The organism is Mucilaginibacter sp. (genome assembly GCF_036568825.1).
Lineage (GTDB): Bacteria > Bacteroidota > Bacteroidia > Sphingobacteriales > Sphingobacteriaceae > Mucilaginibacter.
Genome location: NZ_DATCRU010000061.1, coordinates 115,344 through 199,745, shown reverse-complemented (window position 1 = coordinate 199,745; position 84,402 = coordinate 115,344). Strand labels below are relative to the sequence as shown.

59 protein-coding genes (1 of these 59 cut by a window edge) are annotated in these 84,402 nt (G+C 42.6%); 27 read left to right on the top strand and 32 right to left on the bottom strand.

Annotation, left to right across the window (positions count from 1 at the left end):
- Positions 1 to 260: 260 nt before the first annotated feature.
- Positions 261 to 998: a head GIN domain-containing protein gene (locus VIM89_RS13545; RefSeq protein ID WP_488156698.1), complete on the top strand. Its 738-nt coding sequence runs from the start codon at positions 261 to 263 to the stop codon at positions 996 to 998.
- 76 nt (positions 999 to 1,074) lie between these two features.
- On the opposite strand, the gene VIM89_RS13540 is transcribed toward VIM89_RS13545, so the two are convergent.
- The 3 genes from VIM89_RS13540 to VIM89_RS13530 form a co-directional block, all read right to left on the bottom strand.
- On the bottom strand, positions 1,075 to 2,103 hold the full coding sequence (locus VIM89_RS13540; RefSeq protein WP_488156697.1) for a hypothetical protein: 1,029 nt from the start codon (positions 2,101 to 2,103) through the stop codon (positions 1,075 to 1,077).
- Between the two features lie 2 nt (positions 2,104 to 2,105).
- A complete protein-coding gene (locus VIM89_RS13535; RefSeq protein WP_488156696.1) occupies positions 2,106 to 3,827 on the bottom strand; it encodes an ArnT family glycosyltransferase in 1,722 nt (573 codons plus the stop codon).
- An 89-nt stretch (positions 3,828 to 3,916) separates the two neighbouring features.
- A complete protein-coding gene (locus VIM89_RS13530; protein ID WP_488156695.1) occupies positions 3,917 to 6,085 on the bottom strand; it encodes an outer membrane protein assembly factor BamB family protein in 2,169 nt (722 codons plus the stop codon).
- Positions 6,086 to 6,160: 75 nt separating this feature from the next.
- Here VIM89_RS13530 and VIM89_RS13525 point away from each other — a divergent pair, with 75 nt between their 5' ends.
- The gene (locus VIM89_RS13525; RefSeq protein WP_488156694.1) at positions 6,161 to 6,616 is read left to right on the top strand and encodes a DinB family protein; all 456 of its coding nucleotides are present in this window, start codon (positions 6,161 to 6,163) and stop codon (positions 6,614 to 6,616) included.
- Positions 6,617 to 6,789: 173 nt separating this feature from the next.
- Here the strand turns inward: VIM89_RS13525 and odhB are convergent, their stop codons facing one another.
- From odhB to VIM89_RS13510, 3 genes are all read right to left on the bottom strand, one after another.
- Entirely contained in the window at positions 6,790 to 8,355 is a 1,566-nt protein-coding gene (gene odhB / locus VIM89_RS13520; RefSeq protein WP_488156693.1) for a 2-oxoglutarate dehydrogenase complex dihydrolipoyllysine-residue succinyltransferase, read from the bottom strand.
- Between the two features lie 95 nt (positions 8,356 to 8,450).
- Positions 8,451 to 11,234: a 2-oxoglutarate dehydrogenase E1 component gene (locus VIM89_RS13515; RefSeq protein ID WP_488156692.1), complete on the bottom strand. Its 2,784-nt coding sequence runs from the start codon at positions 11,232 to 11,234 to the stop codon at positions 8,451 to 8,453.
- Between the two features lie 207 nt (positions 11,235 to 11,441).
- Positions 11,442 to 12,731 carry a DASH family cryptochrome gene (locus VIM89_RS13510; RefSeq protein WP_488156691.1) on the bottom strand — a complete coding sequence of 430 codons (1,290 nt, stop codon included), beginning with the start codon at positions 12,729 to 12,731 and terminating at the stop codon, positions 11,442 to 11,444.
- A 216-nt stretch (positions 12,732 to 12,947) separates the two neighbouring features.
- On the opposite strand from VIM89_RS13510, the gene VIM89_RS13505 reads away from it, so the two are divergent.
- From VIM89_RS13505 to VIM89_RS13475, 7 genes are all read left to right on the top strand, one after another.
- Positions 12,948 to 13,607 (top strand): TetR/AcrR family transcriptional regulator, encoded by a 660-nt coding sequence (locus tag VIM89_RS13505; protein ID WP_488156690.1) that lies wholly within the window; start codon positions 12,948 to 12,950, stop codon positions 13,605 to 13,607.
- A 37-nt stretch (positions 13,608 to 13,644) separates the two neighbouring features.
- A complete protein-coding gene (locus tag VIM89_RS13500; RefSeq protein WP_488156689.1) occupies positions 13,645 to 14,355 on the top strand; it encodes an HAD family hydrolase in 711 nt (236 codons plus the stop codon).
- Positions 14,321 to 15,664: an ABC1 kinase family protein gene (locus tag VIM89_RS13495; protein ID WP_488156688.1), complete on the top strand. Its 1,344-nt coding sequence runs from the start codon at positions 14,321 to 14,323 to the stop codon at positions 15,662 to 15,664. Before VIM89_RS13500 ends, VIM89_RS13495 begins: the two co-directional genes overlap by 35 nt.
- 106 nt (positions 15,665 to 15,770) lie before the next feature.
- On the top strand, positions 15,771 to 16,082 hold the full coding sequence (locus VIM89_RS13490; protein WP_488156687.1) for a Dabb family protein: 312 nt from the start codon (positions 15,771 to 15,773) through the stop codon (positions 16,080 to 16,082).
- Positions 16,083 to 16,149: 67 nt separating this feature from the next.
- Positions 16,150 to 17,076, top strand: coding sequence for an NAD(P)H-binding protein (locus VIM89_RS13485; RefSeq protein WP_488156686.1), 927 nt, complete (start codon positions 16,150 to 16,152; stop codon positions 17,074 to 17,076).
- 30 nt (positions 17,077 to 17,106) lie between these two features.
- The gene (locus tag VIM89_RS13480; RefSeq protein ID WP_488156685.1) at positions 17,107 to 18,030 is read left to right on the top strand and encodes a TIGR01777 family oxidoreductase; all 924 of its coding nucleotides are present in this window, start codon (positions 17,107 to 17,109) and stop codon (positions 18,028 to 18,030) included.
- On the top strand, positions 18,023 to 19,336 hold the full coding sequence (locus VIM89_RS13475) for a cryptochrome/photolyase family protein (RefSeq protein WP_488156684.1): 1,314 nt from the start codon (positions 18,023 to 18,025) through the stop codon (positions 19,334 to 19,336). Before VIM89_RS13480 ends, VIM89_RS13475 begins: the two co-directional genes overlap by 8 nt.
- A gap of 4 nt (positions 19,337 to 19,340) precedes the next feature.
- Here VIM89_RS13475 and VIM89_RS13470 read toward each other — a convergent pair whose 3' ends face one another.
- The 4 genes from VIM89_RS13470 to ggt form a co-directional block, all read right to left on the bottom strand.
- A complete protein-coding gene (locus VIM89_RS13470; RefSeq protein WP_488156683.1) occupies positions 19,341 to 20,273 on the bottom strand; it encodes an FKBP-type peptidyl-prolyl cis-trans isomerase in 933 nt (310 codons plus the stop codon).
- Positions 20,274 to 20,280: 7 nt separating this feature from the next.
- Positions 20,281 to 20,778, bottom strand: a complete 498-nt coding sequence (locus VIM89_RS13465) for an FKBP-type peptidyl-prolyl cis-trans isomerase (protein ID WP_488156682.1) — start codon at positions 20,776 to 20,778, stop codon at positions 20,281 to 20,283.
- Positions 20,779 to 20,922: 144 nt separating this feature from the next.
- Positions 20,923 to 21,363 carry a MarR family winged helix-turn-helix transcriptional regulator gene (locus tag VIM89_RS13460; RefSeq protein ID WP_488156700.1) on the bottom strand — a complete coding sequence of 147 codons (441 nt, stop codon included), beginning with the start codon at positions 21,361 to 21,363 and terminating at the stop codon, positions 20,923 to 20,925.
- Between the two features lie 154 nt (positions 21,364 to 21,517).
- Complete coding sequence (ggt, locus tag VIM89_RS13455; protein WP_488156681.1) at positions 21,518 to 23,236, bottom strand: gamma-glutamyltransferase; 1,719 nt, start codon at positions 23,234 to 23,236, stop codon at positions 21,518 to 21,520.
- A 219-nt stretch (positions 23,237 to 23,455) separates the two neighbouring features.
- On the opposite strand from ggt, the gene VIM89_RS13450 reads away from it, so the two are divergent.
- Complete coding sequence (locus tag VIM89_RS13450; protein WP_488156680.1) at positions 23,456 to 23,962, top strand: hypothetical protein; 507 nt, start codon at positions 23,456 to 23,458, stop codon at positions 23,960 to 23,962.
- 81 nt (positions 23,963 to 24,043) lie between these two features.
- On the opposite strand, the gene VIM89_RS13445 is transcribed toward VIM89_RS13450, so the two are convergent.
- On the bottom strand, positions 24,044 to 27,775 hold the full coding sequence (locus VIM89_RS13445; RefSeq protein WP_488156679.1) for a S8 family serine peptidase: 3,732 nt from the start codon (positions 27,773 to 27,775) through the stop codon (positions 24,044 to 24,046).
- A 287-nt stretch (positions 27,776 to 28,062) separates the two neighbouring features.
- Here VIM89_RS13445 and VIM89_RS13440 point away from each other — a divergent pair, with 287 nt between their 5' ends.
- From VIM89_RS13440 to VIM89_RS13415, 6 genes are all read left to right on the top strand, one after another.
- Positions 28,063 to 28,260, top strand: coding sequence for a hypothetical protein (locus tag VIM89_RS13440; RefSeq protein WP_488156678.1), 198 nt, complete (start codon positions 28,063 to 28,065; stop codon positions 28,258 to 28,260).
- A gap of 485 nt (positions 28,261 to 28,745) precedes the next feature.
- Positions 28,746 to 32,558: a putative Ig domain-containing protein gene (locus VIM89_RS13435; RefSeq protein ID WP_488156677.1), complete on the top strand. Its 3,813-nt coding sequence runs from the start codon at positions 28,746 to 28,748 to the stop codon at positions 32,556 to 32,558.
- A 362-nt stretch (positions 32,559 to 32,920) separates the two neighbouring features.
- Positions 32,921 to 37,717 carry a T9SS type A sorting domain-containing protein gene (locus tag VIM89_RS13430; RefSeq protein ID WP_488156676.1) on the top strand — a complete coding sequence of 1,599 codons (4,797 nt, stop codon included), beginning with the start codon at positions 32,921 to 32,923 and terminating at the stop codon, positions 37,715 to 37,717.
- A 392-nt stretch (positions 37,718 to 38,109) separates the two neighbouring features.
- Complete coding sequence (locus VIM89_RS13425) at positions 38,110 to 41,673, top strand: T9SS type A sorting domain-containing protein (RefSeq protein ID WP_488156675.1); 3,564 nt, start codon at positions 38,110 to 38,112, stop codon at positions 41,671 to 41,673.
- A 263-nt stretch (positions 41,674 to 41,936) separates the two neighbouring features.
- Positions 41,937 to 45,470 carry a beta strand repeat-containing protein gene (locus tag VIM89_RS13420; RefSeq protein ID WP_488156674.1) on the top strand — a complete coding sequence of 1,178 codons (3,534 nt, stop codon included), beginning with the start codon at positions 41,937 to 41,939 and terminating at the stop codon, positions 45,468 to 45,470.
- A 122-nt stretch (positions 45,471 to 45,592) separates the two neighbouring features.
- On the top strand, positions 45,593 to 49,201 hold the full coding sequence (locus tag VIM89_RS13415; protein ID WP_488156673.1) for a T9SS type A sorting domain-containing protein: 3,609 nt from the start codon (positions 45,593 to 45,595) through the stop codon (positions 49,199 to 49,201).
- 360 nt (positions 49,202 to 49,561) lie between these two features.
- Here VIM89_RS13415 and VIM89_RS13410 read toward each other — a convergent pair whose 3' ends face one another.
- Together VIM89_RS13410 and VIM89_RS13405 are read right to left on the bottom strand one after the other, a co-directional pair.
- Entirely contained in the window at positions 49,562 to 50,188 is a 627-nt protein-coding gene (locus tag VIM89_RS13410; RefSeq protein WP_488156672.1) for a DUF4136 domain-containing protein, read from the bottom strand.
- 80 nt (positions 50,189 to 50,268) lie between these two features.
- The gene (locus VIM89_RS13405; protein WP_488156671.1) at positions 50,269 to 51,918 is read right to left on the bottom strand and encodes an NAD+ synthase; all 1,650 of its coding nucleotides are present in this window, start codon (positions 51,916 to 51,918) and stop codon (positions 50,269 to 50,271) included.
- A gap of 68 nt (positions 51,919 to 51,986) precedes the next feature.
- Between VIM89_RS13405 and gldB the strand changes: the two genes are divergently transcribed.
- A complete protein-coding gene (gldB, locus tag VIM89_RS13400) occupies positions 51,987 to 53,024 on the top strand; it encodes a gliding motility lipoprotein GldB (protein WP_488156670.1) in 1,038 nt (345 codons plus the stop codon).
- Between the two features lie 162 nt (positions 53,025 to 53,186).
- Here the strand turns inward: gldB and VIM89_RS13395 are convergent, their stop codons facing one another.
- The 9 genes from VIM89_RS13395 to VIM89_RS13355 all read right to left on the bottom strand — a co-directional run bounded on the left by VIM89_RS13395 (position 53,187) and on the right by VIM89_RS13355 (position 59,433).
- Positions 53,187 to 53,375, bottom strand: coding sequence for a hypothetical protein (locus VIM89_RS13395; RefSeq protein WP_488156669.1), 189 nt, complete (start codon positions 53,373 to 53,375; stop codon positions 53,187 to 53,189).
- A 221-nt stretch (positions 53,376 to 53,596) separates the two neighbouring features.
- Positions 53,597 to 54,481, bottom strand: coding sequence for an ATP synthase F1 subunit gamma (gene atpG, locus VIM89_RS13390; RefSeq protein ID WP_488156668.1), 885 nt, complete (start codon positions 54,479 to 54,481; stop codon positions 53,597 to 53,599).
- Between the two features lie 118 nt (positions 54,482 to 54,599).
- Positions 54,600 to 56,174, bottom strand: a complete 1,575-nt coding sequence (gene atpA, locus VIM89_RS13385; RefSeq protein ID WP_488156667.1) for a F0F1 ATP synthase subunit alpha — start codon at positions 56,172 to 56,174, stop codon at positions 54,600 to 54,602.
- Positions 56,175 to 56,204: 30 nt separating this feature from the next.
- Positions 56,205 to 56,753, bottom strand: coding sequence for an ATP synthase F1 subunit delta (gene atpH, locus VIM89_RS13380; protein ID WP_488156666.1), 549 nt, complete (start codon positions 56,751 to 56,753; stop codon positions 56,205 to 56,207).
- Between the two features lie 107 nt (positions 56,754 to 56,860).
- On the bottom strand, positions 56,861 to 57,355 hold the full coding sequence (locus tag VIM89_RS13375) for a F0F1 ATP synthase subunit B (RefSeq protein WP_488156665.1): 495 nt from the start codon (positions 57,353 to 57,355) through the stop codon (positions 56,861 to 56,863).
- A 75-nt stretch (positions 57,356 to 57,430) separates the two neighbouring features.
- Positions 57,431 to 57,634, bottom strand: coding sequence for an ATP synthase F0 subunit C (gene atpE / locus VIM89_RS13370; RefSeq protein ID WP_488156699.1), 204 nt, complete (start codon positions 57,632 to 57,634; stop codon positions 57,431 to 57,433).
- Between the two features lie 83 nt (positions 57,635 to 57,717).
- On the bottom strand, positions 57,718 to 58,698 hold the full coding sequence (atpB, locus tag VIM89_RS13365) for a F0F1 ATP synthase subunit A (protein WP_488156664.1): 981 nt from the start codon (positions 58,696 to 58,698) through the stop codon (positions 57,718 to 57,720).
- 107 nt (positions 58,699 to 58,805) lie between these two features.
- Entirely contained in the window at positions 58,806 to 59,192 is a 387-nt protein-coding gene (locus VIM89_RS13360) for a hypothetical protein (RefSeq protein WP_488156663.1), read from the bottom strand.
- A gap of 16 nt (positions 59,193 to 59,208) precedes the next feature.
- Positions 59,209 to 59,433, bottom strand: a complete 225-nt coding sequence (locus VIM89_RS13355) for an AtpZ/AtpI family protein (protein WP_488156662.1) — start codon at positions 59,431 to 59,433, stop codon at positions 59,209 to 59,211.
- A 71-nt stretch (positions 59,434 to 59,504) separates the two neighbouring features.
- On the opposite strand from VIM89_RS13355, the gene porW reads away from it, so the two are divergent.
- The 4 genes from porW (at position 59,505) to VIM89_RS13335 (ending at position 66,892) form a co-directional block, all read left to right on the top strand.
- A complete protein-coding gene (gene porW / locus VIM89_RS13350) occupies positions 59,505 to 62,303 on the top strand; it encodes a type IX secretion system periplasmic lipoprotein PorW/SprE (RefSeq protein ID WP_488156661.1) in 2,799 nt (932 codons plus the stop codon).
- A 36-nt stretch (positions 62,304 to 62,339) separates the two neighbouring features.
- The gene (locus VIM89_RS13345; protein ID WP_488156660.1) at positions 62,340 to 64,598 is read left to right on the top strand and encodes a penicillin-binding protein 1A; all 2,259 of its coding nucleotides are present in this window, start codon (positions 62,340 to 62,342) and stop codon (positions 64,596 to 64,598) included.
- Between the two features lie 121 nt (positions 64,599 to 64,719).
- The gene (gene uvrC / locus VIM89_RS13340) at positions 64,720 to 66,531 is read left to right on the top strand and encodes an excinuclease ABC subunit UvrC (protein WP_488156659.1); all 1,812 of its coding nucleotides are present in this window, start codon (positions 64,720 to 64,722) and stop codon (positions 66,529 to 66,531) included.
- Positions 66,532 to 66,598: 67 nt separating this feature from the next.
- Complete coding sequence (locus VIM89_RS13335) at positions 66,599 to 66,892, top strand: GIY-YIG nuclease family protein (protein ID WP_488156658.1); 294 nt, start codon at positions 66,599 to 66,601, stop codon at positions 66,890 to 66,892.
- Between the two features lie 131 nt (positions 66,893 to 67,023).
- On the opposite strand, the gene porN is transcribed toward VIM89_RS13335, so the two are convergent.
- The 6 genes from porN to VIM89_RS13305 form a co-directional block, all read right to left on the bottom strand.
- The gene (gene porN / locus VIM89_RS13330) at positions 67,024 to 67,986 is read right to left on the bottom strand and encodes a type IX secretion system ring subunit PorN/GldN (RefSeq protein WP_488156657.1); all 963 of its coding nucleotides are present in this window, start codon (positions 67,984 to 67,986) and stop codon (positions 67,024 to 67,026) included.
- A gap of 7 nt (positions 67,987 to 67,993) precedes the next feature.
- The gene (porM, locus tag VIM89_RS13325; protein WP_488156656.1) at positions 67,994 to 69,526 is read right to left on the bottom strand and encodes a type IX secretion system motor protein PorM/GldM; all 1,533 of its coding nucleotides are present in this window, start codon (positions 69,524 to 69,526) and stop codon (positions 67,994 to 67,996) included.
- 44 nt (positions 69,527 to 69,570) lie between these two features.
- Positions 69,571 to 70,371 (bottom strand): type IX secretion system motor protein PorL/GldL, encoded by an 801-nt coding sequence (gene porL / locus VIM89_RS13320; RefSeq protein WP_488156655.1) that lies wholly within the window; start codon positions 70,369 to 70,371, stop codon positions 69,571 to 69,573.
- 42 nt (positions 70,372 to 70,413) lie between these two features.
- The gene (porK, locus tag VIM89_RS13315; RefSeq protein ID WP_488156654.1) at positions 70,414 to 71,733 is read right to left on the bottom strand and encodes a T9SS ring complex lipoprotein PorK/GldK; all 1,320 of its coding nucleotides are present in this window, start codon (positions 71,731 to 71,733) and stop codon (positions 70,414 to 70,416) included.
- Positions 71,734 to 72,000: 267 nt separating this feature from the next.
- Positions 72,001 to 72,759, bottom strand: coding sequence for a uroporphyrinogen-III synthase (locus VIM89_RS13310; RefSeq protein ID WP_488156653.1), 759 nt, complete (start codon positions 72,757 to 72,759; stop codon positions 72,001 to 72,003).
- A 27-nt stretch (positions 72,760 to 72,786) separates the two neighbouring features.
- Positions 72,787 to 73,764, bottom strand: coding sequence for a DUF4271 domain-containing protein (locus VIM89_RS13305; protein ID WP_488156652.1), 978 nt, complete (start codon positions 73,762 to 73,764; stop codon positions 72,787 to 72,789).
- Between the two features lie 108 nt (positions 73,765 to 73,872).
- Between VIM89_RS13305 and VIM89_RS13300 the strand changes: the two genes are divergently transcribed.
- Positions 73,873 to 74,268, top strand: a complete 396-nt coding sequence (locus VIM89_RS13300; RefSeq protein WP_488156651.1) for a YrdB family protein — start codon at positions 73,873 to 73,875, stop codon at positions 74,266 to 74,268.
- Positions 74,269 to 74,297: 29 nt separating this feature from the next.
- On the opposite strand, the gene VIM89_RS13295 is transcribed toward VIM89_RS13300, so the two are convergent.
- Together VIM89_RS13295 and VIM89_RS13290 are read right to left on the bottom strand one after the other, a co-directional pair.
- On the bottom strand, positions 74,298 to 76,796 hold the full coding sequence (locus tag VIM89_RS13295) for a family 2A encapsulin nanocompartment cargo protein cysteine desulfurase (protein ID WP_488156650.1): 2,499 nt from the start codon (positions 76,794 to 76,796) through the stop codon (positions 74,298 to 74,300).
- Positions 76,783 to 77,700 carry a family 2A encapsulin nanocompartment shell protein gene (locus VIM89_RS13290; protein WP_488156649.1) on the bottom strand — a complete coding sequence of 306 codons (918 nt, stop codon included), beginning with the start codon at positions 77,698 to 77,700 and terminating at the stop codon, positions 76,783 to 76,785. The genes VIM89_RS13295 and VIM89_RS13290 overlap by 14 nt, the downstream gene beginning before the upstream one ends.
- Before the next feature lie 449 nt (positions 77,701 to 78,149).
- Here VIM89_RS13290 and VIM89_RS13285 point away from each other — a divergent pair, with 449 nt between their 5' ends.
- The 5 genes from VIM89_RS13285 to VIM89_RS13265 all read left to right on the top strand — a co-directional run bounded on the left by VIM89_RS13285 (position 78,150) and on the right by VIM89_RS13265 (position 82,453).
- Complete coding sequence (locus VIM89_RS13285; RefSeq protein WP_488156648.1) at positions 78,150 to 78,347, top strand: hypothetical protein; 198 nt, start codon at positions 78,150 to 78,152, stop codon at positions 78,345 to 78,347.
- Between the two features lie 134 nt (positions 78,348 to 78,481).
- Positions 78,482 to 79,603, top strand: coding sequence for a radical SAM family heme chaperone HemW (gene hemW, locus VIM89_RS13280; RefSeq protein WP_488156647.1), 1,122 nt, complete (start codon positions 78,482 to 78,484; stop codon positions 79,601 to 79,603).
- A 207-nt stretch (positions 79,604 to 79,810) separates the two neighbouring features.
- Positions 79,811 to 80,347 carry a fasciclin domain-containing protein gene (locus VIM89_RS13275; protein WP_488156646.1) on the top strand — a complete coding sequence of 179 codons (537 nt, stop codon included), beginning with the start codon at positions 79,811 to 79,813 and terminating at the stop codon, positions 80,345 to 80,347.
- 215 nt (positions 80,348 to 80,562) lie between these two features.
- The gene (locus tag VIM89_RS13270; RefSeq protein WP_488156645.1) at positions 80,563 to 81,444 is read left to right on the top strand and encodes a cupin-like domain-containing protein; all 882 of its coding nucleotides are present in this window, start codon (positions 80,563 to 80,565) and stop codon (positions 81,442 to 81,444) included.
- Positions 81,445 to 81,571: 127 nt separating this feature from the next.
- Entirely contained in the window at positions 81,572 to 82,453 is an 882-nt protein-coding gene (locus VIM89_RS13265) for a cupin-like domain-containing protein (RefSeq protein ID WP_488156644.1), read from the top strand.
- Positions 82,454 to 82,633: 180 nt separating this feature from the next.
- Here the strand turns inward: VIM89_RS13265 and VIM89_RS13260 are convergent, their stop codons facing one another.
- A complete protein-coding gene (locus VIM89_RS13260) occupies positions 82,634 to 83,845 on the bottom strand; it encodes an alpha/beta hydrolase-fold protein (protein ID WP_488156643.1) in 1,212 nt (403 codons plus the stop codon).
- Between the two features lies 1 nt (position 83,846).
- On the bottom strand, positions 83,847 to 84,402 hold the final stretch of the coding sequence (locus VIM89_RS13255; protein ID WP_488156642.1) for an alpha/beta fold hydrolase. The gene runs 893 nt beyond the window's last position; the window shows 556 of its 1,449 coding nt (coding positions 894-1,449); its start codon lies off the right edge, out of view; it ends in the stop codon at positions 83,847 to 83,849.

The following is an 84,402-nucleotide window of genomic DNA, read 5'->3' as shown; positions in this document are numbered from 1 at the left end:
GGGGTAAAGTGATTAGCATTCCGAACGGCTTCCTACAGCCAATGACAAATCGTAATCTTTTTCTTTACCCTTTTCTTCTGCACTAAATCTACTCTTAACTCACATTGTTTTTATCCTATCCACAAACATAGGATGACAAATAATATAAAGAGACTAACGCCACCCGCCTTACGCCACGCAATACACTTATCTTATTTTTTTGCTATATTCATGCAACCTTTTAATTCAGCCCGCGTCTTATTTTCAAAAATGCAATAATAATGAGAGCACTAACCAAAATATTAGTAATAGCGCTGCTTTTACCAGGATCAGCCTATGTTTATGCCCGGCCTCATAACACGGTTACCGTTGATGTGAGTAAAATCGAAGACCGTCATATTACCGGTTTTCATGCGGTGGACGTAGGTGGTTCGTTTGATGTATACATCACCCAAGGCTCAAGCGAGTCGGTTAAGGTAGAGGCGCCTGATGAGATTATCGACCATATCATTACCGAGGTTGACAACGGCGTTTTAAAAATTTATAATAAAAACGACCGCAACTTTCATTGGGGCGATCTGTTCAATCACAAAAAAATTGCCGTATATGTATCTGCCAAAGACATGAATGCAGTTGCAGTTTCGGGTTCCGGGAATGTTTACTTCAAAGAAGGTATCCACGCCGAATCAATAAGACTAAGAGTATCAGGATCGGGCGACATGTTCGGCCGTGTAGATGCCAAGAACCTGGAAAGCAGCATATCAGGTTCGGGTGACGTAAAACTTGCCGGTCGTGCCGAAAACTCAGCCGTGAGCGTATCCGGTTCAGGAGATTTTGAGGCACGTGGACTGGTTACAGTAAATACTATAGTTCACGTATCCGGCTCAGGCGATGCATCGATTAATGCAAGCAACAGTGTATCGGCGTCAGTATCGGGTTCAGGTGATGTCCGCTATACTGGCGGCGCACATAACATTTCCTCTTCCAAATCAGGAAGCGGAGATGTTTCGAGAGATTAAGAAGTCTTGAGTCGTAAGTTCTAAGTCTAAAGTCTAAGTCATTTTTACTTCAGACTCAGGACTCTAGACTTACGACTTAATTGAAAGTCGCAATCTTCCGTCTTCCCAAATCATATGTCAGCTTAAAAGCTTCCTGGTTACTGGTAAAGCCAGGCGTTTTATGCATGGTAAATACAAATTGCCCTTTAAGGCCTTTAGCTGTAAATGGAGTAATGATAAAGTCAGTACGGTTATAAAATTTCTTCTCATAAAATGAATCGCCGTACAAAATATGGCTGCCCTGCCCGGCGTAAAACTCGTTAAACACAGCAACTCGCCAATAGCTTAAATAGGCACTCGCCACAAATCCTTTTGGGGTTTGTAATTGATCCACTCCCCTTGTGCGCTCTAATGAGGTCATTGCACCAGCTTCAATAGATAGTGAATCTAATACCGTCTTGTGGCTAAAATCCAAACCTAAACGTACCTGGGCACCACCATTATCCATAATATGATCATTGGGGGTTAATATTGCTGCACCCGCATCATGCAGTAACACAAAATAATGGGATATATAAAATGGCCCGAACGGATTTGGCCTGTATTTACCTTCCAGGCCAATTAAGAATTCCTCACGCTGGGTGTCCGTTTGGCGGCTTACCCAGTCGATCCACATGGTCTCGGTGAAGTTCTTTTTGTTGTTCAGGAAACGTAAAAATAAGCCTTCGATATTTGGACGGTAATATTGCAAGGTATCATTCAGCAATGCCCTCGGATAATTATCGATCAATCCTGTACGCGAAAACTCACCTGCATTGAACAGCCAGTTTTTGTTATGAAAACTGTAGTAAGCAATAGGGTCAACCTTTAAAAAATAAGGGATCGCACCAAACTCGTGTATCGCATTGGCACCTACAACAAAACTGTTCAGTGTATCGATATTCAATCCAAAATCAAGTGCAGTACGCGTGCCCGAATACGTACGCGAGCGCGATATAAAATCCTTGTATTCGCGGTTATCCAGGAAGCCCAGGCCGTTAAAATCAACATCTAATGTTGTTTGCGCCATGCTTACGCCACAGGCGAAAAAGGAAAGAAAAGCTAAAAGGTATAGTTTTTTAATCATGATTATTCAATGGTCAAATTTATGATTCTGCTGTTTTTACTGCCCAGGAAAGGATCGGTTCGCAATGAGAACATCAATGTATAGTCTCCTTTTTTCGCTGGTGCAATTAATTTGAATTTATAGTGTTTGTTCTCGTGCGGATTTAATGCCATCTGATGAAAATCATCTCCTGCTTCCTGCACCTGTATAATATTGCCTTCCTCAAACAAACAAGCTTCAAAATATACGTCGTGCTGATAACCCGAATTACTGAAATTTATTGCAAAGGGGTACACATTTGTGATATCGAGATCGAGGGTGAGCTGTTCGCCAGGCTTAGCGCTCATTTTTGGCGAGGGAACATCCACTTTTACTTTCTGATAGGTACGCACATCATTCACCCATCCACCGTACCATTTGCCGCCTGTAGTGTTCAGGGTGTCGGTGGTCACATTTTTTATCGGACCTTTGCTAAGCCAGTATGCTTTTTTATGCTGCATGCCTTCCTCAATCGGCCATATATCAAATTGAGTTAAACGGTAGTAACGCTCGTCGTAAGCAAATCCTTTTGTAGTATTATTATAAAAATCGTACTTAGCGGCATTCTGGAAACCGTCGTTCAGTATTACATAATTGTCCCCGACCTTCTGCCTGACATCATAAGCCCATTGCTTAAAACCGAACAAGCTTTTCAGCTGTCCAACTTTTCGTATCAACGGTGATGCGGTCATCAACATCACCCTCAGGGCAACAATAAATACCAGGTTGACGATAGCCACCCACTGAAACCATTGCCGCCAGTTGCTCGCTTGTTTAAACTGGATCAGTACTAATAGCACCAGTGGTGCAAACGCGATCAGCGTCCATTGCGGTTGAACTTCACCTTTAAAGCTGCTTGACAAAAAGAAAAGAAAAGTAAACACAGCGTTCACCATCAAGGCACGAATAAAGGCATCCTTAATACGCGCCTTAAATCCATAATAAAACAGGAATACGCCTATGATCGGCCCGGCCATTAATAGCTGTCCGGGAAAGTAGGTCCAGGTTTGTGAGAACTGATAATGGTAGGTGGATTGCTCGTACAAGTGGTAATTGACAGATGGATAACCATGATTGACCTGCCATAAAATATGCGGGATGTATAAGATTACGGATACACCAGCGATTACCCAAAAAGTCCAGCGTTTGAGTAATTTGATATTGGATAGAACGGTGAAGCCTACTAACAATATCCCATGATATTTGCTATAAAGAAGGCATGCAATGATAACTCCCAGCCATAATGCCCATTTTAACTTATCCTCATCAATATACTTCTGATAGATATAATAAAACAGAACAGTGAACAGGAACAACGGTGCATCGGGCGTAGTGGTAAAGCCATATTGATGAAAAATGAATATGCCAGCTACTACGAGAATGAACCATTTAGCTTCGACCGCATATCTTTTCGCAATAAGCCATAATATATAGAGTGACAGTGTACTTGATAACACTGTCATCAGTCTTATACCAAACTCACTGTGCCATAAGCTATCGCCAATGCGGATGAAGATGGCCACCATGGGCGGGTGGTCGAAGTAACCCCAATCTAAAAAACGGGAATAAAGCCAGTAATAAGCCTCATCGGCATGAACCTCTAAAGTGTAAGCCTGGATGGCATTAAAGATCGTCCACAGCAACAAAAAATACCAGATAGCTTTATCGGATCTTTCCGGTGAATTATTTGAATGGGACAACTGCATCAAGCGTAGATTGATGGCGCGAATTTAGACAAAATAATTAGCCATTGCGTCCTTCTACACTTAAAGCTGACTTTCTAATCAGATTATAATCAATTGGGCAACGCGAATGCCACATATGAATCACCGGATTGTGTGCCAAGTTTACCGCCGCCGCAAGCAATCACCAGATACTCTTTTCCACCCATTTCATAAACGGATGGCGTAGCAAAACCCGGGGCTGGCAATTTAGCTTCCCAGAGCAGCTTACCGTTCTTTTTATCAAATGCACGAATTTTACCATCCTTACTGGCAGCGATAAACACCAGTCCGCCCGCTGTTACCACCGGCCCACCATAGTTTTCTGTTCCTGTAGGTGTTTTGGCTATTTTCTCAAAAGCAGGATCATTGCCCAAAGGAATACGCCAAACCATTTTGCCGGTGTTAAGGTCGATGGCATTTAAAGTCCCCCATGGCGGTGAAATTGCCGGGTAGCCTTCTTTAGATAAGAACTTGTTGTATCCCGTCATTTGGTATGGAATATCCATATATGGGTCGACTTGCTTATGAATAGCCACAAAAGCTTTCATTCCGTTCTTCTTGTTTTCTGTGATATAAGAAATAATGGCCTGCCTTTCCTGGTCGCTCAATTGCTTGAAGGACGGCATCATGCGTCGTCCCGATTGCAGCAGGTCGCCTATCTGCTGATCCTTATATTTTAAACCAATATTGATGAGCGAAGGATAATTGCCTGTACCTTTTCTGTCTTGTCCGTGGCAGCCCATGCAATTATTGGTAAACAACCTTTGCCCTGCCATATTGAAAGTCTCAGATTTTGGTATCTCTTGTTTAGCATCGATCATCGTCATCACCCAGGCCATTTCGTTGGCGTTGATGTAAATTATTCCCGTTGATGGATCAAACGCAGGACCACCCCACTCGGCACCGCCATCAAACCCAGGAAAGATCAACGAGGGAATTTTACCCGGCGGCAGGAACATATTGCCATAGCGATAGGTTTTCATCCTTTTTAATACCTCAGCTTTTGAGCTATCGGATAGATATGGATTAATATCATTCTCCGTCAAAGTCTGTCTTGCAAATGGCACGGGCAAAGTCGGGATAGGCTGCGTGGGCCAAGGCTCCTCACCTGCTAGTTCTGATTTAGTTTCAACTGCAGTTTCCTTCACCGGGAATAACGGTTTCCCTGTCGCACGATCGAGAAGGAAAACAAACCCGTGTTTGGTAGGTTGGGCTACTGCATCAACATCTTTGCCATCGTGTTTTACAGTAACAAGAACAGGCGCGGTAGGTAAATCTTTATCCCACATGTCATGATGGATCACCTGGTAATGCCATTTCAATTTTCCTGTGGATGCATCAATGGCTAACACACAATTCGCAAATAATCCGGCGCCTTTTCGTTTACCACCATAGAAATCATAAGCTGCGGAACCTGTAGGTGCGAAAAGCACGCCTGCCTTTTCATCAAGGCTAAAGCCTGTCCAGCTGTTTGCTGAACCTATGTGTTTATAGGCTGCAGTATCCTTCCAGGTGTCATAACCAAGCTCGCCCGGATACGGTATGGTATGAAATATCCATTTCAACTTACCTGTGCGCACGTCATATGCACGGATATGCCCGGGAGCAGCGTCGGCTGTTTCGTTCACACGACTGCCGATGATATAATTGTCTTTATAAATAATTCCCGGAGACGTTGCTGTTACATACATCTCCTTTGCATCTCTGCCCAGGTCATTATGCAGATCGACTTTACCGCCATTGCCAAAACTGGTGATCAACGCCCCTGTCTCTGCATTTACTGCATAAATATTTGACCCGGCGCAGTATAAAATCCGTTTGTCATCACCGCTTTCCCAATAAGTAACGCCACGATTGTTGTTCATCCCAAAGTTTGAAGCCGTCGAATTGGTGTTTCCTGCCGGATTAAATATCCATTTTTGCTTACCTGTAGCAGCGTCAAGAGCAAACAATCTTAACTTAGGCGTAGTACCATAAAGCAGGCCATTCACCATGATGGGGTTGCATTGTATCTGCGAATGCGCCTTCATATCCGTATCATTCGTATGATAAATCCACGCTACCTGCAGTTGCTTCACATTGCTGGTATCGATCTGTGTAAGTGACGAATAACGTTGCGATTTTTTCGATCCTCCGTAAACTCTCCACCCGGTATCGTCTCCGGCAGAGTGATTTTTACAGGAACTAAACAGTGCAGCAGAAGCAAACAAACAGGCAATTGCTTTTGAATAGGTTGTCATGGGAAATAGTCCGGCAAATTGGTTGAAGGGCTAATTTATTGATAATAATTAGAATTGAACCTATATTTACGCACCATGACCAAACAAATCGAAATTATCAGAAAGACCAGGGCTTACCTGCTTAAAAACCTGGAAGGCCTTACTACCGAACAATACAACAAAATTCCCGAAGGCTTTAATAACAACATTATCTGGAACCTGGGGCATTTGATCGCAGCACAGCAAGGTGTTTGCTACTTGCGGGGTGGTTTAGCACCGAGGGTTGAAGAAGATATTATTAATTCATTTAAATCAGGTACAAAGCCGGAGAGACCCCTTAGCGAAGCTGAAATAGAAAACATTAAAGCCTTACTATTCAGCACACTTGATCTGTTAGAAGAAGATTACAACAATAATATATTCGGCAGATACACGGCATGGACTACCCGGTATGACGTAGAGCTTGCCAGTATTGATGATGCGATTAATTTTTTGCCATTTCATGAAGGGTTGCACTCAGGTTGCACTAATGCATTGAAGAGGTTAGTCTAAACTATGATTTCATTGATTTTTTGACAGACTATGATTTTGTTTGGATAATTTATAGTTTTCATTTAATCATTCAAATCATAGTTCAAAACAAAAAACCCGGCATAACCGGGTTCAACTATCTTAAAAGTAAAGATTTGACAACTTTTAAAAAGTTGTCAAATCTGAATAGTCGCTTAAACTCCCAACAACAACCTTGACGGATCTTCCAGCAATTGTTTTACTCTTACCAGGAAGCTTACCGATTCGCGGCCATCTATGATACGGTGATCGTAAGATAACGCCACATACATCATTGGCCTGATCACAACCTGCCCATTTACGGCAACCGGGCGCTCAATGATATTGTGCATACCCAAAATAGCGGATTGTGGTGAATTGATGATCGGTGTCGACATCATCGAGCCGAATACACCGCCATTGGTAATGGTGAATGTACCGCCAGTCATTTCTTCCAGGCTCAGTTTGTTGTCACGGGCTTTTACTGCCAGTGCAGCTACTGCTTTTTCAATACCTGCAAGGCTCAATGAATCCGCATTGCGGATAACCGGCACAACCAGTCCTTTAGGAGCAGATACTGCAATTGAGATATCAGCAAAATCACTGTAAACTACTTCTTCGCCTTCAATGCGTGCGCCAACAGCAGGCCATTCTTTCAAAGCTTCACAAACTGCTTTGGTGAAGAATGACATAAAGCCTAAGCCAACGCCATGCTTTTCTTTGAATTTATCTTTGTATTTAGCACGCAGTTCCATGATCGGCGCCATGTCCACTTCGTTAAAGGTGGTCAGCATTGCGGTCTCATTTTTAACGGATACCAATCTGCGGGCAACAGTTTTGCGCAATGACGACATTTTTTCGCGGCGCTCGCCCCGAGCGTCAACAGATTTAACCGGCGCTGGTGCTTTCACATCGACTTTAGGTGCAACGGCATTCTTTCCACCCTGTGGATTCTCAGATATCAAGTCAGCGTTAACAGCAGTCAATGCATCGGCCTTAGTAATTCTTCCGCCAACACCATTACCTGGAACACTTGCTGGGTTAATACCTTTTTCGGCTAATATTTTGGCAGCAGCAGGTGATGGCGTACCTGATGCATAAGTTTTTTCACTTGCAGTGGCAGCAGCTGTTGCAGCAACCGGCTCTGCAGCTTTTGGCTGAGCAGCCACCGCGGCTTCGGCTCCTTCGATTGTGCAAACTACTGCGCCAATGGCTAATATATCACCTTCTTTGGCTATAGTTTTCAAAACCCCTGCTTTTTCAGCAGTCAGTTCAAAAGTTGCTTTATCTGATTCCAGTTCGGCAATCGCTTCATCCATCGCAACGGTATCACCATCCTTTTTGATCCAGCGGGATAGGGTTACTTCAGTGATGGACTCACCTACAGCGGGAACTTTTACCTGTAATGAACCACCTTGATTAGTGGCAGTTGCAGGAGCAGTAGCAGGTTCTGGGGTCGGGGTACTTGCAACTTCAGGTTGTGCCTTAGGAGCGGATGGTGTAGCACTGCCTTCTTCAATGCTCGCCACGGCAGCGCCGATAGCTAAGGTATCACCTTCTTTCGCAATCGTTTTTAAAGTCCCGGCTTTTTCGGCGGTAAGCTCAAAAGTAGCCTTGTCCGACTCTAATTCGGCAATTACTTCATCCATTGCAACAGCATCGCCGTCTTTTTTAATCCAGCGTGAAAGTGTTACTTCGGTAATCGATTCGCCAACCGGCGGAACTTTTATTTCTAAACTCATATTTTTATAGGTTGTACGTGTGACGTTTTACGTTCTACGCTTTTATTAAAAGTCAAAAATCTAACGTATAACGTACAACGCCATACGTGTAACAATTAATTCGCAGCCACTGCTTTCTCTGTTGCTTTCTTAGCAGGCTTACCCGTTGGCACATCAAATGCTTTAGTAATGATATGCAACTGCTGCGCCTGGTGTTGTTTTGCAAAACCGGTAGCTGTACTGCTGCCTTCATTCCGTGAGATCACATCCAACTGCAATTCGCTCTTGCGGAATTTGCGGCACATATATGGCCATGCACCCATGTTCTCTGGTTCTTCTTGTGCCCAGATAAAATCGGTAGCCTTGTTATACTTCGCTTTTATCTTCATCAACTGCTGGTCGGGTGTTGGATATAATTGCTCTACGCGAACAATGGCTACATCTTTGCGCTGATCAGCCTGCTGTTTCTCCAGCAATTCGTAATAAAGTTTACCGGAGCAGAACAATACACGTTTTACTTTTTTAGCATCTGCATAAGTATCGTCGATCACTTTCTGGAACTTGCCTTCGGTGAAATCTTCCAATGGAGATACACATTTTGGTGCGCGCAGCAAGCTCTTTGGTGTAAAGACGATCAACGGCTTACGGAACTCACGGTGCAACTGACGGCGTAATACGTGGAAGAAATTTGCCGGGGTGGTACAATTAACCACCTGGATATTATCATCTGCACAAAGCTCCATAAAACGTTCGATACGCGCTGATGAATGCTCAGGGCCCTGACCTTCATAGCCGTGAGGCAACAACATCACCAAACCATTGCCACGCTGCCATTTGGTTTCGGCGCTTGCTACATATTGGTCGACAATGATCTGCGCTCCGTTGAAGAAGTCACCAAATTGCGCTTCCCATATGGTCAATGCATTAGGATTTGCCAGGGCGTAACCGTATTCAAAACCTAAAACACCATATTCTGACAACAATGAATTATATATGCTGAATTTCGCTTGTGTATCTAACGTATCGAGCGGAGTATATTCATCTTCTGAGTCAACCAGTGTTAAAACAGCATGCCGATGTGAGAATGTACCACGTTTAACGTCTTCTCCACTTAAACGAACCGGGTGGCCTTCTTTCAATAAAGTACCATAGGCTAACAACTCGCCCATTGCCCAATCGAAAATGTGGGTATCATTTACCATTTTGCCGCGCTCTTCAAACAGTTTTTCTATCTTTTTGAAGAACTCCTTGCCTTTTGGCAACTCGGTTATTTTTTTGCCGATGCTCAATAGTTCATCTTTGGATACTGCTGTATTTACCGGTGCCGAAAAATCTGTATCGGTAGCCAGGTGTAATCCTTCCCATGCTCCTGCGAACATTGGAATAGTGTCGGTAAATCTATCTGCGGCTTTTGCTTCATTTAATTTTTCCTGCAGCACATCGCGGAAGCTTTTTTCCATCGCAGCGCCTTGTTGGGCATCGATGGTTCCCTGTGCCAGCAATTGCTGATAATAAATATCGCGAGGGTTCGGGTGAGCTTCAATCGCTTTGTATAACAATGGCTGAGTGAATTTAGGCTCATCCGACTCGTTATGACCGTAACGACGGTAGCACAAAATATCAATGAACACGTCATCGTGGAAAGTCTGCCTGAATTCCATTGCCAGGTTGACCACGTAAACCAAGGCTTCAACATCGTCACCGTTCACATGGAATACCGGCGACAATACCGTTTTTGCGATATCGGTACAATAGGTGCTTGAACGAGCATCCTTAAAGTTTGTAGTGAAACCGATCTGGTTGTTAATCACCAAATGGATGGTACCACCAGTACGGTAACCTTCCAGTTTTTCCATTTGCAGCACCTCATACACAATGCCCTGGCCTGCTACAGAAGCATCACCATGGATCAGTATCGGAGCTATTTTGGTATGATCTTCACCGTATTTAAAGTCGATCTTCGAGCGAGTAAGACCCTCTACCACCGGGTCAACTGCCTCGAGGTGTGACGGGTTAGGGCAAAGGCTCAAATGAACGTTTTTACCGGTATTAGTAGTTACGTCGGTTGAGAAGCCGAGGTGATACTTTACGTCGCCACCAAAACCGGCTTCCGAATCATAGTTTTTACCTTCAAACTCAGAGAATATCTCTTTGTAGGTTTTTTCCATGATGTTGGCCAGCACGTTCAGACGACCGCGGTGCGCCATACCGATCACAAATTCCTGTATGCCCAGCTCGGCACCTTTCTGTATTACTGAATCCAGCGCAGGGATCAATGATTCTGCACCTTCTAATGAAAATCGTTTTTGTCCGAGGAACTTTGTACCAAGGAAGCTTTCGAAAATTACCGCCTGGTTCAGTTTGTCCAGCATTTTCAGCTTTTCTTCTTTGGTAAAAGAAGGCGTATTGCGGCGGCTTTCCATGCGGTCCTGGAACCATTTTATTTTTATCGGATTGCGGATGTACTTATATTCAGCACCTATCGACTGGCAATAAGTCTGCTCCAGCACATCGCGAATATCACTCAGTTTAGCCGGACCAAGGCCCAATTCCACCCCGGCGTTAAACACGGTGTCTAAGTCAGCGTCACTCAATCCAAAAGTTTCAAGCTCTTTACCGGGGAAGTATTTACGGCGTTCGCGAACAGGGTTTGTTTTGGTGAACAGGTGCCCGCGCGAACGGTAACCGTCGATCATGTTCAGCACATTGATCTCTTTTAAAAAGTGCTCCGGAGTTTCTTCTCCCAAAGCTACCTGAACAGGCGTTTCACGACCAAAATCGAACCCTTCAAAGAATTTTTGCCAACCAAAATCTATCGATTCAGGGTCTTGTTTGTATGTTTCGTATAGAGAATTGATGTAGGCAGCGTTGCCGCTGTTAATATAATTTAGGCGATCCATTTGAATACCAATCTTAAAGATGGTACAAATCTAAGCATATCGCTTTAGAAACTTGGTAATTTATTTATAAAACTTAACTAATAGTACGTAAAAAAGGTGATTTTTTATTAAAAAGCACATTATGAGCTCAGAAAAGCACTTTTAAATATACCGAATGGTATTAAATCGCTCATTTCTAGACAGCTTGATAAACTTTTGTGAATAAAATCAGACTTGTTCAGCAAATACTTCAGGAAGCCAGGTGCTGATGTATTGGGTATGCAAATCCAACTCGCTTATTTGTTTGGGCGATAAGAAATAACGGGTATCTTTCGGGTCGTGTTCTACACCTGCTACAAATGCCCAGTTGCCCAGGTTGCTGGCAGGTGAATAGTCGATCAATTTTTCTTCAAAGTAAGCTGCGCCCATTCTCCAATCTACTTTCAATTCGTGGGCAAGGTAAACAGCTACAGCCTGACGGTTATCATTCGGGATATAACCAGTAGCATTTAGTTGGCGCATACTGGCATCGACAAACGGAACGCCGGTATTACCTGTTTTCCATTTCTCAAACAGTTCTTCCTGGTTTGAGGAGATGTCTTCAGCTATATCCTTAAACCTTTCAGCGCTATAAAATTGCTTGCCATGCTTTTTGAACATAAAGCGGAAATAATCGCGCCAAAACAGCTCGAGCACTAATGGTTGATTTGAATTAGGACTTCCATGAGTTGCCTCGCGGTATACCCAACGCATAGAAAGGCAACCTAATGATATCCATGCTGATAATCTCGAAGGATGATCACTATGCTTAGCTCCTTTTGCTGCAATTAATGGCTGACTTGCTACGTATTGCTCCAGGTGCAACAAGCCTGTCGATTCACCACCTTCATAATGAAAATCGCTTCGAGGATCGTCGATTGACTCAGTCAAACCTAAATCAACAAGCGTTGGAATATTTCCCGAATCTGTTATTGCAGGTGTAGGAATCTGTTCCGGTGTTTCGATACAAGGACGAACCTGGCTATCGCGTTCTACTTTCTTTTTAAATATCGAAAAGCTATCAGGAATATCTTTGATTGGGAAAGGCAGGTCTTCTTTATGATATAAGGTATGCCCGATGAAGTGTTTCAGGTTGAGTTTGATCTTCCACAAAGCCGCCTCTACTTCTTCCGATATCTGCGTTTCCTCAAAAGCTACTTCGCGGTGGTGATAAACTTCTGATACCTCATATTGCTGTGCCAGTTGTGGAATGATCTCAGCCGGGTTGCCTATCTTAACGATCAAGTCACCACCGAGCTTTTTCAAATTGTTGCGCAGATCAGCCACAGACTCAAGCAAAAACTTAGCTCTGATATTGCCAGTTTTCAATAAACCCAGCTCAGTAGTTTTGAAATAAAAAGGATCAAAAATGTATACGGGGAGCACTTTATCGGCCTTGCGGGTAGCCTCAAACAATATTTCGTTATCGTGAACGCGAAGATCGTTTCTGAACCAAACTAATATTGTTTTTTCACTCATTGTACTTTCCCTGCTGGTTAGGGTAGGCTAACTGACCTACAAATTTGCAATAATTTACGGCTTTAACCTAATAACCGCAAATTATTTGACGTCAGGCAAACATTTATCCCATTAAAACTATCTGGCCAAAATCATCGTTATTTATAGATAATTATGACATTTTATCGAATTAGTTGTCCTAATTTTATCCGTTAATTCATTCATAATAAAATCATCATGGCTACCACTGAAAGCATCAAAAAGGCGTACATTGATTATGTACTCACCCAGGGAGAAGAGCCTAAATCGGTATATATTTTCGCCAAAAAAAATAAAATGACGGAGGCCGAATTTTACACACACTTCGGATCATTTAAGGCATTAGAGCAAAATATCTGGGCTGGCATAGCCGAAAAAACGCTAACCGAAATCAAAGGCCAGGAGGTTTGGGCGCAGTATTCGGCTCGCGAAAGGGCCTTGAGTTTCTTCTACGCATTTTTCGAATTGCTAAAGCAACAGCGAAGCTTCGCCGTATACTGTTTGGAAAAACAACCTAAAGGGATAACCACGCCGGTTGTGTTTGCTGAGTTACGGACTGTTTTTGAAAACTTCTGCACCGAGATATTAAATGAAGGTTTGGAGTCAGGTGAGTTATCCGACCGTAAATTCTTTAGTAAACGATATAAAGATGCGCTTTGGGTTCAGCTCGGTTTTATCCTGCATTTCTGGATCAATGACAGCTCAGCCGGATTTGAAAAGACCGATGAAGCTATTGAAAAAGGCATCAATGTTACTTTCGACCTGTTTCAGCGTTCACCTATCGATAACCTGTTTGAGTATGGCAAGTTTTTAGCCAAGAACGGGGGAATCGGCGAAAAAATGGGCTTTGGAGTATAGCGCAAGCCTCACCCAACCCTCTCCAAGGGAGAGGGCTTTGAATGGGACTAAAGCAGAGGTTACATTTGCCTGCATTTTTGATATGGATGGCACACTGATTGATAACACGCCATTCCACTTTATTTCATGGCAGGCGCTTTTCAGGAAATACCACAAAGGGGAACTAAGTCGGCACACTTATTATACTGAAATAAGTGGTGTGCCGATCATAGAAACACTGAGAAGAATTTTTGGCGAAGATCATAACGATGCAGGCTTGAAAGAATTGCTTCGCGAGAAAGAAGAGTTTTACAGGCAGGAATATGCGCCACATTTGGTCGCAATCAAAGGTCTTGAAAGTTTTTTGGCTGAATTGAAAAACGATGGTGTAAAAATGGCCATGGCTACTTCGGCCACAGTGGAAGACATTGATTTCATTTTAAATAAAATACCTATCCGCGATGATTTTAACGAGATCGTTAACTCATCAATGGTGAAAAAACCTAAGCCCGATCCGCAGATATTTTTAAAAGCTGCCGAATTATTGAATATAGCACCTGAAAGATGTGTGGTGTTCGAGGATTCATTAGCAGGAATAGCAGCGGCAAATGCTGCAGGGATGAAGGTGGTTGGCATCACGACCGGGCATCCGGCTGATGAGATACGTTCAGTTGTGGATATTGTGATCGATGACTATACCACCCTAACTCCGGCGAACCTGGCAGCGTTATTTAATGAAGAGGAAGAAGATGAACGGGAATCAGCCTAAAGAGCAAAACAGCATACCGACCAGCAAAGTAGAACGGTCGGCCAAATTTGTAAAAACGGGGTTTAAGATTGGTGGTAATTATATCAAGCACTATTCTAAGAAGCTATTCAATCCTGATCTGGATAAAACAGAATTGAACGAAGATAATGCAGCCGATATTTACGAATCCCTAAGCGAGCTAAAAGGCAGCGCACTAAAGGTTGCCCAAATGCTGAGCATGGATAAAAACCTGCTGCCGCAGGCTTATGTAGATAAGTTCAGCCAGTCGCAATATAATGCGCCACCATTATCAGGTCCCCTGATCGTACAAACTTTCAGGAAATACTTCGGCAAAACTCCGGATAAGATATTCGATAAATTCAATATCCATTCGTCCAATGCAGCTTCGATTGGCCAGGTGCATCAAGCCGAATTGAATGGTAAAAAGCTGGCTATTAAAATTCAATATCCTGGCGTTGGTGATTCCATTTCGTCCGATTTGAAAATGGTAAAACCCATTGCCTTCAGAATGCTGGGCATGAGCGAAAAGGAATTGGACGTATATATGAAAGAAGTAGAAGAGCGTCTGCTTGAGGAAACCGATTATGAACTGGAAGTTCGCCGTTCTATTGAGTTTTCCAAAGCTTGTTCGGTGCTTGATAATGTAGTGTTTCCTGAATATTATCCAGAACTTTCCAGCAAACGGATCATCACGATGGACTGGCTGGAAGGAAAACACTTGCGCGAGTTTTTAAGGACTAACCCATCGCAGGAATTGCGTGATCGCATCGGTCAGGCATTGTGGGATTTTTATAATTTTCAGCAGCATGAGTTGCGTGCCGTGCATGCCGACCCGCATCCGGGTAATTTCATGATCACTTCTGATGGCAAGCTGGGCATCATTGATTTTGGTTGTATTAAAGAAATGCCGGATGACTTTTATTATCCGTTCTTCTCGCTTACGTCGACCGGTTTGATGAACAATAAGGAAGAAACAATCAAAGCTTTCCGTCAACTGGATATGATCCATGATGATGACACGCCTGCGCAAATTGAGTTCTACTATAAAATGTACCGGCAGATGATCGGCCTGTTTGCCAAGCCTTACATCAGCGATCATTTTGATTTCGGGCAGACTGCATTTTTTGATGAGCTTTATGGTTTTGGCGAAAAAGTATCCAAAATGCCTGAATTTAAACAGGCGCGAGGTGTGAAGCATTTTATTTATGTGAACCGGACTAATTTCGGATTATATAATATCCTCCATGAGTTAAAGGCGAGAGTAAAAACGGATACTTATAAGCCGCATGTGATAGAACATTTTGCTTGATCAGCATATAGATTTGACAACTTTTTGAAAGTTGTCAAATCTTTCAAAGCAAACCATCAAATCTTAACGAATTTATTCCCATCTTTCAGCCTTAAAACTGATACTTATGTTCCTTCACAACACTTTCGTTCATCACGTACATTTCTGGCTAAAAAACAAAGAAGATAAAGCAAAATTGATTGAGGGTCTTGAAACCCTCATTCCTATCACCCATATCCGCGATATGCATATCGGCGTGCCTGCTGATACCAACCGCGATGTGATCGACCGCTCCTACGATGTCTCCCTGTTATTATTATTTGATGATCTGGAAGCAGAAGAAGCTTATCAGCACGACCCTGTACACGTAGTTTTTGCAGAACATTATGCTAAGGTGTTATGCTCCAAAGTAGTGGTATCGGATAGTATAAATACGTGATTGCGGTTTTTACGTATTAAATCCAAAATCATAAAAAACACCTTGAACATTTTATTGTTGCAGATGTATGAAGGTGTTGCTTGCGGGTGCTAACAGTTACATCGGTACACATTTGATCCCTATATTGCTTGAAAAGGGGCATGATGTGGTATGCCTTGTACGCGACAAAAATCATTTTCTGAATCATCATCCCAATGCTTACGCTTTAACCGTATTGGGCGGTGACCTGTTGCGCCGTCAAAGCATTGATCCTTTACCTGAGGACATTGACGCAGCTTGCTATCTTATTAATACTTATACCCAAACCTCTGAGTTCAGCGCTTTAGCTGCATTATCTGCTCAAAACTTTATGGAAGTGATTGCCCCAACCAATTGCAGACAGGTAATCACACTAAGCGATATTAACGATAAAGCAAGCGGTAATTCGCGACTGAACGTAGAAGGAATCTTACATGGTGGCAAACCGGCGCTGACCGTATTAAATACATCCATGATTGTAGGCCAAGGCAGCGCTGCTTTGGAAATGTTTAATACACTGATCTCAAAAACACCTGTTGTGATTCCGCGCACATGGATAAAAACGCGCATCCAACCAATTGCGACGAACGATGTATTGCAATATATCGAGCGATGCCTGTTAAACAGTGCTGCTTTTAACCGGAAATTCGATATTGGTGGTCCCGAGGTGTTAACTTTCAAACAAATGATGTTGATTTATGTGGCTACACACGCCAAGTCAAAACCTGATATTGTTATTTTACCTTTTTTAACCTCTCACCTGTCGTCTAACCTGCGTAATACGCTGACACCGTTAAGCTTTCCAGAGGCACAGCGTCTGATAGAAAACCTGAAACATGATTGCGTGTGCCGTGAAAATTCTATAAGTGAAATAGTTAAAGTACCGTGCCTGACTTTTAAACAGGCGGTAAAAACCGGAGATGAAATATCCGGCGCAGGAAGTTTACAAAGTGCCCCCCTTGTAAGATCAAACTGAATATAATTAAGTATTTTACGGGGAGCAATTATGAGCGGACGAGTACAAAACAACAACCATATTCTTATCACGGGCGGTACAGGCATGATTGGCCGTTTAGTTACTGACGAACTATTAAATCGCGGTTATTCGGTAAGTCATCTTAGCCGCAAGCCAGGCAATAATCCTAAAGTAAAAACTTATTTGTGGGATGTTTATAAGGGAGATATCGATGAGAATTGCCTCGACGGCATCGGTGCTGTACTGCATTTAGCGGGAGAAAATATTGCAGCCAAGCGTTGGACCGAAAAACGCAAAAAAGAAATCATCGATAGCCGCACCAAATCCATTGAGTTGATCTATCAACTCATAAAAAGTAAACCCAACCAGGTTAACACTATCATTTCAGCATCGGCAATTGGTTATTATAGCGACCGGGGCGATGAACTGCTTACGGAAGATAGCCCACCTAATAATGATTTTATGGCGCAATGCTGTATTGAGTGGGAGGAAGCAGTAAACAAAGGCAAGGAACTGGGTTTAAGAATACTTAAATTCCGTACAGGGGTTGTGTTGAATAAAAATGAAGGCGCTTTGCTGGAAATGGGGAAACCTATAAAACTCGGCTTTGGTGCTCCACTGGGCAGCGGCAGGCAATGGATACCCTGGATACATTGGCAGGATGTGGTGGATATGTATTTGTATGCCATTGAAAAAATCAATCTGTCAGGCGTTTATAATATGGTGGCGCCCAATCCCGTAACCAATAAACAGTTTACAACTGTATTAGCTAAGCAATTACACCGGCCCGTATGGCCTATAAATGTTCCATCATTTGTATTCAAGTTATTGATGGGTGAAATGAGCACTATTGTATTGGGAAGTACGCGTGTTTCTGCGGAGAAGATTGAAAGGGATGGGTTTGTTTTTAAGTATCCTGAACTAATTGATGCATTAAAGGGAATATATGGATAAATCACCCATCAACATCTTCTGGTTTCGACGAGATCTGCGTCTGCACGATAATGCCGGATTGCATCGTGCATTGAAAAGCAAAAACCCGGTACTATGCTTGTTTATTTTTGACCGTGAAATACTAGACAAATTACAGGACAAGGATGATGCCCGTGTCACCTTTATTTATCAAACCATTGAAAATCTGGATAAAGAATTAAAGAAACACGGCAGCGCATTACTGGTCAAATATGATAGAGCCGAAGAAGCCTGGGATGAAGTTTTAAAGGAACATCATATTGAAACAGTTTACACCAATCATGATTATGAACCCTATGCCAAACAGCGCGATGAAGCTATAGGCGAAAAACTAAACAAACATCATATCGAGCTTAAAACCTATAAGGACCAGGTAATTTTTGAAAAGGACGAAATCGTGAAACATAACGGTGAGCCCTATATTGTTTATACTCCTTATAAAAACAAATGGTATCAGAAGTTGAATGATTTTTATCTTAAATCTTATCCAACTGAGAAATATTTAAAGAATCTTTATAAACATGCGGGTTTTTCTATTCCATCATTAAAGTCAATGGGGTTTGAAAAAAGCGAAAGGAAGTTTCCAGATCAAGACTACGAAGGAATTATAAAAGATTATGCCAAAACCCGTGATTTTCCGGCGATAAATAAGGGGACTACACATATCGGTCTGCACTTAAGGTTTGGTACGGTGAGCATCCGCGACCTGGCACGCAAAGCCAACCAGCAGCATGACAAAACCTGGCTGAACGAACTGATATGGCGCGAGTTTTATATGATGGTTTTGTATCATTTTCCTCATACTATGGATCATGCGTTCAAGCCGGAGTATGACCGTATTAAATGGGAAAACAACGAAGAACAATTCAAGGCATGGTGTGATGGTAAAACCGGATACCCGTTGGTTGATGCCGGTATGCGGGAGTTAAACAACACCGGTTACATGCACAACAGGGTACGGATGGTGGTCGCCAGCTTTTTAAGTAAGGACTTATTAATTGATTGGCGCTGGGGCGAACATTACTTTGCCCAAAAGCTGTTAGATTATGAGATGGCTAACAATGTAGGCGGATGGCAATGGACGGCAGGATGCGGTACGGATGCAGCACCCTATTTCCGGATATTTAATCCTGATTCGCAGCTAAAGAAATTCGACCCGGAATTGAAATACATAAAAAAATGGGTTCCAGAGTATGCTGATCCCAGCAAATATCCAAAACCCATTATCGATCATGCTTTCGCCCGCGAACGCTGTTTGAAAGCGTTCAAAAGAGCATTGGCAAAATAACTTACTAGTTGTTAGTTATAGACACATTAGTCATATCCCACCTTAAACACTCATTTGCCGGTACTCCGTTGCCGTTACCACCGGTGCCATAGGCAAGGGCAGAAGGGACAATTATGGAGATGCCGCCCGCGCCTCTTCCTAATATCTTCAGACCCTCCTCAAAACCTGCAACCCACTTACCTACCCCAAAATCGTTAAATGTAGCGACTGTTGTTGCGTAAGTATTGTTAGGATCAGGATTAGTATTATTCATCAGGTATAGGGAATAGTTCATAGTAACTATAGAATTAACGTTAAAATAGTTAGGCCCTGTAGGTACAGTGGTAATTTTATACCATAAACCATCTGCCGTCTCCGTGTATCCGGTCAGGTTGTAAGCCGCCATATAATTTTTGATCACCAACTGATCATACGCCGCCTGATCAGCAATTGCGTTAACTGTAATATCCAGGCATTGATTACCACCGATACGGCCATTAGTCAATGTAATACTTCCGGTACCGGCACCATTTTTACCGTATGCCAAATGCGACGGCACCAGCACACGCATTTTGCCGCCGTTATATTTCAGATTGTTTTTAACAGCCAGCATTAATCCATTGGGTACAATATGTCCCAATACGCCATAAAAGTGATTAAGAGCAGTATCGGTTACTGAATATTTACCATCAAATGTACGGATGGTATATACATAAGAAATGGTGCTAGGATAATTTAATGGTTTTGTTGCATCTCCGGGTTGAAGTATTTGATAATAAGTTCCGGTTGTGTCGCCCATCGTAGTATCCCTTAACATACCGGTCAGTCCGTTGGCAGCGATATAGCTCTGAATTTGTTGCTGATCGTATTGTTTGATATCAGGGTCATTATTGATCTTGCGGCACGATACACAGCATACAACTGACAGTAACAAAAGAGTAAAGAATTTAAGTTTCATCTATATTTTAGTTCGTTATATTATAAACCCGGATATTGAAATCGAGTATGGCATTGGCAGATAATTTGTAGTCCGCCTGCGGATACGGCCCGTAAGCATAGCGCGAAGGTACAAGCAAGCGTATAAGACCGCCCCTGTGCACTTTAGGTATACCTAACTGCCATCCCAATATCACCTGACTCAATTGATATGAAGGGTGAAAATTGTCAGTCTCATAAAATGGCGTTGTTTGCCCCAGCACCCTCGCTGTATCCCCCACTGTCACGTATGTTGATGATGTGTAAAGGTCATTCCCCTGCCCTGGCTCTAACAGAACATAATACACGCCGCACGTATCCGAAACCTTTTGCGCTATACCTGCCAATCCATTTGCATCTATGTACTGCTTCACAATGTTATCATCAATGGTCGCCTGTTTCTTATATTGTGCCAAACCAGTTTCTTCTTTTGAACATCCCGCCACTACGCAGCAAATACATACTATTGGTAACAGCCACTTACTCATTTGATTTCAATCGGCAAATTTATTGTTTTATTATTCAAAAACGACAGCTTAACACTTTTTAACAATTAGTGTATTCTCAATTTTGCAGCCGGTATTAATTAACGCTGCTTTTTGAATTTAATTTTAGGTGATCGGGCACTCTTTTCAGGAGTTTTCGGGCTTATAATTAATGGTAAGCTGATTAATCTTTTTGAGCATTTGAGTGAGATAGTCCCGGTCCTGCTCATTAATATGTTTGTTCAGGTAGTTATTAAATTGTTTTACCACCACGCGCGCCAGATGGCGTTTTTCCCTGCCCAGGTCAGTAAGGTAAATTTTAACCGAGCGTTTATCTCCCTGGTTTGATTCGCGGTAGATCAATCCCGATTGCTCTAATTGGTTCAGCATACGCGACAAGCTCGTCGATTTTAATCCCAGCAAAGCGGCGGCCTGCGAAACGGTAGTGCCCTCTTTTTCATCGATGTTGATCAGCAGGTAACCTATGGATTGGGTAATGCCAAACTCCGTAACCAATTGGTTATACCGGTTGGCCATAGTTTGCCAAACTATTTTTAAAAAATAGTCTATCGTTTCCTGGTGTTTTATATGCTGGGGCATGACTGGCAAACATACTCTACGTGCGTCTATTATGCAAATTTAGTTGGCAGTCGGGCAGTTTGCAGTGCGCGGTTGGCAGTATGCAGTTAAACTTCTAATTTAAATTCTTGTGCCAACTGCAAACTAATAACTGCAAACTGACTCACCACCCCAACTTCGTATCATCGCCCCTCGGATCCGCTCCGCCTTCATAGTAGTTCCATTTGGTTTTGAGGATGGCATCCACCCGTCCGCTCGGGCCGTGATCGACAATCTTATAACCCTTTTGCTCCAGTTTGGCACGACTTACGCTATCAATAGCGCCCTTTTCAATATCCACTTCATCAGGCAGCCATTGGTGATGGAAGCGTTTTGAACTCACCGCCTGCTGCATACTCTGGTTAAACTCGATCACGTTTAAAATGGTCTGAAATACAGAAGTGATAATAGTTGATCCACCCGGCGTGCCCACTACCATAAATAATTTGCCGTCCTTCTCGAGGATGGTCGGTGTCATAGATGATAACATCCTTTTATTGGGTTGAATACTGTTAGCCTTACCCCCTACCAGGCCAAACATATTTGGTACTCCGGGTTTTGAACTAAAATCGTCCATCTCGTCATTCAGCAAAAAGCCTGCGCCTTTTACAAATATTTTTGACCCGAATGAGTTGTTCAATGTTGTTGTAATGGATACCGCATTGCCATCCCTGTCGACTATAGAATAATGTGTGGTCTGATCACTTTCATAACCCATTATCTTTCCCGGTTGAATAGTTGAGCTTGGCGTAGCTTTATCCCAGGCAAAATTGCTCATCCGGTCGGCATTATATTCGGGTCTTAGCAGGCTATCAACCGGCACTTTATAAAAATCCGGATCGCCCAGATATTTAGAACGATCGGCATATACCCTGCGCTCGGCTTCTACCATCAATTGCACTGTCGAATCCCGATTATAACCCCATCTGCTTAATGGATACCTTTCTACCGATTGCAACAATTGCAGCAAAGCCACGCCACCACTTGATGGCGGCGGCATAGTAATTACTTTATAGCCTTTATAAGTTCCTGTCAATGCATTCCTCCAAACTGAATGATAATTCTGGAGATTAGTTTTGGTGATCAATCCTTTACCGCCTTTCATCTCGTTCACGATATGATCAGCCACTATGCCTTCATAAAATCCGTCCCTGCCTTTATCGCGTATCTGCTCCAGTGTTTTTGCAAGGTCTTCCTGAACTAATAAATCTCCTTCTTTCCATCCATCGTCTCTCAATAAATAATTTACGCCGGGATTCAGCTTTTTAAATTCATTACCGGCACGATTGAGATCATTAGCCAGGCGTTTGGTTATCTTGAATCCGTTCCTGGCCAGATCGACTGAGGGCTGTACCAGGTCGGCCCACTTCAAACGACCATATTTGCGATGTGCCTCAACCATCCCATCAACTGATCCCGGAACGCCAGATGACGCATGCGTTGAAATGCTCATCCCCGGAATTACATTTCCTGCTGAGTCGAGATACATATTCTGACTAGCGCCTGCCGGGGCTTTCTCTCTAAAGTCCAGCGTATTGGTTTCGCCTTTGGCAGATCTGAATACCATAAAACCGCCTCCGCCTATATTACCGGCTTCAGGATGGGTAACTTCCAGTGCGAACTGAACTGCAACAGCCGCGTCTACAGCATTTCCTCCCTTTTTCAATATATTCAATCCCACTTGTGCTGCATCCGGGTAGGCGCAAACCACCATACCGTTGTGATATTCATCGCTTATATTTTGCCCAAGCGTGCCCCGTGCACAATTTGAAAAAATGAAGAAAAGTGATATTAGTGTGGGCAGAAGCAGGTATCGTCTATTGCTGTTTAGGAAGTAATGCATAACTGGTTATTGAGTTGCCTAATTTACCCGAATTAAAATAAAAATCAATTGAATAAAAGTTGAGCAAAACAAGCTGTCAGAAAGCTAATTGTAGCAATAAAGTTACATTTGAGTGTAATTATTACAATTTTTATGATTGATAGTCAAACAAATATGAACTTGTATGTGTTCAAGCGGAAAATAAACATAAAAAACTCGCGTTCTTTGCAAGAAACTTCTATGAAAAAAACAGTCTACTTTTTATTTGCTCTTACTCTATTTGTATTTGTCAGTGCCGAATCTAAAGCACAGCAATACAAACCCAATTACGAATTTGCATTAGGACTAAAGTTTGGAGGATATGAGAATGGCATTGCCGGAAAATACTTCCTGGACAATTCCACATCACTGGAGGGTATACTTGGCTTTCGTTCTCACGGGGCGGTGGTTACCGGTTTGTATGAATTGAACATAAATGCTTTTGATACCCCGGGACTTCAGTTTTATTATGGAGCGGGTGCTCACGTTGGCGCAGTAGGCGCCGGTGTATATAAAAGATTCGGCGGTACTAATGATTATTATAGCAGCGGCCAGGTATTATTAGGTATTGATGGCGTGGTAGGTTTGGAATATGTTATTCCCAATTCCCCAATTGCTGTTAGCCTTGACCTGAATCCAAGACTTGAGCTTACGGGAGGCCCGTTTGTTGACCTTGCCCCCGGACTTGGTATAAAATATACTTTCTAACAGAACTAACAGCTACTAATTACTAATTGATTTAACTGCAGAAGGCCGGTTGTGAAACCGGTCTTTCTGTTTTATATGAGGTTATTTTACGATAACGATCTTCCTGGTATATAATTTAGAATTGTAGAATAATCTCAATATATAATTGCCCGGAGCAAGTTTACTTACATCGATCAGCGTGCTGAAATTACCGCCGGTCAGCACTTCTTTATCAGTATACTCATTTTGACCAATCGCGTTGATCAATGCCAGATTTACATTGACATCTGATTTTGCGGCGAACAAAACATTCAGCAATGTATTAGCCGGATTAGGAAATACCGTGAGGCCGATATCATTTTCTCCCGGATTTTCGGATAAAATCACGTAAGCAAAATTGTCCGACTGCGCCACGCAACCATTAGACAGTGTGACGTAGACCTGGTAATTACCACTTCTCGCAGGTGAATAGGTTTGCCCGGTAGCCCCTGCAATAGCCACCCCATTTAAGTACCATTGGTTATTATCCGAAGCGCTTGAACTGAGTGTCGTACCACTTTGTGTGATCACAGGTTTGGTAACCGGAACCGCCTGCCGTGAAGCCGACGCGCAGCCCGGGCTTTTCAACTGTATATCATAAAAATAGTAGTAGAAGCTTTTATAATACGTAGTATCCGTTCCTGACGTAGCCGTATTACCGGTTATGCCAAACACATCACCCACTTTAAACGGATAACCACTGACTCCACCATTACTGCGATAGATGGTCGCCGTATTATCATAGGTAGCGCTGATACTGTAATTCCCAGCTGCGGGCAACAATAAATTGAGATTATATACCTGCCCCTGATCATTAGGGTCGTCGTCCTTAGCTCCGGGTGATGGATTGGTGGCTGTTGCTACTGCATTAATTGTTGTTGTAGAAACAATCTCACCGCTCGAATCGGATACATTAAAAGTTATTCTTCCCGAATTGCCAATATACAATCGCGCGCTTTCGATCACAACAGGTATGCGTGTATATACATTTATTTCAGGCGTAAACTGGTTATAACCACCTGTTGTAAATACATTTTTGGTAGCAGGCCCTACAGTTCCGCTATAATCATTCAAACCCACATAGTAGTTATTATTTACAGGCGCATCGGTTGTAAGCACGGTTGAACCATAGGCAAACGGATAGAGGTCATTACTATTCTTATACCACAAAAGCTCACCATCACCGGCACCTGACAATAAATAAGCATTGGCAACATTGCAATAATTGGCTGACAAGTCAGTGGCAGTTGGCGAATTATCGATCACAACGGTATCCGTTATCGCATTATTAGCCGGAACAAGATCACCCGTAAGATTAGCCGTTGCGGTTATAATATAAGTTGATCCCGAAGTAATGTTAAATACATTATTAAAAGTGAAATTATCCTGCGTCAATGGCGCAAGCGAAGCAGTATACGTTTGGTTAAAGGTGGTAACGGTATTATCCGGGGCAGTAATTGTTACCGTGATAGGTATATTGTTAATAGCCTGACTACCAAAGTTTTTGATAGTGACAGTTACCGGTGTGGGTCCGGAACAATTGCCGCCTGATGAAGGGTTAACCACGGCAATTATACCTGCATCAAGGCTGGTCGGTAAAAACTGAACGCGATAATCCTGCGTTTCACCTTTAGCATAAGTACCGCAGGGGCTTATGACCGATGAATCAGAAGTTTCTTCTAACACGACGCGCATCAGGCTAAAATTTCCAGGAACCACAGTGGCAGGTACAGTGATATTAGTCGTATAAGTACCTGTCCCATTCATTATATTGGTTGTAGCGACCAGTTCGTTTGCATCGAAAACGCCATTGCCGTTCCAGTCGATATACACCCTGGCTGCTTTATTAAAATTGGCTCCGCATGTGCCCAGAGTAAGGCTTAATGGATAAGTTTTATTTTGCTCAAGCTGGATAGTTAAATTGGTATAATCCGAATAAGTGGTACAGCCAGCCGGCGGCGTATTATTGATATTGGATAAAGAGACATTATTGATGCGCGAGTCGGCATTGGAAACCGGTGTTGATGCACAATAAGCACTTCCGCCTATACCCGTAACAATAAGCGAGTAAGCCTGCGGGCCTGATACCAGTGTGCCCTTGTGCGATACTTTTATAGTATACATTCTTCCGGGAATCGCCCCGGCTACATACACCTGCTCCACGTTGTCCCGGATGTTATCTCCGGTTACAGCTGCTGCTGACGGGTGGTCAGGATCGAGCACCCAGGGCATATACGTGTTTGTTCCGTCGCTTATTCTTATATCCAGGTCGTTCACCAGTTTAGGGGTACGGTCGTTTATAGTTCCGTCAGGGGTTATCGTACCTGCTGGATCAGTCCAGCATATGGTAGCAACCAGGGGCCCATTGCCCGAAGCAACAACATTAAGTGTTTGAGTTGTGCCTTGCGCTAAAGTATTTTCTTTGATCCGGCTTTTGGTGCCGTTATCGGTGATCGCTTGCGCTGCCATCTTCATATCCAGCAAGCCCCATCCGTAGATATAATCAGGGCCAATGTTCCCTGCATCAAAAGCTGTATGGCAAGCCAGTCCTTTTAAAGTAGCAGCCTTCATAAAGGCGCCTGAATTTTTTTGAGCATAATACTCCTGCAACAAATACAACGATCCGGTGATATTCGGTGCAGCCTGCGAAGTGCCAGACAAGGTAATATAGCTGGTAGTGCTGCTCGCCCCTGTTGAAAGGACATTCAATCCATTTCCTACCAGGTCAGGTTTTATACGGCCATCATCTGTAGGCCCCCAACTGCTGAAATATGCCGTCGTAATACTTTGAGAATTAGCTGGACCATAAGGCAGAGGATTCACAGCGCCAACCGTCAATATGTTTTTTGCATTTGCCGTGCTGCTGATACAATCGTACCCATTATTACTGCTGATGCTGTCAGGACGCGGCCCTTTATCTACAAAAGTCTGATCGCTTGCGCTTTTATAACCATAATAGTCCTGGCCCACTGCCGGACCGGTACTACCACGTGCGTTTCCGGCTGCTTCTACAATAAGATAATAAGGTGCATTATAAGCTATCTGATCAAACGCCTGGGTATGATCGCCATAAAAGCCAAAGGTATAATCAACTGTATCTCCCGGGATGCCGTACCATTCCCAGCGGTTAAAGCCATCATCAAAAACCCATCCACCCAGTTCGCCATACGAATGGTTTGAAAGCAGTAAACCTGACGCTGCCTTGCTCATTTCGGCCACATCATTATCAAAATCGTACGAATAAAGCGTTGATGCATTAAAGGCCATACCTTTTACAGGAGGATATACACCTTTTGCCATCATCGTCCCGGCCACGTGCGTAGCATGATCGATGATAGAAGAGGTATCGGCAATAGTGATGGTTTTTCCGCTAAACTCCTGATGAAACCTATAAACTGCACCGCCATCCCATATAGCAATCTTATTATTTAAAGACGCACTTGAGCCGGATAAATTAAGTCCCAGGCTACCACCGGGCTGAACCGTATTGGTACTGGTAGTAGCTGCAGAGATCACATTATCATCAGTAGTAAAATAAATAGGGAAGCCGCGTTTGTTTACGCCCTGTAAAACCTGGATACCGCCCTTTTTTGTTTTGCGTCGAATTATCCAGTTGTGGCTTTTGGCAAATGAAATGGCTTGTTGCTGATTTTTGATAAATGCAGAACCCGACCTTGCAGAAAGTGCATCCAGTTCCTTCTTTTTATCGGCCGGCACTAAAGGCTGCTGACAAAATGCTGTGCCAGCAAGAAGCGATAATAAACCACCGAGCAATAACGAGTAAATTTTTCTCATTTACCTCCTATAATAAGCAGTGCCATAGCCGATAAAAATATGCTTTTTAAACCTAATGCAACGGAATAGTTATTAACCAGCCGATGTTTATATCACCTATTCGCCTTATCAACCCGCATGCTCACTACAAACTCGTTTATGATAATTAATACCAGATTTTGATGGCCTGGTTTTTGACGAATAAAAATTGTATCCAAAACAAATTAAAACCGTATAAAGCAGGCGATACAGTATAAATTATGATTATAAAAATAAAACTGTATCTTTGAGGTAGACAGATCATTTCGATGAAATTAAAAACCGCATTCATTACAATTTTAATATTATTGGCGAGTACAATACATACATTCGCACAAGTATTACCTTGCGGTGGCGACGACCCGGATGCGACTTGCCCATTAGATACCTGGGTGATTGCATTGGTTATTGCGGCATCCTTTTTTGCTGCTGTCAAATTATATCGCAGAAAGAAATCGGTTTTGTAACCCACCCTTTATTTATTCTTTCCTAAACTATCTGGTCAACAGATACCTTGCTTGTACTCTTATTTCCAAATGCCTACAAGCAATCAACACATTGTCAATGCATTATAAATTAACCAGCAAAACAATTACATTAACTTTTATTGTAATTCCTGATAACCAAACAGACATTTGTTAATAATTAATAATTATTACCTAAACTATTTATTAACAGATAGTTCCTTTTAAGCAACCCTGTTTTTCACGAAAAAAAGAGGATGTGGGGAATACTCCCCAAACTGCGGCATCCGAATACCCATTATTCCCCAAAAAACAAGAGCTTTTTATTTGACTTAAAATGAGTTACAACAAATTTTATCTGCGCCTATGCTATTGAAAACGGCGAAAATGGACATACATAAGTGGTTTGAAGCAAGTTGATGCATGGTTATTGTATATGGGTAAACCACCAAGTTAATTATAAGTTATTGATATTAATCCGAAATGCCGTGAAAAAAAGTTTATTTACTATCCTAAACCTCGTATTTGCTTTACTTTCCTTGACAGCTTTTGGCCAGGCGCCAATTATTTCATACACCCCAAACAGCGCTACGCTTACTGCAGGTACCGCCATGACACCGATGACACCCGCCAACTCCGGAGGTACTGTAGCTCAGTTCGGTTATGGTGCTGGCACTAACGTAACGGGAAACGCAGGGTTGAATTTTCCTTATGGCGTAGTTACAGATGCTTCCGGAAACGTTTATGTAGCCAACTATGGTGTTGACAAAAAAACCCTTGGTTCCATCAGTAAATACAATCCAACTACCAACACATGGAGCACTTTTGCTACACCTGCATCATTACCGGGGGGCCTCAATACCATATCTAACCCAGCCGGGATAGCTATTGATAACTCAGGCAACTTGTTTGTATTGAACTATCAAAGAACAAATAATGGCAATGGTAATAACAATGGCAATGCTTATGTATCAGAATTTAATTCTGCCGGTACTTTTATAGGTATTATCGTGCAGGGTTTAGGAACCGCCAACGGCATCTCGATCAACAGCACCAATGGGAACCTTGATATTGCAGAAGGAAGCTACAATACCGGCAACAAACAAATAGCTGAATATACAACCAGCGGCTCTTTGAATTTTACAATCAGCAATACCAACATATCAAACCCGGTGAATGTCGCCACAGATGGTTCAGGGAATATTTACGTGTTAAACAACACCCCGAACAAGGTGGTTAAATTTTCAAGTACCGGAACTTATATTTCAACGCTTATAACCACCGGCTTAACTAATCCTTACGGTCTTTATGTTGATGGTTCAGGAAACATCTATGTCAGTGATTCTGCCAATGGCACAAATACCATTAAAATTTACAATGCGTCAGGCACTTTCTTAACATCGATAAATGGCCTTACCAACCCGCAAGGCCTGGCCACTGACAGTAAAGGCAATTTGTATGTATCAGATTACGCCAATAATACTTTAACCCAATATGGCGCAACAGGCGGATGGTTCATCAGCGGAAAGCTACCGGCAGGTTTAAGTTTTGATTATACTACCGGCACCATTAGCGGCACCCCGACTGTAGCATTCACTTCTAAAACTTATACCATTACTGCATACAATGCAAGCGGCAGCAGCAGCACTACGGTAACACTTTCATGCAATGCCAGTACTGTATTACCTACTATAACCTACAATCCATTCTCGGTAAACGTTTATACTACTAATGCGAATATAACCACGCTTACGCCTACTGTAACCCATATGAGCAGTCCTGCGGCAGGCCCTTTTAGTTATAGCATCAGCGGCATATTACCTACAGGTCTGGCGTTTAGTACAAGCACAGGTCAAATATCGGGTAAGCCAACAGCTGTGCAGGCGGCGACCTTATATACCATAACGGCTACCAACGGTACAGGAAGTGCCACTACAACCATTAGTATTGCAACGGTAATAGCTGACTACTGGCTAGGATTTACCAGTGCAGACTGGAACGATGGCACTAACTGGAGCACAGGTGCGCCGCCAACTGCTACCGGCTATGCAAGTATCGGTGAGTTCCCTTACACAGGTAGGAAAGCAGAACCTACAATAGGTAGTACAACACTAACACCGCCGTATGCTATAACTGTTGCTTACCTGACATTCGGCGCTAACCACCCCCCTACAATGACGATTGCAAGCGGAGGATCTCTTACTATTAACAATATCCTTACGATAAATGACAACGCTGCGCCGGTAATTACCGGGACAGCAAGCGTTGGGTACGGAAATGTTTACATGGCTCCAACTTCGGTTGTGAACGTAGCCGGGGCAGGTGTATTAACTATCAACCCGGGGCTCGGTTTTACGCTGCAATCTAATGCAACAAGCTCAGCAGCAGTAGACCAGATAACCCAGGGATCGATAGTTGGGAAAGTGAGCGTGGAGCGTTATTTATCAGCACAGCGCGGTTATCGCCTTTTAGCTTCGCCAGTAAATTATACAGGCGCTGTTGATGCCAATGGGAACCTGGTTTACAGCCTGAATTATGTAAAGAACTCAGCTTATATAACCGGAACAACTCTGGCCGCCGGCGGATTTGATGTGTCGTCAACCGTAACCACCACGTCAGAAAACCCTTCGCTATATATATTCCGTGAAGATGTGCCAGTAAGTAATGTAAGTTTCATCAGCGGCAACTTCCGCGGCATAAGCAATATTATAAATGCACCAACATACAGCCTGAACAATGAAGCCTCGACATACACTATTCCGGCAAGTAACGGCTTCCTGTTCTTTTTCAGAGGAAACAGGACAAGTGGTACATTCGACGACGAAACTAAAACAACCTTTACTGCTACAGCTGCTACATTAACCGCCACCGGCTACCTTAACCAGGGGCAAATCATTTTCAGAGACTGGTACACGCCATCGTCTACAGCACCGGGTTATTCTAATTCCAACCCAATTGTCCAGGGTTTTAACCTGGTTGCAAACCCATATGCTTGCACCATTGACCTGGATACCTACAATACAACTACAACAACCAGTGGCATATATACTTCTAACATGTCGCAGTTTATTTATGAGTTGAATCCAAATACCGGAAATTATGATAGTTATCAGGCTGGTTCTGCAGGTAATATTTACACCAATAATGGCGGTAGATATATAGTAAGCGGACAGGCCTTTTTTGCACTTGCATCAAATACCGGCGGGGAGCTGATCTTTAACGAAACTGCGAAATACGCCCTGCAGCAGGTAACATCACCAAAGCTTTTTATGACCTCGAAGAATGCAATGAAGAACCTTGCTGTCGTAGCCACTCCGCAACTTTTACGCCTGGAAATGGCTTTGGATACAGTGAATAAAGATAATATAATGATATTGTTCGACAGTAACTCCAAACCAGGTTATGTTTTCAATGAAGATGCTCTTTACAAAGTAGGTTCCGGTAAAGTAAACTTAGGTAGTATATCTACTGATAATCAGGTTCTGGCTATCAATAGGCTTCCATTGCATAACGAGCTTATTATTCCGTTAAAGGTGGGCTCGAATGCTTACAGCACCTATACATTGAATTTAAAGGATATTCAAGGTGTTCCGCAAATGTATGATATCTGGCTGAAGGACGCTCTTACCGGTGATTCGGTAAACATGCGCTCTAATCCAAGTTATACATTTTCTATCACTTCTGATACCGGCAGCTACGGCGCTCACCGCTTTACACTGATTATGCGTCAGAACCCGGGGCTTGCTTACCACCTGCTTAACTTTACTGCAACCAAAGCAACCGGAAAACAGGTTCAGGTTAACTGGACGACTGAGAATGAAGGTGATTATACAAACTTTACCGTAGAAAGAAGTACCGATGGCGGTGCAACCTACACTATAGTTGGCGATGTGCCTGCAACAGGTACAGGCGCGTATGGTCTGCTTGATAAATATCCAGGCGACAATAACCTGTATCGCCTCAAACAGGTGGATATAAATAATACGATCACATATTCTTCCATTATCCCTGTAAACTTTGACACTCAAAGCAATCCGGTTGCTAATAACAGTGTGAATATTTACCCTAATCCGGCTACCAGCACCGTAACTACATCAGTAAATGCAGCGGTGAACGATAAAAACCCAGTTTATAAATACACCATTACAAACAATTATGGTTTAGTTGTAAGACAAGGCACCTCCCCTCAGGCAAACTGGCAAACCTATATAAATGACTTGTTGCCAGGAACCTATATTATACAGGTAACTAATAACAAGGACAAATCATTTGTAGGTCAATCGAAACTTGTGAAATTATAAGCGGCCAATCTCACAAATCAGAATTGCGAAAGGGTTGTCATTTAAATATGGCAACCCTTTTTATTTTTTAAGCCGAGAGTTATTTTATGGGTTTCTTAATATCAATTAGTTTTCAACATATTATCAACAAAATATATTATAATTAATTATAAGTTAATCAAAAAATACCTCCGTTCCGGTCAAAAAACTTCTTTACATAGGGTTTTAGGAACATCTGCAAATCAGGCAATTAAGATCATCAAAGCTTATTTAACTTAAAATAAAACGAAAATTCCTTACTAATTAACATCACATATTAACCCTTAGGAAATATGTAACTAAATTTAGTTACATTCGTATAGCCGAATCAAATTGTTGTTATTGTGAAAAAATATCTACCATTTTTACTATTTGCCCCCTTATTATTTCTGAATACTATAGATGCCCAGGCCCAGACGCCCAGTATTTCCTATAGTCCATCGTCAAACGCTTATACTGCTAATGTTACTATTAGCAAATTGACGCCCACAAACTCAGGGGGGGCTGTACCAGCCACTGTTTATGGCGCTGTTACCACACTCGCAGCCGGAGGATCTCTTAATAGTCCGAGAGGAGTAGTCGCAGATGGATCCGGGAACGTTTATGAAACCAATATTGGAACTAATCAGATTTATAAGGTCAGTTCCACTGGTGTAACCACTCTGATCGCCGGTTCAGGAACAGCAGGCGAATCCGATAACACCACAGGGGCTTCAGCTCAATTTAATGACGTGTGGGGTATAGCCTATAACGCCGCAGCAGCGTGTCTTTATGTCAGCGATTATTCTGGCAGTACCATCAGAAAGATAAGTACAACGGCTCCATATGCTGTTACAACACTTGCCGGCACATCAGGCCACCAGGCCGAACTGGATGCAGCCGGTTCAATAGCTGCATTTAACAGACCTTCGGGGATGATATTTGACGGCTCAACCTACTTGTATGTATGTGATTATGGCGGCAATACTATAAGAAGAATTGCCGTATATACAGGCTCAGTTACAACTATTGCCGGGCTGTCGGGTGCGCCCGGTGAAGTAGACAATACTACCGGAACCTCGGCCAGGTTTAATGGACCAAGAGGTATAACCTATGATAGTGGTAATTTATATGTTACTGATAACGGTGGCAATACCATCAGAAAGATCAGCACAACAGCACCTTATGCGGTTACTACACTGGTGAACTCAGCAGCGGGTCTTTCAAGTCCTGAAGCTATAACCGTATCTGGCCACGTTTTGTATGTGGCTGATCGTGGTCACAATATTATCAAAAGGGTATTTTCAACAGGTTCAATAGCCAGCTTTGCGGGCGATGGTTCATTAAATGAGCTGGATGGTACAGGAACAAATGCTGAATTTTATGCCCCGTACGCTATAACAGCCAATTCAGGCACTTTATATGTTGGGGATAGTAAAGCCACATCGTCTACCGTTCGCAAGATTATTGTAACAGGCTATACCATTAGCCCATCCCTGGGCAATGGGTTAGGCTTTAATGTTACAACCGGCGTTATACAAGGAACGCCAACTACAGCTTTTTCATCTACGGTATACACTGTGACGGCCTATAATACAACAGGGGCATACTCCACTAACGTTACCCTATCATGCCAGGCAAACAATCTCCGCCCTAACATCAACTACAGTCCGTCGTCATATGCATTAACAATAAATACAGCAATATCACCGGCAATCACGCCTACAAATACCGGCGGTGCAGTACCATCAAAAGTGTATGGCACGGTGACTACATTTGTACCTGCATCCTCTCCTATCTATAATCCTAAAGGGCTTGCCATAGACGGTTACGGAAACATGTATGAAGCCGACTACCAGGGGAATGCCATTTATATGGTCAATTCGAGCGGTACGACAACGTTAATAGCCGGGACAGGTACAGCAACTGAAAGCGATAATACAACGGGTACGTCAGCTACCTTCCACAATCCATGGGGTGTTGCTTTTGACCCGGCAGGTTATATCTACGTAAGTGATTATTTAGGTAGTACGATCAGAAAAATAAGTACTACTGCGCCATATGCGGTTACTACATTAGCCGGAGTATCCGGACTTCCGGTAGAAACTGATGGTATTGGAACTGCTGCTCACTTTAACCATCCTACAGGTATTGTATACGATGGTACTACCTATTTATACGTTTGCGATAATGGAGGCAGCACTATCAGAAGAGTTAATGTAAACACCGGCGCTGTGGTGACTATTGCAGGCGCGTCGGGCTCAGCATCTGAGGTTGATAACTCCACAGGAACATCCGCAAGATTCAATGGCCCTATAGGCATAACTTATGATGGGTCCGGCAACTTGTATGTAACTGACAACGCAGCAAATACGATAAGGAAGATAAGTACAACTTCTCCATACGCTGTTACAACTTTTGTAGCGTCAACAGCAGGTCTATCTGCTCCACAGGGACTTACGATTGATGCATCAGGATATGTAGAAGTAGCAGACGCCGGAAACAATAAGGTAAGAACAATTAGTCCTACCGGTCTCGTTTTCACACTTGCAGGCGATGGCGTGCAAAATGATTCAGATGCGGTTGGTGCACTGGCTGAACTTTATACCCCAACGGCCATTGTTGCCGATTACTCCGGATATTTATATGTCGGTGACGACAGGAATGCAAGTTCATCTATCCGCCAGATTGCCTTACTTGGTTATGCGATCGTTCCGGTTTTACATACCAATCTTACATTTAACACAAGCACAGGAGCTATTGCGGGCACCCCGAATGTTTACTTCGCGGCAACTCAATATACGGTTACAGCATTTAACGCATCAGGCAGCAGCAGTTTTGTGGTAACATTATCCTGCGGTAACTCTAATGATTGGCTTGGCACCACAAGCAGCGTATGGGGATTGGCATCCAACTGGAGCAGGGGTACTGTCCCTGTTGCAACTGATGACGTGCAGATAGGCGTAGTAACTTTTACCAATCAGCCAACAATTGATGCAACTACAGGCAATGTAACTGTCAACTCTATAACTTTCGGCGCCGCAAAAGCACCGACATTAACAGTTAACAACCCGGAAACTTTATCAATTACCGGTTCGATGACCGTAAATACCGGATCAACAACTACTATTACCGGAACAGGGTTAGTTAACATGTCCCCTACCTCAACAGTAAATGTAACCAGTACCGGTACCCTTGCCCTTACAATGTCTGGGGGAGGACAATTCACCCTGCAATCAGACCCGACAGGTGATGCCGCTGTGGGACAAATAGCTGCAAATGCTATCACAGGAACAGTTACTGTTCAGCGTTACCTGACCGGCGGTGCGCTCACCTATAGGGGTAATCGTTTCTTGTCCTCGCCGGTTTACAATGCTACAGATGGCAATGGGAACCATATCTATAGCATCAACTACCTGAAAAACTCGATGTATCTTACCGCAACGACCACAAACGGCGGTTTTGATAATACGGTAGCAGCTAACCCGACTCTTTATATTTTCCGAGAAAACTTAATCCCTGACAACAGTACTTTTACAGGAGGCAACTTCAGGGGTATCAATAATATTTTATCTGATCCAAACTATATCCTGGATGTAGATGGCGGTCCATATAATATATTAGCAGGTAATGGTTTCCTCTGTTTTTTCAGAGGAAACAGGGCATCCGCCTCTTTTGCTACTGAAACAACCACAACTTATGTACCGCAACCGGTTACTTTAAGTACCAGCGGGACATTAAATGAAGGACAAATTGTGTTCCGCGACTGGTTTACTCCTACATCAACAACATTAAGTTACTCTCCGTCAACACCAGCGGAAGCAAAGGGATTTCAATTAATAGGGAACCCTTATGCGAGTGCCATTGACTGGGATACTTTCCAAACCACTACATCTACTCAAGGCATGTATGGAGTAAATGTATCAAACACAATATATGAGCTTGATGCCGTGACAAAAAGTTATGGGTCTTATGTAGCAGGTTCGAATGGAGTGGGCAGTGCAGCGTTTGTAAGCAACGTAATATCCAGCGGGCAAGCGTTCTTTATAGTAGCTACCACAACCGGCGGTCAGTTTATTATTAACGAATCAGCCAAAACGACCAAACTCAATACCGGAAATAAGTTACTGGAAAGCACAAAGCCTATTACGATGATCAATAACCAGTTTATAAGATTGCAACTCGTGGGTAAAGATTCTACGGTGGGTGATCAAACCATGATCAGGTTTAACAATATGGCTACAGGCAAGTACACCCGTGGTTTAGATGCTGCCTTTATGCCTGGCTTGGGCGAGGCAAGTCTATCGAGCAAATCAACAGATATGGTTGATCTTTCGATAAACAATATTCCATTCCCTAAACAAAATGCCGAGGCTGTAAAACTTAATTTCAGTGCAGCTAATAGTGGCAAATACACCCTTACCCTGAGAGACCTGGTACAAGTACCTCAATTGTATGATATATGGTTGAAAGATGCTTACAAAGCAGACTCCGTTAACCTACGGCTTAACAAAACCTACAGCTTTGATGTTAATAAGACAGACAGTGCCACTTTTGGCGCCGGACGCTTTACCCTTGTTATCCGTCAAAATTCTGGATTAGCCTATCAGCTGTTAAATTTTGCGGCTAATAAAGCAACAACTTTGCGTCAGGTTGACGTAACATGGGCAACGATGAACGAAGGTAACTATACCAACTTTACCGTTGAGCGCAGCATTGATAACGGTAAAACATATCAGATACTGGGCGGCGTGAAAGCAACCGGTGCAGGCAGCTATAGCTTCCTGGATAGCAATCCGGTGACCGGTACAAGCCTGTACCGGCTGCAGCAGGAAGATATAAACAATACCATCTCCTACTCTAAAATAGTAACGATTCAATACTCAGGCTTGAGTAATCAGCTGGCAGGTGGAAAAATCAATGTATACCCTAACCCGGCTAATAGCACGATCAACCTTGCAATAAACGAAAGCACTGCTAACTCTTCTGTTTACCGTATCAGTGTAATGAGCAGTTCGGGCCTTGTAGTAAAAGATATTACATCGTCACAATCGACATGGCAGGGTAATGTAAGCGATTTACAACCCGGCACCTATATGATACGAGTTATTAATAACAAAACACAAGACCTTGTAGGCGAAAACAAATTCGTCAAATTATAATTTTACTTCCTAAAAAGAGATAGCATGATTGGACCAATCATGCTATCTCTTTTTTATTTTCACCCCTTTCAAAGTCTGAGATCAGGCAAATTCTTCTCAAATCAGTGAAATTTGATTAACTATTTTTCAACATATACACATTTTTCAACAATTTAGTTAATTACTGATTAACCTACTTGCATTATCTATTAAGCAATATTCGACTCATTTATTAACTATTATTTTTCTAGTTAATTATAGCTACAATAAGCCTCTTTGAAATTAACCTATAGGCAATTATTTGACTGATAATCAGATAGTTACAACCAACACCATTCCATTACCGTATAAAAAAGGCGATACAAAAATTCTTAGTTTTGAGTTAATATTCCCTAACTAATAAACTTATTGTTGTGAAAAAACAATTCAAGTATTCGGTTGCAGCCTTATTACTATTCACACTATCGATAAATGCGAAGGCACAGGCACCAAACATCTCCTACGTCCCGTCAGCTTACGTTTTTACTTCCGGAACAGCTATAAGTACAATATCCCCGACAAATACCGGTGGAAGTGTACCTGCGAATACTTATGGGCAGGTTACCACCTTTGCGGGCAACACAAACGGCAACAGCGGTACCGGTAATGGCACAGGAACAGGTGCCAGGTTCAATGGCCCACTGGGTATTGTTGAAGATGCTTCAGGAAACCTGTTTGTAACCGATGGGAACAATAGCACTGTCCGTAAAATCACACCGGCCGGAGTGGTATCTAACTTTGCTACGGGTTTTAATACTCCCGAGGGAATCGCAATCGACGCATCAGGCATACTGTATGTGAGTGATTATGTAACTGGTGTGATTAAGAAGATAACACCGGCAGGCATTGTATCAACCTTTGTTACCGGTCTTACTGGTCCGGCTGGCCTGTGTTTTGATAATTCAGGAAACTTACTGGTCGCTGATCAGGATGCAAACCAGATCAAGAAAATAACCCCTGCCGGGGTAATAAGCATATATGCCGGTTCAGGCGCCCAGGGCCCTAACAACAGCACAAATGTGCTTACAGCAAGATTTAATAATCCGATGGATGTACAGGTTGACGCAGCAGGAAACGTGTTCGTAGCTGATTATGGCAATAACGAAATCAGGGAAATATCAGCATCTAATGGAGTAACAACTTTTGCAGGGAGTACAACTAACGGAAGAACAAATGGTACCGGGACTGCTGCAAGATTTTACCAGCCGACCGGCATTGCCATGGATGGTGCAGGTAATTTTTATATTGCCGACTATGGAAATAATGAAATAAGAGAGATCACTCCTGCCGGTGTGGTTACATTAGTGGCTGGAAATGCCGGGGGCAATTCAGGCACCACTAACGGTATAACCACTGCCGCAAGATTTCATAATCCTATTGATTTATGCATAGATGCCTCAGGTAACGCCTACATAGCCGACTATACCAATAACAACATCAGGCTGATGACGCTGAGCGGCTATGCTATAGATAATACACCGCCTAATAATTTAACTTTTGACGCCACTACAGGTTCTTTTTCGGGCACGCCTTTAAGCCCTTTCACAGCAACAACCTATACTGTAACTGCCTACAATTATTATGGCAGCAGTTCAACAACAATCAGCCTGGCCTGTGGTACAACGCGCACCTGGGACGGCTCAAGAAACACAGACTGGGGAACAGGACAAAATTGGAGCGGGAACACGGTCCCTAACCAATACGATAATGTTCAAATAGGTACTTCTGCTTTTACCAATCAACCTAAAATAAATACTGCAGTAACCGTTAACAGTATCACTTTTGGTAAAGCGGCCTTTTCATCCCAGGTAACTTTATCCATGGCCAGCGGGACTTCGCTTACTGTCTCCAAAGGTATTACGGTTAACTCTGGCGCTACTCCCACTATTGCAGGTGCCGGTACCACGCCAACCGTAACCTTGCAACCAGGTTCCCTCGTTACTATTACAGGCACAGGAACCCTTACCCTGAATACGCCTCTGAGTGTTACCCTGCAGTCTGACGCTACCGGCGATGCTTCTATTGGCCCGACAGTGCCCGGAGCAATTACCGGCACTGCAGCAAGCTCTATCAATGTGCAACGATATCTATCGGGTGGAAGTGCAATTAACCGTGGATACAGGTTATTGTCTTCACCGGTTTCTAATGGTACCGATACGCACAGCAATAAAGTTTATAGTATCAATTATCTAAAAAATTCGATCTATCTTACTGCAACTACTACCAACGGCGGTTTTGATAATACGTCACCTGCAAATCCAACCTTATATCTATATCGTGAAGACCTTTTAACGGCATCCGGCGCAACATTTACAAGCGGTGACTTCAGAGGCATAAATAACATCAATTCCTCACCAAGCTATACTATTGACGTAGATGGCTCCGGGTTCTATATACCGCAGGGCAACGGCTATTTATGTTTTTATCGCGGCAACAGATCCGACGATTCGTTTACTAATGAAACAAAAACTACTTATGTGCCTCAGCCAACAACATTAAGCACCAGCGGTACTTTAAATATAGGGCAGGTGCCTGTAAAGCTATGGTTTACACCAACTGCCAGCACTTTGAGCTATACTGATGCGGCTCCGGCTAGCGGAAAAGGCTTTAACCTGATGGGTAACCCTTATCCATGTGCCATAGATTGGGATACCTTCCAAACATCATCTACAACATCCGGAATTTACGGAACAAATACCATTGTAGGCTCCACTATTTATGTATTGGATCCGGTAAGTAAAAACTTTGGTACTTATACAGCTAACTCAGGCGGTACAGGAACACTTGGTGCTACAAACGTTATCTCGAGCGGGCAAGGTTTCTTTGTGCTGGTTAGCAACACCGGCGGTCAATTGATCTTTAACGAGTCGGCAAAAACGACAACTTCACAAAATACGGGAACTAACCTGTTAATGGGGAAACCGGCAAACGTAGCCACTGCTCAATATTTAAAATTGAGGCTTGCCAAGGATTCAATCAGTACGGATGAAACAATGATCAAGTTTAACAGTCAGGCTACTCTTAATTATAATGTAAGTACAGATGCTATATATAAAACAGGTTACGGTGCGGTAAGCATGTCGAACCTATCAGCAGATAATATAAACCTGGCTATCCACAATGTGCCATTGCCTAAACTACAGGCACAAACTATTGGCCTGAGCGTAAGCGCAAACGCTACTGGTATTTATAGCATTTCGCTTAAGGATATCGTTTCTGTTCCGCGCCTTTATGATGTTTGGCTGATGGATAATTATAAAAAGGACTCGCTGGATATGAGGCAAAACATCACCTACCAGTTTTATCTTAATAGGACCGACACCTCAAGTTTTGGCAGTAAACGCTTTACTCTGGTTCTTCGTCAAAACCAGGCCTATGCATATCGTCTGTTGAATTTTAATGCGACTAAAGTGCCTGAAGCACGCCAGGTGCAAGTTGTTTGGAATACTATGAATGAAGAAAATTATACCAATTTTACCGTTGAGCGCAGCACGGATAATGGAGCCACATTCAGCGTACTTGGTGGTGTAGACGCAACCGGAGCCGGTAAATACAGTTTTGTTGATCAAAGCCCTTCGATAGGTACAAATCTGTATCGTCTGAAACAGGAAGACATCAATAATACGATCAGCTATTCTAAAATAGTAACTATTCAATACGCTAATACGAATACTAATCTTGCAGGTAATAACCTGAGCATATTCCCTAACCCGGTTAGCAATAATATCAATGTGGCAATAAACGCCCAAAACAATACAGTAAGTCTGTACAACATCAGATTTATGAGCACATCCGGACGCCTGGTAAAAGAAGCAACTACATCGCAGCCAAGCTGGCAGGGAACTACCGAAAACCTGCAACCCGGAACCTATATTATACAGGTATTTGACAATAAAACCCAAAATCTTGTTGGCGAAAATAAATTTGTCAAGCTGTAAAACCCAATTAGCCCTCTGCTTCATTAGATAATAAGAGCCTCGTGAAAATGAGGCTCTTATCATTTATGGTCGATAATAATTTTCTCATTGGTTAATAAAACTGGCCTAAAGTCAATAAAAACAGGTTCAAAATACCGTGAAAACACGGTATAACTTTTCTCAAAACGCAACGTACAGTTATATTAATAGGTAACCATATTGTAAGTTTTCCGTTACAATGAATAGAACGAACTTTTAGTTACCCCATTAAAATAGCCGTTCCCATGAAACCTCTTAACAAGATCACTTTCGTCGCCTGCATTTTGCAGTGTTTATTTTTGCTAAAAGTCGATGCAGCAACCATTGATTGGAAAGGCACAACCAATTCAGATTGGGGTACCGGGACTAACTGGAGCTCCGGTTCAGTTCCCGGTTCTGGTGATGCCGTCCAGATAGGGGTTGTGTCATTTACTAACCAGCCAACTTTAAATTCCGGCACAACCACAACTATTGCAAGCCTTACTTTCGGTGTAACAAAAAATATTACGCTCACTGTAAATAGCGGGTATACACTTGCAGTAACAGGCAACATTACTCAAAATCCCAGCAACAGCCTCTTACCAAATTCCGGGACTTTGATAACCACGCTTGCAGGAGCAGGATCAATAACCTGTGCTTCTTTCAATGTCGGGAATAGCACAACATTTCTGGCGCTTGGCAATACAAATAACCTCGATGTAGTTTCAACTATCTCCAGTTTGCATATTTCAGGGAATGTTGCAATTAATTCGGCTAATTATGCGGTTCTTTTTGCAGGGTTCTCCCTTAACAATGCTTACTTTTCTTTACAGGGTGGTACTACGATAATAGACGGTACGATTCTAACTGCAAACACAACCGGTGGAATTTTACCGACCATATATGCGACCCCGGGCTTTAGTGTTGATATGCCTTCAGGCTCGGCCTTAAGCCCCGTTTTGCAGCTTACCAATGCTGCAGCAATAAATACATCAAGCCAGGCCGGGACAATCGATTTTTATAATAACACGGGAGGTACAGGCACGAGTACGGTTTATTATAATGGGACAGGCAACCAGGAAGTTTACACCAATACAACTGCCGCATTAAATACAAGTCCAAGTCTGTATCAAAACCTGATCTTTGCCGGTTCCCTCACTAAAAAAGCAGATGCGGGCAATGTTACTGTTGCCAATAATCTTACGCTTTCCGCACCGGGCATAGAAACTGTTGACTTTGCAACAAATAGCCCGGTGGTTACCATAGGCGGCAATTTTGTATCGAACAGTGGTGCAACACTCATTCAGGGCGGTACAGGCACGATGACAGTTACCGGCACTTCGAGCAATGGCGGTACACTCAACCAGACGGGAAGCGGTAATATCACATTTACCGGGGCATTGACCAATGTGGCAACAACAGGTATAATATCTCAAACGAGTACAGGGGCAATTACCTCATCCGCCGGCTTTACTAATGCCGGAACTTATACTCAAGGCAGCGGTTCAACAGGAGGAATTTCCATCACGGGGGCTTTAAGCAACAGCGGGATCATAAAACAAACAGCCGGCAATATCACTGTAACCGGAAATGTTACCAATACCGATACATTAAGTTTAGGAACAGCGAATCTTACCATAAGTGGTAACTACAGCAATACCGGGGTGTACTTACAAAGCACAGGTACTACCCTGTTCAACGGTTCATCAGCAGAAACATTGCAGGATGCCAGCACTGCAGGCACAAATTTTAATAATGTGAGCTTTAGCGGCGCAGGGGCCAAAACCATGTCATCAGGTGCATTCTCCGTGTCCAGCACAGGTATACTGACAATGATTGGCACCAATAGTGCCCTCGCAAGTAATGGGAACCTAACCCTGAAATCAGATACAATGGGGTCGGCTACGGTGGCAGCAGTACCTAAAGGTGCCACTATTTCCGGAAATGTCAATGTACAACGGTTCATGTCCGGTGGGGTTTTAGCACGGCGTGGTTACAGGCTGATGTCATCTCCTGTTAACCAGGGAAGCAATATTTACAGCCTTAATTACCTGATCAACTCCTGTTATCTTACCGGAACCAACGGACCGTCAGGAGGCCTGGATAAAGCCGGTAATCCTACACTGTATCTTTTCCGCGAGAATATGGCGCCCCAGTACACCACTTTCCTTAACAGCTGCTTCAGGGGGATAAATAATATTTCAACCGCCCCGCTTTACGGTATGGATGATTCAACTTATCCAACTGCCAATATACCTATCGGAAATGGCTATCTCTTCTTTTTCAGAGGAGACCGGAGTGCCGCGTCGCTTGCCACAGAAACAACCCCATCATATGTTCCGGTACATGCAACTCTAACCGCTACGGGGACACTCAATATCGATACGATCACGGTAAGAGAATGGTACACGCCATCAAAATGGACCCTCGGATACAGCACTACTATGGGGAATGATAGCGTACGCGGATACAACCTGGTAGGAAATCCTTATGCAAGCTCTATAAACTGGGATACCTTTCAGACTGCCTCCAATACGACAGGCATCTACGGCAGTTCGATGAAAAACAAGATGTATGTGCTCGATGAGGTTACCAAAACGTTCGGCTCATACATTGCAGGTTCTGGCGGTGTTGGCAGCCAATCCTTTGTAAGTAATATAATTGCCAGCGGACAGGGCTTTTTTGTTGTGGCTAACTGCTCCTGTGCACGTCTTACTTTTAGTGAATCAGCTAAGACCAATACATTACCATTAGGGACTAAACTGCTGATGGGCACTCCCTTGATAACCACTAATAATCAATACCTGCGGTTGCAATTAATGGGCCAGGATTCGACAATTGGCGAACAGACATTGATACGGTTTAAAGATAACGCCCCTATGACTTATGATGATGATTTGGATGCTTATTATAAACCAGGTCTCGGGGCTGCAAGTTTATTAACCCTGTCGCAAGATAATGCCGGCCTTTGTATCAATACAATTCCGCTCCCGGGAACCAAAAGTGAGATGATCAGACTAAATGTAAATGCTACTGCCGGTGGCTTATATTCACTGAGTTTAAGGGATTTGGTGGCAGTTCCGCAACTATATGATATATGGCTGATGGATGCTTATAAAAAAGATTCATTGGATATGCGCCAAAATAAAACCTACAGCTTCAATATCGATAAAAGCGATACAACAAGCTTTGGAAGCGGCAGGTTTATATTGGTAATTCGCCAAAACCCAGCCCATACTTACCAATTGCTGGCATTTTCAGCTATTAAAGTAACGGGAGCTAAACGGGAGGTCCAGGTAGCGTGGTCGGCAGTAAATGAAGGGAATTATACAGCCTTTACTGTTGAGCGAAGCATCGATAGCGGAAGTACTTACCAGGTACTTGATGGCATAAAAGCCGCAGGACAAGGCTCTTACAGTCTTCTTGATAACAACCCCATTATTGGCGCCAATCTTTACAGGCTTAAGCAGCAAGACATAAATAATGCCATTTCTTATTCCAAAGTGGTTACCATTCAATATTCGGACCTCAGTGGTGACGAATTGGGGAATAATATCAACATATACCCCAATCCGGTGAACAATAATATTAGCCTTAATATAGCCGACACATCTTCTGTTTCTGAAACTTACGATATAAAAGTTATCAATACTTTAGGTCTTATCATCCAGGAAAAAACAACTTCGGGGGCAAGCTGGCAAGGAAATACGGCCAATTTACAGCCAGGAACCTACATTTTACGCGTATTTAACCACGACACACAAAATCTTATTGGCGAAAGCAAGTTTGTGAAACTGTAATAAAGTTTCAGGCAATTTATTTCTCAAAAATTAATATGGCATACGGTTTGTCTTAAAACTGTGGGGGGCAATGGACTTACCACATTTCCCATAAGTTTATTAAGAACCAAATCTATCCGAAATTGAAACAGTTATTACATACCCTGATCGTCCTGGTTTTATTGAGCAGCTTCGCGCAAGCCCAGCTTCCAAATATTACCTACTCTTCGTCATCTCCAACGTTATCGGTTGGAAGTCCTTTTAGTGCGACTATCACCAACACAGGCGGCCCAGTTCCGGCTACTCTTTACGGACAGGTGACTACGCTTGCGGGGAACACGAATGGCTATTCAGGTCACGTTGATCTTCCCGGTACCAATGCCCGTTTTTGGGATATGGAAGCCGTGACAGGCGACGCAAATGGTAATATTTATGTTGCTGAATACTCTAGCAACGATATCCGCAAGATTACCCCGGCAGGTGTAGTAACAACCATTGCAGGAAGTGTAAACGGTTATGGAGGCAACCAGGATGGAATTGGCACGGCAGCATTGTTTAACGGTCCGGATGGTATTGTACTTGACCCTACAGGTACCACCTTATACATCGGTGATTATGGCAATAACTCTATACGGAAAATGGACCTTACTACCGGTAATGTAACTACCTGGGTAACGTTAGTTGTAGGTGCTTCGGGTTTAAGCTTTGATAGCGCCGGTAATTTGATTTGTGCCGAACAGGATGCCAATCAGATACAGAGTATTAATCCTGCAGGTGTGGTAACCACCATTGCCGGTAACACCGTCCCACAATATATAAACGGAACAGGCTCTGCTGCACGTTTTTACATGCCGAATGACGTACAGGTGGATGTATCAAACAATGACGTGTATGTAGCTGACTACCTGAACAATGCTATAAGAAAAGTAACATCAGCAGGAGTTGTAACAACATTTGCCGGCACTACAGATTACCAATATACCCTGCCTGAATCTGTAACCTATGCAGATGGTGTAGGTACAGCCGCGCGCTTTAACAATCCTACCGGCGTAGCAATGCTGGGTAATGTAGTTTACGTAGGCGACCTTTTAAACTTCTGTGTAAGAAGTATATTACCAAATCAGACTGTGGCAACTGTAGCAGGCAGTCCTGCTCAATATGGTTGGGCCGATGGTACAGGTGCAGCAGCAAAATTTGGCCATCCGGTAGATTTGTGGATCGATAATACCGGTATAGGCTACGTGATTGACGGTGCAATGAACAACATCCGGAAAGTTGTATTGACAGGTTATACCATTACACCTTCAGCACTTCCTGCCGGTTTAGTCTTTGATCAAACATCAGGGACCATCAGCGGCACACCAGCTGCAGGGTTCTTACCAACAACTTATACAATTTCCGGGTTCAATACCTCCGGTGTCTCAACCACAACTATTACTTTATCGTGCCTAAACAACTGGCTTGGCAGCACATCAGGCGACTGGAATACTCCAGGTAACTGGAGCGCAGGCCACGTACCTGTAAGTGGTGAAACAATTCAAATCGGTGTAGCTCCTTATACAGGCGGCGCTTATCAGCCAATAATCAGCAGCAGCGTTTCGGTTAGCTCAATTCAATTTGGCGCAAACAACACTCCTGTTTTAACCATTAATTCAGGTCAAACCCTGACTGTATCATCCGGCATACAGGGCAATACATCATGCTCAGCAACTATCGCCGGACCAGGTAACCTTACTTTAGGCGGAACTTCAGTAATTAATGCTACCGGCTCTATAACCGCTTCATCAAACCTGGTGATCACGCTGTCTGCATCATCTACATTAACCAACAATGGTACATTCACGCTAACATCTGATGCAAACGGTTCAGCCTCAATAGCTGCTATTCCTTCAACCTCAAGTGTTTCAGGGAACATATCAGTACAACGTTATATGAGTGGTGTTCGCGGATACAGATTGGTGACATCCTCTGTATATAATGCTACCGCAGGTGGCAACAATATTTATAGCATCAATTACTTGCTTAACTCTACTTATATCACCGGGACAAACTTTGCAACTACTGCTACCAGTAAACCAGGTAATCCATCTTTATACCTGTATCGTGAGGATATTGCACCATTGGGTACTACCTTCCTGAACAGCAGCTTCCGCGGTATTGCTGATATCAGCGCAGCGCCTGATTACATGATCAATATCGATGGCGGTCCGTTTAATATTCCGGTTGCTAACGGTTACCTGTGCTATTTCAGGGGCGTAATTGGTACAGCAACACCATATGTTTCGGGTTCACCAGCAACAGCGGGTGCAGTTACTTCTGTCGGAACTTTGAACCAGGGCACCATAACTTTTAAAGACTGGTTTACTCCCACTAATGGTAACTTAAGCTATACATCTGCCAGCCCGGTAGGTACCATTGGGTTTAACTTAGTGGGTAACCCATATCCAAGTTCAATCGATTGGGATAAATTTAGCCAGACTTCAAGCACCAACGGTATCTACGGTCCTAACGTAGCAACCTATATCGAAATGCTTAACCCAACTACCGGTTCATATGGTGTGTATTATGCAGGTTCAGGTGCGGGTGGCCCGCTTAATACCAATGGCGCAAGTAACGTTATTCCAAGCGGTGAAGGCTTTTTCGTGGTAGCTTTAAATAACGCTGCTACTTTAACCTTCAATGAAAGTGCTAAAACTACTGCGCAAGTTACAGGTACAAGTCTACTGATGAGCACAACAGCACAAGCCCAGGTTAATAATCAGTACCTGAAATTGCAGCTATCAAAAGACAGCATCCACAACGAAAACATCGTGATCCGTTTTAATGAGAGCGCAAAAACAACATTTGATTTCGGTGCAGATGCACTATATATCAGAGGTTTCGCTCCGGTAAGCTTATCAAGCTCATCAAGTGATCATGTTGCTTTGGCCATCAACCAACAGCCATTGCCAAAACAAGCAGCTACCAGGGTTGGCTTAAATATAGCAGCTACTGCATCTGGCACTTACACCATGAGTTTGAAATCGCTGGCTGGTTTGCCAAAATTGTATGACATCTGGCTGATGGATAATTACAGGAAAGACTCTGTAGATATGAGAGTAAATCCTTCTTACCTGTTCGATATCGACACTAAAGATACCGCAAGCTTTGGGAGCAACCGTTTTGTAGTGGTTGTACGCCAAAACCAGGCATATGCTTATAAACTGATCGACTTTGCAGCCAACAAAGTAAACAATGTTCGCCAGGTAAATGTGGTTTGGAATACCAAAAACGAAGGTAACTATACCCGTTTTACTGTTGAAAGAAGTATAGATAACGGCACAACTTATCAAATATTAGGTGGCGTTGCCGCAGCTGATCAGGGCAATTATAGCTTTCTTGACAAAAATCCGGCTAACGGTACCAACCTTTACCGCCTGAAACAAGAAGACATCAACAATAACATCTCTTATTCAAAAATTGTAACCATACAGTACGCTAATACAAACAATATTATTAGCCGTAACCTGAGCGTATATCCTAATCCTGCAGGAAGCACTGTTAACCTGGCTATATCAGCGCAAAACTCGGATGCAGGTGTTTATAATATCAGGATTGTAAGCAGCACCGGCTTAGTAGTGAAAGAGGTGATCTCCTCACAAGCTTCATGGCAGGGAAATATCAGTAACCTGATGCCGGGCACTTATGTAGTACGGGTGATGGACAACAAAACCCAAAGCTTCGTAGGCGAAAGCAAGCTTATCAAACTATAACATACCACATATTAACCATTCACGGATGCTGCAGTGAGAGTTTCATTGCAGCATTTTTTATTGACACGATTGTTGGATTATCGGGATTTTTAAGATTGAATGCTTAATTGTACCGATACCCATTCGTACCAGTAATAACCTGTTTATAGCTTGACCCGTAGGGTCTACCGCTTTGTAGAAAATTAAAAGCCATGTCCTTGCCTCGCTAAAGGCTACCCTTCTACTGCATGACGGGTATCGAATTTCAAATTACGTACGGATAATTACAACCTTCCAATAATCAATTGATCGGTCTAAAAACAAAAATCCCTGCCGCACCACACAGCAGGGATAATTAAAACAATAAATATTACGAGGGGATTAAGATGCTTTTGTTCCGGGTGCGCCGGTGTTTAACTGTTCGATAATACCTTCAACAATCTTTGGAATGTCATCAATATTCTTCTGAACATCGTGATGTACCTCGCCTACGCCAAATCCGCGCCATACCACTCTGCGGGTGCGGGTATCAATCAAATCAATAACAATAGTGCCTTCCTTATAGTGTTCTTTATCTACCGCAGTCATGCCGCCATAGTAAACGAATGCCGGACCACCCCAACCCCAATAGTAAGGTCGATAGCCCCAGCCATAACCTATACCAAAACCAGGATAGAATCCGGTACCATAATAAGTTGGGTAGTAAACAGTTTTTGAACCCAATCCGACTTTTGCAGTATAAGTAACCAACAGATCAGGATTGTTTTTTTGCATTCTTAACCCTTTATTGGTTAGTGAAGCTACAGCAGCGTCTTTAATTTTAAGATCGGCTACAGCATTTGCAGTTGGTTTATCCTCCATTTTGCCTTGCGGAGAAAGCCATGCAAAAGACCGGTACTGGCTCATGTTGGTTTTGTTGAGGCCAGCAGTGTAATAATTATAACGATTACATGCGGATAGTGCGACAATAGCCACCAGGCCAATTGCGCGGTAGATTGATGTTTTCATGGCTGAAAGTTCCTATATATTCCTTTAGACTAATTTAAGCTCAAATGGTTTAATCCTAAAATTAGATTTTCATTAGTTTTTTACGATAAATATTTTCCTACGATCGGCATACGACGCCCCATACCAAATGCTTTTGGCGATACACGCAAAATCGGCGGGGTTTGGTAGCGTTTGTGCTCCGCTAAATTTACTAATCTCAGCACTCTGCGTACAGTCTGCTCATCAAAACCCATTTGGATGATCTCATTGGATGAGCAGCGGTTTTCGATATATTCGGTTAATATCGGATCGAGAATATCATATTCCGGCAACGAGTCGGTATCCTTTTGGTCAGGGCGCAACTCAGCTGACGGTGGTTTTACGATAGTATTGATTGGAATGATTTCTCGCTCACGGTTCAGATATCGGGCCAATTCAAATACTTGAGTTTTGTAAACATCGCCAATTACTGATATACCACCGCACATATCGCCATATAAGGTGCCATAGCCCACTGCGGCTTCGCTCTTGTTGGATGTATTCAATAGAATATAACCGAATTTGTTGCACATTGCCATTAAAATGACCGCACGGCTTCGAGATTGAATATTTTCTTCTGCAATATTAAATGGCAGATTATTGAATTGCGGATGCAGCGTATTTTCGAATGCCTCGGTTATATGCCTTATCGGGATAATCTCGTGCTTGCAGCCAAGGTTTTTAACCAGGTCTTCGGCATCTTTTATTGAATGGTCACTTGAAAAGCGTGAGGGCAACAATACAGCCATCACATTTTGCGGACCAAGGGCCTCAGCCGCTAATGCACAAACCACAGCTGAATCAATACCACCCGATAGACCTAAGATTGCACTTTTAAATCCTGATTTATAAAAATAATCACGGATACCCAATACCAAGGCCTGGTGAATTTGTTCAATATCGCTTTGTCTTGACTCACGTTTTGTTGATGGCTGAAGCAGCTTTACTTCTGCTTTATCATCCAACTCATAATAGGTTAGAGTCTCTTCAAAATAAGGCAGTTCATCTATTAATTCGCCTTTATTATTAAATATCAGGGAGCCCCCGTCGAAAATCAATTCTGTTTGAGCGCCTACGTGATTTACATAGAACAACGGCAGTTGATATCTTAGGGCATTATCCTTCAGGATAGCGATACGTTCTTCGTCGTGGTTATAAGCAAAAGGGGAAGCCGCAATGTTGATCATCACATCGGGCTGCTCTTTGATCAGCATATCCATCGGGCGGGTCACATACAGGGGGTTTTCAATGGTATTCCAAAGATCTTCGCAGATGGTTAATGCGATTCGATGACCTTTGAAATCAATACAGCTAAATTGGGTTGATGGTTCAAAATAACGGTACTCATCAAAAATGTCGTAGTTAGGTAAAAGAGCCTTGTTCACTATTGCTTTTACTTCACCATTCTCAATAAAGTACGCTGAGTTATTCAGGTCCTTACCCTCGGCATTGTTATTAACAGTGGGAAGCCCTATAATGCAGGCGATACCCTGACATTCTGCGGCGATCTTTCTTGCGGAGGCATCACATAATCCTATAAATTCTTTAAACTCCAGGAAGTCTCGCGAAGGATAGCCGCATACGCACAATTCAGCAAATACTACAAGGTCGGCACCATGTTGTTTTGCCGCATGTATATGGTCGATAATTTTGGCAGTATTCGATTCAAAATTACCAACGTGATAGTTCAATTGTGCGAGAGCGATCTTCATATAGTATAGATATCAATTTACTTAGGTTAATGCAGGTGAAAAATATATTTTTGCTAAAACGACAAAAAATGGTTTTCAATTACATCAGGGCTAAGCAAATTTACCTAATTTTTCTCAGCTGTTTATTACTAACTGCCTGTGGCCGGTCTAAAAAGGTTGATGTAAGCAATATTGACGTTAATGTGAAGATCGAACGGTTCGACCATGACCTTGATGAAATGCGCTCAAAGCCGATGGGTATGCAAGCCGTTGCGATGTTCAAGAAATACGGTCCTTTTTATGCCGACTATATCCAGCGCATTATGCAGTATGGTTCAATTGGGGATACCGGTTATTTTAAACAGCTGCATAATATGTTTGCCGGCGATGGCTACCGCGATCTGAAACACGATGTCGATTCTGTTTTTCCCAATATGGATAAAACCAATGAACAGGTAACTGATGCATTCCGTCATATCAAGTATTATTTCCCGCAAAAGAAGCTGCCAAAGGTGTATGCCTACATTTCGGGTTTCCAGGCACAAACTTCTATCGGCGATGGTTATTTTGCCGTGGGGCTAGATATGTTTTTAGGGGCCGATTCCAGGTTCTACCCTGCATTGACCGAAACCATTCCGAAATATATTTCCCGTCGTTTTACCCCTGATAACATTGCACCGCGCATAGTTGAAGGCATTGCACGTGAGGACATGTTCCCAGAAAATGAACAGGATAAAACCCTGCTCGCAAAAATGATCTACAACGGCAAAATATTATATTTTATGGATATGATACTGCCTTATGTAGCCGATACCACCAAAATAGGATACACCGGCAAACAGCTGAAATGGTGCGACGATTATAAATCACAGATCTGGGGATATTTCCTTGAGGAAAACCTGCTTTATGAAAGCGATTTCGAGAAGATACAGAAATACATCGGCGAAGCGCCATTCACTCCTGGGCTTGGCGAGAAAAATGATGCTGCCCCTAAGCTAGCCTTGTGGACCGGCTGGCAGATCGTCCGCCAATATATGGATAAGCACCCGGAGGTAAGCCTGCCACAATTGATGGCGAATAGAGACTATCAGAAGATATTAAATGATTCGAAGTACAGGCCGAAGTAGGGGTTAGAGATTAGTTGATTAGAGATTGGTTGATCAGTTAACCAGTAATTAGTTAATCAGGCAATATCATAATCCAGAAAATCTTTAAAATCCTATAATCGTGTCATAAAAAAAGCGCTTAGATATCCTAAGCGCTTTTCCATTTATAGAGTTGTAAGTTTCTTACTTCAAAATTGAAAACACACCTTTTAACGCAATACCCACACCAGTGATCAGGATAATATTAGCTATCCAATTGAAATAAGGTGCATCGCCGGCAAAGCGAAGATATACTCCCACCAGCCCGATAGCAATAGCTATTACTATCAAAATGTAGTGGCGTTCGTCGTTAGCGTTCTCTACTGAACTCATATTCTTAAGGGTTAATGTTTTTTGACAAAAATAAAAATGTTTACCGAAAAACGGACAATAGTTTTAATATTTTATACTGTCTGAACTATGATTTGAATGATTTTTTGACTTACTATGATTTTGTTGCTTATAGTTTTCATGTAATCACTTTAAATCATAATTCAGACAAACAAAAAAGGCCTCTCTCACGAGAAGCCTTTCGATATAGAATACTATTCTTTTTAGTTTGATGACAACGCTGCGGCACCGCTCACAATTTCGGTAAGCTCGGTAGTAATAGCTGCCTGGCGTGCCTGGTTGTACGACAGTTTCAGTTGTTTTAACAGTTCGCCTGCGTTATCAGTTGCTTTATCCATTGCGGTCATACGTGCACCGTGTTCAGAAGCGTGTGAATCTAGTACGGCTTTGTATAACTGGATCTTGATGTTTTTAGGGATCAATTGCTCAACAATCGCTTCCTGTGAAGGCTCAAGGATATAATCAACCTGTGATGTATTTGTATTCGCTTGCTTTTCAGCTTTTGGAACAGGTAATAACTGCTCAACAGTAAGGAACTGTACAGCAGCATTTTTAAAGCGGTTATAAACTACCTCTACGCGGTCGAATTCACCTTTTAAAAAGCCATCCATAATAGCTTCGGTTACCTTTGAAACATTCAGGAAAGTAAGGTCGCTGAACAACTCGTTGTTATTACCAATTACGTTGTATTTACGACGCTGATAAAACTCCTGCCCTTTTTTACCAATACCTACGATAGAAACGTTACCGGCCTTTAATTGATCGCTGTATTTTTCAGCTATCAGATTATTAGTTGTTTTGATCACGTTGGTATTGAAGGCACCAGCCAAACCACGGTTTGATGATACTACTACGATCAGTACACGTTTTGGCGCGCGTTCTTCCAGAAAAGGAGACGAACCATCTTCCAGACTTGCTGAAAGGTTTGCCAGCATTTCCTTCAGCTTATCAGCATAAGGGCGCAACTGTATAATAGCATTGGTGGCACGTTTCAACTTAGCAGCCGAAACCATTTTCATAGCCTTGGTGATCTGCTGCGTTGACGATACCGACGCGATCCTGTTTCTTACTTCTTTTAAATTAGCCATTTATTGAATGTGCAAATTTTTGATGTGCAGATGTGCAAATTGCTTTGCTTAAAAATTAGTTATTGAAATGTACGGCTATGCAATCATCTGCACATTTACATATCCGCACATTCGCACATTAGTATTTCGCTGCCAGTTCTTTAGCTACTGTTTCCAGTACGCTGGTGATCGTGTCGTCCAGTTTGCCGGCTTTCAAAGCAGCCAGGGTTTCAGGATGACGCATTTCTAACTGGGTAGTATATTCACTTTCAAATTCTTTGATCTTGTTCACCGGCACGTTACGCATCAGGTTTTTAGTACCTGCGTAAACTATAGCAACTTGTTTTTCAACAGTTACCGGAGAGTACTGACCTTGTTTCAGGATCTCTACGTTACGTGCACCTTTGTCCAATACGGTTTTGGTAGCCGCGTCAAGATCTGAACCGAATTTTGAGAAAGCTTCCAGCTCGCGGAACTGTGCCTGATCCAATTTTAATGTACCGGCAACTTTTTTCATTGATTTGATCTGCGCGTTACCACCCACACGTGATACAGAGATACCCACGTTGATAGCAGGACGAACACCCGCGTTGAACAGGTTTGACTCAAGGAATATCTGACCATCGGTAATTGAAATTACGTTGGTTGGGATATATGCCGATACGTCACCTGCCTGGGTTTCAATGATCGGAAGTGCGGTTAATGAACCACCGCCTTTAACGATACCTTTGATCGACTCAGGAAGGTCGTTCATTGATTTCGCGATATCATCGTTCTGGCTGATCTTAGCGGCACGCTCTAATAAACGGCTGTGCAGGTAGAACACGTCACCCGGATAAGCCTCGCGGCCCGGTGGACGACGTAATAACAATGACACCTCGCGGTAAGCAACAGCCTGTTTTGACAAGTCATCATAGATGATCAGGGCAGGACGTCCGGTATCGCGGAAGTATTCACCGATAGCAGCACCGGCAAATGGCGCGAAGAACTGCATTGGAGCAGGGTCGGCAGCACTTGCAGCTACAACGATGGTATATGCCATAGCGCCGTTTTCTTCCAGTGTACGTACGATGTTAGCAACGGTAGAAGCTTTCTGACCGCAAGCAACATAGATACAGATCACAGGCTGACCGGCTGCATAAAATTCTTTCTGATTGATAATGGTATCGATACAAACCGCAGTTTTACCTGTCTGACGGTCGCCGATCACCAGCTCACGCTGACCGCGGCCGATCGGGATCATCGCGTCAATAGCTTTGATACCGGTTTGCAAAGGCTCAGTTACCGGCTGACGGTAAATTACACCCGGAGCTTTACGCTCTAACGGCATTTCGTAGGTTTTACCTGCAATTGCACCTTTCCCATCAATTGGCGCACCCAGTGTGTTTACCACACGGCCAAGCATGCCTTCACCAACATTGATCGAAGCGATCTTGTTGGTACGTTTGATAGTATCTCCCTCTTTCACCTCATCTGAAGGACCCAACAATACCACACCCACGTTATCTTCTTCAAGGTTCAATACGATACCCTGTAAACCATTATCAAACTCAACCAACTCACCTGATTGAACTTTTGTTAATCCGTAAACGCGGGCAATACCATCACCCACCTGAAGTACAGTTCCTACTTCTTCTAATTCAGATTCTGATTTGAAGCCCGATAATTGCTGGCGCAATATTGCTGATACTTCGTCTGGTCTAACCTCTACCATTTTTTATCTATTTAGAGTTTTGTTTTTAAATTATTGACTTACCCCGCGGGCGAAATCCTGTTTCAATTTATTCAAGCTGGTTGATATACTGGTATCTACCTGCATATCTCCTACTGTAAGTACAAATCCGCCTATCAGTTTCGGATCAACTTTGGTATGCAGTTCAATAGTACCTTTGGTTGCTGCTTCCAGTTCGGCAACAACTTTCTTTTTATTTTCTTCAGACAATGGAGTAGCCGATGTCACATGAGCCCTGATAATGTGTTTGATCACATTATATTGATTAATGAACTCCTTCGCAGTAGCATACAAAATCTCCGAACGGCTTTTATTGATCATGATCTTGAAGAACGAATCAGTAAGCTTACTTACTTTACCGCCAAATATGGCTTCCAGTATCTTGATCTTTTTGCCATGGGCAACGATAGGATTTGCCAAAACTGCCTGAAGCTGGAAATTGGCCCTTAATGTTTGCGAAAAAAACACCATATCCTTTTTCGTCTCTTCGAGGGATTTTTGTTCCACCGCAAGATCGATCAATGATTTGGCATACCTGGTTGCAACTGTTAATTCAGACATATCTTTTTTTTAGATATGAGATATGAGATTTGAGATTTGAGACTTGAGATTGAGGCACAAATGTTCACCTTACTTATCTCATATCTCACATCTAATATCTCATATCTCTATTTCAATTTCACTTCCTTTAAAAGGTCGGATACTAATTGATCTTGTTTCTTTTGATCTTCGAATTGCTTGCGCAAGATCTTCTCAGCAATATCTATTGATAAGGTAGCTACCTGGTTTTTTACATCAGCCATAGCTATTGCCTTCTGGTTTTCGATCTCAAGACGGGCGCGCTCCACCATACGGCCGGCTTCTGCATTGGCTGCATCTTTTGCTTCGCCGATGATCTGATCTTTTACCTTTTTAGCTTCACGCAGGATGTTATCACGTTCGATACGTGCCTGTTTCAAAAGCTCATCGTTTTCGCTGGTCAAACGCGCCATTTCTTCTTTGGCAGCTTCGGCCATTGAAAGTGCGCTTTCAATTGATTTTTCACGTTCGCTGATAGCAGCCAGGATCGGTTTCCAGGCAAACTTTCCTAATATCCATAATAGGATAGCGAAACAAACGGTTGTCCAGAAAACTAAACCAATATTGGGGGTTACTAAATCCATAGTATATTTCTATATAAATTAATTCTGTTCAAATGTTAAAAAAAAGCCCGGAGCCAATCGCTCCGGGTATCTTTTTTAGCCAATCATGGCTACAACCACCGCGAACAACGCAACACCTTCAACAAGTGCCGCAGCGATGATCATGTTTGTTTGGATTTTAGAGATAGCTTCAGGCTGACGAGCAATCGCTTCAACAGCTTTACCACCGATTTGGCCGATACCGATACCAGCACCAATAGCAGCTAAACCTGCTCCAAGCGCAGCAATGTTTCCGTACATTGTTGTAGCCGCAGCTAAAGTTCCAATCATTCCAGTCATTGTTTGATAATTTAAACGTGTATATTAATAAAGATTAATTCGAATTAATGGTGCTCCTCGATAGCCATCCCGATAAACAGAGATGAAAGAAGCGTAAAAATATAAGCCTGCAAAAAGGCGATCAACACTTCGATCACATCCATGAACACTACGAAACCAACAGAAACAGGTGCAATCCAAAGTGTCCCGAAAATAAAGATCAATGATATAAGGCTCAATGCAACAATGTGGCCTGCTGTCATGTTCGCAAACAGACGGATCATCAATGCAATTGGTTTAGAAAATATAGATACAATCTCAACCGGAATCATAATAGGGAACAACCACCATGGGTTAGGCACAAAAATGTGTTTCCAGTAATGTTTGTTGCCATTCAGGTTTACTACAAATAATATAATTACAGATAAAGTAAGTGTTACCGCAATGTTACCGGTAAGGTTATATCCACCCGGGAAAAACGGAATGATACCTATCAGGTTATTGATCAGAATAAAAAAGAAGATAGTAAGCAATAAAGGCATAAATCTTACATATTTATGTCCCATATTCGGAATAGCAACGTCATCACGCACAAATACGATCAGAGGCTCCAGCCATGATTGAAGGCCGCTCGGCGCCTTACCGGCACGTTTTTTATAAGTTGAGTTGATGCCTAAAAATACCAGCAGTAAAATAATGCCCGACATCCACAAACTCACCACGTTGCGGGTGATAGAAAAGTCCCATACATTTTTTGTCGCTATCGGATCAACTTCGCCATTGCTGCCAACAACTTTTATCTTGTCATTTACCAGGGTATAAGAATAATGTTCGCCCTGATATATTTTCTCTTTAGGCTCACCATTCACTTCCTCTTCTTTGACATTAGCAGATGAAAATACTTCAAGACCTTTATCGGTATAAAGTATTACCGGAAGAGGGATAGATGTTTTTCCAAGTACCGGCCAGGAGTGAGAATCGGCAATATGTTCGAGGATTGCTGCTTTGGCTACTTCTTTAGGATCTTTGGCACTTTCCTGGCTCATTGCTGACTTTGGAAATCCGCCCAGAATCAAAAAAAACGCGCAAATCAGGGAAATTCTAAAAATTTTTGAGTCTAAAATCGTGCCGTTTGTCATCTAATTGAAGTTTTCTAGCTTAAATTTTTGTGCCGCAAGTTACGCAACAGAACATAAACTTCAAAGACCATATTTAATAAATACACATAAAAAAAATCGGCCAGAAAAACGTACTTATTTACCTTATTTTTTGCCAAAAAAATGAATATGAAAAACAAACAGGCCAATATTTTTACCGTAGTGCATACCATGAAGGCCTGGATGTAGTATTCCCTGTTTTTTTGCTGCGCGATCAGGATTGCGGTAACTACTAAAAAGGTAAGACCGGAAAGGAAGAAGAATATCAGCCAGAAATTAGCTACCAGCCAATCAGCATAACCATTATGCTGCGCGGTAACCGGCATAATGGCCAGCACCAGCACAAATACGATGTAAGCAAATATTGATGGAAGAACTTTCATTGTGATAACGTTTGAATTATTTTTTCAAAGATACGATAACTATGTATAATGAGATAAAAACTCCCACGAGGGACAATATGGCGGTCACCCATTTTACCTGGTGATGGGCCGATTCATCAATCTTATACCCGGCAAAAGCAAATACCCCGATAATAGCAATCATCTGGAAACCAAGTCCGCTATACTTTACATAAGCATTCAAGGGACGCTCGTTATTATCATCAGGTTCATTTTTAGCCATCTGCAAATTTATTAATCCTATTCCATACAATTTAGTAAATTAGCAAGGCTTTTCTTAACCTGGATTGTATTTTGAAGCATATTTCCAAAACGTCTGTATCACAACGAGTCACCTTAATAGTTTTTGCGCTTTTTATAGCCGGGTGTGCCCTTCAAAAACAAACTGCTGTTAACCGCGGCCTTCAAAACCTGACGGCTCATTACAATATTCTTTTTAATGCGAATGAAATATTACGGCAAAAACAGGATTCTTACGCTTTATCTTTTGTTGACTCTTATAATGAAATATTAAGCGTATACCAGGATACCACTCCACAATCCTCAACGCCGGATAAGGACCTCGCCGAAGCAAAAGCAAAAGCCAACAAGATCATCAATATAAAAGAACAAAGCCATTATATAGGCGATGCTTACCTGGTTTTGGGTAAGGCCAGCTTTTTAGGTGGAGACTACTTTTCAGCGCTTGAATATTTTAACTATGTGACACGGTCTTTCCCTGATAAAGCGCCATTGGTACAACAGGCGTTGTTCTGGAAAGCACGGTCGTTGATGTACATGAACCAGATGCCAAAGGCCAAACTGGTGATTGACACGGCCATACAGGGCATCAACCCCAAAAAGAAAACTTATCTGGCCGATATTTATGCCACCAAGCTGCAATATGATATTAATGTGCAGGAATATGCCGATGCAGAGGAAGCAGCCAAGCAGGCTATTCATTATTGCCATACCAAAGTCCAACGCTTCCGCTGGACATTCATCCTGGCGCAGATACAGGAGCTGAATAATAAAAATGCTGACGCGATAAAAAACTATAAACGGGTGGCGGGCAGTAATGCATCATTTGAAATGGCCTTTAACGCCAACCTGAACCGTATTCGCATTGAGGACATGGCAAATGGTGTAAAGATAAACCGAATAGACAGGCTGAGGGCATTAATCAAAAACTATAACAATAAGGATTTCATCGACCAGATCTATTACCAGATAGCTGAGCTATACTTTGTGAATAAGGACATCGACAATGCGGTCAAAAATTATAAGCTCTCTGTACGTAATAGCAGGAAAAATCAGAATCAGAAGGGGCTCTCCTACCTGCGTTTAGCTGATATCGATTTTAAAAATAAAGCGGATTACATCGGCGCAAAAAAATATTATGACAGTACTTTAATGAGCCTGTCGACCAATTATTCGGGTTATTTGTCAATTCAAAAGAAAAGGGATAACCTGCAGGTGCTGGCAGACAGGTACGGTATTATAGACCGGGAAGACACCCTGCAAATGCTTGCCAAATTGGATGAGAAGGCCAGGGCAGCTAAGATAGATGCAATGGTGCAGAAACATATTCTGCAATTGCAGGCTGCAACGGCGGCTCCTTCTCAAAATCAAACCAACGGTAACTCACCAGGTGCAACAGGCAATAGCAGCTTTTATTTTTATAATGCAAATGCCCTCAGCATGGGCGTTAACGATTTTAAGCGACAGTGGGGTAACCGCAAACTGGAAGATAACTGGCGGAGAAGCAATAAAGGTATAGTCGGCGGAAGTACGTTGGGCGCAACACAAAATATCGACCCGGATGCACCATCGGACCAGGTTGCAGCAAATGGGGGTAAAGCGCCTGTTTCCGCAGGGAATTACAGGCAGCAATTGATTAAAGACTTGCCGCTAACTCCTGAGCTGCTTGCACAATCAAATATGCGTATCTATAATGCTTATTTCGATATTGCCAACTTCTACCGTGATATATTGGGTGATAAGAAAGAGGCAATAGCTATTTATGAATTACTGTTAACTCGCTTCCCGAACTCTGCTGATAAAGCCGCTATTTATTATAACCTGTACCGCTTATATACTGAGCTGCCTGATATCCCTAAAGCGGATGAGTATAAAAGCCTGGTGTTAAAAAACTATCCTGAAACAGTATTTGCCAAAACCATCATTGATCCGGAATATGGTAAAAAAGTTACCGATGCTGACGCGGGCCTTAATGGAATGTACAACGCTGTGTACGACAATTACTCGAAAAAGAAATTTAAGGAAGTAATTAAAGGCGTAGACTCCTTAATGACAATATATCCCAATAACAAACTTTCATCGCAATTAGCTTATCTGCGTGCAATTGCCGACGGTCATTTGGAACGGTTTGCGCCATTCAGGGAGGAAATGGTGGGGATAATCAATAAATACCCGGATGATAAACTGATCACCCCATTGGTGAAACAGCACCTGGTGTATATGGATGCGCACATAGCCGAAATGACAACTTATCCAGTCGCGCTGACTAATAATGATACAACTGAAGTTCCGTTTAAGCAAGAACCGACCATACAGGATAAGATAGCTGCCTACAATAACTCGCAATTGGTGCGGCAGACTGCTCAAAAGCGGATAGAGCCAAAACAGGAGCAAAAGAAACCGGATAGTACTGCCATGAAGCCTTCGGCTAATCTACCGGCAAATAACCCTTCTGCGGCAGAGGCTGTAAAACCAAAGCCGAAGCCATCTATCTTCTCTATGAGCGATAGCACCGATTATTATTTTGTGGTGAATGTAAGCACGGCTACCACCAACCTGGCATCGTCGCGCTTTGGTATCGGGCAGTTTAACCGGGCTAACTTCCAGGAAGGCGCTATTTCACACCAATTGAAAGATGTTGGCGATGATAACCAGTTAATTTATGTGGGCAGGTTCTACAGCCTCGATGCGGTTAAAGCTTATGCACGTGCCATTATTCCATTAATGCCGGATATTATGAAGGTACCAAAGGATAAATACAGCTTTTTTATCATAACCAAACAAAATTTAGACAAGCTGAACAATAAAAATTTGCTGGATAGTTATATAGAATATTACCAAAGCAATTATTGAAATAGTTAATATTGACCCTGAATTAAAATTTGATAAATGGCAGTTAAAACAGTTAAATTAACTCAAGAGGATATAAAAAGATACAACGGTTACATATGGAAATTCGTTGCCGGTTGTTTTTTGCTTGTAATACTGATTATTGCAGCTACTTACCTGGGCGTGTTTGGCCCTTTGCCCACCTTCCGCGACATAGAAAACCCGAAAAGTAACCAGGCATCTGAAATCATCTCGTCAGACAAGCAAGTGCTGGGTACTTATTACGTAGAGAACCGCTCGAATGTAACTTACAAGCAGATTTCGCCCAATGTAATTAACGCGCTTATTGCTACGGAGGACGAACGATTCAGGGAGCACTCGGGCATAGACTTCCGGCGAATGTTCAGCATTGTGTTTCTGAACATCTTTAAAAAGCAGGGTGGCAGTACCATTACCCAGCAATTGGCTAAGCTCATTTTTACCGAGCAGCCATCCCACAATAAAATTATCCGTATCACGCAAAAGTTTAAAGAATGGATCACGGCGGTACAGCTGGAAAAGCATTACACCAAAGAAGAGATCATCACCATGTACCTGAATAAAGTTGACTTTGGTGCATATAATACTTTCGGCATCAAATCGGCGGCCCGTACTTATTTCAGTACTACGCCGGATAAATTAACTCCCGACCAGGCAGCTTTATTAATGGGCATGATAAACGCCCCAAGTACCTATTCGCCGATAAAACATCCTGACAGGGCTTTGGGTCGTCGTAATAATGTGGTATTGCCTTTAATGGCTAAACAACATTTCATTAGTGAAGACGAACTTGAAAAATACAGGAGTGAGCCGCTTGGTTTGAAATTTAATCCAATAAGCCACACTGATGGTCCTGCACCCTATTTCAGGGCGGTGCTAAAAAAAGAAGTGCAAAAGATATTCGACCAGGAATCAATTACCAAAGCTGATGGTACCCCATATGATCTGGACAGAGATGGCCTGAAAATCTACACTACTATTAATTATACCATGCAGCAATATGCTGAAGAAGCGCAGGCTGAATACATGAGGAAGTTGCAGGTTCAGTTTAATGATCACTGGCATGGATATACTTTATCTAAAAGTATAGCAAACTTCAAGCTATTGATCGATCAGGGTATGCACCGTTCGGACAGGTATAAGGCTGATACTGCACAGGGGATGTCTCCGGAAGAGATCAGGAAAGATTTTAATACGCCTACAAAAGTTGAGCTGTTTACATGGAAAGGCGATACCACCATGACTATGAAGCCGATCGACTCCATTGTGTATTCAAAGATGTTGTTACGTAATTCTTTGATGAGCATGGACCCCAAAACCGGTTACATTAAAGCCTGGGTAGGTGGTATTAGCTTCGAACATTATAAATACGATCAGGTTAAAGACGGAACCCGCCAGGTAGGCTCGACTGCAAAACCGTTTACTTATGCAGTAGCTATTGATAATGGCTATTCGCCTTGTATGAAAGTCGATAATGTCCCGGTTGAGATCGATATTCCCGGCCAGGATCCCTGGATTCCAAGACAGTCACAATACGATCTGCAGCCAGGAATGATCACCCTGCGTACTGCCCTGGCTTATTCGCAAAATTATGTGACGGCCTATTTAATGAAACAGGTTGGACCGGTTCCCGTGGTGAACCTTATCAAGAAAATGGGCGTAACATCACCAACGGTGCTGCCTTATCCTGCTATTTGTTTAGGAGTATTTAATGCTTCGGTGTATGATATGGTGGGTGCCTATTCCGTATTTGCAAATCACGGTATATGGACAGAGCCGACTTTTATTATGCGTATAGAGGATAGGAAAGGTAACGTTCTTTATACACACAAACCAAGGATAAGCCAGGCCATGAACGAGCAAACAGCCTATGTGATGACTTATATGATGAAGGGCGTAATTGAAAACGGTACCGGGTCAAGACTAAGATATACTTATCATATCAACAACCCTGTTGCCGGTAAAACAGGGACACCTCAGGATAACTCAGACGGTTGGTTCATGGGTATGGTACCGCAATTGGTAACCGGCGTATGGACAGGCTGCGAGGATCGTGATTTCCACTTCAGGTCTACAAGGCTCGGTGAAGGCGCCAATACCGCTTTGCCTATATTTGCATTATATATGCAAAAAGTGTACGCCAATCCGGAGTTAGGCATCAAGAAGGACACAGACTTTGATGCACCTAAAACCCCATTGACGATCACTATCGATTGCAGCGCATACGATCAGCAGGAACAGGGTACACCAAATGAGGTGGACAAGAAACTCGATTTTTAGTGTTGGTTGTATTAGTTGAAGTGGTTGTAATGGTTGTAGTAGTTGAAATGGTTTATTACTATTGACTGCTCACCTCTCACTATTCACCACTCACTATTCACCACTCACCACTCACAATGTTATGGAGAAGTTTGATTATAGGGCGGCGTTAAAAAAAATACCTCATAAACCAGGTGTATACCAGTATTGGGATTCGGAAAATGAATTGATATATATTGGTAAGGCGAAAGATTTGCGCAATCGTGTCAACTCCTATTTTAATAAAGACATTAATGTAAATGCCAAAACGAGAGTTTTGGTGTCCAAGATACGCAACATCACTTTTACCATTGTTGATTCTGAAGTAGATGCCTGGCTGCTGGAAAATGCCATGATCAAAAAGCATCAGCCAAGGTATAATGTGATGCTGAAGGATGATAAAACTTATCCCTGGATCATCATCAAAAACGAGAATTTTCCCCGCATTTTCTGGACAAGGCGTATTATTCGCGACGGTTCTAAATATTTAGGCCCGTATGCATCGATAAGTATGATGCATGCGATACTCGACTTGATCAAAGAGACTTATCCCCTGCGCACCTGTAACCTGGCATTGACAAGACAGAATATTGATGCAGGGAAATTTAAGGTATGCCTTGAATATCAATTAGGAAATTGCAAAGGCCCATGCCAGAATTTTCAGACCGAAGAAGATTATGCCCATAATATTGAAGAAATAACAGATATATTAAATGGTAAGATCGGTGCAGTGCTTCGCGCCCTTAAGTCGGATATAGATAAAGCTGCCTCTGATTTGAATTTTGAGCTGGCACACCGTTTGAAAAGGAAATTCGATCTATTAGAAAACTACCAGAGTAAATCAACCGTCGTTAACTCATCTATTACAGATGTGGACGTGTTCAATATTGCATCTGATGAGAAATATGCCTTTGTTAACTTCCTGAAAGTAATGAACGGTACCATTATTCAAACGCAAACCATCGAGTTAAAGAAACGATTAGATGAGGATGATGAAGAACTGTTGTCACTTGCCATTTCAGAGTTCAGGTCGAGATATAATAGCCACTCAAAAGAAGTAATTGTACCATTTGATATTCATATTGATGACCCCTCGATAAAATTCACTGTACCTAAGCTGGGTGAGAAAAAGAAACTGCTTGATCTATCACATAAGAATGTGCAATTCTTTAAGAAAGAGAAGATCGATCAGTATGAAAAACTCAATCCCGAAGTCCGTACCGAACGTTTGCTGACGCAGATGATGAAAGATCTACGAATGAACCAGCTTCCACGGCATATCGAATGTTTTGATAACTCCAATTTCCAGGGTAAGTACCCGGTATCGGCCATCGTGGTATTTAAAGATGCCAAACCATCTAAAAAAGATTACCGGCATTTTAACGTAAAGACCGTTGAAGGTCCGAATGACTTTGCAACGATGGAAGAGGCCGTGCACCGTCGTTACCGCCGTATGCTGGATGAAGGTACAGAACTGCCGCAATTAATCATTATTGACGGCGGCAAAGGCCAGTTATCAGCAGCATTAAAAAGCCTTAAACTGTTAGGTATCGATAAACAGGTAACTGTGATCGGTATCGCAAAACGATTGGAGGAACTGTATTACCCTGGCGACCAATATCCCCTCTATCTTGATAAAAAATCGGAGACTTTAAAAATCATTCAGCAACTGCGTGATGAGGCGCACCGCTTTGGCATTACTTTCCACCGTAAAAAGCGCGATAAGGGTACTTTAGCTACCGAGCTGGAATTAATAGAAGGCATCGGCAAAACCTCTGCTGAGAAGCTTTTAAAATACTTTAAATCAGTAAAAAAGATCCGCGAAGCGAGTGGCGAGGAATTACAGGAAGTGGTGAATACCAAGCAGGCGAATGCGATTTTGAGTTATTTTAGGGAGAAAGTAGTAAGCGCGTAAAAAGCATGGTGTCATGCTGAGGCACTCGAAGCATAGCGCGGTGGGAATAAAGGAGTAAAAACATCAAATGAACCAATATTTTGTCTACATATTACTTTGCAGCGATAATTCTTATTACACCGGGGTAACCAATGATCTAGACCGGCGCATCTATGAGCATGACAGTGGCTTTGATCCAAAATCTTATACTTTTAAAAGAAGACCTGTGGAATTAGTGTTTCATGAAATGTTTACTGAGATCACGCAGGCAATAGCGTTCGAGAAGCAAGTTAAAGGTTGGAATAGAAAAAAGAAAGAAGCCTTGATACAAGGGCGATGGGATTTACTTCCGGAATTGTCAAAACGAAAACAATCCTCTTAATTAAGTATAGCGCAGGGGCCTTTACGCACCATGCTTCGAGTGCCTCAGCATGACACCCTCTAGATATCGTAAAACAAAAAAAAGTCCCGGGCATAAACCCGAGACTTATGACTTTAGACTTATGACTTAACTTAGTATGACCACAAATTAAGTTCCCAGTCCATTAATTGTTTCTTTATACGCTCAGCTTCGTAAAGCTTGTCGATACCCTGAGCATAGTCTTTGATACGTTCGTCTTTATCGTTAGATACTTTTACGATATAGCTGGTAAATATTCTTTTCATGAATACATCATCAAAGCTCAAGCCGGTAGCATCACTATTTCTGCTTACAACCTCTTTGGTAGCCAGTACCTGGCGTGCATCAGGGAAATAGATCCAGAACGCAGGTTGATAGTCGCCTGCAATGCCACCAACTTTAATTCTGATCATTGGTGCGATACCTACAATGCGTGGTTCAAAAACAGAACGCTGCCTGTCGAATATCCAGTCTTCTTTGATACGGAATTTAACTATGCTATCAGCGTCAAATTCACCGGCTTTTAATGTCGATCCGATTTTATCACCATTCTTATCGAATTTATCTACCACAACGCTGTCAGCCATTTTATTCCTGGCTTGTGCGGCAGTTAAAGGCCTTGAAAACTCATCACCATTGATGTCATCCTTCTGGCCAGGGGTAGCGTCATAGGCTGTCAACTCGCCGGCCTGTATAGCGTCCATGAACACATCGATCAGACGTCTTTTAGGCGAAGAAAGATACTGGTTCATTTTTTCGCGGGTGTCGATCTCGCGCCATACGCGTTTAGCATACGCCACGTCCGATTCGCGCAGATTCGGGTATGGAGTAACTTTCGCACTCAGGATATTGGTCTTTTTATAATAACCGTCGAGCGGCCTGTCAAACGGTTTGGCAGGTTTGGCGCTTGCTACCTGTTTCTTTGTAGTGTCAACAGTAGCTTGCGTACCTGCGTTTGAAGGTGCATTTTGCGTAGTTGTTGCAGGCTTCTTGGCTGTTGTCCTCTTCTTACGCTTTTGCGCATATCCCGCCGCACATGCCAGGCACAATACAATTACTAAAATCTTCTTTTTCATAATGCTATTAATTTGCACTTAATACAATATCATCCAATCCGCGCTGACCACCAGGGCCTGTTGCCATAATATTACCGAATATCACTTTTGTACCAGGGCCTATAGAACTCATCGCTCGTTTCATTTCAGCGGTTAATTCGCTGCTTGAGCTGTTTAATATGATCGCATCCTGGCGTGGTTTCATGATATACATAGTAAATCTACTCACTGTAAAATTGATATCGAAATAAAAATTCTCCAGTTTGGCAAAAAGTCTATCCTGTGCCTTTAAGTTAGCTGCGCTGGTTGCACCACTGCTTTTGCCTGCAAACTGTGCTTTAGGGTCAGGTATACGTTTTATTCTGAAAGGCGTTGAGCCTAAAACCTGTGTTTTACCACCAAGTTCACCTGATACTGTTATAGTTGCGTCACCAGGAGCACCTACAGTAACTTCATATTTTCCGTCCTTACCAGTATATGAACCGTTTGATACACTGATATGCAGCTTGTCTTTAGGAACACCCGGCGCCGAAACTGATACAGGATTTTGTACACCAATGAACAATACATTCATCTTATCTGGTGATACCACAGCTGATGGCTTTGCTACCTGGTAAGTTTGTGGCGGTGTTTTGTATTCTTTGAAAGAGCCATCGGTTTGTTTTACCCTGATTGTACCTGTCCATGTGTGCATACCTTCACCACGGGTATCGCCTGAAAACTTACCAACTCCCTGGTCAGTAGGTAATCTTGATCCGTCAACTGTAATATCTGGAGTTGAGTGCGAATCAGATGCAGTTAAAAATACCTGCGCGGTATAAGGCTGACCAACCAATACATAGCTTGTTGGTGCCACAGCAACTGCCTGGAATTTATCCAGGTTAACAACTGCCTGGTCAACTTTACCTAATATCTTTTTAACAACTTCATTTTCTGAGTTCTTGATGTCCGATTGAATCTTCACTAATGCGGTCATTGCTGCGCCCATTGGTATACCTTCGCCAAAGTTTGCCTGTTCCCAGTCTTTTGTTGGGAAACCGGCACGTGGCTTTGGCGGAATAGCCTGTAATGGCAGGTTCATCCCTGCACGATCTTTAGCGTCAACAAGAGCTAACATCGCTTCACGTGTTGAATCTATCTTTTTATGAAGATCATAAGCGTGTTTTCCACCGTCAACCATAAAATGCACTGACTCGTCCAGGTTTTCACGGCCTTCATAGTCACCGGTTGCCTCACTAATACCACCGGTTTCTTTTGACATTTCAGTTTTCAAAGCCTCAACATATACGTCAAGCTTTTCCGATAATTGCTTAGCTTTTAGCGCGTCTTCATGAGGCTTCTTTGCTCTTTCCGGTTCATCTTTTAATTTGGTTTTTTCAAATGCATCAAATGTATTACCAATACCGGTTTGAACGTTCTTTTTAGAAGCATTCAAGCTGTCGCTTATATTTTTAAATGAGTCCAGCAAATTCTCCGGCACATCCAGGGCAATCAAGCCTAAAAGTACCAGGTACAGTATGCCTATCATTCGCTGTCTAGGGGTTTCTTTACCTCCGGCCATTTTGCTATTTTTCTATATATACTATTAGTAGCTTCTGTTAATTATTATACGCGCGGCTGGCTCATTGCTGACAACATGTTGCCATAGATCGAGTTCAATGAACTCAGGTTCTTAGCCAAACGTGCAACTTCACTCTTGAACTGTTGTGAATCTTCCAGCGACTCGTTAAAGTTCTGCATGGTGCTTGCCATACTGTGGTAGAACTTATTCATCGATTTCAAATGCGCGCTCGAATCCTGTAATTCCAGTTCGTAAACTGCATTTAAAGCTGACAAGTTCTTCGCCAGGTTATTCACTTGTTCGTGATATGCTTTTGAGTCGATGTTTGAGTTTGCCATTTCCTGCAGATTTGCAGATGCCTGGTCAAATGCAGAGCTCAATTTATCGTAGCTTGCACTTGCAGTTTTTACTTTCGCTGTAAACTCATTGGTAGCAGCGCCTGCATCGGCAACTTTTGAAATGTTTTGAACTTTATCGCCAAAGGTTCTTAACCCTTCGCCAAGGCTGCCGATCAGTTCAGGACCGATCTTGGCATCATCCAGCATTTTATCTAATGCTGCAGTGCTTGATGACCCGCCTACGCTACGTACAGTAGCTTTTGGCAACTCGCCTTTAAATTCTTCGCTTAATTCAGGGTAAACACGTGTCCAATCGATATGTGCTTCTTCGTTTTCTCTCTGGAAACCCAAAAGGAAGAACAATGCTGCTTCTGTTACAAGTCCTGCGGAGATGAACAGACCGCCATAAGGCCAGTGCTGAATTTTAAATAATAGACCGATGATTACAACGGTTGCTCCCCAGGATACAATATTGGTAATACCGTAAGGTTTTTTCTTCCCAGCCATGATAATTTTAAATAATGAGTGTAATGATTGTTGTTAATTAAATTAGTGTTTGTCTTTTATATCTCGTCCTAAATAGTGTGTTACACAGCGAAAACCAATGTATGACTTAGCAGTGTCCTGGTATTCATACGTACGGGTTGAGTTTTGAAGGAAGTAACCAACGTCTTTCCATGAACCACCGCGCACCACTTTACGTTTCAGCACCGGCGGGTCGTTTGGTTTAGCTTCATAATCAAAACTGGGGGCAAGATCATGAACAAATGTAGAAGCGGATTCATCGAACGCTGAAGCAGTCCATTCAGCTACGTTTCCAGCCATATTATACAGCCCATAGTCGTTAGGGAAATATGAGCGAACATTTACAGTATAGGCACCGCCGTCATCGGCATAATTACCGCGACCTGGCTTAAAGTTTGCCATCAGACATCCTTTGGCATTTTTGATATACGGACCACCCCAAGGGTAATCGGTACCGATCCTGCCGCCCCGCGCTGCGTATTCAAATTCAGCTTCAGTTGGCAGTTCGTAACGGCCTCTTGGAGGCAGGTGACGTGATTCTTTATAAGCTTCATTGTAGCGTGTACGCCATACGGTGAAAGCTCTTGCCTGGCGCCATGTTACACCTACAACAGGATAGTTGCGGTATGCAGGGTGAGAGAAATAGCTCTCAACCATTGGCTCGTTGGCAGCATAAGAGAAGTCGCTTAACCAAACCAGGGTATCAGGATAAACCGGAACAGTATCGCGGTAAATGAAGTCTGATCTCTTTTTGGTTTTGTCGTTTTTATAGTCAGATGCGTCGCGCAGTTTAAATAATGCGTAGTTGTATTTCAGCAGACGTACATCCAGTTCGTTTTTATCAAATACCCTGTCATCACCCTGGTAATACATTCCCTGCAGTTTGGCAGCATGTGCAGCATTGCCTTTTTTTGCGCCGTTGAAAGAAATGGGATAGTGCTTTACATAGTTCCAGTTGATATACTTCTTACCGTTGGTTTTTACGCCCTTTGGAGGTTTGATATAAAACTTGTCGTCGTGAAGATAATTGGTGATAGCGATTGAGTCGCGTACCCAGTTTACAAATTGTCTGTACTTCGAGTTGGTGATCTCGGTCTCATCCATGAAGAATGCGTTTACAGTAACTTGTTTGGTTTGGGCAATTTGGGCAAATGTAACGTCCTGGTCGGTTTGACCCATCAAAAATGAGCCTGCGGGAATGTAAACCATGCCGTACGGGACTTCAGCTCTGAATGACCTTTGTGCTACACCGGTCACCTCACCTCTGTCGCCCCCTCTGCTACAGCTGCTTAGCAGCATAACCCCACCGGCCAAAACTGTTAATAAATAGTATATCTGCTTCATTTTTAATTTCTAATCAGTTGTCTGGATATAACGAAATTATGCCCTTTTATATATAAATCAGTTTAAGTTAATTAGAACACAAATATGTTGTTTTACTTGTAAAAACAATGAGCTAATCATAACAAATTTATAAATTAATAGTTTACCCGTGCAAAACATATCAACTTATAAACTAAACAGTTACTACTCGCAGCTAATTTAATACAAGGCATTATACGTCCTGCAGCTATAAAATGTTGCAGGACGTTATGATAAAATCTTTAAAAATTATTTGTTAACCATCTTAACGTATTGCTCAAGAGCCATAGTCATTGATGGGGCGCCGGGAGTTGGCGCAGGGATATCTAAAATTAAACCGGCATCTAAAACTGCCTTATGTGTAGTAGCGCCAAAAGCAGCTATACGAGTGTTATTTTGCTTAAAATCAGGGAAGTTCTTATAAAGCGATTGTATGCTGGACGGGCTGAAGAAAGCCAGCACATCATAAAATACATCAGCAAGGTCTGACAAGTCGCTGCATACTGTACGGAACAATACCGCAGGGGTAAAATTGTAGCCGTTATCCAGCAGGAATTTTTGGGTTTCTTCGGCAGCCACATCCGAACAAGGATAAAGGAACTTCTCGCCGGAGTGCTTTTTCAATACCTCAGCCAGGTCGGCTGCGGTTTGTTTGCCAAAGAATATCTTTCTCTTGCGATACTGGATATACTTCTGGAGATATAAGGCGATGGTCTCAGAAAGACAGAAGTATTTCATTTCAACCGGCACTTCAAAACGCATTTCTTCGCAAATACGGAAAAAATGATCGGCTGAATTGCGGCTCGTAAAAATAACGGCGGTAAAATCAGATAAGTTGATCTTTTCTTTTCGGAAATCTTTCGCCGGCACACCCTCTACATGGATAAAAGACCTGAAATCGATCTTCAAATTATACTTCTTAGCCAGTTCGGCATAAGGGTTTTTATCATTTTCGGGCTTTGGTAAGGTAACCAGTATACTTTTAACCTTTTTCTTTCTTTCTTCCAAAATCTTTAAAATATAAAAATCTAATACCTATATATTTAACGCCTTTATCAAAATTAAAATAGGGCAAATTTCGAGGGCACAAAGATAGACAATTAAATAGAACTTATGAAATAGTATGTTAGAAACCATTTCTACGCTGCTTCGTAAGTACTGCCATATAAATATTACGATAGCTAAAACCAGCGCTATCCACAAAATGTAGCTAATTAGTTCGGCTGCCAACAAACAGAAACATACCGTAACAGGTAGAAAAACGAAGCCGATATTAAAATAGGTAAGGTATAATGTCGACAAGTATTCAGTAACCAGTTTGTTTATATTGAAAACAAAGCCCAGGAATTTCACGATCAAAAACTTAATAGCCAGCGCCGCCAGGATGATCCCGGAAAACGATACGAAGAGCCTTACACCGTTGATGCTATAATAAACGCCTTTATATTGTGCGAGCTGATAAAGGAACAAGCCGAATATCAATCCGAATAACAAAAACAGGGCAATAAAAGTCCATGCATTAATAATGCTATCTTCCTTCCCTGCCTGAGAGAGCACACGTTTGCTATAGAATGACTGCCAGACGCTTTCGACATCCTTACTCATGATACGATTGAGCAGGCCTGTATATAGGAGCAATCCTATAATGGTAGCTATAACCCACTGATCACGGGTTTTGCGGGAGTGACCTTCTTTCAGCAGATTTTTTGATTCATGGGGTATATCGAGGAAGTTGTTACTTCCCTTGTATAAATTCATCTTCAGCAAAGTATCCACCAGCAGATTGCGGCGCAATGGATTGCCCGGACGGACATAAATAGTAGCCAGTGAATCGGCGACAAACTGCTCCCTTTGCTGCATGGCCAGCGCTACAGAATCGAGAAATGGAAGGCGATTGGCATTATTACCAGATATGGAGGTATCGTAGCCTTGCGGTGCCGATGCATCCTGCTGCGCGTGCGCATTACCTGCCAGAAAAGTAAAGATCAGCAAGACTATGACAACAATACGCATATAACTATACGGGGCAAATCAAATATTGCCGCAAAGTTACCTGAATATTTGATTGTTTCATAAATGGATATTTACTTTAGTGTTAAACAAAAAATATTTATTGCCCGAATGAACACCAATCCAGTAAACCTTGCAGTGCGTTTTTTATTAGAAATTGCAATGCTGATAGCATTAAGCTATTGGGGCTGGCATTTAAACGGTTCCTGGCGATATATTGGCGTAGCTGGGTTACCAATAGCAGCAGCCGCTTTGTGGGGGATATTCCGTATCCCCAATGACCCCAAACCGGCACCTGTAGCCATTCCAGGAATTTTCCGTTTGCTATTGGAATTGGGTCTGTTTGGGTTCGCAAGCTGGGCTTTGTACGATCTTGGGTATTCAACATTAAGTATACTAATGGCTTCTGTTGTTATTATACATTATATGGTATCTTACGATCGTACGTGGGTTATGCTGAGGAATAAATCTTATGAAGGCTTTGTAAAACAAAAAAGCAGCCTTTGAGGGCTGCTTACTAATCTTGTGAAACTGAGTTAAGATTTTCGTGTGCCTTTTAACTTGTGTAAAGTAAGCACGAGGGTATCAATATCCGCACAGGTGTTATAAAAAGCCAGGGATGGCCTCACCGTACTTTCCACGCCAAATCTTCTTAATATTGGCTGCGCACAATGATGGCCTGAGCGAACTGCAATTCCTTCCTGATTAAGAGCATGACCCACCTGTTCAGTACTGTAGCCATCTAAGACAAAGGACATTACACTGGCCTTATCCGCTGCTGTACCAATCAGGCGTAAGCCAGGAACTTCTTTCAAAAGCCTGGTGGCGTATTCCAATAAATAATGCTCGTACTGTGCTATCAGATCGATACCTATACGGCTTACATAATCTAAAGCAGCACCAAGCCCAACTGCATCGGCTATGTTACCAGTGCCCGCTTCAAAACGCAAAGGCGCATTATGATATTGGGTATACTCGAAAGTTACATCCTTTATCATATTGCCCCCGCCCTGCCATGGTTCAGTTTCATTCAGTAATTCTTCCTTACCATACAATACGCCAATACCTGTAGGGCCGAAAATTTTGTGCCCGGAGAAAACAAACCAATCGGCATCCAACGCCTGAACGTCGGCACGCATGTGTGAGACAGACTGCGCTCCATCCACCAATACCTTTGCCCCGGCCTGGTGTGCCATGTCGATGATTTGCTTTGCAGGAGTTATAGTACCTAGAGCGTTTGACACTTGCGAGAAAGACACCAGCCGTGTTTTAGGTCCAAGCAGCTTAGAGTATTCGCCCAATATTACCTGCCCGCTATCGTCTACAGGAATTACTTTGATCTTCAACCCTTTCTTAGCAGCTAATTGTTGCCAGGGTACAATATTGGCATGATGTTCCAAATGGCTCAGGATGATCTCATCACCGGCTTTTAAATACTGTTCACCCCAACTTTTGGCCACCAGGTTAATGGCCTCGGTAGTACCCCGCACAAAAACGATCTCATTGGCTGAATTGGCGTTGAGAAATGTTTTTACTTTTTTACGGGCCTCTTCATAAGCATCAGTTGCCCGTGCGGCCAGTTCATGAGCAGCACGATGGATGTTGGAGTTCTCGTGCTCGTAAAAGTAGCTGATACGGTCTATCACCTGTCGCGGCTTTTGGGTTGTGGCCGCATTATCCAGCCAGATCAATGGCTTACCATTCACCCTCTCCTGCAAGATCGGAAAATCCAGTTTTATGCGGTTAACATCAAACGAATTTCCGCCGTTATTTTTAGCTTCTTTCTGAGCAGGTTGAATTGATTCAAGAGCCGTCCGTAGATGGTTCCTTTCATTCAGAAAATAAAATCCTGAAGCGGCTGGAGTGTAAGGCAATTGCTGATCAGGAAAGGATGTGTTGACTCCTTTCAATAACTGCAATAGCTCCGTTTCAAATGGCTGCTCAGTATAGTAAGGTAAACTTTGCAGCGAGGATGGCAAAGTGTAATTATTTGTCGGCTGAAGCGGAGTTTTCAGATCAAACTGCGTAAAAGCATTCGCATCCTCCAGGTAAGAAGAATATTGACTACCCGATGGCTGCTGTGTTACTTTCTTACTGGCGCTCTGTTTGTTAGGATCCGGGAAACTGGTTTGTGGATTTTTCAAATCGACTGCATTGTGCTGCTCGATGGCCGAAGGAGATATACCGCTTCCTGCTACCGATTCCGGCACATGCCCTAAGCCTGTGGTATTTGGATCGGGCAAAGAAGTCTGCGGATTTTTTACATCCACTGAATTTCCATGCTCAAAACCTGACGGAGAAATACCGCTACCAGCCACTGATTCAGGGACGTTACCCAGCCCGGCACTATTTGGATCAGGCAGACTGGTTTGCGGATTTTTAATGTCAACTTCATTACCGTGATCAATGACAGATGGGGATTTACCACTACCCGCTACAGACTGTGGCACGTTGCCCAGGCCTGTGCTATTAGGGTCAGGCAAAGAAGTCTGCGGATTTTTTACATCAAACGCATTTGCTTGATTAATGGCTGATGGCGATATCCCGCTGCCGGCTACTGATTGTGGTATCGATCCTAAACCGATCATGTGCGATCCCGGAAAAACCGGTTGCGGGTTTCTTAAGTCGATGGAGTTTGGATTGCTGATTGCCGACGAGGACACACCCGCTCCGCCTACCGAGAAAGGCACCTGCCCCATTCCGACAGATTGCGGCGATGGAGTAAAAGGCTGTGCATGCGGCACGTCAACACCATTCAGTGTGCTGGTGTAGGATGGCGATATTCCACTCCCTGCAATAGAGGCAGGAATACTGGTTATGCCTTGTGAGCCAACTCCCGGCAGATCAATAGGAATATTTCCAGAACCTAAATTACCGTATTGCTGCACTGAACCAGGATCAAAAGACTGCTGATTAAACTGTTCAGCTTTCAATCCTTCTGGAAAAGTACCGGGCAAGGCTGAGAAAAACTGGTTGGCCAGTTTCTCTAAAGCCGCTATATCGGGCAATCCTTCAGGATATTCATTGGTATTCATGGTAATTTCCTATTTCAACATCCTCTAATACTGCGATGGCATCATCCACCAAAACAGCTAACGAACAATATAACGAAACAAGATAGGATGCTATAGCCTTGCTATTGATCCCCATAAAGCGTACCGAAAGGCCCGGCGACTGTTCGCCTGGTAAGCCCGGCTGATATAAACCAACCACACCCTGCCTGCTTTCGCCGGTGCGCAATAATATAATTTTAGTCTTACCGCCAACGATTGGTACTTTATCCGAAGGGATCAGCGGCAAACCACGCCAGGTTAAGAACTGTGAGCCAAACAGCGATACTGTTGGCGGAGGTACGCCCCTGCGGGTACATTCGCGGCCAAAGGCAGCTATTGCTTTAGGATGCAGCAGGAAAAATCCCGGCTCTTTCCAAACCTTGGCGATCAGGTCATCCAGATCATCGGGCGTTGGCGAACCTTTACGGGTTTTGATACGCTGCGATGGTGCTATGCTGTTTAATAAGCCGTAATCCTTGTTATTGATCAGCTCACTTTCCTGTCTTTCTTTTACAATTTCGATGGTAAGGCGCAACTGCTCGCTGATCTGGTTATAGGGCTTGCTATACAAATCGGATACGCGGGTATGCACATCTAATACCGTATTTACAGCACTCAGGTTATACTCGCGCGGGTTTTCTATATAATCCACGAAAGTTGAGGGCAAAGAACGTTCATCACGTGCTGAGCAATCTACTTCTACATTTTCAGCGTCCTTAACTTTGTTCAAACGGTAAACACCTGACTCCACCGGTATCCAGCTCATCAAATGGGTTAACCATCTTGGGGTAATAGACGACAGCTGTGGTACTGTCCTGGTGGCGATTGCCAACTGTCTCGCGGCGACGTCGCCAAGTGCTGTTTGCTTAGGTTTTTCTTCGGCCATAAGATTAATGTTTAATTATTAGTAGATATTAATTTTCTTTCAAGGTACAGTAAAGCCGATAGAATTAATTAACAGTAACTATTTAGTTTTTAACAAATTAAATCTACAAACTCTGCACCACAAGTATACTATATTAAATCCATGGATTTTATAGCATAAATGAGTTTATTTTTCAACATCAGTAAAATAGTTTACCTCATTTAGGATGCAAGCAGCTCTTACCCAAATTTTGCAGCAGAGCGATCAGAATTATTTTATCAGGCAATAACGGCGACGGGCGGGACGATCTTCTGATTGAAGTATTGATCCACAGTGAATTGTTGATCTACAGCGAAATAGCAAACAGGTTACAATTAAAAACCATTAAGCAAACTTATTTGTCATTTACTCAATAAAATTAAACTAATATCAAGTAACTTTACCAATATGAAAACAACTATTTTACCAATATGAAAACAACTGCTACTACGACGAAAACAACCACCCCTGCCAATCTGAACACATCTTCTGCAAACATTCCTTCCACAAAAAAACAATGGGCAAAGCCCGAGATCGTGCTGATCAATTCAGGCGATGTAGAAACAGGCCATAGTTATTTTATTCACGAAAGCGCCACAAATAGCGGGGGCCCCTTTTATCATAGCTAATGCTGTAAAAGACGTTTTATTCAATAACCATTTATCCAAACCCATGATATAAATATCACCAGGTATATCTTTTCCATATTGGATAAAAAAGTTCTTTAATTTTGATGCCGGTAATAAATGTTATCCAATAAAGTATGGCGGGCATCTATATTCATATTCCTTTTTGCAAACAAGCTTGTCACTATTGTGATTTTCATTTCAGTACCTCTCTGGCGTATAAATCGGAACTTTTAAAGGCATTGCAACAAGAGATGAGTCTTCAAAAGGACTTTCTGAATGGCGAGACGATCGAAACGGTCTATTTTGGAGGGGGCACACCGTCGCTTTTAGAAGGAGAAGAGATAAATCAGCTGATCAGCACCATTACTGATCATCATACGGTATCATCAGGTGCAGAGATTACTCTGGAAGCTAATCCGGATGACCTCGACACCAAAAAACTAAATGCTTTAAGACAAACGCCTGTCAACCGTTTCAGTATAGGCATACAATCATTTTTTGATGATGATTTGATATGGATGAACCGGGCGCATCGCTCAAACGAAGCAGAGTCATCCGTAAAACGTGCACAGGATGCCGGGTTTGAAAATATAACCGTCGACCTGATCTATGGCTATCCCCTGCTGACCGACCCAAAATGGAAATATAATTTGGACAAAGTATTTGATCTTCAAGTTCCGCACATATCAGCCTATTCCATGATAGTTGAGCCACGCACCGCATTGGCCTCATTCATCAAAAACAAAAAACAACCAGCAATGAATGAGGAGCAAAGTTCGGAGCAGTTCATTCAGCTGATGGAAGCCATGCAGGCACAGGGTTTTGAGCATTACGAAATATCTAATTTTTGCAAACCGGGACATTACTCAAAGCATAATACCAATTATTGGAGAGGTGTAAAATACCTGGGAATAGGTCCTTCTGCACATTCTTATGATGGTGAAAAACGCCAGTGGAATATTGCCAATAATGCCAAATACATTCAAGCTATTGAGAAAAAGACCATTCCTGCTGAAATCGAAATATTAACAGAAGAGAACCGCCTGAATGAGTATATCATGACCTCGCTCCGCACCCAATGGGGTTTGAATCTGGAACAATTAAATGCAATTGCAAAAGGTGCATCCGAGCCATTATTAAAAGAAGCAGAAGAGTTCCTGGAAAAAGGTTGGATCAGTCAAAAAGGCCAGGTCATTTACCTTACTCAAACCGGGAAATTGTATGCAGATCATATTGCGTCGGAATTGTTTTTCTAATACTACAGGCTAATCAATAAATTATATCTACCTGTATATCAGCAAAATATACAATATTTTCATTTGATTAAAATCCGTTGCGAAGCAAGCCCCGTATCTTCCATCAAATAACTTACAATCAAAAAATAAATGAGCCTGCTGTTTAGCTGCAGCACAAGAAATTTCTCCTGGCAGGATCATTTAACAATTAAAAACCAAACAATTAAAATGAAAAAATTCATTATCGCAGTCATTGCAATGGCAGCTGTTGCAATCACTCATGCTCAAACTAAAATGGTAGGTGGCGCTGCCATGTATCCTACAAAAAACATTGTAGAAAACGCTGTCAACTCAAAAGATCACACCACATTAGTTGCCGCTGTTAAAGCCGCCGGATTGGTAGAAACTTTAGAGTCGACAGGTCCATTCACCGTATTTGCCCCTACCAATGAAGCCTTTAATAAATTACCTGCCGGAACAGTTGACAACCTGGTAAAACCTGAAAATAAAGAAATGCTCACCAAAATCTTAACCTATCATGTTGTTCCGGGCCGTTTAAGCTCTGAGGAACTATGGGCCAAAGTAAAAGCAGGCAATGGCAAAGCGGAATTAACTACCGTACAAGGCGAAAAGTTAACTGCTATGGCAAAAGGCAAAAAGCTGTACCTTGTTGATGAAAAAGGCGGCGAATCATGGATCACCATAGCCGACGTAAACCAAAGTAATGGCGTAATCCACGTAGTAAACACGGTATTAATGCCTTGACCAGTTTGCAGTTATCAGTTGGCAGTTGGCAGCCAATAAGTGGTTTTACATTAAACAAATTTTGCCCACTGCAAACTGCCCACTGCAAACTTAATAAAGGCCCGTGCGCTGCGCCGCACGGGCCTTTTCTATTGTCAGATGAGCATCAAAACATTCGCATGTTTTTCACGTTTTTTTAATTTTCAATTAATTTTGCGTGTTAATTTATTGTGAACATGAGTTTAAGACTAACCCCTATTGACAGAGTTGATCACATCACAAAAGAAGATTTCGTAAAGAATTATCTCGAACCGAGAAAGCCCCTGGTAATCAGAAAAGCAACCGAATCGTGGCCTGCTTTGCAAAAATGGACCTTTGAATATCTGAAGGAAGTAGTCGGCGATAAAACTGTTCCGCTGTATGATAGCTCAAAAGCCGATCCCTCAAAACCGATCAATGCCGCGGCGACTGAAATGAAGTTTGCTGATTATATCGACCTGATTCAGACTCAGCCTACAGATCTCCGCATATTTTTATTTGATCCCATAAAGCAAGCTCCGGCACTTCTGGACGATTACCGTTCTCCATCCGACCTGATGGGTGGTTTTTTGGATAAATACCCCACTATGTTTTTTGGGGGTGCGGGCTCGGTTACTTTCCTGCATTTTGATATCGATCTTGCCCACATTTTTCATACTCATTTCAACGGACGTAAGCATGTGATCCTGTTTGATTACAAATGGCGAGAGCGTTTATACTGCATTCCATTCGCTACCTATGCTTTGGAAGATTATGATATTGAAAATCCCGACTTCAAAAAATTCCCTGCATTAGATGGCATTGAAGGTCAGGAAGCGTTCCTGGAACACGGTGATACCCTGTTTATGCCTACCGGTTACTGGCATTGGATGAAATACCTTGATGGATCATTCTCTATTTCATTGCGTGCATGGGATAAATCATGGGTCATCAAGGCAAAAAGTTTATACAACCTGACTGTTCAACGCAAATTCGATGATATCATGAAGAAGAATTTCCGTCAAAAATATATGGAATGGAAGGAAGAACTTGCTGTTAAACGGGCTGAAAAAGCCTTAGCCGCAGGTGAGCCGCGATAGGCCTGCTATTTTGTTAGCAATAAAAAACTGATTTAATTAATTGTAAAGCTTATCTTAGTAGACTGGTATATTGTATAATTTAAACCGGAAAGAACCGTTTAAAAATGATTGCCGTTTTTGCTAAAATATGAGTTTTATTCTGCGCCCTATTGATACTGTTGATACGATCAGTCCTGTAGATTTCACTGAAAACTATTTAAAACCCCGTCGCCCATTAATTATAAAAGGCCTCACTAAAGACTGGCCCGCAGTCCAGAAATGGACACCGGAATACCTAAAAAGTGTAGTAGGTGATAAAGTAGTGCCACTGTATGATAACTCAAAAGCTGATCCTTCAAAACCTATCAATGCAAAGGCGGCAGAGATGCCTTTTAATGAATATATTGATCTGATAAGAAGCCAGCCTACCGAACTTCGTATATTTTTCTTTAACATCTTCAAACAGGCACCGGAGTTAATAAATGATATCATATTACCAAAAGACCTGATGGGGGGATTTATAGAAAGCATGCCCGCTATGTTTTTTGGGGGATCGAACTCAGTTACTTTCCTGCATTATGACATCGATCTTCCGCATATTTTTCATACACATTTTGTGGGACGCAAGCATGTGATCCTGTTTGAAAACAAATGGAAACGCCGCCTATACTGCTTGCCTAATGCCACTTATGCTTTAGAGGATTATGATGTACTGAGCCCTGACATAGAAAAGTTCCCTGCTCTAAACGGTGTTGAAGGGATCGAAGCCTTCCTGGAACACGGTGATACCTTATTTATGCCTACCGGCTGGTGGCACTGGATGAAATACCTGGAAGGCTCCTATTCGTTAAGCCTTCGTGCATGGGATGCATCATTCACCCGTAAAGCTGCGAGTCTATATAATCTTGCCATTAAAGGCGGGGTAGATAGTTTGCTCAAGATGACCTTTAAAGGCGACTATGCCCGCTACCGCGAGAAAGTAGCTATTAAATGGGCGAACCGGGCTTTAGCGGCTGGGAAACCATATTGAGAAGTCGTGAGTTCTGAGTCTTGAGTCAAAAGCAAAAAATGTCATGCTGTCCGCTAGTTAGCGGATCAGCGCTCTACAGGACATTCACGCTTGCATGGTCTGCGAGCTGCTAATTGCAGACTTTCCAATCGCGTACCCTTCAGATGGGTTGCCGATCCGCTAGCCAGCGGACGGCATGACTTACCTTTTATTAAGCAACACATTTAGTTTCTGGCGTGTATCCGGTACTTCCTGCAGGCTTAATGCCTTTCTAAAAGCTTCAATAGCCTTTTGCTTTTCACCTGCGGCTATATAATAATCGCCCAGGCTGTCAAAAGCATTAGAACTATTGGGATACATTTGTGTATTACGGATAAACAGTTTATAAGCTACTGCCATTTTGTGGTTACCCATGCAACTATAAGCCAGTTCGTTTACTGAATTTTCCGTTGGGAATACGGTATAGCCCATTTTTTCGGAGACCATATTATAGTGAGCCGCCAAAACTGAATCCTCATTTAATTCCGGGTGTCCACTGAACTGGCTGGTTCTGAACGGGTAAAAATCAAACAAAAAACGCAAGGCCTCGTATTCTGAAATCAGCTCGACCGTACCGTGGGTCTCATTAGGGAAAAACTTTGATGACCAGCGTAAACCAGCAGGCTTGTTCTCTCTTAAAAAATCTACAAAAGGTAATACAGCCTTTGTGACCGCAGCAATTGTGACGTTGGTATCCTTCAAAACAGATATCGTATCCATCCCCGGCGGGATATTATTGGCAATACCTACAAACAGGGATTTATTCTTAAGATCGCGCTTCGATATTTCGCCTTCCTGTTTTTTGACCCATCTTTGCTGATCCCACCAAATACTTGGGTCAAGAGCGATGTAGGTATTAAACAAATTGGTATGATTAAAAAAGGCATTTACGACTGCTAATCCGCCCAGGGAATGCCCGCTGATCATCCGGTAGCTGGCGGTTGGATATTTTGAATCGATATAAGGTATTAATTCTTTCTCGATAAAACTGAAAAAATTCTCGCCTCCACCTGATAGTTTTGCATCCCCGGCATTCACTATAGCACTCGGATTAACTTTGGTTGGTGTCAGGTCGCGTTCACGGAAGCTGTGCCCCATATTATCAATTCCGACAACGATCATAGGCGGTATTAAACCGCTCATTTGTTCGGATATAGCTACTGCAGATTGAAAATGATCTTCGCCATCGAAAAGGTATAATACCGGGTAACGTTGATTTTTACCGCCCTCGGGAATATGAACCCGGATGGCACGTTTTTCATTCAGAACTTTGGAATAAATTGTATCAACAGTACCGATGACTATGCGGTTATCTTTTTGAGCATAGGCTGAGAGGCCAGCCAATAAGAATATAAAGAATAGTAATTTTTTCATTTCAATAAGCTTTAACTTTTTTACCATCGGCAACTACCGGGCTAAATGGATGTGCCAAAAATGCAGCAAGCAATTCGTCGCCTTCTCTTGTGTTCAACAGAGGGGCATGTGTTTTATCTGTAAACAGCAATCGCTGGCTATTAGGCATATAATGATGGATCAGATCGTTATAATAAGGCCTGCAATATGGATCAGTATCACCTGAGCTCAATAATACCGGGAGATGTGAATACACAGGTGTCTTGGCAATCGGATCGACTGATTTTACCTTCCAGCAATCGCATATCGGATGGTTGGCATCATTAAAATGATACCCGGCGAAATATGGGAACATTATATTTTGCTTATCGATCACTTTCTGATCGGCATAATTGATCTGTTCTGAGCAGTACATCGAAAAGCGCATACCAGCAGTAGAAGTTCCGGCGCCGAACACACCATCAAAATATTCTGTCATATAACTCTTCAGATTGCCGGCCATCAACTGAGTAATGACGTAAGGCACATTTTTCAATTCCCGGTTGGATTGAAGCTTATTCATTAAAACATCGATCAAC

Coding starts and splice junctions, on each gene's coding strand:
- VIM89_RS13275 (WP_488156646.1), top strand. CDS start 79,811: ATGAAAAAATTCATTATCGCAGTCATTGCAATGGCAGCTGTTGCAATC.
- VIM89_RS13360 (WP_488156663.1), bottom strand. CDS start 59,192: ATGAAAGTTCTTCCATCAATATTTGCTTACATCGTATTTGTGCTGGTG.
- VIM89_RS13465 (WP_488156682.1), bottom strand. CDS start 20,778: ATGAGTAAGTGGCTGTTACCAATAGTATGTATTTGCTGCGTAGTGGCG.
- VIM89_RS13410 (WP_488156672.1), bottom strand. CDS start 50,188: ATGAAAACATCAATCTACCGCGCAATTGGCCTGGTGGCTATTGTCGCA.
- VIM89_RS13355 (WP_488156662.1), bottom strand. CDS start 59,433: ATGGCTAAAAATGAACCTGATGATAATAACGAGCGTCCCTTGAATGCT.
- gldB (WP_488156670.1), top strand. CDS start 51,987: ATGGTTTTCAATTACATCAGGGCTAAGCAAATTTACCTAATTTTTCTC.
- VIM89_RS13510 (WP_488156691.1), bottom strand. CDS start 12,731: ATGAGTGAAAAAACAATATTAGTTTGGTTCAGAAACGATCTTCGCGTT.
- porM (WP_488156656.1), bottom strand. CDS start 69,526: ATGGCCGGAGGTAAAGAAACCCCTAGACAGCGAATGATAGGCATACTG.
- atpB (WP_488156664.1), bottom strand. CDS start 58,698: ATGAGCCAGGAAAGTGCCAAAGATCCTAAAGAAGTAGCCAAAGCAGCA.
- VIM89_RS13345 (WP_488156660.1), top strand. CDS start 62,340: ATGGCAGTTAAAACAGTTAAATTAACTCAAGAGGATATAAAAAGATAC.
- atpA (WP_488156667.1), bottom strand. CDS start 56,174: ATGGTAGAGGTTAGACCAGACGAAGTATCAGCAATATTGCGCCAGCAA.
- VIM89_RS13335 (WP_488156658.1), top strand. CDS start 66,599: ATGAACCAATATTTTGTCTACATATTACTTTGCAGCGATAATTCTTAT.
- VIM89_RS13475 (WP_488156684.1), top strand. CDS start 18,023: ATGGATAAATCACCCATCAACATCTTCTGGTTTCGACGAGATCTGCGT.
- VIM89_RS13285 (WP_488156648.1), top strand. CDS start 78,150: ATGAAAACAACTGCTACTACGACGAAAACAACCACCCCTGCCAATCTG.
- VIM89_RS13290 (WP_488156649.1), bottom strand. CDS start 77,700: ATGGCCGAAGAAAAACCTAAGCAAACAGCACTTGGCGACGTCGCCGCG.
- uvrC (WP_488156659.1), top strand. CDS start 64,720: ATGGAGAAGTTTGATTATAGGGCGGCGTTAAAAAAAATACCTCATAAA.
- porN (WP_488156657.1), bottom strand. CDS start 67,986: ATGAAAAAGAAGATTTTAGTAATTGTATTGTGCCTGGCATGTGCGGCG.
- porK (WP_488156654.1), bottom strand. CDS start 71,733: ATGAAGCAGATATACTATTTATTAACAGTTTTGGCCGGTGGGGTTATG.
- VIM89_RS13515 (WP_488156692.1), bottom strand. CDS start 11,234: ATGGATCGCCTAAATTATATTAACAGCGGCAACGCTGCCTACATCAAT.
- VIM89_RS13505 (WP_488156690.1), top strand. CDS start 12,948: ATGGCTACCACTGAAAGCATCAAAAAGGCGTACATTGATTATGTACTC.
- VIM89_RS13300 (WP_488156651.1), top strand. CDS start 73,873: ATGAACACCAATCCAGTAAACCTTGCAGTGCGTTTTTTATTAGAAATT.
- porL (WP_488156655.1), bottom strand. CDS start 70,371: ATGGCTGGGAAGAAAAAACCTTACGGTATTACCAATATTGTATCCTGG.
- VIM89_RS13295 (WP_488156650.1), bottom strand. CDS start 76,796: ATGAATACCAATGAATATCCTGAAGGATTGCCCGATATAGCGGCTTTA.
- VIM89_RS13545 (WP_488156698.1), top strand. CDS start 261: ATGAGAGCACTAACCAAAATATTAGTAATAGCGCTGCTTTTACCAGGA.
- VIM89_RS13485 (WP_488156686.1), top strand. CDS start 16,150: ATGAAGGTGTTGCTTGCGGGTGCTAACAGTTACATCGGTACACATTTG.
- VIM89_RS13420 (WP_488156674.1), top strand. CDS start 41,937: ATGAAACCTCTTAACAAGATCACTTTCGTCGCCTGCATTTTGCAGTGT.
- odhB (WP_488156693.1), bottom strand. CDS start 8,355: ATGAGTTTAGAAATAAAAGTTCCGCCGGTTGGCGAATCGATTACCGAA.
- VIM89_RS13270 (WP_488156645.1), top strand. CDS start 80,563: ATGAGTTTAAGACTAACCCCTATTGACAGAGTTGATCACATCACAAAA.
- VIM89_RS13450 (WP_488156680.1), top strand. CDS start 23,456: ATGAAAAAAACAGTCTACTTTTTATTTGCTCTTACTCTATTTGTATTT.
- atpH (WP_488156666.1), bottom strand. CDS start 56,753: ATGTCTGAATTAACAGTTGCAACCAGGTATGCCAAATCATTGATCGAT.
- VIM89_RS13445 (WP_488156679.1), bottom strand. CDS start 27,775: ATGAGAAAAATTTACTCGTTATTGCTCGGTGGTTTATTATCGCTTCTT.
- atpE (WP_488156699.1), bottom strand. CDS start 57,634: ATGTACGGAAACATTGCTGCGCTTGGAGCAGGTTTAGCTGCTATTGGT.
- VIM89_RS13405 (WP_488156671.1), bottom strand. CDS start 51,918: ATGAAGATCGCTCTCGCACAATTGAACTATCACGTTGGTAATTTTGAA.
- VIM89_RS13525 (WP_488156694.1), top strand. CDS start 6,161: ATGACCAAACAAATCGAAATTATCAGAAAGACCAGGGCTTACCTGCTT.
- VIM89_RS13395 (WP_488156669.1), bottom strand. CDS start 53,375: ATGAGTTCAGTAGAGAACGCTAACGACGAACGCCACTACATTTTGATA.
- VIM89_RS13440 (WP_488156678.1), top strand. CDS start 28,063: ATGAAATTAAAAACCGCATTCATTACAATTTTAATATTATTGGCGAGT.
- VIM89_RS13470 (WP_488156683.1), bottom strand. CDS start 20,273: ATGAAACTTAAATTCTTTACTCTTTTGTTACTGTCAGTTGTATGCTGT.
- VIM89_RS13490 (WP_488156687.1), top strand. CDS start 15,771: ATGTTCCTTCACAACACTTTCGTTCATCACGTACATTTCTGGCTAAAA.
- ggt (WP_488156681.1), bottom strand. CDS start 23,236: ATGCATTACTTCCTAAACAGCAATAGACGATACCTGCTTCTGCCCACA.
- VIM89_RS13260 (WP_488156643.1), bottom strand. CDS start 83,845: ATGAAAAAATTACTATTCTTTATATTCTTATTGGCTGGCCTCTCAGCC.
- VIM89_RS13535 (WP_488156696.1), bottom strand. CDS start 3,827: ATGCAGTTGTCCCATTCAAATAATTCACCGGAAAGATCCGATAAAGCT.
- VIM89_RS13265 (WP_488156644.1), top strand. CDS start 81,572: ATGAGTTTTATTCTGCGCCCTATTGATACTGTTGATACGATCAGTCCT.
- VIM89_RS13540 (WP_488156697.1), bottom strand. CDS start 2,103: ATGATTAAAAAACTATACCTTTTAGCTTTTCTTTCCTTTTTCGCCTGT.
- hemW (WP_488156647.1), top strand. CDS start 78,482: ATGGCGGGCATCTATATTCATATTCCTTTTTGCAAACAAGCTTGTCAC.
- VIM89_RS13480 (WP_488156685.1), top strand. CDS start 17,107: ATGAGCGGACGAGTACAAAACAACAACCATATTCTTATCACGGGCGGT.
- atpG (WP_488156668.1), bottom strand. CDS start 54,481: ATGGCTAATTTAAAAGAAGTAAGAAACAGGATCGCGTCGGTATCGTCA.
- VIM89_RS13375 (WP_488156665.1), bottom strand. CDS start 57,355: ATGGATTTAGTAACCCCCAATATTGGTTTAGTTTTCTGGACAACCGTT.
- VIM89_RS13305 (WP_488156652.1), bottom strand. CDS start 73,764: ATGCGTATTGTTGTCATAGTCTTGCTGATCTTTACTTTTCTGGCAGGT.
- VIM89_RS13495 (WP_488156688.1), top strand. CDS start 14,321: ATGAAGAGGAAGAAGATGAACGGGAATCAGCCTAAAGAGCAAAACAGC.
- VIM89_RS13530 (WP_488156695.1), bottom strand. CDS start 6,085: ATGACAACCTATTCAAAAGCAATTGCCTGTTTGTTTGCTTCTGCTGCA.